Annotated in this window: 102 protein-coding genes, 1 pseudogene and 3 riboswitches (2 of these 106 running past the window's edge); of the genes and pseudogenes, 74 read left to right on the forward strand and 29 right to left on the reverse strand. The window is 47.9% G+C overall.

Going from position 1 to position 115,343, the window contains the following annotated elements; genetic code table 11:
• The 4 genes from E8L90_RS25090 to E8L90_RS25105 form a co-directional block, all read left to right on the forward strand.
• Positions 1–286: the 3' portion of a hypothetical protein gene (locus tag E8L90_RS25090; protein ID WP_137031819.1), read on the forward strand. The gene continues 167 nt to the left of window position 1, outside the view; 286 of the gene's 453 nt are visible here — the last part of the coding sequence; its start codon lies off the left edge, out of view; its stop codon occupies positions 284–286.
• Between the two features lie 411 nt (positions 287–697).
• A complete protein-coding gene (locus E8L90_RS25095) occupies positions 698–1,162 on the forward strand; it encodes a hypothetical protein (RefSeq protein WP_137031820.1) in 465 nt (154 codons plus the stop codon).
• 300 nt (positions 1,163–1,462) lie between these two features.
• Positions 1,463–2,035 carry an RNA polymerase sigma factor gene (locus E8L90_RS25100; protein WP_137031821.1) on the forward strand — a complete coding sequence of 191 codons (573 nt, stop codon included), beginning with the start codon at positions 1,463–1,465 and terminating at the stop codon, positions 2,033–2,035.
• Positions 2,028–3,491, forward strand: coding sequence for a DUF4179 domain-containing protein (locus E8L90_RS25105; protein WP_137031822.1), 1,464 nt, complete (start codon positions 2,028–2,030; stop codon positions 3,489–3,491). The genes E8L90_RS25100 and E8L90_RS25105 overlap by 8 nt, the downstream gene beginning before the upstream one ends.
• A gap of 38 nt (positions 3,492–3,529) precedes the next feature.
• On the opposite strand, the gene E8L90_RS25110 is transcribed toward E8L90_RS25105, so the two are convergent.
• A complete protein-coding gene (locus tag E8L90_RS25110; protein ID WP_137031823.1) occupies positions 3,530–4,813 on the reverse strand; it encodes a haloacid dehalogenase-like hydrolase in 1,284 nt (427 codons plus the stop codon).
• Between the two features lie 292 nt (positions 4,814–5,105).
• Between E8L90_RS25110 and E8L90_RS25115 the strand changes: the two genes are divergently transcribed.
• Both E8L90_RS25115 and cls read left to right on the forward strand, forming a co-directional pair.
• Positions 5,106–6,050: an aminopeptidase gene (locus E8L90_RS25115; protein WP_137033600.1), complete on the forward strand. Its 945-nt coding sequence runs from the start codon at positions 5,106–5,108 to the stop codon at positions 6,048–6,050.
• A gap of 82 nt (positions 6,051–6,132) precedes the next feature.
• Positions 6,133–7,581, forward strand: a complete 1,449-nt coding sequence (gene cls, locus E8L90_RS25120) for a cardiolipin synthase (RefSeq protein ID WP_137031824.1) — start codon at positions 6,133–6,135, stop codon at positions 7,579–7,581.
• Positions 7,582–7,662: 81 nt separating this feature from the next.
• On the opposite strand, the gene E8L90_RS25125 is transcribed toward cls, so the two are convergent.
• Complete coding sequence (locus E8L90_RS25125) at positions 7,663–8,643, reverse strand: aromatic ring-hydroxylating oxygenase subunit alpha (RefSeq protein ID WP_137031825.1); 981 nt, start codon at positions 8,641–8,643, stop codon at positions 7,663–7,665.
• A gap of 206 nt (positions 8,644–8,849) precedes the next feature.
• Here E8L90_RS25125 and E8L90_RS25130 point away from each other — a divergent pair, with 206 nt between their 5' ends.
• Positions 8,850–10,199: a uracil-xanthine permease family protein gene (locus tag E8L90_RS25130; RefSeq protein ID WP_137031826.1), complete on the forward strand. Its 1,350-nt coding sequence runs from the start codon at positions 8,850–8,852 to the stop codon at positions 10,197–10,199.
• A gap of 409 nt (positions 10,200–10,608) precedes the next feature.
• Here E8L90_RS25130 and E8L90_RS25140 read toward each other — a convergent pair whose 3' ends face one another.
• The 5 genes from E8L90_RS25140 to E8L90_RS25160 all read right to left on the reverse strand — a co-directional run bounded on the left by E8L90_RS25140 (position 10,609) and on the right by E8L90_RS25160 (position 16,208).
• Positions 10,609–11,583: an ABC transporter substrate-binding protein gene (locus E8L90_RS25140; RefSeq protein ID WP_137031827.1), complete on the reverse strand. Its 975-nt coding sequence runs from the start codon at positions 11,581–11,583 to the stop codon at positions 10,609–10,611.
• A gap of 67 nt (positions 11,584–11,650) precedes the next feature.
• Positions 11,651–13,231 (reverse strand): helix-turn-helix domain-containing protein, encoded by a 1,581-nt coding sequence (locus E8L90_RS25145; protein ID WP_244297380.1) that lies wholly within the window; start codon positions 13,229–13,231, stop codon positions 11,651–11,653.
• 62 nt (positions 13,232–13,293) lie between these two features.
• Complete coding sequence (locus tag E8L90_RS25150; RefSeq protein WP_137031829.1) at positions 13,294–13,677, reverse strand: OsmC family protein; 384 nt, start codon at positions 13,675–13,677, stop codon at positions 13,294–13,296.
• 94 nt (positions 13,678–13,771) lie between these two features.
• On the reverse strand, positions 13,772–15,409 hold the full coding sequence (locus E8L90_RS25155) for a M20/M25/M40 family metallo-hydrolase (protein ID WP_137031830.1): 1,638 nt from the start codon (positions 15,407–15,409) through the stop codon (positions 13,772–13,774).
• 58 nt (positions 15,410–15,467) lie between these two features.
• Complete coding sequence (locus tag E8L90_RS25160; RefSeq protein WP_137031831.1) at positions 15,468–16,208, reverse strand: IclR family transcriptional regulator; 741 nt, start codon at positions 16,206–16,208, stop codon at positions 15,468–15,470.
• 184 nt (positions 16,209–16,392) lie between these two features.
• Here E8L90_RS25160 and E8L90_RS30980 point away from each other — a divergent pair.
• The 5 genes and pseudogenes from E8L90_RS30980 to E8L90_RS25185 all read left to right on the forward strand — a co-directional run.
• Positions 16,393–16,678 (forward strand): annotated as a pseudogene (locus E8L90_RS30980) (N(G),N(G)-dimethylarginine dimethylaminohydrolase); the annotation flags it as partial.
• 72 nt (positions 16,679–16,750) lie between these two features.
• A complete protein-coding gene (locus E8L90_RS25170) occupies positions 16,751–17,950 on the forward strand; it encodes an amino acid permease (protein ID WP_137031832.1) in 1,200 nt (399 codons plus the stop codon).
• A gap of 294 nt (positions 17,951–18,244) precedes the next feature.
• Positions 18,245–18,871, forward strand: coding sequence for a sigma-70 family RNA polymerase sigma factor (locus tag E8L90_RS25175; protein WP_137031833.1), 627 nt, complete (start codon positions 18,245–18,247; stop codon positions 18,869–18,871).
• A gap of 13 nt (positions 18,872–18,884) precedes the next feature.
• Positions 18,885–19,031, forward strand: coding sequence for a helix-turn-helix domain-containing protein (locus E8L90_RS25180; protein ID WP_244297549.1), 147 nt, complete (start codon positions 18,885–18,887; stop codon positions 19,029–19,031).
• 124 nt (positions 19,032–19,155) lie between these two features.
• Complete coding sequence (locus tag E8L90_RS25185) at positions 19,156–19,593, forward strand: hypothetical protein (RefSeq protein ID WP_137031835.1); 438 nt, start codon at positions 19,156–19,158, stop codon at positions 19,591–19,593.
• 102 nt (positions 19,594–19,695) lie between these two features.
• On the opposite strand, the gene E8L90_RS25190 is transcribed toward E8L90_RS25185, so the two are convergent.
• Positions 19,696–20,163: a hypothetical protein gene (locus E8L90_RS25190; protein WP_137031836.1), complete on the reverse strand. Its 468-nt coding sequence runs from the start codon at positions 20,161–20,163 to the stop codon at positions 19,696–19,698.
• 427 nt (positions 20,164–20,590) lie between these two features.
• On the opposite strand from E8L90_RS25190, the gene E8L90_RS25195 reads away from it, so the two are divergent.
• Entirely contained in the window at positions 20,591–20,917 is a 327-nt protein-coding gene (locus E8L90_RS25195) for a hypothetical protein (protein WP_162309121.1), read from the forward strand.
• Between the two features lie 60 nt (positions 20,918–20,977).
• Here the strand turns inward: E8L90_RS25195 and E8L90_RS25200 are convergent, their stop codons facing one another.
• The 3 genes from E8L90_RS25200 to E8L90_RS25210 form a co-directional block, all read right to left on the reverse strand.
• Positions 20,978–21,442, reverse strand: a complete 465-nt coding sequence (locus tag E8L90_RS25200; protein WP_137031838.1) for a hypothetical protein — start codon at positions 21,440–21,442, stop codon at positions 20,978–20,980.
• A 406-nt stretch (positions 21,443–21,848) separates the two neighbouring features.
• On the reverse strand, positions 21,849–23,165 hold the full coding sequence (locus E8L90_RS25205; RefSeq protein ID WP_137031839.1) for a D-arabinono-1,4-lactone oxidase: 1,317 nt from the start codon (positions 23,163–23,165) through the stop codon (positions 21,849–21,851).
• Positions 23,153–24,340: an amino acid deaminase/aldolase gene (locus tag E8L90_RS25210; RefSeq protein WP_137031840.1), complete on the reverse strand. Its 1,188-nt coding sequence runs from the start codon at positions 24,338–24,340 to the stop codon at positions 23,153–23,155. The genes E8L90_RS25205 and E8L90_RS25210 overlap by 13 nt, the downstream gene beginning before the upstream one ends.
• A gap of 270 nt (positions 24,341–24,610) precedes the next feature.
• Positions 24,611–24,710, forward strand: a riboswitch (purine riboswitch).
• Positions 24,711–24,762: 52 nt separating this feature from the next.
• Between E8L90_RS25210 and E8L90_RS25215 the strand changes: the two genes are divergently transcribed.
• Positions 24,763–26,196, forward strand: a complete 1,434-nt coding sequence (locus E8L90_RS25215) for an NAD(P)/FAD-dependent oxidoreductase (RefSeq protein ID WP_137031841.1) — start codon at positions 24,763–24,765, stop codon at positions 26,194–26,196.
• 1,126 nt (positions 26,197–27,322) lie between these two features.
• Positions 27,323–27,487, forward strand: a complete 165-nt coding sequence (locus E8L90_RS30985; protein WP_244297381.1) for a hypothetical protein — start codon at positions 27,323–27,325, stop codon at positions 27,485–27,487.
• Positions 27,488–27,535: 48 nt separating this feature from the next.
• Here the strand turns inward: E8L90_RS30985 and E8L90_RS30990 are convergent, their stop codons facing one another.
• Positions 27,536–27,685 carry a hypothetical protein gene (locus E8L90_RS30990; RefSeq protein ID WP_244297382.1) on the reverse strand — a complete coding sequence of 50 codons (150 nt, stop codon included), beginning with the start codon at positions 27,683–27,685 and terminating at the stop codon, positions 27,536–27,538.
• Between the two features lie 70 nt (positions 27,686–27,755).
• On the opposite strand from E8L90_RS30990, the gene E8L90_RS25225 reads away from it, so the two are divergent.
• A complete protein-coding gene (locus E8L90_RS25225; RefSeq protein WP_137031842.1) occupies positions 27,756–28,031 on the forward strand; it encodes a hypothetical protein in 276 nt (91 codons plus the stop codon).
• Between the two features lie 50 nt (positions 28,032–28,081).
• Here the strand turns inward: E8L90_RS25225 and E8L90_RS25230 are convergent, their stop codons facing one another.
• Positions 28,082–28,495: a MarR family winged helix-turn-helix transcriptional regulator gene (locus E8L90_RS25230; RefSeq protein ID WP_137031843.1), complete on the reverse strand. Its 414-nt coding sequence runs from the start codon at positions 28,493–28,495 to the stop codon at positions 28,082–28,084.
• Positions 28,496–28,699: 204 nt separating this feature from the next.
• A complete protein-coding gene (locus E8L90_RS25235) occupies positions 28,700–29,317 on the reverse strand; it encodes a DUF3298 and DUF4163 domain-containing protein (RefSeq protein ID WP_137031844.1) in 618 nt (205 codons plus the stop codon).
• A gap of 147 nt (positions 29,318–29,464) precedes the next feature.
• Here E8L90_RS25235 and E8L90_RS25240 point away from each other — a divergent pair, with 147 nt between their 5' ends.
• The 7 genes from E8L90_RS25240 (at position 29,465) to E8L90_RS25270 (ending at position 37,585) form a co-directional block, all read left to right on the forward strand.
• Complete coding sequence (locus tag E8L90_RS25240) at positions 29,465–30,940, forward strand: methyl-accepting chemotaxis protein (RefSeq protein ID WP_137031845.1); 1,476 nt, start codon at positions 29,465–29,467, stop codon at positions 30,938–30,940.
• 271 nt (positions 30,941–31,211) lie between these two features.
• Positions 31,212–31,341: riboswitch (SAM riboswitch) on the forward strand.
• A gap of 200 nt (positions 31,342–31,541) precedes the next feature.
• On the forward strand, positions 31,542–32,570 hold the full coding sequence (locus E8L90_RS25245; RefSeq protein ID WP_137031846.1) for a BMP family lipoprotein: 1,029 nt from the start codon (positions 31,542–31,544) through the stop codon (positions 32,568–32,570).
• A gap of 105 nt (positions 32,571–32,675) precedes the next feature.
• Positions 32,676–34,205 carry an ABC transporter ATP-binding protein gene (locus E8L90_RS25250; RefSeq protein ID WP_137031847.1) on the forward strand — a complete coding sequence of 510 codons (1,530 nt, stop codon included), beginning with the start codon at positions 32,676–32,678 and terminating at the stop codon, positions 34,203–34,205.
• Positions 34,180–35,250: an ABC transporter permease gene (locus E8L90_RS25255; RefSeq protein WP_137031848.1), complete on the forward strand. Its 1,071-nt coding sequence runs from the start codon at positions 34,180–34,182 to the stop codon at positions 35,248–35,250. Before E8L90_RS25250 ends, E8L90_RS25255 begins: the two co-directional genes overlap by 26 nt.
• Positions 35,237–36,151 (forward strand): ABC transporter permease, encoded by a 915-nt coding sequence (locus tag E8L90_RS25260; RefSeq protein ID WP_137031849.1) that lies wholly within the window; start codon positions 35,237–35,239, stop codon positions 36,149–36,151. The genes E8L90_RS25255 and E8L90_RS25260 overlap by 14 nt, the downstream gene beginning before the upstream one ends.
• Positions 36,152–36,192: 41 nt before the next feature.
• Positions 36,193–36,858, forward strand: coding sequence for a sulfite oxidase-like oxidoreductase (locus E8L90_RS25265; protein WP_137031850.1), 666 nt, complete (start codon positions 36,193–36,195; stop codon positions 36,856–36,858).
• A gap of 1 nt (position 36,859) precedes the next feature.
• Positions 36,860–37,585, forward strand: coding sequence for a nucleoside phosphorylase (locus E8L90_RS25270; RefSeq protein WP_137031851.1), 726 nt, complete (start codon positions 36,860–36,862; stop codon positions 37,583–37,585).
• Between the two features lie 322 nt (positions 37,586–37,907).
• Here the strand turns inward: E8L90_RS25270 and E8L90_RS25280 are convergent, their stop codons facing one another.
• A complete protein-coding gene (locus E8L90_RS25280) occupies positions 37,908–38,234 on the reverse strand; it encodes an ArsR/SmtB family transcription factor (protein ID WP_122962512.1) in 327 nt (108 codons plus the stop codon).
• A 24-nt stretch (positions 38,235–38,258) separates the two neighbouring features.
• Complete coding sequence (locus E8L90_RS25285; protein ID WP_137031852.1) at positions 38,259–39,983, reverse strand: SulP family inorganic anion transporter; 1,725 nt, start codon at positions 39,981–39,983, stop codon at positions 38,259–38,261.
• A gap of 296 nt (positions 39,984–40,279) precedes the next feature.
• Between E8L90_RS25285 and E8L90_RS25290 the strand changes: the two genes are divergently transcribed.
• The 7 genes from E8L90_RS25290 to E8L90_RS25320 are packed head-to-tail and all read left to right on the forward strand — an operon-like array spanning position 40,280 to position 46,512.
• Complete coding sequence (locus E8L90_RS25290; protein ID WP_137031853.1) at positions 40,280–40,879, forward strand: glycerol-3-phosphate responsive antiterminator; 600 nt, start codon at positions 40,280–40,282, stop codon at positions 40,877–40,879.
• Positions 40,857–41,519, forward strand: a complete 663-nt coding sequence (locus tag E8L90_RS25295; protein ID WP_137031854.1) for an HAD family hydrolase — start codon at positions 40,857–40,859, stop codon at positions 41,517–41,519. The genes E8L90_RS25290 and E8L90_RS25295 overlap by 23 nt, the downstream gene beginning before the upstream one ends.
• A 6-nt stretch (positions 41,520–41,525) precedes the next feature.
• Positions 41,526–42,593: an ABC transporter ATP-binding protein gene (locus tag E8L90_RS25300; RefSeq protein WP_137031855.1), complete on the forward strand. Its 1,068-nt coding sequence runs from the start codon at positions 41,526–41,528 to the stop codon at positions 42,591–42,593.
• The gene (locus tag E8L90_RS25305; protein WP_137031856.1) at positions 42,593–43,549 is read left to right on the forward strand and encodes a carbohydrate ABC transporter permease; all 957 of its coding nucleotides are present in this window, start codon (positions 42,593–42,595) and stop codon (positions 43,547–43,549) included. Before E8L90_RS25300 ends, E8L90_RS25305 begins: the two co-directional genes overlap by 1 nt.
• A gap of 26 nt (positions 43,550–43,575) precedes the next feature.
• A complete protein-coding gene (locus tag E8L90_RS25310) occupies positions 43,576–44,403 on the forward strand; it encodes a carbohydrate ABC transporter permease (protein ID WP_137031857.1) in 828 nt (275 codons plus the stop codon).
• A gap of 30 nt (positions 44,404–44,433) precedes the next feature.
• Entirely contained in the window at positions 44,434–45,762 is a 1,329-nt protein-coding gene (locus tag E8L90_RS25315) for an ABC transporter substrate-binding protein (protein WP_137031858.1), read from the forward strand.
• Between the two features lie 30 nt (positions 45,763–45,792).
• Positions 45,793–46,512: a glycerophosphodiester phosphodiesterase gene (locus E8L90_RS25320; RefSeq protein WP_137031859.1), complete on the forward strand. Its 720-nt coding sequence runs from the start codon at positions 45,793–45,795 to the stop codon at positions 46,510–46,512.
• Between the two features lie 62 nt (positions 46,513–46,574).
• Here E8L90_RS25320 and E8L90_RS25325 read toward each other — a convergent pair whose 3' ends face one another.
• Complete coding sequence (locus E8L90_RS25325) at positions 46,575–48,563, reverse strand: methyl-accepting chemotaxis protein (RefSeq protein ID WP_137031860.1); 1,989 nt, start codon at positions 48,561–48,563, stop codon at positions 46,575–46,577.
• Positions 48,564–48,642: 79 nt separating this feature from the next.
• Positions 48,643–50,361: a gamma-glutamyltransferase gene (gene ggt / locus E8L90_RS25330; protein WP_137031861.1), complete on the reverse strand. Its 1,719-nt coding sequence runs from the start codon at positions 50,359–50,361 to the stop codon at positions 48,643–48,645.
• A gap of 182 nt (positions 50,362–50,543) precedes the next feature.
• Positions 50,544–50,632: riboswitch (cyclic di-GMP riboswitch) on the reverse strand.
• A 241-nt stretch (positions 50,633–50,873) separates the two neighbouring features.
• On the opposite strand from ggt, the gene E8L90_RS25335 reads away from it, so the two are divergent.
• From E8L90_RS25335 to E8L90_RS25345, 3 genes are all read left to right on the forward strand, one after another.
• On the forward strand, positions 50,874–51,491 hold the full coding sequence (locus E8L90_RS25335) for an SET domain-containing protein (RefSeq protein ID WP_137031862.1): 618 nt from the start codon (positions 50,874–50,876) through the stop codon (positions 51,489–51,491).
• Between the two features lie 79 nt (positions 51,492–51,570).
• On the forward strand, positions 51,571–53,238 hold the full coding sequence (locus E8L90_RS25340) for a glutamine--tRNA ligase/YqeY domain fusion protein (protein WP_137031863.1): 1,668 nt from the start codon (positions 51,571–51,573) through the stop codon (positions 53,236–53,238).
• Between the two features lie 121 nt (positions 53,239–53,359).
• Positions 53,360–54,694 carry an APC family permease gene (locus E8L90_RS25345; protein WP_137031864.1) on the forward strand — a complete coding sequence of 445 codons (1,335 nt, stop codon included), beginning with the start codon at positions 53,360–53,362 and terminating at the stop codon, positions 54,692–54,694.
• Between the two features lie 69 nt (positions 54,695–54,763).
• On the opposite strand, the gene E8L90_RS25350 is transcribed toward E8L90_RS25345, so the two are convergent.
• Entirely contained in the window at positions 54,764–55,192 is a 429-nt protein-coding gene (locus tag E8L90_RS25350; protein ID WP_137031865.1) for a GNAT family N-acetyltransferase, read from the reverse strand.
• Between the two features lie 586 nt (positions 55,193–55,778).
• On the opposite strand from E8L90_RS25350, the gene E8L90_RS25365 reads away from it, so the two are divergent.
• Complete coding sequence (locus tag E8L90_RS25365) at positions 55,779–56,627, forward strand: alpha/beta fold hydrolase (RefSeq protein ID WP_137031866.1); 849 nt, start codon at positions 55,779–55,781, stop codon at positions 56,625–56,627.
• 37 nt (positions 56,628–56,664) lie between these two features.
• Here the strand turns inward: E8L90_RS25365 and E8L90_RS25370 are convergent, their stop codons facing one another.
• Positions 56,665–57,360: a hypothetical protein gene (locus tag E8L90_RS25370; RefSeq protein WP_137031867.1), complete on the reverse strand. Its 696-nt coding sequence runs from the start codon at positions 57,358–57,360 to the stop codon at positions 56,665–56,667.
• A 156-nt stretch (positions 57,361–57,516) separates the two neighbouring features.
• Here E8L90_RS25370 and E8L90_RS25375 point away from each other — a divergent pair, with 156 nt between their 5' ends.
• From E8L90_RS25375 to E8L90_RS25390, 4 genes are all read left to right on the forward strand, one after another.
• The gene (locus E8L90_RS25375) at positions 57,517–58,260 is read left to right on the forward strand and encodes a gluconate 2-dehydrogenase subunit 3 family protein (RefSeq protein ID WP_425267121.1); all 744 of its coding nucleotides are present in this window, start codon (positions 57,517–57,519) and stop codon (positions 58,258–58,260) included.
• 14 nt (positions 58,261–58,274) lie between these two features.
• Entirely contained in the window at positions 58,275–59,996 is a 1,722-nt protein-coding gene (locus tag E8L90_RS25380) for a GMC family oxidoreductase (protein WP_137031869.1), read from the forward strand.
• A 218-nt stretch (positions 59,997–60,214) separates the two neighbouring features.
• Positions 60,215–61,423, forward strand: a complete 1,209-nt coding sequence (locus E8L90_RS25385; protein WP_137031870.1) for a trans-sulfuration enzyme family protein — start codon at positions 60,215–60,217, stop codon at positions 61,421–61,423.
• 26 nt (positions 61,424–61,449) lie between these two features.
• Positions 61,450–62,904 carry a sigma-54 interaction domain-containing protein gene (locus tag E8L90_RS25390; RefSeq protein ID WP_137031871.1) on the forward strand — a complete coding sequence of 485 codons (1,455 nt, stop codon included), beginning with the start codon at positions 61,450–61,452 and terminating at the stop codon, positions 62,902–62,904.
• A gap of 66 nt (positions 62,905–62,970) precedes the next feature.
• On the opposite strand, the gene E8L90_RS25395 is transcribed toward E8L90_RS25390, so the two are convergent.
• Positions 62,971–63,294 (reverse strand): antibiotic biosynthesis monooxygenase family protein, encoded by a 324-nt coding sequence (locus E8L90_RS25395; RefSeq protein ID WP_017252444.1) that lies wholly within the window; start codon positions 63,292–63,294, stop codon positions 62,971–62,973.
• A 192-nt stretch (positions 63,295–63,486) separates the two neighbouring features.
• On the opposite strand from E8L90_RS25395, the gene E8L90_RS25400 reads away from it, so the two are divergent.
• A complete protein-coding gene (locus E8L90_RS25400) occupies positions 63,487–63,864 on the forward strand; it encodes a DUF6713 family protein (RefSeq protein WP_137031872.1) in 378 nt (125 codons plus the stop codon).
• A 64-nt stretch (positions 63,865–63,928) separates the two neighbouring features.
• Here E8L90_RS25400 and E8L90_RS25405 read toward each other — a convergent pair whose 3' ends face one another.
• Positions 63,929–64,819, reverse strand: a complete 891-nt coding sequence (locus E8L90_RS25405) for an arylamine N-acetyltransferase (RefSeq protein WP_137031873.1) — start codon at positions 64,817–64,819, stop codon at positions 63,929–63,931.
• 202 nt (positions 64,820–65,021) lie between these two features.
• Positions 65,022–65,537, reverse strand: coding sequence for a stalk domain-containing protein (locus E8L90_RS25410; protein WP_137031874.1), 516 nt, complete (start codon positions 65,535–65,537; stop codon positions 65,022–65,024).
• A 222-nt stretch (positions 65,538–65,759) separates the two neighbouring features.
• Between E8L90_RS25410 and E8L90_RS25415 the strand changes: the two genes are divergently transcribed.
• Entirely contained in the window at positions 65,760–66,455 is a 696-nt protein-coding gene (locus tag E8L90_RS25415; RefSeq protein WP_137031875.1) for a uracil-DNA glycosylase, read from the forward strand.
• Between the two features lie 80 nt (positions 66,456–66,535).
• Here the strand turns inward: E8L90_RS25415 and E8L90_RS25420 are convergent, their stop codons facing one another.
• Together E8L90_RS25420 and E8L90_RS25425 are read right to left on the reverse strand one after the other, a co-directional pair.
• On the reverse strand, positions 66,536–67,177 hold the full coding sequence (locus tag E8L90_RS25420) for a thiamine diphosphokinase (protein ID WP_137031876.1): 642 nt from the start codon (positions 67,175–67,177) through the stop codon (positions 66,536–66,538).
• 33 nt (positions 67,178–67,210) lie between these two features.
• Positions 67,211–67,621 (reverse strand): 2Fe-2S iron-sulfur cluster-binding protein, encoded by a 411-nt coding sequence (locus tag E8L90_RS25425; RefSeq protein ID WP_137031877.1) that lies wholly within the window; start codon positions 67,619–67,621, stop codon positions 67,211–67,213.
• Between the two features lie 142 nt (positions 67,622–67,763).
• On the opposite strand from E8L90_RS25425, the gene E8L90_RS25430 reads away from it, so the two are divergent.
• Positions 67,764–68,672, forward strand: a complete 909-nt coding sequence (locus E8L90_RS25430) for a GNAT family N-acetyltransferase (RefSeq protein ID WP_137031878.1) — start codon at positions 67,764–67,766, stop codon at positions 68,670–68,672.
• A gap of 16 nt (positions 68,673–68,688) precedes the next feature.
• Here E8L90_RS25430 and E8L90_RS25435 read toward each other — a convergent pair whose 3' ends face one another.
• Positions 68,689–69,495, reverse strand: a complete 807-nt coding sequence (locus E8L90_RS25435; protein ID WP_137031879.1) for an Fpg/Nei family DNA glycosylase — start codon at positions 69,493–69,495, stop codon at positions 68,689–68,691.
• A 205-nt stretch (positions 69,496–69,700) separates the two neighbouring features.
• On the opposite strand from E8L90_RS25435, the gene E8L90_RS25440 reads away from it, so the two are divergent.
• Both E8L90_RS25440 and E8L90_RS25445 read left to right on the forward strand, forming a co-directional pair.
• Positions 69,701–70,858: a THUMP domain-containing class I SAM-dependent RNA methyltransferase gene (locus tag E8L90_RS25440; RefSeq protein WP_137031880.1), complete on the forward strand. Its 1,158-nt coding sequence runs from the start codon at positions 69,701–69,703 to the stop codon at positions 70,856–70,858.
• Between the two features lie 75 nt (positions 70,859–70,933).
• Positions 70,934–73,648, forward strand: coding sequence for a DUF4855 domain-containing protein (locus E8L90_RS25445; RefSeq protein WP_137031881.1), 2,715 nt, complete (start codon positions 70,934–70,936; stop codon positions 73,646–73,648).
• Between the two features lie 171 nt (positions 73,649–73,819).
• On the opposite strand, the gene E8L90_RS25450 is transcribed toward E8L90_RS25445, so the two are convergent.
• Positions 73,820–75,067, reverse strand: coding sequence for an MDR family MFS transporter (locus tag E8L90_RS25450; RefSeq protein ID WP_137031882.1), 1,248 nt, complete (start codon positions 75,065–75,067; stop codon positions 73,820–73,822).
• Between the two features lie 571 nt (positions 75,068–75,638).
• Here E8L90_RS25450 and E8L90_RS25455 point away from each other — a divergent pair.
• From E8L90_RS25455 to E8L90_RS25485, 7 genes are all read left to right on the forward strand, one after another.
• Positions 75,639–76,751, forward strand: a complete 1,113-nt coding sequence (locus E8L90_RS25455) for an aminopeptidase (RefSeq protein ID WP_137031883.1) — start codon at positions 75,639–75,641, stop codon at positions 76,749–76,751.
• 547 nt (positions 76,752–77,298) lie between these two features.
• Positions 77,299–78,231: an RluA family pseudouridine synthase gene (locus E8L90_RS25460; RefSeq protein WP_137033601.1), complete on the forward strand. Its 933-nt coding sequence runs from the start codon at positions 77,299–77,301 to the stop codon at positions 78,229–78,231.
• Positions 78,232–78,355: 124 nt separating this feature from the next.
• Entirely contained in the window at positions 78,356–78,979 is a 624-nt protein-coding gene (locus E8L90_RS25465) for a YhbD family protein (RefSeq protein ID WP_137031884.1), read from the forward strand.
• 14 nt (positions 78,980–78,993) lie between these two features.
• Positions 78,994–79,722, forward strand: a complete 729-nt coding sequence (locus tag E8L90_RS25470; RefSeq protein ID WP_137031885.1) for a bactofilin family protein — start codon at positions 78,994–78,996, stop codon at positions 79,720–79,722.
• A gap of 127 nt (positions 79,723–79,849) precedes the next feature.
• The gene (locus tag E8L90_RS25475) at positions 79,850–80,476 is read left to right on the forward strand and encodes a TetR/AcrR family transcriptional regulator (protein ID WP_137031886.1); all 627 of its coding nucleotides are present in this window, start codon (positions 79,850–79,852) and stop codon (positions 80,474–80,476) included.
• Between the two features lie 31 nt (positions 80,477–80,507).
• Positions 80,508–81,740 (forward strand): efflux RND transporter periplasmic adaptor subunit, encoded by a 1,233-nt coding sequence (locus E8L90_RS25480; RefSeq protein WP_137031887.1) that lies wholly within the window; start codon positions 80,508–80,510, stop codon positions 81,738–81,740.
• Positions 81,737–84,847 carry an efflux RND transporter permease subunit gene (locus tag E8L90_RS25485; RefSeq protein ID WP_137031888.1) on the forward strand — a complete coding sequence of 1,037 codons (3,111 nt, stop codon included), beginning with the start codon at positions 81,737–81,739 and terminating at the stop codon, positions 84,845–84,847. The genes E8L90_RS25480 and E8L90_RS25485 overlap by 4 nt, the downstream gene beginning before the upstream one ends.
• A gap of 59 nt (positions 84,848–84,906) precedes the next feature.
• On the opposite strand, the gene E8L90_RS25490 is transcribed toward E8L90_RS25485, so the two are convergent.
• Positions 84,907–85,758: a CPBP family intramembrane glutamic endopeptidase gene (locus tag E8L90_RS25490; RefSeq protein WP_137031889.1), complete on the reverse strand. Its 852-nt coding sequence runs from the start codon at positions 85,756–85,758 to the stop codon at positions 84,907–84,909.
• Between the two features lie 198 nt (positions 85,759–85,956).
• On the opposite strand from E8L90_RS25490, the gene E8L90_RS25495 reads away from it, so the two are divergent.
• The 9 genes from E8L90_RS25495 (at position 85,957) to E8L90_RS25535 (ending at position 97,564) form a co-directional block, all read left to right on the forward strand.
• Positions 85,957–87,252 (forward strand): HD domain-containing protein, encoded by a 1,296-nt coding sequence (locus E8L90_RS25495; RefSeq protein ID WP_137031890.1) that lies wholly within the window; start codon positions 85,957–85,959, stop codon positions 87,250–87,252.
• A complete protein-coding gene (locus tag E8L90_RS25500; protein ID WP_137031891.1) occupies positions 87,245–87,772 on the forward strand; it encodes a YwgA family protein in 528 nt (175 codons plus the stop codon). The genes E8L90_RS25495 and E8L90_RS25500 overlap by 8 nt, the downstream gene beginning before the upstream one ends.
• Positions 87,773–87,959: 187 nt before the next feature.
• Entirely contained in the window at positions 87,960–88,349 is a 390-nt protein-coding gene (locus E8L90_RS25505) for a thioredoxin family protein (RefSeq protein ID WP_137031892.1), read from the forward strand.
• A 36-nt stretch (positions 88,350–88,385) separates the two neighbouring features.
• Positions 88,386–89,270 (forward strand): S-layer homology domain-containing protein, encoded by an 885-nt coding sequence (locus E8L90_RS25510; RefSeq protein WP_137031893.1) that lies wholly within the window; start codon positions 88,386–88,388, stop codon positions 89,268–89,270.
• A 13-nt stretch (positions 89,271–89,283) separates the two neighbouring features.
• Positions 89,284–93,273: an ABC transporter permease gene (locus E8L90_RS25515; RefSeq protein ID WP_137031894.1), complete on the forward strand. Its 3,990-nt coding sequence runs from the start codon at positions 89,284–89,286 to the stop codon at positions 93,271–93,273.
• Positions 93,274–93,339: 66 nt separating this feature from the next.
• Positions 93,340–96,126: a lipase/acyltransferase domain-containing protein gene (locus tag E8L90_RS25520; protein WP_137031895.1), complete on the forward strand. Its 2,787-nt coding sequence runs from the start codon at positions 93,340–93,342 to the stop codon at positions 96,124–96,126.
• A gap of 26 nt (positions 96,127–96,152) precedes the next feature.
• Positions 96,153–96,485: a hypothetical protein gene (locus E8L90_RS25525; RefSeq protein ID WP_137031896.1), complete on the forward strand. Its 333-nt coding sequence runs from the start codon at positions 96,153–96,155 to the stop codon at positions 96,483–96,485.
• A gap of 83 nt (positions 96,486–96,568) precedes the next feature.
• Positions 96,569–97,066 carry a YwhD family protein gene (locus E8L90_RS25530; RefSeq protein WP_137031897.1) on the forward strand — a complete coding sequence of 166 codons (498 nt, stop codon included), beginning with the start codon at positions 96,569–96,571 and terminating at the stop codon, positions 97,064–97,066.
• 240 nt (positions 97,067–97,306) lie between these two features.
• Positions 97,307–97,564, forward strand: coding sequence for a hypothetical protein (locus E8L90_RS25535; RefSeq protein ID WP_137031898.1), 258 nt, complete (start codon positions 97,307–97,309; stop codon positions 97,562–97,564).
• A gap of 50 nt (positions 97,565–97,614) precedes the next feature.
• Here E8L90_RS25535 and E8L90_RS25540 read toward each other — a convergent pair whose 3' ends face one another.
• Positions 97,615–99,666 (reverse strand): transglycosylase domain-containing protein, encoded by a 2,052-nt coding sequence (locus E8L90_RS25540; RefSeq protein WP_137031899.1) that lies wholly within the window; start codon positions 99,664–99,666, stop codon positions 97,615–97,617.
• A gap of 196 nt (positions 99,667–99,862) precedes the next feature.
• Between E8L90_RS25540 and speE the strand changes: the two genes are divergently transcribed.
• The 15 genes from speE to E8L90_RS25615 all read left to right on the forward strand — a co-directional run.
• Positions 99,863–100,696, forward strand: a complete 834-nt coding sequence (speE, locus tag E8L90_RS25545; RefSeq protein ID WP_026134007.1) for a polyamine aminopropyltransferase — start codon at positions 99,863–99,865, stop codon at positions 100,694–100,696.
• Positions 100,697–100,715: 19 nt separating this feature from the next.
• On the forward strand, positions 100,716–101,585 hold the full coding sequence (gene speB, locus E8L90_RS25550) for an agmatinase (protein WP_017252411.1): 870 nt from the start codon (positions 100,716–100,718) through the stop codon (positions 101,583–101,585).
• A gap of 180 nt (positions 101,586–101,765) precedes the next feature.
• A complete protein-coding gene (locus E8L90_RS25555) occupies positions 101,766–103,010 on the forward strand; it encodes an MFS transporter (protein ID WP_137031900.1) in 1,245 nt (414 codons plus the stop codon).
• 55 nt (positions 103,011–103,065) lie between these two features.
• Positions 103,066–103,479, forward strand: coding sequence for a YwiB family protein (locus E8L90_RS25560; protein ID WP_137031901.1), 414 nt, complete (start codon positions 103,066–103,068; stop codon positions 103,477–103,479).
• Positions 103,480–103,553: 74 nt separating this feature from the next.
• Entirely contained in the window at positions 103,554–103,946 is a 393-nt protein-coding gene (locus E8L90_RS25565) for a hypothetical protein (protein WP_137031902.1), read from the forward strand.
• 77 nt (positions 103,947–104,023) lie between these two features.
• Entirely contained in the window at positions 104,024–105,442 is a 1,419-nt protein-coding gene (locus E8L90_RS25570; RefSeq protein WP_137033603.1) for a sigma-54 interaction domain-containing protein, read from the forward strand.
• A 164-nt stretch (positions 105,443–105,606) separates the two neighbouring features.
• The gene (gene kamA, locus E8L90_RS25575; RefSeq protein ID WP_137031903.1) at positions 105,607–106,971 is read left to right on the forward strand and encodes a lysine 2,3-aminomutase; all 1,365 of its coding nucleotides are present in this window, start codon (positions 105,607–105,609) and stop codon (positions 106,969–106,971) included.
• A gap of 269 nt (positions 106,972–107,240) precedes the next feature.
• Positions 107,241–109,316, forward strand: a complete 2,076-nt coding sequence (locus tag E8L90_RS25580; protein WP_137031904.1) for a heterodisulfide reductase-related iron-sulfur binding cluster — start codon at positions 107,241–107,243, stop codon at positions 109,314–109,316.
• A 117-nt stretch (positions 109,317–109,433) separates the two neighbouring features.
• Positions 109,434–109,973, forward strand: a complete 540-nt coding sequence (locus tag E8L90_RS25585) for a sigma-70 family RNA polymerase sigma factor (protein WP_137031905.1) — start codon at positions 109,434–109,436, stop codon at positions 109,971–109,973.
• Positions 109,970–111,112, forward strand: coding sequence for a hypothetical protein (locus E8L90_RS25590; protein WP_137031906.1), 1,143 nt, complete (start codon positions 109,970–109,972; stop codon positions 111,110–111,112). Before E8L90_RS25585 ends, E8L90_RS25590 begins: the two co-directional genes overlap by 4 nt.
• A gap of 44 nt (positions 111,113–111,156) precedes the next feature.
• Positions 111,157–111,741, forward strand: coding sequence for a hypothetical protein (locus E8L90_RS25595; protein ID WP_244297384.1), 585 nt, complete (start codon positions 111,157–111,159; stop codon positions 111,739–111,741).
• A 196-nt stretch (positions 111,742–111,937) separates the two neighbouring features.
• Positions 111,938–113,116, forward strand: coding sequence for an acetyl-CoA C-acetyltransferase (locus E8L90_RS25600; protein WP_137031907.1), 1,179 nt, complete (start codon positions 111,938–111,940; stop codon positions 113,114–113,116).
• Between the two features lie 15 nt (positions 113,117–113,131).
• The gene (locus tag E8L90_RS25605) at positions 113,132–113,983 is read left to right on the forward strand and encodes a 3-hydroxybutyryl-CoA dehydrogenase (protein WP_137031908.1); all 852 of its coding nucleotides are present in this window, start codon (positions 113,132–113,134) and stop codon (positions 113,981–113,983) included.
• A 30-nt stretch (positions 113,984–114,013) separates the two neighbouring features.
• Positions 114,014–115,156 (forward strand): acyl-CoA dehydrogenase, encoded by a 1,143-nt coding sequence (locus E8L90_RS25610; RefSeq protein WP_137031909.1) that lies wholly within the window; start codon positions 114,014–114,016, stop codon positions 115,154–115,156.
• A gap of 38 nt (positions 115,157–115,194) precedes the next feature.
• Positions 115,195–115,343, forward strand: the start of a protein-coding gene (locus E8L90_RS25615) for an acyl-CoA dehydrogenase (RefSeq protein WP_137031910.1). 994 nt of this gene lie beyond the right edge of the window; 149 of the gene's 1,143 nt are visible here — the first part of the coding sequence; it begins with the start codon at positions 115,195–115,197; its stop codon lies beyond the right edge, outside the window.

The raw sequence follows: 115,343 nt of genomic DNA on the forward strand, positions 1-115,343 counted from the left end.
GCAAACTTTGACTGACGGAAATGGGAAGGAGTGGATTTATAACAATTTCACCAAAAGAGCCCCACTAATGGAAAAAATAATAGATGAACGTTCTGTAGACGTGAAGGATGCATTCATTGAAGTTCAGGACGAGATCATGCAGAAATATACCAAAAAAGGAGATACCCTTCCGGTTATTCTTTTGGATGAAAATTTAAATGAAGGCTATTTCGCGTTCAATAGACAAGATGGGGAAACCTTGTCTTTCAAAATCAAGTATGACAACGGGTCATGGGAATACGAATAATCGCGCCTTTTTTTAACAGGCCGCATCGAATCGATCGGGAAAGCCCGTAAGTGTGTTTCTGATCATATGTTTAAAATGGGGTGATACGGTGTATAAATATTTGGTTCTTTTTACTGGTATTCTAGTTTCAGTAGTTTTAATAATGTCTGTACATGCGAATTTCGCCATTTTACTTGGTCTTTCTCCAGCGTTGTTTTATGGAATGAAAACGTATGAAAGTGCTAAACAGAAAAAGCCCGTAAAAAATGATTTAATCTCGACCATCTTAATCTTACTAGTAGTTCCTATTGCATTTCTAATTGTAATTAATCGTTGATGTACAGCTTGAGTTGAACGCATCTCAGCGATTTGTTAGCATTTATCCGTAAATTGTTTTTTCTTAACCAAATTTGTACAGACGGAGGGATTGCGATGGAGGACATTATCGTAGAGCCGGGAATAGGGATTGGACCCATAAAGTTAGGAATGACTAGGGAAGAAGTAAAGGCTCTTGAGCAAGAATGGCCGCTGAAATATGTGACATTTCTGATAAAATATGAGGAGAACAAAGTGAGTTATATCGAAGTTCCCATAGATACACACAATTTCAGCGGAGGATTCAGTTGTTTTGTTTACGGTATCGATGTGGTTCATACAAAGGCGACACAATTAGTGGAAAAAATCGATAAAATATCAAATTATACGCGGGATGAAGGTGCAAAGTGGGGCGACAGGTACGTTTTTCCTGAGATAGTTTTAGGTTTTTGGAGAGCTGGTATCTTAAATGAAGAAGATTTAGAAACAGAAAAATTCAAAAATTTGGACCCAGTAATACAAGAGGATACTCTAAGGGATCAATATTTCAATACCGTTTTCATCACGTATCCAATGGTTTAATAGGGGGCATATCCAACAAGGTAACAAGAAGCCTACGTTAAGGACGCGATTTCTCGCGTCTTTTTGTTTCTAGCATAGTCACATATGACCTCCAATTGCGAAATTAATCCCGGTAGTGGCAATGAAAAAGGTGATGTGGAGGCCAAGATCAAGTACACTCGTAATAACATTCTTCCACCCGTTTCTGTTCAGGGGACGGGTTTTTCTGTGCTTCATATTTTTTCGCCTATGTAACGTGAACCAAACGCCGCGTTCCCGTGAATATACAGTAGAGCAAAAACGAAAAGGGGGGGGAACGCTGTGGATGAGTGGGAATTGATTGCCAAATGCCAAAAGGGCGAGCCTGAAGCCTTTGAACAATTGGTCAAGCCTTATCTGGCGATGGCATACCGGACAGCGTATTTGATCATTCATGACAAGCATCTGGCGCAGGACGCAGTTCAGGAAGGGCTTATCGAAGCGTATCAGCACATAGACCGACTCGATCCAAAAAGGGGAGTGGCCTTTCGCAATTGGCTATACCGGATCATTACGTTTCGGGCTCTGAATCTGGTTCGCAAGCAAAAGCCTGCTGTGGAATACGAAGAGATGATCCCGGAAGAGGCGCTAACGCCGCTGGACAACGTGATCCAGCGAGAGGAGCAGAGGCAAATATGGCAGGCGATTCGCAGCATGAAGGCGGAGCATCGCGCGGTCATTATTCTTTACTATTACGAGGGCTTCAGTGTGTCGGAGATCGCCAAAATCACGGGCTCCTTCGAGGGTACGGTCAAGTCGCGGATGCACAAGGCCAGGAAGCTGATCGCACAACAATTGGACAAGGATTGCAAACGATCTGATTTTTTGCGGGAAGGGGCAATGACTCATGACTAACGAGGAGCGGCAAATCCAAGAGACGCTTAGGAAAGTAGCGGGAGCTGTCGAGACGCCGAATTTTCAAATGCCAAACAAGAATGACGTAGTGCAAGTGAGAAGACGCTCAGTTTTCCGAAGCAAAAAATGGGCTTCTATCGGCATCGCTTCCGCTGTCGTACTCGGGCTGCTCGGAACCATGCAAGTGTCCCCAACATTTGCGGCCTATGTCAAATCGATCTTTGCCCAAGAAGGGTTCGATGAAGGAGTACAACAGGCAGCGAGACAAGGCTTCTCCGAAACATCGAATCTTTCTGTTACCGATCAGGGGATCACCTTGGAGGTAAAGGAAATCATTGCTGATCCGGCGCAGGTAATAGTAGCTTTAATGATAAAACAGTCGGATGACAAGCCGTTGCTCCCTACATATCCGTCAGCGACAAACGCAGAATCCAATGCCGTTGAATTGTTGGATGCCAAAGGGGCGGTCATTTCTGACGAGTGGGGAACAACCTTTGAAGATAATGCCGGATTCATCCGGTTTATCCTCGGGAAAAAAGGACAGGAGCCCCTTCCGAAAACGTTGTCGATCCATTTTGATGAAATCGGTGATAGAAAAGGAAACTGGGAGCTGCAAGTTCCGATCACGATGGCAAAAACAACGGCTGCAACGACTGTGCTGCCTGTCAATCAAACGCAAGTGACGAAGCATGGATTGAAGATGACCCTGCACCAGATCGTCAACACGCCAACGGCCACCCGAATTGAGCTGGAGACACAATGGACAGAGGCGTCCAAAAAACAATTGGAACAAGAAGCAAAAAAGCTAACCGGAAAGACGACGAACCCCGATTATGCTCCATTTCTTCCGTATCAGCAATATAGGCTGGGATATTACTACGAGGGAGCAGATGGCAGCAAGGGGAAGGAAAGAATCATATATAATTCTTATCCCATTGATCGCTATGGGCATTTCCGTTGGATCAATGACGACGATCCGTTGCCAAAAGGCAAAGCAGCGACACTTGTCATAAATAGCCTCCATAAGGCGATCCCGTACGATATGAGTGTCACCTTCCATCCGGATGAATTGAACAAGAAGCCAGTGATCCAACAAGTGGGAGAAGATATCTTTACGTTGAAAAGCATCAAGCTGGCAAAAGATGATGATTCGGGAAAACAGCAAATGGAAATGGAGATCGATGTACTCTCCAAAGATATTACGAGAATTTATTTGCCTTGGTGGGTACTTCAAGATGGGCAGGGGACAACCTACCGGGCTAAAAAGGGTCATCAATCCAAGGGACCCGTTGATCAGTCAGGACGCGAGCGAGCAACGTACAAAATTCGGCTGGAGGACAGCGGTCATTGGGAAGGAGGGGAAATAACCAAGCTCCCGGAGAAGATAACGCTACGACTGGATGCTGTTCAGAAAAAATATCCGCTAGAGTGGCGAATTCCAGTTACCCATCCATAAAGATAAAACCGCCCTTTGTACGGGGCGGTTTTTCCTGTTTATTTCGCGACCAACTGCGGCTCTGTCTGCCCAAGTCGGATCGTCGCTTCGCTCGGAATCCACATGCCTGTGTTCTCGTCACGTCCTTGCAGGACTACCGTTGGGTTGGCCTTACCCATCTGTTCGGCACCTTTGGTAATTTGCTGACCAATTTTGCCGCCCTTGACGCGGTTCACGACGAGCGCGAGTTTTACGCTGTCCAGCTCTGTCATCATCTCGAAATCACCGTTGCTATCGCCCGCGATGAAGATAGGGCCGTGACCGTACTTTTTCACCAATACATTCTGGATCACTTCCGTCTTGCCGTGGGCTACCGTGATCGGGTAGTCAGGCTGGTAAACATTCGTAATCCGTCCGTTTTCTGTTTTCAGACGCATGCCGATGATGTTCTCCGCTGGGAGATTGTAGCCATATTTCGGTAGGGTAGCGAAAACACGAACAACATCCTCCAAGGAGGCACTCACGACATACACGTCGATGCCATTGGCACGCAGTGTGTTCATCAGGTTTGCTACTTCGGAAGTGAGGCGCAAGCCCGTTGTATGGGAGGCTTTCACTACGCCTGCTTTGCCTGCCAACGATTTCGAGCTCGTCCAGGTTACTTTTTCAATCGCCATGCCCAGGCTGTGATCATTGGATGCTTCCGCCAACTGTTGCACTTCTTCCACTGTCATGTTCGTGAAGAGGTAGAGGATCCACGGATAGCCAATTGAGGTGCTGTGCGTATCGTTGATCGCTTCGTACAAGAAAAACAGCTTGGCTTTGAAATCTGCGAATTGCTCTGTTGCTGTCACTTCTTCCAGCGACTTCGTTCCTTTAAGACCTTGATAATTTTGATATAAGTACTTGTAGTCTGCTACGAGATCAGTCGCGATGGCATCGAGCGTGACAGGCTTGCCATCGACATTTTTATACGAATCGGAAAACGGTCCTTCTGGTACATTCGTACGGATGACCTTCCCGAATTCTTCTGGTGTGAGCTTGTAAGCCAAATGGTTGATCTGATAAACAAGCAACGCTTCCTCTGTGTCATGCATGATGCTCGTATTGTCCCAGTCAAAAACGGCATACGGCTTCTTTTTGGCATTGTAGGAGGCACTCTTGATGCCGTGTTTCTCAATCATTTCATGGACGGCTTGATAAGTCGCAGGTGCCCATTTCCCCTTGTCGAGCATCTGTACGTTGGTGTCCTTGGCCAAAGCTGGCATCTGCATCGCGAGCAGAGCGACGATCATCAGCATGGTCAGCCACCATGTTTTGGGTTGTGCTTTTCTGTGTGACATGTTGTCATCCCCTTCTTCTTTTTCTCGATCCCTCAAATGAAAACGTTATCATTTTTTCAAAAGAAAAAGGTCTTCCCCACGCCTATTGATAAAGCGCGGGTAGAAGACCTCATTGTCTTAAGCGTTTTCATTTGTATTCTAATCATACTAAATTTAACAGCAAAAGCAAGAAGATTCCGATAAAAATGATAAGGGCAGGACTAACGATCTAATCTAGCGAAGACAGAAGAGTTTGCAAGAAAAAAGTGGATATAATCTTAACCATATGATAGATGAAAAGGATGATGCGGCGATGACATTGATAGAATCCAGCAAAGGCATTTTGATGAATTGCTTGGCATTGCAAGCAAATGAGACATTTTTGGTGGTGGCCGACGAGCGGAAGCGGGACATCGGTGAGGCGCTCTGGGAAGCGGGTAAACAGATCGGGGCAGAAGCGATGCTGATGGTGATGAAGGAGCGGGAAAAGTCCGGTCAAGAGCCTCCTGCGGCTGTTGCAGCGGCGATGAAGAGCGCAGACGTGGTGGTATGTGTGACCCAGCACTCTTTGACGCATACAAAAGCCCGAAAAGAAGCAGCAGCAAATGGTACGAGACTGGCTACCATGCCAGCAATTACGGAAGACATGTTCCTTGCGGGGGCGATTTCCGCTGACTATACACAAGTAAAGGCACTCACCGAGCGCGTGACCGAGATGCTGACGCGGGCAAGTACCGTGCGAATCGAAAAAGCGGGCAAGTCACTGACGTTTTCTATCGCAGATCGCAATGGAGTGCCGAGTACTGGCATGTACGTCAATCCTGGTGAATCGGGCAACTTGCCTTCCGGGGAAGCTTATATCGCCCCATTGGAAGGGACGGCGGAGGGACAAATCCTGGTCGATGGTTCTATCGCTGGTATCGGGAAAATTGATTCGCCCTTGCTGCTGACGGTCCAAAAGGGTCGGATCACAGAGGCAGAAGGAACGGCGGCTGAACGCCTTCTGCAAATGCTTGGGGACCAAGACGGGCGCATGCTGGGTGAATTCGGAATCGGTACGAATGATAAGGCGCGTATCACGGGAGTTGTGCTGGAGGACGAGAAGGTGTACGGAACGATTCACGTAGCCTTTGGTAGCAACAACACGTTTGGTGGGACGATTGTCGCGGGGGTACATATCGATCTGGTTGTCAAAGAGCCGGATGTGTATTTGGACGACAAATGTATCATGAAGAGTGGAAAACTATTGGCAACTTAGGACAAACTAGATGGATAGGAAGGATGAATCCCGATAGGTAATGCTGTAATAGGGGAGAAATCCTAGAGGTGGATGTGGAGTGATGGCATTGTCCGAAAAGATAATTGTGATGATAACAATAGGTAACCTGATTTTGGCTGCCGTTCTTATTTTCATGGAGAGGCGAAACATTGCGGCAACCTGGGCCTGGTTGATGGTTTTGCTGTTTTTGCCGGGCATCGGGTTTATCATTTACCTGATTTTTGGACATAAGCTAAGCAAGAAAAAGCTGTATCGGCTCAAGGAAGGGGAATTTTCCCATTTCCGGGCTGCGGTAGACAGACAAAAGCAGTTACTTGCCCAGGGTGAACTACAGGTGAACGACCCTGAGATGGAGAGACACCGCGACATGATTTTCATGAACGTGGTAAGTGATGGAGCGTATTACACGCAGGATAATACCATTCAGGTTTTTAAGGAAGGCCATAGTCTGTTCAACCTCATGTTCAAACAGATGGAGGAAGCACGCGAGCATATACATTTGCTCTACTATATTTTGAATGACGATGAGTTAGGGAAGCAGCTCATTCAACTGTTGACGAAGAAGGCACAGGAGGGCGTCGAGGTCCGATTGCTCTATGACGCGGTTGGTTCCTCTGGTGTCTCATCCCGGTTCCTGCGCCCATTGGTCGAAGCAGGGGGGGAAGTCGCCTCCTTTTTCCCGGCGAAGATTCCGTTCCTTAATTTTCGGGTCAACTTCAGGAATCATCGCAAGCTGACGATTATTGATGGCAAAATCGGCTATATCGGAGGCTTCAACATCGGGGATGAATACTTGGGTAAGGATAAGAAGCTGGGGTATTGGCGTGACACCCATTTGCTGATTGAAGGAAGAGCGGTGTACATGCTGCAAGCACGATTTTTCCTGGACTGGAATTTGTCTGCACCGAAAAGAATGCATGAATCACTCGCGTATTTTCCGGAGATTCAAGAGGCCGAGGGAACGATTGGCGTTCAGATCGTATCGAGCGGGCCAAACTCGGAAAAAGAGCAAATCAAGCATGCTTTTTTGAAGATGATTTACAAGGCACGGAAAAAGATTTACTTGCAGACTCCGTATTTCGTTCCCGATGAAAGTATGCTGACCGCACTAAAAATGGCGGCAATGTCCGGGGTGGATGTGCGGGTGATGGTCCCGGGAAGGCCAGATCATTTGTTGGTATTCTGGGCGACTCACTCTTATCTCGGCGATTTGTTAAAGAGCGGTGTGCGCTGCTTCCTCTACGAAAAAGGCTTCATGCACGCCAAAGCCATCGTGGTCGATACCCAGTTGTCGTCTGTCGGAACGGCCAATGTCGATATTCGCAGCTTCAAGCTGAATTTCGAGACGAATGCGTTTATGTACGATTCGCAGATGGCAGAGGAGCTGGAGGAACTGTTTGTGTCCGATCTGGCTGATTGCCGGGAAATGACGTTGGGAGAGTATGTGAACCGACCACTGCGTTTGCGCTTGCTGGAATCGTTGACGCGGCTATTGTCTCCGCTGTTATAAAAGGCGGGACTGGAAAGCAGGAAAAGGACCTGATGGCCTATGTGAACAAACACGGGCTGTCAGGTCCTTTCTGTGTACCCTTTATGCTGTACCGAACGTAACACCCATCTCTGTCAAGTATTGACGGTAAGCGATGCTCGCACGGTCGCATTTTAAGGACAGCTCCACTTGCAGATCGAGTGGCAGGTCCTCAGGCTTTTGGTTTTCCACGATCGGTTTATCTTGTGCAAAGATGAGGTTTTGGAAGCGAATGATTTCCTCATCGGAAAGGTTCGTCTCGTAATTAAAAGAAAGTACGCCATAAGCTACGCTTCGCGCTTCATCCAGCGGCATCACAGTTAGCAAAATGGACATGAGATTGCCGTTTTCTGCATCACGCTTCGTGAATTTTACCGTGAGTGGACGGAGGATTTCGTAGGTGTAATAGACGTGCTTCGCTTGACCAGTACCGTCCGGGTCAGGCTGAAAAATCTTGATCTCATCCGTGCGAATCACACCGTTCTCGTCGCGGTGAACGCGGTAATCCCCGATTTCCATGTGCGTTTCGACACCCAAATAACCCTCATGAACGACAGCCAGATGGCCTACATCCAAAAAGTTCTCTACGACGCGTGGAGGCTTGGCCATCACTGTCTGTGGCCCCCAAATGACATTTCGAAAATGCTGATCCTCAAATTCCGGCAGGGCAAAAAACTCAGGAGATTGGTTAGCGAGATTCACCCATACGAATCCATAGCGCTCTGCACAGCCGTATATAATAGCGCGGGCCTTGCCGGGAATCGCTTGATCGGCAGGCAACTGAGGGATTTTTACACAGGCTCCGGATGCTTCATATTCCCATCCGTGATACGGACAGACCAGCTTACCTTCTCGTACACAGCCCAGAGACAGGGCAGCGCCTCTATGGATACAGAGGTCTTTAAACGCATGGATTCCTTCTTTGTTGCGGAAGAGGACGACCCGCTCGCCCATAATGGTGACCTGGATCGGGCGGTCTTGCACATCCACCGAACGACAGGCGACGATCCACTCATTACGTAGCACGGTATCTTGCACGATCATTGATGAGACACTCCCTTTGGCGATACTTCGGTTATTCACCCATTGTAGCGGGAGATTAGAAGGGAAGTCAACACAAAACACGAACATTTTAGAGCGTTTCTACCTATTTATTACGTGAATAGTTGCCTAGAAACGTCATTATCCGGTATAATCCCACTTATATCGTTCGTGATTAGCTAAATTACCACTAGGGAGGCCTTTTGAAAGTGGAACAACATCGAGAAAACAATCAGCTTGTTGTGGGCGTCGATGACAAAATCAGTGTGGGAAAGGCGTTTTTACTTGGTTTGCAGCATGTGTTAGCTATGGACTTGTACATTGCTCCTATCATTATTGCTGGGCTGCTGACCATGGACGCTTCAAGCACTTCTTTCTTTATTCAAATGTGTTTTCTCGCAACAGGTATCGGGACGTTGATCCAGACTGGCTTTGGACTGCGTTTACCTGTTGTGCAAGGTCCTTCCTATGTACCCATCGGTGCGCTGGCTGCGATTGGCAGTAAGCTGGGGATGGGTGCGATGATTGGCAGCATGATTCCAGGGGCGTTGTTTGTGGCCCTGATGGGTTATCCGTTGAAATGGTTTGCCAAAGCGGTTCGCAAATTCATTCCACCGCTCGTCGGCGGGACGGTGATCATCATCGTGGGCATTGCCTTGATGCCAACAGGGATGGGAAACATTTATCACTCCCCGGGAAATATTTGGACGAACATTCTGATTGCCGCCGTTTCTGCTGGTGTGCTGGTCATCTGTATGCTGCTTGGCACAAGAGCAAAGGTTGCGGGGGCGTTTTTTAGACTTGTATCTGTCCTGATTGCGATTTTTGTCGGAACGGTAACCGCTGCTTTTTTTGGAACAGTAGATTTTAGTCCGGTTGGACAAGCACCGTGGCTGTCCATGCCGAAGCTGTTTCCGTATGGTGCTCCTGTATTTGATATTAGTGCTGTTTTGACGATGCTTTTTGTTTATATGATTATCATGATTGAAACAACAGGGACTTGGTTCGTCGTCTCTACGGTAACGAACAGTGAATTGACGGAGGAGAGACTGAATCGTGGTGCTGTCGGTGAAGGCTTGGGGTGCTTTGTCGGGGCATTATTCGGAGGTACACCTACGACTGGCTATTCCTCCAATGCCGGGTTGATTGCGGTGACAGGAGTAGGAAGCCGGATGGCGATTATGGCTGGAGGATTGATCTTGATTGCCCTTGGGCTGGTGCCGAAGCTGTCGGCGGCGATTACCTGTATACCGGAGCCAGTTATCAACGGGATTTTTGGGATCGTGTGTGTAGCGATTGTGGCGAATGGGATCAAAGTCATTCAAAACATTACGATTGATGACCGCACGATGATGGTCATGGGTCTGCCGATTCTGCTGACGATGGCGGTAACGGTTCTACCAAAAGATGCGCTCGCCGGAGTACCAGATTTCGTGAACTACATTTTATCGTCAGGCATTACAGTAGGGGCGTTGGCAACGGTGCTTTTGAATCTGCTCATTCCAGAGGGAAAAAAGAACAGAGCGAAAGTTCCACAGCAACAGCCTGTCAGCAACTAATGACAAACAGCCCGGCCCGGCGCACTAAGCTGCCGGGCCTGTTTTTTTCTCATACTATCGGAAAGTATAAATTTTGTGGACCTATATTTTAGTTAAGCGGTTTTGATCTTCCTAAGTTTTAAAAAATAACGATGAGCCAATTAAGCTGGTGAGAAGAAAAAGCACAGAGCTCGTAGACCTTGACAACGCCCACCCAGTCGGAACTTCAAAAAGGGGACCCGCTTGTCGAACACTTCTTCCTTGAGAAACTTCCGCCCGTAGGGTGGCTTTGGCTCGACGGTCCCCTTTTTGAAATGGAGACGAGCAGTCAATCACCCATGCTGGCGTGTCAGAGTCGAAGAGAACTGTGCTTTTTCTTCTCCTCCACTATGTTGACTCAAACCAGAATGCCCTTCATAGGTCTTTCTTATTACTTCTTCGCTCCAGTCAAATCCTGCACAGCTTCATCCAGCTGCTTTTCAATCAGAACAGGGTCGTAGCCAAGCCATCTATCCACATCGACTACGTAAACATGGTTGTTTTTTACAGCGGGTAAGTTCCTCCACAGGCTGCTTTGCTCAATTTCTTTCAAATACTGAGCGGCATCCTCTCCAGGGAACAGCATCAGGAAAATATGGTCGGCTGCATATTCCGGCAAAAGCTCCATGGACACGTCTTTTGACCAGAACAGCGGGTCTTTTTCGATTTCGCCCTTAATGAGTGGCGGTGGGTTCAACTGAAGGTCGTTGTACAACACATGGCCCATGTTGCGAGCACCGTACATTTTAATCGTTTTCGCACGGACGTTTAATGCTGCAACGGTCTCGTCCTTCCCGACCTTAGCCTTTACGAGCTTGCGTGCTTCCTCAACCTTTGCTTTGTACCTCTGCTCCCAAGCCTTTCCTTCTTCCTCTCGACCTAGAGCTTCCGCTACCTTTTGTACATGCCCGTAGACATCGTATTGATCGAAGTCGATCGCCACGACAGGAGCAATCTTCGTCAGCTTTTCATATACCTGTTGCTCGTCTTCGGAACTGGTGAGGATCAAGTCAGGCTGCAACTCGAGGATTTTCTCCAGATTATAGGCATCATAGTCTCCCACGACTTCGATTCCACTGACCAGCGGCTCCATGTCCGGACCTTCCATATGTCCCTTCAACGCACCGATTGGCTTTACACCAAGGGCAAGCATGGGACCCAAATATTGCAGGGCTACGACGCGCTGAGGTTTCACAGGAATGGTAGATTCGCCTTTTGCGTGCTTCAGGACACGAGTCTCGCTGCTTTTACTCTCTTGTGCAGGCGTAGCTGGATTGGTGCTGGCTGTCTGACCGCATGCCGTGAGCAAGAACAAAGAAAGAACCATCAATCCGGGCAGCCAAGCTTGTATGCGTAATCGTTTCATCGTATATCCTCCATGAATGAAAATGATTCTCAATAACAAGGTTCATCTTACCTTGAACGCACTCTTTTCATCCATGGAGAATGTTCCGTTTTTCTTTGGATAATGTGGCTGTATTTGCATGGGTTAGTATTTGGACGGCTTCTTCCAGCTGGATGTCGAGGGAGAGGGGATCATACGAAAACCAGATCGGGTTGAGAATGACCACTTGTCCTTTTTGTACAGCAGGAATTCGTTGCCATACATCCTGTTTCATCAACTCTTTAAAGTGTGTCCGTGAGAGGTCATCATCAAAAATATGGACAAACAGCCAATCAGATGCAAATTGGCTTAATTGATTTTCGTTGATGATGGTCGCCCAGAAATTTGGATTGCGTTGCAGCTCTTTTTGAATCATTTTGGGTGGCGTCAACTTCAAGGATTTGTACAGCACATGTCCGATATTTCTGGCACCGTATGCCAGTAGACTCTGTGGACGCACATTGAGAATCAAGAAGGTTTCTTCCTTTCGAATATGCGCGTCGATGCATCGCTTTGCTTTCAAAACCTTCTGTTCATGCTGCTTGAGCCATATGTGAGCCCGATCTTTCATGCCAAGCACATCGGCTAGCATATTCAAATGACCAAAGACATCGTGTTCCATCCACGGAAAGGCAAGAGTAGGTGCAATCTTGGAGAAAGTAGCGTAATCTCCTGTCGATTCGGTCAAAATAAACGTCGGTTGCAATGGTTTGATCAAGTCTGGTGTGTTCTCGGGCAGGCTGACAATCTCATCTGCCTCTTTCATCCGTAATTGCTCACGTAAATAAGTGACCTGCTCTTCCGGAGCGCCAATCGGTCTGATTCCGAGTGCCAATAAATACTCAGCATAGTGGAAGGTGACGGGTGCCAATTGCTTCTGATTCATGCGGATAAAGACAGTCGGTGACACGCCTACCTGCTGCTTAAAGCGTCTGCTGAAGTAAAACTCATCGGCATACCCGACCAGGCGTGCTACCTCACGCAATCGTTTATTCGATTCGCGAAGTAGCGTCTTTGCATGCTCCATTCGGCAACTCGTCAAATATTCGATCGGGCTTTTGCCGACCTTTTTCTTGAAGACTTCGGTGTAATACCGAGGGGTAAAGCCAGCTCGATTCGCCAAATCATCCAAGGAGATCGGCTCCGCATAATTCGCATGCATGTAGGAAATGGTCTGATCGACAACGCTTGACGTCTCTACTGTAGCTTGCCGTTCCGCATGGCTCCAAATCAGATGCAGCAATTGCTGAAAGCGAATTTGATTTTGAAAAGCTACCAACGGATCATTGGCTTGACGATGAGCATACAGCGTGAGGGCAAGCTCCGTGCAGTGATCGACCTGACTGAATAAGCATTGGGTGTGGGTAAGGTGCCAGGAACGGCTCGGGCTATAGGCGTTGGTGACCGGATCTTGCTGTTGCAGGACGTCAAAATAGAATACGAGAAGACGGAGTGGATCTTCTGTATCGGCACGTACTTGCCTCTCGGCTTCTCGTGAAAGGACGAGTACACTTCCAGCTTGAAGAGTGGCTTGATCCGACTCGTCCAGCATTCCGCCCGATCCTTTTGTCACGATGAGCACGGCATGGGTAGCCTCGCCAAAAAACGTCCATGCTTCTGTCGGTGACAAGGTGACCTGCTGTATGTCTTGAAGTAGAAACAAAGGAGTGGGCGTTAGCGATGTATTTCCTATCATGATACCAATTCGAAGGACTCGGTTACGAGGATGCTTCCCTTGACAGATTGGACCATCGGGCAGTTTTTGCTCGCGGCTTCCATGGCTTTTTGCACTTTTTCCGCTTTCATATTTTCCCCCGTAATGATGAAGTGGAGGTGAATTTTTTCAACCCGGTTTGCCTCTGCCTCATTTCGCTGAACATCTGCTGTTACTTTCATGTCCGTGCATGGCATTCTCATCTTGTCCAATACTTTCCGCAAAACGCCGCCACTGCAAACAGCGATGGAGGAGACCAAGAGCTGATAGGGGCGAAAGCCATACTGTTCATCACCTGATACGTGCAGCTCACCGTAGGACAGTTGAGTGACAAAGCCATTTTCTTTCGCTTGAAATTCCATGCATAACCCTCCCCTGAAATGGTTTTTCTTCATTATAAGGAAAAAGGCACCTGCGCGACAGTAATCTATCGGTACAGGAACCTTTCCCTTTTTGCTATTCCTCCAATGCTTTCCCATTTTGCAAGAGAGACTGGATGCAACGAGGCAGCATGTCTTTTAACGTATCAAATGCATAGTCGATGTCCAGGCGTTCTGTCCACTGATGGGCGTCACGTCCGACTGGGCCGAGGTTCATGACAGGTACATCAAAAGCTTCGAGCTCCTGAAGCGGAATGGAGTAGCCGTTGTCCCACAAAGGCATGTTTGCTACCAATGGCTGCATGGATGCCGCCGGATATTGGAGTCCGACGTAGCTCAAGTCAGAGATACCGCCAAAGTAGTTTTGTTTGACCAAATTGACCCGGTGCTGATCTTTCGCGTATGCCTTCATCTCTTCCATCGTCTGTTGGATCAGAGGATGCTTGCGCGAGCTGACTGCCGGGTAAAACGGCGGAGCGAAGAACAAGATCATCATCGGCGACAGTTCTTTGCACAGAATCGCTAATTGATCCACCAGCTCGATTGTGGTATCGCGGTCGTCCTTGTCGCCGCGGTTGGCGATCACATCTGCTTCCAGCTGGCGTAGTTTTTCTTCCCCGTACGTTTTCTTCGCATAGGCATACAGTTCTTCGTAAGTCATGACGGAAATGGACAGATCACGTGGGCTAAACGGCGCGAAATTAGCAAACTGGCTCGCGTGCTTGAGGTAGTTTTGCTTCATGCGCTCTGCGACATTTCTAGCGGATTCCAGCAGCGGTTCTACGACATCCTCCATCTGCTTCTCCAGCAAAAAAAGGTTAAACAGCGTCACAGCACGGTGCGGAATTTGCACAGAGTACTCTTTTTTCAGATCCTTTTGAATCAGGTTGGTTGGCGGAGGAGAGGCTTCCCCCTCAACGACCTCGCAAAAGGATGTGTTCAGCTCCAGCTCACATGTCATTTGAGAGGCCATGTAGTTGCCGTTTAACCCAGCAAAAGGCTCGCCGACATGTGTTTCTTTGCCGTAGCAGAGGAACCCTGGTAGCACTTTTCCGATGGAGCCTGTGTACAGGTACGTATTCGTATCCCCTGGATAGCGGGTAAACATCGGCTCGGAGTTGAGCACGGTGGTGTAGCTCAGGTCGAACTCTTCGGCGATTTTCAAAAGCGCTGGGACTGCTGCTCGCATCCCGACAGAATTCACTTCTTCGTCAGGGACGGTCAGTAGCAAAATGTTGCCGTCGAACTCTCCAGCAATCGCTTGCTCAATCATCGACATGTGCAGTGTCAGTCCGCATTTCATATCCATGGTGCCACGGCCAAACAGCCAGTTTCCAGTACGGATATCCTGTTGGACGTCGGCTGGCATATCTGCTTGGTTTTGCTGGAAGAGAGGAGTGAGGGTCTTGGGATCAAAAGCATGCTTCATCCAAGCGCCGTAATCCTCGACATCAACCACATCAAAATGGCTAACAAGAATGACAGTGTCCCGTACGCCTTCCTTTTTGACAAGAGCAGTGACAAAATGGCGCCCATCCCCAGTCGGATTCGCACGCACATGATCGGGATTGGCTTGATAGTAAGGCAGGGTACGCAGCTGATCGACGACGTAGGAAGGCAAATCCTTCTCGGCAGATGATCCTGTAATGCTGGGGATGCTTACCAAATTGCACAAGAGATCAACGAGCTGCTCTTTTGTTTGCCATTTCTGCATAAAAAACGCCTCCGTTTTCCGTATAGTGAAAACTGTTTCCGATTAGTGGGCAAAAAAATTAAGGCAAGGCACCGATCTTGTGGGAAATTTCTTTGGCACTTTGTTGGGTTTGTTCAATGAGTGAGGACAAGAGCTGCTCGTTGATCCGATAGCTCGGAACGCCAATACTCAAAGCGCCCACGACCTTTTGGTTGAGACCGAAGATAGGAGCGGCAATGGATGCGGTGCCCTCGGTTTTCTCACCGTAGCTGACTGCATAGCCGTTTTGTCTGATTTCTGGCAGTCGTTCTAACAGCTCGCGACGTTTTTTTGCATCCGGGATTAGTCCAGTCACGATTTGCTCTGCTTCGGTCGGATTCATGCTGGCGAGAATCGTTTTGTTTGCCGCACCGATATGTAGCGGAATACGCTCTCCCAGATTATCCATGCTTCTGACAGACGTGGGGCCTTCCACTCGTTCGAGTACCATGGCATGAGTGCCCTGTGGAATGTTCAGATAGACAGTTTCTCGTACATTTGCTGCCAATTGCTCCATGACAGCTCGGGCGACAGCGCGCATATCCATCTTGTCCAGGATGCGCAGCCCGATTTCCATCCACGTATAGCCGACCTTGTACTGCTTGCTCTCAGGAACCTGGAGGATGAGTCCATGCTTGATGAGGCTGCTGATTAAACGGTGTACCGTACTCAGTGGCAGGTCCGTTTGTTCAGCAATTTCCGAGATGGACCAATGCTGCTTGTTTGGATCTGATACCAGGACGGAGATGATGCTCATCGCCCGGTCAATCGATTGTACCAACGTGGGTTACCTCCTGGCTTTGTTGCATAGTGACTGCTCGTTGAATGTCACGCCAGCTTAATATGACCTCAATCTATCAGAATTTTTCAACCAAATCAATATAATTTAGACTAGATAAAAATAAATTGACAAAAAATTTTAAACTGTTTTACATTAAGGATTTGATTTTGTATTGCGGAAGTGATTCCACAACCTGAAAACAGGTATCGCCTACCTTGGCAATGACTTGCTGGTTCTGGCTGGGGAGTTCATCGATTCTGAAGTGTTTAGCAAGTACAAGCATCTGATCGTGGAAAAAGAAGTCGAGTACTCTGCGAACTGCATCCATATCAACGACTACGTCATTATTCCAAAAGGCTTTGAGAGCACGAAAGCAAATCACTGACGCTGGCTACCATGTGATTGAGCTGGATATGTCTGAATTCCAGAAACAAGACGGAGGATTGAGCTGCCTGTCCCTGCGTTTCTAGCGCAGGCAGTTCTCTCTTCGTTTATAGACCCCTGATAGACCTCTTAAAAAGCAAGTGAAAGAGAGGAATCATATGGACACTGGGAATGAAAGAGACACACAGCTACAACGTTCCATGAAAAGTCGCCACTTGTTTATGCTGTCGTTAGGCGGTGTCATCGGGACAGGGCTCTTCCTCAACGCTGGCTTCACGATCAATCAGGCTGGACCTGGCGGAGCGCTTGTCGCCTATATCGTCGGCGGGATTTTGCTGTATCTGGTCATGACGTGCCTGGGTGAGCTTTCTGTAAAAATGCCAGTAACAGGCTCTTTCCAAGCCTACGCCAGCAAGTATATTGGTCCGGCGAGCGGGTTTACGCTGGGATGGATGTATTGGCTAGGGTCAGCTACAACGGCCGGGGTAGAGTTTACTGCCGCGGGCATGGTCATGCAACGGTGGTTCCCGGATACACCGATCTGGATTTGGTGCGCGCTCTTTATCGTTTTGCTCTTTACCTTCAATGCGTTGACGACAAAAGGGTTTGCGGAAACCGAATACTGGTTTGCCGGAATTAAAGTATTGGCTGTACTTATATTTATCATTATCGGACTAGGTGCTATATTCGGTATTGTCAGTATGGAAGGGAGACCCGCTCCGTTTCTCTCCAACTTCTCGGCAGATGGGGGACTATTCCCGTTTGGCATTGCGATCGTCTTTGTGACGATGATGAACGTCGTATTCTCTTATCAAGGCTCTGAATTGATCGGAATCGCAGTTGGGGAAGCAGAAAACCCGCAAAAGACCATTCCGCGGGCGATCCGCAACGTTGTGTTTCGCATTCTCGTGTTCTATGTGGCATCGGTCACGATCTTGTCCGCCCTCTTTCCCTCAAGTGAGCTGGGTCTCTTGGAAAGCCCGTTTGTGACGGTATTTGATGCAGTGGGGATTCCTTTTGCAGCGGATACGGTATATGTGCTGCTCATGTCTGTATCCGGTATTGCGGTCACCTTCACGTGGATGGGGATTGCTCTCTCTCAATTCAATTTCCGCCGTCAATACTTGCGTGAGGGTGGGAAAATAGAAGATTTACAGTTCGTAGCACCGTTTTACCCGGTGATGCCGCTCCTGTGTCTGGCTCTTTGTACGTTCATTCTTATCTTCCCGGCGTTTGACCCGACACAGCGAATTGGACTCTTCTACGGAATTGGTTCGCTCGTGCTGTTCTATACCTTCTATTATGTGCGCTATGGACGCAAAAAGGCCCATAAACCGAATTTCCCCACGCAAGGCTAAGTTGTCCTGCTTGATAGAAAAATGCCCCTGCCATGAATGATGTGGCTGTTTGTATTCTTAGCGTATGTGAACTGGCAGGTATCTTATGCTGCAAAGACTTTCATAACTTAACTCTACACGGTCCCTTGGAAACTCTATTAGTAAAATATTTGTAAACATATTCCAATTAGATTTCGATTGTAAAGCATGAGTATTCGAAATTACACATATTTACAAAAGTTTACACTACAGGGATATTAAGCGGGAAAAGAGGGCTGTTTGGTAAAATGGATAGAGTGGTTCGGGACGTGCTGTGTGAAAACGGCACGTCTATTTTTTTGCCTGAAAATACTAATGGTGAGGAGAGAGTTAGATATCAAATTTACAGACGTAGCTAATCAGAGGCTGCTGGATGCATTTCTAGCGCAAGAAGACAATCAACAACTATATCAACGAGTGTTTAATTCGCCAGACGATACGCAGAGGAACGATGAATTGGATAGTAGATTTCAGGAATTCTACGGTGAAGTCCGATTTACTAAGTTTATTTCCTCGCTCATCCGTTTTACAGCTATCGAGTTGGCTGTACGTAATCAAAAGATAGGCAACGCATGCCAGCCTACAGACGAAATTGAGAGGGTGGTTGATAGCCTTGTTAGCGACACTGACAAAAGTGAGCGGGAGGACAACTTTGAGTGGGAAGATGTTTTAGCGGATAAACGAATTTTGGATGCTGTTCAAACCCTCACGAAAAAGGAACAGGAGATGCTTACACTTCTATATTTAAGGAATCTCAAAGAAACGGAAGCTGCGAGCGTGTTGGGTATTATTCAGCAAGCTGTTTCTAAATCAAAGAAACGAGCGTTACTGAAGCTTAGAAAACAGCTAGAGGGAGGTGTAGTACATGAGTCTGTTAACACTGGTAAAGCGAGCACAAAATAATGATGAGAGTGCAATGGTAGAGATCATAGAAAGATTTGAGCCAAAGATTCGCAAGTCGTTGAAATTCACGGATATAGGTGTACGTGAGGACATACGTCAAGAGATAGTATTTCGGATGATTAGAGCCGTCAAAATCTATAGCACAAAAAATGGATCATGATAAGAAAGATAAATTTTTTTGAGTTCGGGTTGTTATTTTCCATCTTCGATTCACTTTAATTAATACCAAGTGAATAACCGCGCGGGAAACAAGCTTGGAATAAAAATTTGGAGGAAGATAAAATATGGCACGTACAAAATTGAAACAATACGTTGATACGATTACTGTTGACCAAGACGAGCTTGATGAGCTTGCCAGAGCTATGCAGAAAATTCTCAAATATGGCGTTATTCAAATGGATGATAACAAATTGGAGACATACCTGTCTATTAGTGCTTCTTTGGCGGGGATTGTATTCAGTATGTCCCGAGTTGCAGGCATCGTGGTAGGTGTTATTGGTTTGGTTAATTCCTTATCAATTAGTATGAAGGATGACCTGGAAAAGAATATTCGGATTGCGATTGACGATATGGATGATACTCGTCATTTCATGAAACGAAATGGATACACAAAGGTTAAGTTGGAATTCCCATTTATGGACTATGAGGACATTCGACTGATCACAGGTAGGGGAAATATTCTTCGTCTAAAGAATGACAATGGTCGTTGGGAAACACCGTAATTAATACAATAGGAGATATTCGGCTATTTAACCGAATATCTCCTATTGTTCTTTGTACGCGATCTACATTTTGCAGCAAGTAATAAGTGGTATGTTGGCAAACTATTTGTTTTTTGCTGAATTGAACACTTCGTGGATTTCTAAGTCTGGATTATTTTCAATTTTATAAATAGGGAATTTATCTGAAAATTTACCATAAAACACCATGTAACTAGTACCAGAGAGATAAATTTTCCCTACATCCTGGTTATTTTCATAAACATAAATGTTATAAGAATAATTATTTTCTTTTACACCTTTCGTATCAGAGTCATTTGCATCAGACTCTCTTTTAATTTTGCGAAGTTCCATTTTGGAAAAATCGTTGAGTACCTTTTGAATTTCTTTTTTATCGGTTATTTCTACGTCTACTTTTTCTTCTATTCTATTAATCGTAAGTGAGGTTACTTTCTCGGTATTAATCAGATTAAGTTCACTAAATGTCCAAACTTTAAATCCAGGAAAATAAATGAGGTTACTGAGTGCAAAAATTCCGATGAGAGAGAAAATAAGGATTCTAACTATTTTCACGTTTCACATCTCCTTTATGAGCGCATTCCCAAATAAGAAGGAAATGCATAGCTTCAATGGGGAATTAATGCATTAATTGAAACATCACTTAATGGTATCATTTTACAGTAATTTTTCAAATACCATTTTCTTCCTAAAAACAACAAAAGTACAAGTCCTGCTTTAAGGAGATAGGTTTTCGGTTAATTAAATAGAAAAGCTCTTTTAAAATTGAGAAAAGGGCCGAATTTTTTATTAGACACTCCTAATTGCTTTGTAAATTCTTTTTTAGTGTACCCATGAAACAGACGAGCCTTTTTAATACGCTCCCCAAAAGTCGACTCAGGTAAATTCTCAAAGCCACCTAAATAAGCAACTAACACATTTAATACATCTTGATGATTTGGCTGAAACCATGGAGGCTGTTCTGGAATATGGTGTAATCCAGATGGATGATAATAAACTGGAAAGTAATATTTCTCTTGGAACTGCTTTAGCTGGCACCGTGTTTAATCTTTCAAGACCAGCCGCCATCGCGGTAGGGATTATTAGTTTGGTTACATCTTTATCAATAAATTTGCGGGGAGATCTTGAAAAAAATATCGAGATTGCAGTTAAAGACTTGCATAAAACTCGTCGTTTCATGAGAGATAATCCGAAATACACAAAGATTGAGATCGAATTTCCGTTTATGGACTATGACGACATTCGCCTCATTACTGGTAAGGGATTAGTTACTCGCGTGTACGGTAAGGGCGGCTGGGTAGAGATGTAATTTAAAAAGGGGGTGTTCGGAAGATAAACCGAACAACCCCTTTTTTAGGTGGGAGACAGGTCATTTATTTCTTGCAGATGCGAAAACAGAATGAATTTCTAGGTCAGGGTTATTTACAATTTTGTATATGTCGACTTCTTCCTTAGAATTCTGATAGAACTTTATATAGTTGGTGTCATTAAGATATATTGTACCAATGTCCTGATTATTTTCTTTCAGATCAATAACGTATTTAGGAGATTCTTCATTTGTTTTTTTTGAATCAGAATCAAAAGCATCAGATTCTCTTGCTATTTTTTGAAGTTCCATTTTAGAGAAATCATTTAGTACTTTTTGGATATCTTCGGCAGTTAGTTCTACGTATTCATTATCATTATTTTTATTAATACTCAGATAAGTGATCTTCTCTTTATTGAACCAACCAAGCTCTTCAAATGACTTCACTTTTAATCCAGGGAAGTAAATAAGGCTACTCAGCGCAAATATTCCTATGAGAGAGAGAATAAGGATATAGACTTTTTTCACGGCTTACATCTCCTTTATAGAGCATCTCCTTAACAAGACAGGAAATGCAGACTTCTGTGGAAAAATTAAACGAGATTATTGTAGTGTTACTTAATGGTATCATTTTACAATTGGTTTAAAAATACCACTTTCTTCCTAAAGGTAACAAAATTATTTATCCTGCTTTAAGGAGATAAGTCTTCGGTTAATTAAATGAAAAAAGCCCTTTTAAAATGAGAAAAGGGCCGAGTACGCTCACTTATTTCCAAAAGCGCAGCAAATTCTTTCTTGGTGGACCCATAGAACCAAGCATGCCTTAATAATACGTTCCCCTAAAGCTGATTCCGGCAGTTTCTCAAAACAACCGAGAAAGCAACTGAGACGCCAAACGCTTTGGAGAGTCGTCTTAGGCTCGGTAGGTAGTGTTTCAGGAGATTCCAAACAACTCGGCTAAATACGGGTTCACGAACAAGCCGCTAGGGTCGAGCTCAGAGCGAATGGCGAGGAAATCGGGCAAGCGCGGATAGACCTGATGAAGCCTCTCGGTGGTCAAGCTGTGCATTTTCCCCCAGTGTGGACGTCCGCCATATCGGGCGAAAATCTCCTCCATCCGGGCAAAGTATGCTTCGTACGGCATGCCCTTGTACATGTGGACGGCAATGAAGGCACTATCCCGTTCGTAAGCGGGACTGAGCCAGATGTCGTCCTTTTTGACGTACCGGCATTCCAGCGGAAAATGAACGGCAAAGCGTTCCTGCTCAATCGCCTGACGCAGCTCCCGTATGGCTTCGCCCATGTGCTCAGCAGGTAAGCAGTATTCCATTTCGTAAAAACGAACAAGGCGAGGGGTGGCGAAAAGCTGATGGCTGTAGCCGCTCTCATGGACAGAGGGAACGCTTTGGGCGGACAGCCTGCTGACGCTTTTGGTGAGCGAAGGGAGCAATCGGCAGCTCTCGGACAAGAGCCAAAACAGCCCGTTTTCCACCACCATTTTTTTCAAATAGCTCCATCGTTGATTGCCGCTAGGGGGATCGCTGGTCTCATCCATGAATTTTACCTGAACGGTATCCGAATACGGGAAGATAAAAAATTCGAAATGCCGATGCTCGGTTTTAAACGTGTCCAGAGAGGACAGGCACTCCTCTAGCTGCATGCGACGGCTTTGGTAGCGCAGGCGATAGGCTGGAAGGACACGCAGTTTGACGCGTACGATGATGCCCAAGAGACCAAGAGAGACTTGCATGGCTTTGAACAGATCCGGCCGGGCTCGCTCGGATACTTCCAAAACCTCCCCGGCTGCGGTCACGACTGTTAGCCCGACGGCTTGCGTGGAGATGCTGCCAAAATGAACGCCTGTGCCATGTGTCCCGGTGCTGACGGCCCCTGCAATGGACTGAGCGTTAATGTCTCCGAGGTTTTCTTGAGAGTAGCCCGCTTGATGCAGCAGGTGTCCGAGTGTCTTGAGCTTGGTGCCTGCCCAGACTTCAACGGTATCAGAGGCAGGGTCTACACTGACGATTCCTTGGAGATGATCCAAGGATAGCAAGCAGTCTTCTGTCTGGACGAGCCGCGTGAAGGAATGACCGGAGCCGACGACTCGAATCCGTGTACCTGCCTTCTTGCAAGCAAGGACAAGCTGCACGACCTCATCCACGGACTCTGGCATCGCGATTTGCTTCGGCTGGCTTTGTACATTTCCTGTCCAATTGGTCCAGTGATTCGCGTGCTTCTTTACAGTGAGCATAATCCATCCCCCCGATAGGTGGTCACTTCCTCGATGATTTTCCCGCCAGAGATGCAATACAGCCGGGTAAAACGTTCGCAGAGCTCTCCTGCTTTGGCATGGCGAAAAAAGATCGGGTCTCCCAGCTCCAGCGTTTCCATGCCTTGATAGTGGATCGGTGTCTGTACTTCACCTGCTCCCTCGTTGGGGAACAGCTTTGATCCCGCTGGCAAGTAAGGCTTGGGGAGTCTGTCACGCCCAGCAGAACCAGAGGCGATGTAGCCTCCGCCGGCACATGTGTAGATATTATTTTTGGGCTTGCGGATAATCTCCAGAGCAAATCCGGCAGCAGGATGAAACCGAAAATCTTGAAAGTAGTCAAAGAGCCCAGGCGAAAAAAATCCGGAGCCTGCTGTCACCTCGGTAACGGCGTCTTCTTTCCCGGTCAGGTGCAAGCTGCCCGTTCCTCCACCGTTTACGAAGCGCAGAGAAATGCCTAGCTCGCGAATGGCCTTCACCAGTGTGGCACGTCGAGCAGCCACTTCTTTCACGGAATATTGCTTGAGGAGACGAATGATGCTGTTTTTCAGGAATTGACGAGGGTATCGATCCCCTACGCCAGCAATTTGAGCTTCGTACCCCATGACACCATCCAGGTAGAGATGATCGGAGGAAGCGACGCGCTTGGCAAGGGAGAGGGACGCCTCGAGAGAGCGAAGTGGCGAGCGCCAGACGCCGAAATGCAGCCCCAGCACATCAGACGACATGTCGATATCGAGACAGACCGGCAGTCTGGTTCCCGTTTCCCGCGCGATTTGTTCGAGCTGTTCGACATGTAGGAGAGAGTCGATCATCAAAGTAATGGAGCGTCCGTTCTTAATCTCAGAGGCGATGGACAAAAGCCAGCTTTTTTCCCAAAGTGGATAGCCAAGCAGCAGGTCATCGAAGCCTGCCTCGCACAGGTGAAGCACCTCAGGAGCGGAATAGCACATGAGACCACGAAAGCAATCGTCCAACTGCAATACATGTTTGAGAATGGCAACGCTTCGGATCGACTTGCTCGCGATTCGAACGGGTTTTCCATTGCTTTGCAAGCTGATTTGCTCCGCATTTTCCTCCAGCAGATCTAGGTCGACGAAAGCGAACGGCTTGGGAACACCGGCAAAGGCAGACTGATAATAGCGATAATCCCGCATATACAGGCCTCATCCTTTTTGGAATATTTCATAAAATTCCTTCTATTCTACTCGTTTGTGACGGATTCCTTCCCGAGCAGATGAGGGGCATGCACAGAAATGACGAATGTTCGTTTTTAACGTTCGGATTTCCGTGCATTTGAAGATTGTAAAGGCATCTTTACGATAAAAATAACTTTAAAAGACGAATAAATAGGCTGTTTTCGGTTGACTTGATTCACCTTATCAGCTACTATACATATTGTTGTGAAGAACAACACAGGCTTGACGAATGAAATAGTAATTTGTATTCGTATATCCTCAGAAATATGGTTTGAGGGTCTCTACAGGGAACCGTAAATTCCCGGCTACGAATAGGGCAGTTTTGGTCTACCCTATTCGTCGGCCGGGAATTTTTTGCATTTTTTCGGGGAGGGAACGAAATGAATAAGTATGATGTGATCGTTGTAGGAGCAGGACCAGCAGGGATTTTTACATGCTATGAAATAATGCGAAAAGCACCGAATGCCAAGGTGCTGTTGATTGATAAAGGGCATGACATCTATAGCAGACACTGTCCGATCCTGGAGGAAAAGATCAAGCTCTGCCCGCCGCCAGCAGGAAAAAAAGATTTCGCAGGCTGTTTGCCGGCCTGTTCGATTACCAGTGGTTTTGGTGGAGCAGGCGCCTATAGCGATGGCAAATTTAACATCACCACCGAATTTGGCGGTTGGATGACAGATTATCTCAGCCCTTCCACTGTGCTTGGGCTGATCAAATACGTAGATGAAATCAACTTGGAGCATGGGGCTACCCAATCGATGACTGACCCGACCACAGAGACGATCAAGAGCATCGAGCAGCGCGGCTATGCAGCTGGACTCAAGCTGTTGCGAGCGCAGGTACGTCACTTGGGAACAGAGCAAAATCTGGAGATTCTCCAGTCGATCTTCGAGCATTTGAAGAAGCATATCGACATGATGTTCAAGACAGAAGTCGAGGACATCATTACGGTGAAAGAAGCAGACGGACATCAGGTAAAAGGTGTCGTCTTGAAAAACGGTCAAGAGTACGAAGCTGATTACGTGGTAATCGGACCAGGCCGCGATGGCTCCGCGTGGTTGACGAATATCCTGAAGAAGCGCCGTCTGAAAATGTACAACAATCAAGTCGATGTAGGCGTACGTGTGGAGACGTCCGATGTCGTCATGCGCGAAATCAATGAGCACTTGTACGAAGGAAAATTCATTTTCAATACATCTGTCGGAACGCGTGTACGGACGTTTTGCAGCAATCCCTCCGGTCACGTGGTCGTGGAAAACCACAGTGGCGTTATGGCAGCAAACGGGCACTCTTACAAAGACCCAGCGCTGGGCTCGATGAATACGAACTTTGCGCTCTTGGTATCTCATACGTTTACAGAGCCGTTTGACAAGCCGAACGAGTACGCGAGAGAAATTTGCAAGCGGGCGAATGATCTGTCAAACGGTGGGGTCATCGTGCAAAAGTACGGTGATATCTTGCGCGGTCGCCGTTCCACGGAGGCGCGTATTAAGGAAGGCTTCCTGGAGCCTACTCTGAAGGAAGCGGTACCGGGTGACTTGGGACTCGTTTTGCCTTACAACACGATGAAAAGTTTGATCGAGATGGTGGAAGCACTGGACAAGGTAACACCGGGAATCGCTTCCGAGCACACGTTGTTCTACGGAGTGGAAGCGAAATTCTACTCGGCTCGTCCAAAACTGACTGAGGAATTCGAAACAGAAATCAAGGGATTGTTCTGTGGCGGGGATGGTGCTGGAATTACACGTGGTCTAGCACAGGCCGGAGCTGCTGGGGTCTGGATGGCTCGTAATATTGCGAAACGGTTAGGATAAAAAGAAAACGATAATTGTAAAGAGAGCTTCTTGCTAGGCCATATCAGCTTGGCAAGACGTTCTTTTTTTATTATTTCGTTCTTATAAGTCAATGCTGGTGTTATTCCTGTAGTTTAGTGACGTCTTTTCATTTTGAAGAATATTTCTGTTAGGAAGAAAACCGCCATGAAATAAGTATGTATATCCTAGTGATATATTTCATATTAGTAAACCGTTATGTGACTGTATACTTTTGATATGTCTTTATGGAAATAAATTATCAAAGGGTTGGAACTGGAGAATTTAACATTTACATTCATTTGAATATTAGATAATATTTATATGTAATTTACACATTTTAGGTGGAGGGAAATAACTAAAATGAAAAAAATATTGGGAAGTTTAGTGGCTGGTGTAATGTTTAGTTTAATTTAATCTCATTTAGTTATGTTAGCGCTGAAATCTCTCCCTGCTTATTCTATTGATGAGGAATAAAAATATGAAAATAAAGTACATTGTCTTATTAATTTCCTCTTTTGTTTCAATAATTTTATTTATTTTTAAAAATATAGAATATCCATTATTCTATGCATTTATTTATGGTTTAGTTGTTGTTACAATATTCCTCATAGTTTCAATTCCTGTATCCTTATTATCAGATACCCTCACAGAAAATTTGAAGAGTACGCGATGGATCGTATCATGTATTTTTCAGATTATTGTCACCTTTTTGGTATTGACTCCATTACTGTTTATTCCTTTATTTTTACTATTCTCACATCAAAACGATAAGATTGATCTCGCTTCGTTTATTGGATACTCTGGGCCATTTATGAAATATGCACTATTCAATTCTTTCCTGTTTTGGTTGAGTGACGAGATAGTTCGTCTTATTCGTCCTCAAAAGACCGGAAATAACATTGAAATTAATAAATGACTTCTCCTGACTGAGGAATTCGAAACAGAAATCAAAGGATTGTTCTGTGGCGGAGATGGTGCCAGAATTACGCGTGGTCTGGCACAGGCCGGAGCTGCCGGGGTCTGGATGGCTCGCAATATCGCGAAACCGTTAGGATAAAAAGAAAACGATCAGAAGGAAATAGGCTTCTTGCCGGGCGCGCTTGTGCTTGGTGGGGAGCCTTTTTTCATGACAGAACAGCATCAGGAAAGTAATGGTCCCGATGTCACGAGGGATTGGGCAGAAGCGTATTGTATAAAAGGGCCAATAATCAAACCACGACCTTTTGTTGGCAGGGAGGTATCTATGTTTTTTTGTGATGATGATGACGATACCGCTGTATTAGCACTTTAGATTATTTCGATTGGCTTTGTCAGACTCGCCATTGATAAAACAACCAGATTATGCCAAAAGCCTGCCTGCGACAACGAAAAACTGATACAGCCCCTCATTCAATTGAACAAGCAAATCAACGGGAACAATAAGAATTGCAATGACAATGACAACGATGATGATAGGCAATTCAAACGAATTGAACAGCAAATTGCTCAATTACGAGACAGTATTCAAGATATAAAGAAGAATTTACAGGAGGAACCATCCAGCAATGGAGGGAAGAAGAATGATCGAAAAAAATCTGGCGAGTGAGCTGGTAGCGGTAGGCGGGTGGATCGCAGTTCTGGGCGCCTTCCTGGCTGCTATAGGCTCGACTGGACAAGTGGAACCGGATCAGGATAATTCTACAGGGAACGGAGTAAATGACAAAGAATCTAATGATTTGAAAAAACAAGTGCTGCAACAGAAAAAGCAATTGCAAAAGCAACAGATACAGCTTGAACTGATTCAATTGGAACAAGAGCTCAACACTATCCTCACTACCACTAGGAAAAATAGCTAACAAAAAATGACTTCACCAAACTGCTCTTGGGCGAAGTCATTTTTTACTTGTTACAACGGCTGTAAATTATCGTTCATTTTCTTCAATACGCGGTTAAAGATAGCGAGTTCTGCTTCGTCAAGGCCGCGGAGTGCCAGTTCCTCTTGCTCTTTGGCAGCCTCCAGCCATTCCGGGAACCGTTCGACTGCTTGCGGAGACAAGGACACATAGCGCTCACGCTTGTCATCACCCTCTGAGCGAATAATCCAGCCCATCTCTTCCAATCGGGTGAGTGTCCGGGTAATCGTCGGCGCTTCCACATTCAGGTAGTTACTCAATTGTACCTGGGTGAGCGCTTCACGATAATGCAAGCAAAGGATAATACCCCATTGCGAACTGTATAATCCCATGGGAGCCATCGTCCCATTTAGTGATTTACTAAATATTCTTGCGGTTTGGCTAATTCGATGACCATAATATTGCATGAGTATATACCTCCAGAAAAGCTGGTCCGATATATCGTACACTTTATTGCTTAAGTAAATATGTACAATAACATACTAGCAGTTTCAGGCATATAAGTAAACGTTTATTCGATGGCGAAATTATGGATTTTATGACATAAATAGAATCAGGCGAGTGTCTTGGAAGCAGACACTCACCTGGGCGAAAAATACGTGACACAGTAGTTAATCTGCGGACAAGATACTCAAGGGCCCTTTTTCATTGATGAGCGGTTCCAGTTCATAGACCGAAATGGGGAACATGGGGAAACCGACGTAGTAAGGCGTAATTTCGTACAACTGAAAGTAGATGACCAATGCTTTATCGGCGAGGTAGTAATCCTGATCGGGCTTAATGGAAGTAAAGCCATTGAGTGTGGGGATGTTTCTTTCTTTGATTTGACGCTTGATGTTTTCGGAAATCACCTTGACGTAATCACTTCCAGGCTTAAATAATTCACGCAGTGTATACAGCTTGCCTGTTTGGATATCTGCGGTGATCGACCCAAGGAAGGTCATGCCGTGAGCCATTTGTGGTGTGTAGGCGTAGTTGCTCAACACGACGCTGAAAATACCGCGTTCGTTTGTCTTGATTTCGTAGCTTCCTTGCATTTCTGTATTTCCCGGTACCTGGACCCGTTGTTGCTCGTGAATTAATCCTTGAACCGTTTGATAAATCGCCCGGTTGATATCTTTTTCCGCTTGCTGGTTGGCTAAGCCTGCCAATTGGGGATAGTAAATCGTGGTGTTCGGACGGCTAATCGTCCGTGTCAGCACAGTAGCTGGCAATTGATTCAGTTCCACTTTTCTCCATGTGCCTCCTGTACGTGTGAGTTGTGTAATAGCCTATTCGAAATTGTTTTTGGCTGTTCTCACTTTTTTCACAAATTTGCCAAAGGTTTGGCTATATAATGGGGAAAGAAACCGATACACAAAAAAAGGGGGGCAATTATGATTCAATTGGTTCGCAATACTTTGACTGACAAAGAAGGCTTTATGATTTTCATCCTATGGAATCATTTGTGGATGGCGGGACTCATTGCCTACCAAGAGGATGTGAACTTCTGGAAAGTGACGTCCTTGGGATTGTTGGTTACGTTAATTGTTTCGCCATATTACTTCGTTCGCAAAGATAGTCATGTGATTCGTTATCTGGTAGCAATCGGACTCATGTTTTATGCTATTTCCTTCGATCACTTTACCGATTACCAAGAGATTACCTTCCTCGCCTTTATCGTCATGGGCTTTTTGGCAGCCTATTTAGATTGGAAGCTGGTCGTAACAGCGGGAATTGCCCAAATCATCGTTACGATTGTCGGGTTTTATACGGGAACCTACGAGATTTTCGATGGTGATTTTACGGAGCTCAATTTGCTTATGCGTATTGTCACGATTCTCATGATGATGGGAGCCGTAACGTATCTATGTCTCGCTGGACAAACCTCCTTGCGAAAAGCTCATGACGCAAGGCAGGAAGCGGAAGAGAAGGAGCGCCGTCTGGGAGAGATGCTTTTGAACATCCAGCAAATGACGGAGCAACTGGATCGTACAAGCGATCATGTGCACGAGCACGCAGAAGGTACGAAGCGCAATACAGATGAAATGATGGTAGCCTTCAAGGAAGTCGCCACAGGCATGGAATCGCAGGCGAATTCTACGGTGAAGATTGAAGAAGAGGTTCAATCTATCGACCAGGAAATCGAGGCAGTCACAACACAGACCAACGCAATGAAAACGGAATCGCAACAAAACAACCGTCGTCTGTCAGAAAGCGTTCAGATGATGAACGAGCTGTCCTCGCAGATGGAGCAAATTGTGCAGGCAGTCAATGTAGCAGCCTCTACGATTCACCAGCTCAATCGACAGGCGAATCGCGTAGAGGAAATTGTCGGCGCTATTAATCAGATCGCGACACAAACGAATCTCTTGGCACTGAATGCGGCGATTGAATCGGCTCGTGCAGGCGAGCATGGACGGGGATTTGCGGTTGTAGCGGATGAGGTACGCAAGCTGGCAGAACAAAGCGCGACAGCTACGCAGGAGATTACCGACATTCTCAAGTCACTCCATCAGGAAAGTGAGAATGCGGTGCAGCATATGAGCAACGGGGAAGTGTCTGTTGCAAAAGGCCAAGAGCTGGCTGTGAAAACAGTGGCCTCCATCGAAGCAGTGCGTGCCGGTATGATGGCCTTCCTGCAAGCAGCTGATCAAGTAAGCTCCAGCATGGACCGGGTAAAAGTGCGTTCCGGTGAGGTTGCCATCGAGATGTCGACCATTACAGCTGTAACCGAGGAATCCGTAGCCAACCTAGAAGAGCTGTTTGCGACAGCAGAAAACCAGCATCAAAAAGTGCGTGAGATTACGGAAGAGCTGGGCGAGCTGAATACGTTGTCTCATCGCCTCCAGCAAACCTTTCACGTAAATTAGAGGTTGTTTAAAAAGTCGTCTTTTGATCACGAAGTAGTTCTGAAAGCTGATTCGGCATCGAAATTGACGTTCACCTTCGAAGTCCGGTGCTCATGTAGGTCCCCTACACTCCGCTCCTCCTTCTTCAGGTTCTCGCCAATTTTTCGGTGCTGAAAAGACGACTTTTTAAACTTCGATTTACTTTTAGAAGTGTTTGGAATTAAGAAAAAAGAATTGCATTTTCGAACTGTTCTGCTAGAATGAATTTCATTGTAACTAAATACATTCACCTACCTTATCAAGAGCGGCGGAGGGACTGGCCCGATGATGCCCGGCAACCACTGATCATGTCTATGCATGAACAGAAAGGTGCCAATTCCTGCAAAACCTGTACGATGTACGATGGTTTTGACAGATGAGGAAGAGAACGGCTTCGTACGCAAACTCTTCCTCCGGGGAGAGTTTTTTTGTTGTATTTGTAAAAGATGAGGAGGAATAAACGAACGATAAATTAATTCTATAAGAGAATATTCGTAAATAGTATTGAAAAAATGGATAAAAAGCCGTACATTACCTAATAGGATAAAGAAAAACGTAAAGTTCGGATAGGGAGAGATACATCATGAAGAAGTTATTGCTGGCATTAACGACATTCGCAGTATTGGCAACAGGGTGCTCGACTGGCACAAGCGCACCGGCAGAGCAGTCAGGGGGACAAGCAGCAGGACAAGAGGGCGCGGCGAAAAAGCGAATTGCCTTGATTTTGCCCGAGAAAATCGGTGTGAATCCGTTCTTCCAACAAATGGATGATGGTGCAAAGAAAGCCGCACAAGAGCTGGGCGCAGAAGTGAAAACGATTGAATCTACAGACCATGGAGCGATTGAAGAAAATCTGCGCGTGGCTGTTGCAGAAAATTATGACTTGATCATCACATCTTCCTTTACATCAGAGGATGCATTGAAAAAAGTAGCTACCGAAAATCCTGACCGTAATTTTGCGATTATTGATACTGTAGTGGATTTGCCAAACGTTCGCAGTGTTACCTTCCGCGAAGAGGAAGCGGCTTACCTGGTGGGAGCAACAGCAGGTTTGGCAACGAAAACGAACAAAGTAGGTATGGTTGTTGCTCTTGATATCCCGCAGTTGAAAAAATGGACAGTTGGCTTCGAAGAGGGCTTGAAAGCAACGAATCCAAAAGCAGAGCTGATGGTCAACTACGTAGGAAGCTTTACTGACCCGGCAAAAGCGAAGGAACTGGCTTTGCTCCAAGCCTCTAAAGGCGCTGACTTCATTAACGGTGCAGCAGCAGTAGGCGACCTCGGCGTTTTCGAAGCGGCGAAGGAAAAAGGCTTCTTCACAGCAGGCCAAGACGTTGACCGTACGACGATTGATCCAGAGCATATTGTTCTGTCCCAACTGAAAGGAACTGACGCGGCAGCTTATGAAACCGTGAAAACCTTTGTAGAAGGAACGTTCAAACCAGGTGTAGTGGCGTACGGCTTGAAGGAAAAAGGTGTTGGTGTAACCTATGTCACGCACGAAAGCAAGACGCCGCTGAACGCATTTATCGGACAAGAAGTCGTGGATAAAGTGAAAGCGATCAGCGATGAGATTGTAGCAGGCACCCGCAAAGTACCAGATAAATTCTAAACACGCACGTAAAAAGCTTGTGCACAGTGAGGGATGTGACCGACTACGGCTGTGTAGTCGGTCTTCTATTTTCATAAAAGGACGTACAGAAATGAGGGAGTGGGAATGACCGATCGCTTGGAAATGAGGGCCATGACCAAGAAGTACGGAGATTTTACCGCCAACGACAAGGTGTCGTTCTCACTGGCAGCAGGAGAAGTCCACGCGGTTGTCGGGGAAAATGGAGCGGGCAAAACGACACTGATGCGGATGCTGTACGGGATGGAGCAGCCTACATCGGGAGAGATTCTGTTAAACGGCAAGCCAGTTGTTTTTCGCGGACCAGAGGACGCCATTCGAAATGGAATTGGGATGGTTCACCAGCACTTTATGCTCTTCGGAGAATTCAGTGTGACTGAAAATATCGTGATTGGATATGAGCCGAAGCAGGCGGGTTTTTTCAAAAGAAATGACGCGGAGGACAAGGTGCGGGCGCTGAGTGAGCAGTATCGCATTCCGATACATCCGCAGGCCAAGGTAGCGAATTGCTCGATTGGGGAACAGCAACGGGTCGAAATTCTGAAGGTCCTGTATCAGGGAGCGGATATTATCGTGTTGGACGAGCCGACCGCTGTCCTTACCCCGCTGGAGGTACGCGACCTGCTGCAAACGATTCGAAACTTGGCAAAGAGCGGCAAGAGCGTCATTTTGATTACACATAAGTTGCAGGAAGTCATGGAGGTAGCCGATCGTATTACGGTACTGCGCGGAGGCAAAGTGACGGGAACGGTTTCGCGGAATGAGACAAATGCGGATGATTTGGCAAGATTGATGGTCGGACGAGAATTGCAGGAGCTAGCTGAGCGAGTTCCTCTGGATAAAGGCCCCTTGTTACAGGTGGAGAATCTCTCGGTTCGAGAAAAGCAGACTCTGCTCGATCAAGTCAGCTTTACCGTACACCACGGGGAAATCGTAGGAATTGCAGGCGTTTCCGGGAATGGACAATCCGAGCTGCTGCAAGCGATCAGTGGTTTGCGAGCGGCACTAGAGGGCACGGTGCGGTTAGGCGGCAAGGACGTGACGAACAAATCAGTAGCCACCATTCGGGATGCTGGCTTGGCGCATATTCCGGAGGATCGGTACCTGTGGGGAACAGCCAAACTCTCAAGCGTCGAGGAAAATGCGTTGATGGGTTATCAGCGAAAGCCTGCTTACAACCGCCGCGGCGTCGTTTTGCGGGAGAAATTCCGCCAAGTCGTAAAAGGCTGGGTTGAGCAGTTTGCCATCAAGACAGGCTCCCGACAATTGCAGGAGCTGGCAGGGAATCTGTCAGGTGGAAATTTGCAAAAGCTGATCGTAGCAAGGGAGCTGGGGCATGAGACCCCGTTTTTAATTGCGGCTGAGCCTACGCGAGGGGTGGATATTGGTGCCATGGAGTACATCCATCAGGCCCTGATCGAAAAGCGCAATCAGGGAGACGGGATCTTGCTGGTCTCGTCCGAGTTGTCCGAAATTCTCGCCTTGTCTGACAGGATTTTGGTCATGTATAAAGGGCGAATCGCTGGAGAGCTTTCACGCCTGGAGGCAACCGAAGAAAAAATCAGCGTGATCATGGCGGGAGGAAGCATTCATGGCAGCAATCAAAGAGCTATCTAAGTCATTGGTTCAGCCGTTCTTGGCTGTCGTCATCGGCTTGTTGACCGGGGCGCTGGTCATTGCTGCAGTTGGCGAATCGATCTTGGGCACCTACCTGGAAATGTGGAAAGGGGCCTTTGGCAGTTTTTATTTCTTTACGTCTACATTAGCGCGAGCTACGCCTATCATGCTAATTGCCTTGGGTCTTTCCCTCGCATTTCGGGCAGGGGTATTCAATCTGGGGGCGGAAGGGCAAATGGTGCTGGGTGCCGTAAGTGCTGCGTTAGTTGCGATCTATTTGCCAGCACCGGGAATGATCAAAATAGTGGCGGGTATTTTCGCAGGAATGGCGGTCGGCGGGTTCTGGGCGTTGTTGCCAGGCTTTATGGAAGCCCGCTTTCGTATTCCGTTACTCATCTCTACGTTGCTTTTTAACTACATCGCGGTATTGTTTGCGAGTTTTCTCGTGACAGAGCCATTCCGGGATCGTTCGGGCTCTGCGGCTCTGGCACAGACCGTCATGCTGGAGAAAAGTGCTTGGCTTCCGAAGCTGTTTGCAGGGATGAGCGTACATGCAGGGTTTTTGTTTGCGATCGTTGCAGCGCTGCTGTTGTTCTGGGTCCTTCGTTTTACCCCATTTGGCTATGAAGTGAAGATGCTGGGTCAAAACTCGCTGTTTGCTCAATACGGAGGAATTAATCGGATTCGGGTGATGCTGACCGGGATGTTTGCCAGTGGTGGCTTGGCTGGCTTGGCGGGAACAGTCGAGGTAATGGGGGCGCACTATCGCTTTGTGGACGGGGCGCTGACTGTACCGGGCTTCGCCTGGACGGGCCTGATGGCAGCTCTGCTTGCGAACTCGCACCCACTTGGCATCATTGTGACTTCGATCCTGCTTGCTGCTTTTCAGACAGGGGCCATGGGTGTAGAGCGCAATACGGATGTGCCGCTGGAGCTGGCAAGTGTTATACAAGCCGTATTGATTTTGTTCATCTCCGCCAAGTTCAGCTACGACTGGTGGAAAAAGCGGAAGGCAAAAGGAGGGGAATCGCATGGAGCTCTTTGATTGGTCCCTCCTCAGTTCTACCATTCGGATGGTCACGCCGATCTTGTTGGCAGCTTTGGGTGGAGCGCTCTGCGCACGTGTCGGGATTTTTAATGTTGGCTTGGAGGGATTGGTACTGGTCGGTGCCTTTTCCGCGATTGTCGGCAATCATTTTACCGGGAATCTCTTTCTGGCTGTTTTGATTGCAGCGCTGGCTAGCATTGTCTTTTCTCTCTTATTCGCGTACATGACGATCAAGCTTAGGGCGAATGAAATCGTCGTCGGTGTGGCGATTAACTTTCTCGCACTGGGGTTGACGACATTTGCACTACGGGCGATCTTCGGTGTCAAAGGGGCGTTTTACGATAAGGATATGGTTGGCTTGCCAACCGTCGAGATTCCTTTCATTCACGATATTCCGGTCATCGGCGGTATTGTCTCTGGTCATTCGCCGCTCGTGTATTTTGCGTTTTTGGCTGCGATTTTGTTGTATGTGTTCTTTTATCGGACGGTTACGGGCTTCCGCGTCCTCGCAGTTGGTCTGAATCCCGTTGCGGCTCGCAGTCTCGGTCTGAAAGTGACGGGACTTCAGATGCTGGCGATTGTGATGAGTGGCGCATTGTGCGGGGTTGCAGGGGCACAGCTTTCACTGGGGCAAGTCACGATGTTTACAGAAGGTATGACGGCTGGTCGAGGCTTTATCGCATTGGTAGCGATGATGATGGGGCAGTCGCATCCACTCGGTATTTTGGCTTCGAGCCTTTTGTTTGGATTGATGGATGCCCTTAGTATTCGATTGCAGGGCTTTTCGCTTCCGACTCAGTTCACTGCCATGCTGCCATACGTGCTGACGATTGTGGCGATGTTCTTCTTGAAGAACAAGAGTCAGATCGGCAGCGCCCATCAGCAGAGCACCCGTTAAACACAGGCCATATAGACAGCGTAGACAGGGGGAAATGCGATATGAACAAGGCGGATCGGATCAAAAAAATGAAAGTACCCGCCCTAGTGGAACCGGAACTCGCCAGACGACTTCCGCCAGGACAAATCCTGACAGAGCGTTTTCCCATTTTGCATGAGGGAGACGTGCCGGTGTATGACATGAACGAATGGACGCTGCGCGTTTTCGGTGAGGTAGATCGGGAAGTGACGCTCTCCTACGAAGAGATCATGGCGATGCCGCAGGTGACAGTGACGAGCGACATTCATTGCGTGACGCGCTGGTCGCGTTTTGACAATGCGTTTACAGGCGTGCGTTTTCGTGATTTTCTACAGGCGATTGGCGTGACTCCTCAGGCGAACTTCGTCATGCTGCACGGTGATCACAACTATACCGCCAATGTGCCGCTCGTTGATTTGGAGCGTGATGATGTGCTGCTGGCTCACTCCTTTGATGGAGAGCGACTGACGGACAAGCACGGCTGGCCGCTTCGCCTGGTTGTTCCACATCTGTATTTCTGGAAAAGCGTGAAGTGGATCAGAGGAATTGAATTTATGACGGAAAACAAGCCCGGCTTCTGGGAGCAAAATGGTTTTCACCTGATCGCAGACCCGTTTCGTGAAGAGCGGTTCTCGGGTGAAGTATTGCCGATCCCAGAGGATGAGTGGGAGAAAAAGGAGTTCGATTGAGATGTTGACGAATCTAAAGGTAGATCCAGAACAACTGCCCAAGCGCGTCATCGTGTGCGGTGATCCAAAACGTGCAGCCTTGATTGCATCGAAACTCGACGATCAGCGTCAAATCGGGGAAAACCGCGAGTATCACAGCTATGCGGGTACGTGGAAAGGTGTCGAGGTAGCGGTAGTGAGCCATGGGGTAGGTGCACCGGGAGCAGCCGTATGCTTCGAGGAGCTGGCGAAGGGCGGCGTTCAGGTCATCATTCGCGTAGGAACTGCCGGGTCATACCAAAAGGAAATCGAGACAGGTAGCCTCGTCATCAGCTCCGCAGCCGTTCGCCAAGACGGCTTGACCAGTCAATTGGTTCCGGCAGGCTTCCCGGCTGTTGCCAATCGCCATGTCGTGGACGCGCTTGTACAAGCAGCAGGAGCAAACGCATCAGACTTGAAGGTATTCGAAGGAATCACGCTGACACTCGATGTCTTTTACATTGGGGTGCTGGAATTCCCGCACAAGCTGTACCAAAAAGCCGGCGTTTTGGCAGTCGAGATGGAAAACACCGCTCTCTTCGTAATTGCGGCGCTTCGCGGTATGAGGGCAGGCTCTATTTTGGCAATTGACGGATATGCAGATGCAGACTTGCTCGACTCGTATAACCCGCACACCGATGTAATGGCAAAAGCCATCGAAGCAGAAGCGTTGATCGCATTGGATGCAGTCATTGCCGTTTCCCAGTAAAAATAGGTAAGCCCAGGACGGTTTAAAGGTCCTGGGCGTTTTTGTAGTTTTAAAAGGTATCGCTGAGCCAATAAAGCTGGTGAGAAGAAAAAGCACAGAGCTCGTAGACCTTGACAACGCCTACCCAGTCGGAACTTCAAAAAGGGGACCCGCTTGTCGAACACTTCTTCTAAGAGAAACTTCCGCCCGTAGGGTGGCTTTGGCTCGACGGTCCCCTTTTTGAAGTGTAGACGGACAGTCCACTCCCTCTTGCGGGCGTGTCAGAGTCGAAGAGAACTGTGCTTTTTCTTCTCCTCCACTATGCTGACTCAAACCAAAGTGATCATTCCTCGTTAAAACGATCCAGCATAGAAATCGTATCAATCAGATGATTGTTAAAAATTTGTCTGGCCACACCCAATAGCTCAATGATCATCGGATCACGCAGTGAGTAGGTGACTTTGTTTCCGTCCTTCGTTCCGTACACGATATTGTTGTTCCGCAAAATAGCGAGCTGTTGGGAAACAGCGGAGCCTTCACTCCCGATGAGCGTCTGAAGCTCGTTTACATTCTTATCTCCTTCCGCCAGCAGTTCCAGAATCCGAATCCGCAGGGGATGACCCAACGCCTTGAAAAAATTTGCTTTAAATTGTTGTAGTTCCAAATTCAATGATAGGTTCCTCCAATCGTAACATCATGTGGAAGTTTCAGTAGGAGTGGACAGGCGCGTGCATTCGCGGAAGGCAAAATGCTTGCATCCGAGGCACTTCCCAGTATCAAGAAGACTGAGGGCATACGCGATCGCGTCTCCAGTATGAGCAAAAAAGTGAGCTTCGCCTACGAAGTCATATAGTCCCGTACGCTGCAAGATTTTCTTGGGGCCAGATTGGATTCCGGAAAAAAGGACTGTTGTCCCTTGGTCCATACATTGTTTCACAATCCGGGACAAATTCGCTTCCCCGGTCATGTCCATCAGGGGGACTTTTCCCATCCGCAGCAGCAATACCTTTGGATGTCGCTGAAGGGTTTGCATAAGGGAGCTTTCAAACAAGTCGGCATCCCCGAAAAACAGCGGCCCCTCAATCGTGTAGATGCTGATTTGCGGGCAATCGTGACCCTCGGTAACCATATGCGGCATGACTTTGTCGTTCTTGGAAGAGGGATCAGGCAGCACCTGAGCTACCCGTAAGCTATCACGCGTTCGTTTGACAAACAACAGGATAGACAGCACCAACCCCACTTCAATTGCGACGGTTAAATTGGTGAAAACGGTCAAAAGGAAGGTGAGCACCAGCACAAAAGAATCGCTCGTCTTTGCTTTTAGCATGTGGGCAAATTCCTTGCGCTCACTCATATTCCAGGCAACCAGCATCAAGATCGGCGCCATACTCGCCAACGGAATATGCGAGGCGTAAGGGGCAAACAGTACCAAGATGAGCAAAACGACCAGACCATGAATGATGCCAGACATGGGGGATGTTGCCCCGGTTCGAATGTTAGTGGCTGTTCTCGCAATCGCGCCAGTAGCCGGAATTCCCCCAAATAACGGGGTCACGATGTTGGCAATTCCTTGGCCGATTAATTCCCGGTTGCTGTTGTGGCGACTGCGTGTCATCCCATCGGCGACGACAGCCGATAATAAAGACTCTATCGCTCCTAGTATAGCAATGATCAGGGCTGGACTCAGTAACTTTTGGACACGTTCCCATGTGATTTCAGGAAAATAAAAGCCGGGTAATGTACTCGGTATCTCTCCAAAGGTAGAGCCAATCGTCGCTACCTTTCCTTCCAAAAAGAGGACAGAAACGACACTAGAGACTACGAGTCCGACGAGAGAGGCCGGTATGCTTCGGAAGAATCGGGGAGTCACCAAAATAAGGGCGAGACTCAAAATCGCAATGGCAACGCTGTATAGATGAATCGTGTTCAGATGAAGGACGATTTCCCCCATGTTGGACAAAAAATCCTCGTGTCTTTGCAGCTGCTCCAGGCCGAGAAAATTGGCAATTTGACCGGAGAAGATGATAACGGCAATCCCCGAAGTGAATCCGATGATGACGGGGCGCGGAATGAATTTGATCAGCCCTCCCAGCCGTAGAACCCCCATGAGAACAAGGAGAATCCCTGCCATGAATCCAGCGAGGAGCAAGTCTGCATAACCGTATTGCATGACGATTGCAAATAATATCGGGATAAAAGCGCCTGTAGGTCCTCCGATTTGATAGCGGGAACCGCCAAAGAGAGAAATCAATATTCCGGCGATAATGGTTGTGTAGATCCCGTACTCAGGCTTTACTCCGGAGGCGATAGCAAATGCCATCCCCAATGGTATGGCGATAATGCCGACGATTAACCCTGATACACAGTCTTTTCGAAAGGAAACGAGATCGTAGCCTTCGAATCTTGGTGCCCACTTCATGATTGCAACCCTTCTTTTCGTATTTTCGAATATTTGATTATTTGAATATAGATGGATCATACATCTGCTCTTCGGTTCCGTCAATTCCATCCTTACATGAACTTTTCGGTTTATTAACATTCCCTTCAAGATTCCTTAACGCTCGTACAGTACTATTCAAAGTAACAAGTGAACACATCCCTTCGGTTGGAGCCATGGAGAAACCCCCGACAGCTTTCCAAGCACTTTCATCGAGAGTTCTTTGGCATTGTCATGTCGCAGGGTTTTTTGTCTTGGGCATAAGGAGGCTTAAGCGAGTGAACCAGGAACAATTTCATGCAAGACTGGCACAGTACAAGCTGATCGCTTCCGTAAAAGAAGCGAAGTATCTAGAAAAAGCGGCAGAGGCAAATTTGAGTGCTGTAGTGCTCTCGATTGGCAACATTGGTGTGATCAAGGGCTACGTGGATTATTTTAAGTCGAAGAATATCCCTGTATTCCTTCATCTGGAGCGGATAGGCGGAATCAGTCATGACCGGGAAGGCATCGCATTTCTGGCGCATTACGTCAAGCCAGACGGAATCGTCACTACGCGCAACACACTCGTCAAGCTGGCGAAAAAGCAAGGCCTGCTGACGATTCAGCGCTTGTTTATGGTCGATAGCGACTCAATTAAATCAGGCTTAACTTCCCTGCAAGATACACAGCCTGACGCTGTTGAGCTGATGCCTGGTTTACTGCCGGAGTTTATCGAAGAATTTCGTAGTGTGATCGATACCCCGATCATTTCTGGCGGGCTGATTCGCAAGCGGGAACAGATGGAGGAAGTATTAAAGCATGGAGCGACAGCTGTCTCAGTCGGAAGTCCCCTGCTGTGGAAGGAGTGTAAGACCCTTGATTCAAGCGTTGTTATTTGATTTGGACGGGACCTTGCTGGACAGTCGGGATGCGGTCGTGGATGCCGTTGCCTTTACTGCTCGGCAATACGCACCGGGACATTTTAGCAGGGAAGAGCTTCTTGCGCGTTTTGGAGAATCTTTTGATGATTTTTTGGCGGCAGTTGCTACAGCAGCAGGCGTCCCAGACAAAAAGGAAGTGCTGCAAAGGTACTTCGCCTATGTACGGGAGCATCATGAAGAACACGTCAAACTGTTTCCGTTTGTTCGCGAAGGGTTAGAAAAGCTGAAGGCGGCGGGCTTTGCGATGGCGATCGTCACGAACAAGCAACGGGAGTTTACATTGGCTGGTCTGGAGATGGCGGGGATTGAGCATCTGTTTGAGGCAATCGTGACTGTCGATGACGTATCACGAGGCAAGCCGTCGGCTGAGCCTGTACAAAAAGCATTGGTGGCGCTGGACAAACGTCCCGAGCAAGCCATAATGATCGGTGACAGTCGCTATGATGTACTGGCTGCGGTAGGAGCGGGTGTGCAGTCTGTCGTACTGGAGTGGTACGGACAAGAGAACTGGCTCTACGCTTTTCCGGATTACCGCTACGCCAATTTCGAGGCATTTGTTACGGAAATGCTGGCCGCAAAGGCACAAGGAGGGAAATAAAAACAGATGGCACGTGTGGTGTTGGAGAAGGTAACGAAGGCCTTTCAGAATCAAAGCGTGGTCAAAGGATTAGATTTGGTCATTCCAGACGGCTCCTTTACGGTTCTGGTAGGTCCGTCCGGCTGTGGGAAATCAACCACACTCAGGATGATCGCTGGCTTGGAAACAGTGACGGACGGCAAAATCATAATCGGTGATCAAACGGTGAACCAATTGCCACCTGGCAAGCGTGATATAGCAATGGTTTTTCAAAACTACGCCCTCTACCCAACTATGAACGTGTACGACAATATCGCCTATGGCTTGAGAAACCGGGGAACGTCGAAAAAGGAATGTCAGGCGCTGGTCGAGGAGATCGCGGAAATCGTCGGGCTATCCGATTATCTCAAGCGCAAGCCATCTCAGCTCTCCGGTGGTCAAAGGCAGCGTGTTGCACTCGCTCGGGCTATGGTGAAAAAGCCAAAGGTCTTCCTGATGGACGAACCACTCTCCAATCTCGATGCGAAGCTGCGAAATCAGATGCGAGTGGAATTGACCAGCCTGCACAAGCAGCTCGGCAGCACCTTCATCTACGTGACACATGATCAGGTAGAGGCGATGACCATGGGCGATCAGATCGTCGTCATGAATGACGGACACATTATGCAAGTAGCGACCCCGATGGATTTGTATCAGGAGCCGGAAAATCTGTTTGTTGCCCAATTTATTGGTTCTCCGCCGATGAACATTGTTTCAGCGGAGGGTAAGAGTGAACACGTATGGGGATTCCGCCCGGAAAAAGCAGTGTTGTTCCCTACTGGTGTCTCTGCCATCACGAGCGAAGAGATGTGGAACGCACGAGGTCAGGTCGTATCCAGGGAAATTCTCGGCTCAGACACGCTCCTTCACGTGGAGACGGAAAAAGGCAGGGTCATCGTCAAAGCGGACTCGGAGGTCGCGATGCAGGTCGGCTCTTCGGTTACGGTCACTGTACCGTGGGCGTACATATATGTGTTCGAAAAAGGGAGCGGAAAACGAGTGGGTCGCATGAGTGGACGAGTGCCTGTATCGACACGTGCAGGAGGCGATAGCTGATGCGAAAAGCGGCAACTGTACAGGAGTTGCCGGGTGTAAGCCAGTCGAAAACAGAAGTGCGCTCGCCGGCATTTGCATGGTCTGACCTCGCATCCCGGCTGCGTCCGTACTTGTATCTGGCACCCGCATTGATTTGCTTTGCCCTGTTCTTCTTTTACCCGATTGGCTCGATCATTTATTTGAGCTTTCAGGACTGGTCACTGATCAATTTGGAGCAAATGGAATGGGTAGGCTTGCAAAACTATCAGGACTTGATGGTAGACGGAGATTTTCATCAAGTATTGGGAAATACCGTGGTCTTTACCATTGCGACAGTGGGGATCGGCTTGACGTTATCTTTCCTGCTCGCCCTGTGGCTGAATAAAAAGGCAAAGGTGTACGGCATTATTCAGGCGACTGTTTTCAGTCCTCACATCATCTCGCTGGTATCTGTCTCCATGCTGTGGATGTGGCTGATGGACCCGCAGTTTGGCCTGTTGAACGCAGGACTGGAAGCGGTCGGATTGCCTGCGTATACGTGGCTGACTGATCCGAAAAGCTCGTTGCTGTCACTGATTATCGTCAGCATTTGGAAAGTTGTCGGTTATAACACGCTCATTTTCATCGCAGGTTTGCAAAGCATTCCGGGCGATATATACGAGGCAGCAGCACTCGATCAATCGCCATGGTGGCGGACGCTGAGACGGATTACCATACCGATGCTGTCGCCAACGATTTTCTTTCTGCTCATTATCAATACGATCACATCCTTTCAAGCGTTCGACACGATTGCCATTATGACACAGGGTGGTCCAATCAATAGCACGAACATGCTTGTCTACTACATTTATCAGCAGGGCATGGACTTCTACAATGGCGGGATTGCTTCGGCTGCCTCTGTCATTTTGCTGATACTGGTAGGGATTTTAACAGCTATACATTTCCTGGTGATGTCCAAGCGCGTGCATTATCGCTGATGAACTCATGAGAAAGGAGGAGTAGCATGTATCGAGTGGTTTTGGCTTCACGCAAGACCGTGGAATGGATTGGGCTTTTGATTGTGGGTTTCCTGTTTGTGTTCCCGTTTCTGTGGATGGCATCGACGGCTTTCAAAACGATGCCAGAGGTCCTGCAATTTCCCCCGACGCTTTTGCCTGAGACGTGGGAGTGGAGCAACTTCGCCCAAGCCTGGGAATCAGGTCCGTTCCATATGTTTACGTGGAACAGCATTCTCGTTGCGGTAGGGATTTTGATCCTGCAATTTTTGACGGCGGTGCCTGCGGCCTACGCTTTTGCACGCTACAAGTTTCCCGGTCGCAATCTGTTGTTCGGTCTTGTCTTGATTGTCTTGATGATTCCCGGACAAGTCATCTTTTTGCCGATCTACGTGCAATTGAGTGGCTGGGGGCTCATCAATACGCTGTGGTCGCTCATCCTGCCGTACGCAGCCAGTGCTTTCGGAATCTTCCTGCTCAGGCAAGCGTTCATGCAGGTGCCCGATGAAGTGATCGAGGCAGCGCGTTTGGACAATGCTTCCGAGTGGAAGATCATGTGGACGATCATGGTGCCGATGGCAAAGCCTGTACTGGTCACCTTCGGACTATTCAGCTTTATTTACCACTGGAACGACTATTTCTGGCCGCTGATTATGACCAACAGCGACGAGGCGCGCACCTTGCCGATCGGAATATCCAGCTTGCACATGTCCGACGGCGGAACCTTGTGGAACGTCATGATGGCGGGCAACATGATCCTCATTCTACCGATTCTCGTGATTTTCTTCGTGGCACAACGGCATATTATCAAAGCGTTCATCTACCAATCTAAATAAAAAGATAGCTCTTAGGGAGGAAATCAAACCATGTTTTCCATGAAAAAGACGGGAACGATTCTATGTGCATTGACTATCGGTTTGTCAGGAGTGTTGGCTGGATGCGGATCATCTGGAAAAGAACAGTCTGCTAGTACAGGCGGCACTTCTCAGCCAGCAGCATCTACAGCATCCAGCGGCCCTGTCCAAATTGATTTCTGGTATGCGTTGGGTGGCGTTCGTGGGAAAACCATCGAGGATATGGTCAAAAAATTCAATGAAACACATAAAGATATTATCGTCAAACCAGCCTACCAAGGGGCGTATCAAGAGAACCACTCCAAAGTACTGGCATCTGTAGCAGCGAACAATAATCCAGATGTCACGATGGTCGAGATCGCTTCCATCGCGGCATTTGCGGATGCAAAGGTCTTGGAAGATTTGACTCCCTACTCGCAGGGGGATGAAAAGAAGTACATTCCAGGTCTCATGAAAAATTCTTATTGGAAAGACAAACTATACGCAGTACCATTTAACCGATCCACTCCATTGTTGTACATCAACCGCGATATGTTAAAAGAAGCAGGACTTGATTCAAACGGTCCGAAAACATGGGATGAGCTCGTTAGCTTTTCGCAAAAGCTGAGCAAAAAAGAAGGAGATAAAATTACCCGGTACGGCTTCTCTACACCAGTTGATATCTGGTTCTACGAAGCGCTTGTTTTCCAAGGCGGGGGCAACATCTTGAGCGAGAACGGTAAGGAGCTGACAATCAACAACGAAGCAGGAAAAGCACCGCTTGAGCTCTGGTCCAAAATGGTGAAGGAAGGCATCATGAAAAACCCTCCAGGAGAGAACTACAATGCGTGGGATGTAGCAGAGCAAGACTTCCTGAATCAAAAAGTGGGCATGATTTTTACCTCGACAGGCTCCTTGACGGAATTGAAGAAAAATGCCAAATTTGACATGGGTGCAGCTTTCTTGCCAGCCAATAAAACGCTTGGTACGCCAACGGGCGGCGCGAATCTCGTGATGCTGGCGAAGTCGACCGATGCAGAGAAAAAAGCAGCGTGGGAGTTCATGAAGTGGATGACCGATACCGAGCAAACAGTTCCGTGGTCAATCGCTTCCGGTTATATGCCTGTTACGACAGAAGCTATTGATTCGGCTGAAATGAAGGCATTCTATGAAAAAGAGCCAAACTTCAAGGTCGCGGTAGATCAACTGCAATACGGCTATCCTCGTCCAATGGCTCCTGGCTACAAAGAATTGCAGGATGTGATTCAAAAAGAACTGCAACGTGCGATGCTTGGCCAAGCGACTGTAGATGAAGCGATGCAGGCGGCGACGGAAAAAGGCAGCAAGCTTTTGAAAAAATAACAGAAACGAAATGATAGAGGAGCTGGCGAAATGAACATTTGTATGGCACATCGCGGGTGGTCAGGCAAAGCCCCGGAGAATACAATGACAGCGATTCGACTGGCTCTGGCAGAGCCAGCTATCAAAGCAATGGAAATTGATGTACAGCTGACGCGTGACGGTGTTCCGGTGCTGATTCATGACTTTACGCTGGAACGCACGACCAATGGCCGCGGTTTGGTCATGGATCATACGCTGGCAGAGCTGCGTGAGCTGGATGCAGGGAGCTGGTTTGGCGACAAGTTTGCGGGCGAGCGAATCCCTACATTCGAGGAAGTGCTGATCGCAGTAAAAGGTCGCTGCACGCTAAATATCGAGTTGAAAGCAACAAGTGACATGTACCCGGGTATCGCTGAAAAGGTGCTCGCACTTGTAGAGAAGCATGGAATGAAGCAAGAGGTGTGTCTGACTTCATTTGACCACGATTTGATCCGTCACGTTCGCACGCTCGATCAAGAAGTGCAGACAGGCCTGATTGTATATGGTCGCCCTGTACTCATGCTGGAACAGATGGAGGCAGCAGGTGCTACGATCCTCTCCATGGGATATCCGTATCTGAATCGTGAGCTAACAGTAGCCGCGATTGAAAAAGGCTTTAAAGTCATCGCGTGGACGCTGGATGATCCGAAGCATATCCGCGAAGTCATTTCGTGGCATCCTCAGGTTCAAATTTGCACGAACCATCCTGACCGGATGTGGGAGTTTGTGTAAGCACAAGCAGGAAAGAGCCGCCGGGCAACATGCCAGGCGGCTTTCCTGTTTCGTTGTTTGGACTATATCTTGAATTTGCTTACATGCGATTGTAGTTCTTCGGCTATTCTTGCCAGAGAAGTAGCTGATGAATTGACTTCTTCCATAGCTGCTAGCTGTTCTTCTGTGGCGGCCGATACGCTTTGTGTTCCGTCAGCAGAATTCTCCGCTACTTCTTCAATGACACCGACCAATTCTACCACCTGTTTGGTGCCTAAAGACATTTGCTCAGAATAAGATTTTACTTCTTGAATTTGGCTGGCCACCTGCGTGACAGCATCTTGGATCTGTTCGAAGGACTTGCCTGCATTGTTAACGACCATAAGTCCAGTGGCGACCTCCTTGGTGCCCTGTTCCATCGAAACGACAGCCTGGTTTGATTCGAGCTGAATCGTCGTAATCAACAGTTTAATCTGTTGCGCTGATTGCGCGGACTGCTCAGCCAATTTACGCACTTCGTCTGCCACAACGGCGAAACCGCGCCCCTGTTCACCAGCTCTCGCCGCTTCAATAGCTGCGTTAAGCGCTAACAGATTTGTTTGTTCAGCTATGGCAGTGATGACTTGTACGATTTGTCCGATTTCCTGCGAACTGTTTCCTAATCGTTTGACGATATCGGCAATGTTGCCGACAGTGTTCTCGATCGATTGCATCTGGCTGATAACGACCTGAAGGGCCTGATTTCCTTCCACTGCAATTTGGGAAGCGTCCAAAGCTGATTCGGCAGCTTGTTGTGCATTCGTGGCAACCAGCTGAGCCCCTGTCGATACACCTTGAATTGCGGTGACACTTTCCTCTACACTCTTCACTTGCTTTTCCGCACCGTAAGCTACTTCCTGAATCGTTATGGCGATTTGCTCGGTAGCCTTGCTCGTATGGTCGGAGTTGACCGACAATTCCTCTGCTGAAGAAGCAAGATCTGAAGCTGTATCATTTACTTGTTGAATAATCGTTCGCAGGTTGAGCACCATGGTGTTTACTGATTGGGATAGCTGTCCAACCTCATCCTTGGTTCGAATTTGCAACGGTTGTACAGTCAGTTCACCCTCGGAAATGCGGTTAGCCACGGAGGCAACTGCCGCAATAGGACGGGAGATTTGCCGGGAAACAACGTATGCGATTGCGATCACGACAGCAACAACAATGATGACAATGATCGTAACCATGGTGGTAACGGATGAAACCGCAGACGTTATGGATTCGACAGGGATATGCAGATACAAACCAAAGTTGGTCTTGGGAATGGGGGAATAGGTGACAACGTATTCCTTGCCATTGTCTGAGTAGTTGTATGAGCCCTTTTCCGTTTTTCCTGATTTCAGGATTTCCATTAAGGGTTGCGGCAGAGCGGATTGGGCAAGCGGTTTTCCGATCAGATCCTGGGTAGGATGGTACTGAATGTGATCCTTGTTATCAACGAGAATCGGATAACCATCGTTGCCTACTTTCAAATTTTTGAGGAATGTAGATGCGAAGTCGTCTACATTGACGAGCCCGGTCAAGACACCAAGCTTCTCATTGTTTTTCCCTTTTACAGGGGAAGCGACGATGATAGAGCGATTGCCGGTTGTCTTCGCAACAAGAACATCAGAGAAGCTGGGCTTGTCTTGCATGCCGTCTTTGAAGAATTGGCGCTCGCCAAGGTTGATTCCAACGCTCTTGGGGAAAGTATCAGCTGTTACTTTTCCGTCGCTTGCGATAAACGTATTTCCGTCATACAGTTTCATTTCCTCGGTAAACTTGCGAATGAATTCATTTTTTGCTGCTGCATCATCGGATTGAATATCCGAGGTACGGGCTAAAACTTGAATTTCTGTCATACGCCGGTCCAGATATTGATCCATAGCTATGGCTGTACTGGAAGTAAGGTCAACATAGGATGATTTTTGTTTATCAATCAGAATGGATGAAAAGCTGCTCGTGATAAACAACGAAACGGCAGTAAGTGGAATGACGGCTACGACGAGAAACCAAAGGATCATTTTGTTCCTGAGTTTGTTGAACAAAAACATAGGTTTGTCCACTCCTAATCCGTGAATGCAAAATAGAAACAGTCAGCTGCTGAGATGAACTCAGCAGTCTGACCAAATATTAATAGCCCATTGCTGCGCCTTCACCGCGAGGATCAGCACCACCGAATTTTACATTGGTTTTCGGGTCAATCAGGATGGCGCCGGACTGTCCCATCGCATCGGTATAGGCTGCTTCCAGCTTTTCGACTGGATGCCCACGTTTAATGAGCTCGTCTAGGACTTCTTGAGGGATGCGGCTTTCCACCTTGAGATTGTTGGAAGCAGATCCCCAGTTGCGTCCATGCAGCCATCTTGGTGCTTCGATTGCGTCTTGCACGCTGAAACCAAAGTCGATGATACGTGTGACGAGAGCGGCTTGCGTTTGCGGCTGTCCTTCTCCCCCTTGTGTTCCGTAGAGAAGATAAGGCTTGTCCCCTTTAAAGAGCATCGCTGGGTTAATGGTGTGGAAGGTGCGTTTTCCTGGTTCCAAGTGATTGATGTGTTTGGAATCCAAAGAGAAATAGCTTCCGCGGTTTTGTAAAAGGACGCCCGTATCTTTCGCTACGATGCCGGAGCCCCAGTCAAAATAGTGACTCTGAATGATGGATACTGCATTCCCATCTTTGTCGACGATCCCGAACCAGGTTGTATCGCCTTTTGGATCCAGTGGTTCTACGGATTTGGCGGCTTGCTTCATATCAATGCGCGCAGCTAAATCTTTCCCGTGCTGCTTGGACAACAGCTCATCCACAGGGATATCCACAAAGGCAGGGTCAGTCAGCCATTTGTCGCGGTCAGCAAAAGATTGTTTGGTAGCTTCTACAATCGTGTGATAGTAATCGGGTGTTCCTTCACCCATGCTTTTGAGGTCGAAGTTATTCAAAACATTAAGAATGGAGAGTGATGCCATGCCTTGGGAGTTAGGCGGCACGTTGTACGCTTTATAACCGCGGTAGTCTACTATAATTGGCTCTGCCCAAGTGGAGGTGTGCTTCTCAAAATCTTTCAACGTGAGCAATCCGCCGTTGGCTTTCATGTCTGCTACGATTTTTTTAGCAACTTCTCCTTTATAAAAACCGTCAGCGCCTTTTTTTGCAATGATTCGCAAAGTATTGGCAAGATCCTTTTGTTTGAGAATTTCGCCTGCTGCATAGAGATCGCCGTTGGGCTTCAGGAATGTTTTACGGAATTCATCAAAACGTTGAAGATTTTTCAAGTCATTGTCAGTTGGATCTGTCGCGTATTTTGTCCAATATACTTGGTTAGGGGAGACGGGATATCCGTTCTCGGCGTATCCAATGGCAGGCTCCAGCAGTCTGTTCCATTGAAGCTTATTGTTGCCCATGCTTTTATGGGCGTAGTTGTACGCCTCCCACCAGCCGGAGACGACACCAGGGACAGTGTTTGCCGATTCATAACCGCGGGACGGGATTTTTTCGTAGCCTTTGTTTTTGTAATAGTCGAGGGTTGCCTTTTCTCCTGCACGACCACTGCCGTTCAGCGCCTTTAGCTCTTTTGTTTTGGCATTGTAGATGAGCCAGAAGTTATCTCCACCAATGGTTGTGTAATGAGGATAGACGACAGCTAATGTGGAAGCGGCTGTAATAGCAGCATCTACTGCGTTTCCACCGTCTTCCAATGTCTTCAGGGCTGCAGCTGTAGCCAGATAGTGAGGAGTCGTCACCATTGCGTTCGGTGACATCGATGTTGGACGGTTAGCAGCTTGTGCCCCAGAGAATGTTGATACCCCGATGACAGCAGTCAGCGCGACGGTCGAGAGTTTCTTCCAGAATGACATTCCTATGAAACCTCCTTCATGATGAATAAAATAATGAATTCATTAAACCGGCTATCCGCTGTTACCTCACCTCCTTCAAAAGTCAAAAATACACAAACATACAAAAATAGACAAAAATAGACATTGTGAACACAAAAAAAGACCAATGATATAGGATCATTGGTCTCGTCCTACATCAATACTTCGGTAGCTGGCAAGCGTGTCCGCTGTTGCGGAGGTAGCCCCTGTAGCTTTGCGTCGCCGGATTTCCCCGGGTATGCCGTTTCGATATCAATGGATGAAGCATAAAATTGACACATTTACTGATGCGATCGTTGTGGGAAAAAGTTCCTAAAACTCCATTTGCCAATAATATAGACTATTTACCATTTGTGGTAAATAAGAAAAATATTTTAATCCGGAAAAATAGTTAGGAATGCTATGTATTTTTCGAAAGATATTCACACACCTCCTGGGGCTGAACTGCTTATGATGATAAAAAGGCACATTCGCCAAGGGGTGAAACAAAGACCATGATGCATCCCGATACAGAATTGCGCTATATCAACGATGAGATCGGGTACGGTGTGTTTGCGACAAGGTTTATCCCAAAAGGAACGATTGTATGGGCACAGGATGATTTGGACCAGGTATTGGACCCTGCATTTGTGGAAAGACTTGACTCATTACGAAAACAGGACGTACAAAAATATTCGTTTAAAAACCAGTTCGGAAAGTACATTCTTTGTTGGGATAAGGCAAGGTACGTGAACCACAGCTTTCATGCGAATTGTGTGCCAACCATGTATGATATGGAATTGGCTGCACGGGATATTTTTCCGGGCGAAGAGTTGACTGATGATTATGGAACGTTAAATCTGGATGAACCTTTTGATTGTTTGCCCGAGTCTGACACGGACCGCTCCCGCGTAATGCCCGATGACTTGCTTCGGTATTACCCGCAGTGGGATCGGATTGCAGCGGAAGCATTCCAACATTTCAATCATGTTGAACAACCTTTGCTGCATCTGATTCCCCCGAAGCATCTCGAAACGATTCGTGGGATCACGGAGCAGCGCTTAGCTGTTGATTCTGTCATTCACCTGTATTGCAGGTCACAATGGCAAACGGGGCAGCAATGGGAGACATGAGCGGGTCGGTCAACGACCCGATTTTGTTGAACTCTGGGTAGAGAATCAGTATTATGGAATGTAAAGGTGAAGTGAAAGGTTGATTTCATTGGAAAACAAGGTAGCGGCATCCAATTTTATCCGCAATATCATGATTGATGACTTGCAAGAGGGCAAAGTAAAGGAAATTATTACCCGCTTTCCCCCAGAACCGAACGGGTATCTTCATATTGGACATGCGAAAGCGATCTGTCTAAACTTTGAGTTGGCACGAGAATTTTCCGGCAAGGCCAACCTGCGTTTTGACGATACGAATCCGGTAAAGGAAGACATCGAATACGTAGAGGCTATCAAAAGGGACGTTCAATGGCTTGGCTTCGAATGGGACGGGTTGTTTTTTGCATCTGATTACTTTGAAGAGATGTACAACCGTGCGGTGCTGTTGATTAAAAAAGGTCTGGCTTACGTAGACGATCTGTCTCCCGAAGACATGCGTAAAATGCGTGGAACATGGACAGAGCCAGGTACAGATAGTCCGTTCCGCAACCGGTCTGTGGAGGAAAACCTGGACCTGTTTGCACGTATGCGCCAAGGGGAGTTCAAGGACGGAGAAAAGGTGCTGCGTGCGAAAATCGACATGGCTTCTCAGAACTTCAACATGCGCGATCCAGTTCTGTATCGGATCTCCCATGCAACGCATCACAACACGGGCGACAAATGGTGCATCTATCCGATGTACGACTTCGCTCATCCGTTGGAGGATGCCATTGAGGGCGTGACACACTCCCTGTGCTCACTGGAATTCGAAGATCATCGCCCATTGTACGACTGGGTAGTCCGCGAGTGCGAAATGGAGAGTGCACCACGCCAGTACGAATTTGCTCGCTTGAACCTGACCAACACCGTTATGAGTAAACGCAAGCTGAAACAGCTTGTCGATGAGAATGTAGTAGACGGCTGGGATGACCCGCGCATGCCAACCATCGCAGGCTTCCGTCGTCGTGGCTATACACCGGAAGCGATTCGTACATTCGCTCGTGAAGTAGGGGTAGCGCGCGCTAACAGCACGGTTGACGAGAAAATGCTAGAGTATTTCATCCGTGAGGACCTGAAGCTAAAGGCACCGCGTACGATGGCTGTTTTGAATCCGTTGAAGGTCGTCATCACGAACTATCCGGAAGGGCAAGTCGAGATGCTCGAAGCGGAGATCAATCCAGAGAACCCAGAGATGGGCAATCGTCAAATTCCGTTCTCCCGCGAAATCTACATTGAGCAGGATGACTTCATGGAAAACCCGCCGAGCAAGTATTTCCGCTTGTTCCCGGGAAATGAAGTGCGTTTGAAGCATGCGTACTTCATTAAGTGCAATGACGTTGTGAAGGATGCAGACGGCAACGTGATCGAGATCCATTGCACGTATGACCTTGAGACGAAGAGCGGCAGCGGTTTTACAGGTCGCAAGGTAAAAGGGACGATTCACTGGGTAGATGCGACCAATGCGCTTCCTGCTGAATTCCGTTTGTATGAGCCATTGATTATGGATGATGAAGACGCAGAGGGCACATTCCTCGACAACGTTAACCCGAATTCGTTGGAAGTGCTGCAAGGCTATGTGGAGCCAAATATGAAAGAAACCAAGCCACAAGACAAGTATCAATTTTTCCGTCATGGCTATTTCAATGTCGATCCGAAGCATACGACAGAGGATAAGCTCGTATTCAACCGGATTGTATCGTTGAAGAGCTCCTTTGAACTGCCAAAGGCATAGGGAATACTCATATAAATCAAGCGTTGCTGTGCATGGAGAACCCGTGTGCAGCAGCGCTTTTTTCTTTCGTGATTATAAATCAGGATGTATAATTATTCTGTTACATAAAGGGGGACAGGCAGTGAATGGGAGAGCAGAACTAACACGTAGTTTGAAGTTGCGACATATTGTCGTAATTGGACTGGGCTACATGGCCCCGATGGCCGTTTTTGACACCTTTGGCATTGTTTCTGGAGATACGGGGGGACACGTTCCTGCTGCTTATGCAGTCACACTTCTTGCGATCCTGTTTACGGCGGCAAGCTACGGAAAGATGGTACGGCTATTCCCATCAGCGGGAACCGCGTATACGTATACGCAACAAACGATTCATCCCTACGCAGGATTTTTGGTAGGGTGGGCGTCCTTGCTGGATTATTTGTTTTTACCGATGATTAACGCCTTGTTGACGGGAGTATACCTTTCATCCGTGTTTCCTGACGTGTCGACAGCGTGGTGGATTATTGGCTTCATTGTATTGGTGACGGGGTTAAACGTATTTCGTGTAACGGTAACCGCATCCGTTAACTCGATTTTGGTGCTGTTTCAAGTCGTGGTCGTCGTATTATTTGCCGGATTGGCGATTCGTGGTCTTATGCAAGGTGACGGGCTTGGGCAAGTATTCAACCTGCGTCCATTTGTGTCACCGGATATGTCTGTCACTGCACTGCTTTCAGGTGCGTCGATTCTTTGCTTTTCCTTCCTTGGCTTTGATGCCGTAACCACGTTAACGGAGGAAACCGTCGATGCGAAAAAGACGATTCCTCGCGGGATTATGCTCGTAGCACTCGCAGGAGGAGCGTTGTTTATTACGGCCTCTTATTTCATGCAATCATTATTTCCTGATGTTTCGGTATTGTCTGATCCAGAAGCGGCCTCTGCGGAGATTGCTTTGTTTATCGGAGGGACGATCTTTCAATTGGTGTTTTTGGCGGCAGCGTTGTCTTCGACTCTGGCATCCGGGCTCGTATCTGTTACGAGCGTGACACGCTTGTTGTACGCAATGGGACGAGATGGATTTTTGCCCCGACGCTGGTTCGGTTATGTACATCCGAAGCTGAGAACACCTTTGCTTAACGTCCTACTGGTCGGGGCGTTGATGCTGTTTGCTTTGTTTATGGATTTGTTAACAGCAACTTCCTTTATTAACTTCGGCGCACTGATCGCCTTTAGCTTCGTGAACATTAGCGTAATGGCGTACTATTTCCGCAAACAAAAGAACAAGCATATCAAGGATTGGTGGGGTTTCGTGTTGTCTCCCCTCATCGGGACAACGTTCATCGCCTTTCTGTGGGTCAACCTCGAAACAACGTCCATGATGCTGGGCTTGCTTTGGACTTTTATCGGCCTGATCTATTTGTTGTATTTGGTAAAGGTCAAGAAAAGCAATTTGGAAATGGTGAAGTTTGAGGAGTAACATGCGGAGTACAAATAGCCCTACACCCATTATTGGATGTAGGGCTACCTTTTTGCGAGGAGTAGACTGCTAATCCATTCTCTTTTGTAGGTAAAATCTTTGATGGGAAAGAGGGCAATCATTGAGTACACCATGTATCTCGTACCCATGTTTTAGATAAAAGTCCTTTGCTTGAAAATCAAAAGTATCTAAATGAATCAAATGAATGCCATACTCCCTAGCTGTGTCTTCAATTTCAAGAAGAAGCTTGCTTCCCAATCCGCTCTTTCTCAAATCATCTCTGACCCATAAAGCATCAATGTACAAACATCTCCAAGAATAGTACACACAGTTTATTCCCGCAATGATAGTGCCATCTTCATCACGAACGTGTTTATTGATTTTCGAAAAAGGAATGGTCAATTCAAACGGAACATTCGATTCATTGTATTCAACGATTCTTTGCTCAATAAAATTAGCGTCATCTCTCGTGCTTTCTCTGACTACATATTGTCCCATGATAACCGCCTTATTTAGTTTATTTTGAATATTTGACTACTAGTATATCAGGGAGAGAACAATGATTCTCTCTCTTTTTTTATTTATTTGAATCTCCCTAAAAAGCAGGGGGAAAGCAAACAGCTCGCAGAGGAAACAGGAGAAATAAGCGAAGATCTTAGGGACACCGCCCGAGACGGAAGGCAAAAAGCGAAACATGCCTTTAAGCGTCCACCTCTGACATACATCCTGATTGGACCACTTTGGACGCGGTTTCGCTTTTTGCATGGAGTCGGGCAGTGAATCCCCCAGCGGGTGTCCCTAGAAGCTGAGCTTTTTCTCCTGTTTCCTCCCCATCACTACAGCCAGAACCATTGGTTTTCCCCACCTTCTTCTAGACGATCCTGGAAAGAGAGAGTAAACTGGCTACAGGAATATTCCGAACATTAACACTCGATAATACCGCAGTAAACAGTGGAAAAAAACGGAGGTAATCACCTAGTAACCGGTGTATGTATCGTCGCCGCACTGTTTTACATCGCCAGGTTACATCCCGCTCATATTGGCGTGTTGATTCTGAGGCGTATTTAGTAAGGAGGCAGGCAAAATGAACGAAGCATTGTTCGTGCATGTCAATCGGTTGCAGATAGAAGGGGGCACGCTGGAGTACGGCGTAACAGGTAAGCCAGATGCACCTGCCCTGCTGCTTTTGCATGGCATTCGCAACACCAAGCTGCTGTTTGCGCCCATCCTACCAGCATTGGCAGAGCGATATCGGGTGATTGCGGTAGATATCCGTGGTCACGGGAATTCTGTGAGCCATGGTTCCTTTTCGTTTGAGTGGATCGTAACGGATTTGATTCAACTTTTGGATGCAGAACAGCTTGAACAAGTAACGATTGTCGCAGCGTCCTTTTCTGCTGTACCTGCCCAGATGCTTGCGATTCGCGAGCCCAAGCGCGTAGCTTCGCTCGTCCTTCTGGATGGAGGCTATTATTCCTTGGGAAAAGTGCCCGGGTTCAATAGGGAGAAGGTTGTCGAGCGGCTTGCTACCACGCAGTTTTCTTCTGTAGAGGAAGCAGAAAGGCAGTTCGCGGAGCGGTATGGTACGAGAGTAATGCCAGAGGGCTGGATGCGAGAGGAGCTTGTGAAAAAGGAAGACGGAAGCTACGGATACCGTTTGCCGAGGGAAGCGTTCTCGACTTATTTCGAAGAGTACAGCGTCCATAGCCAACCGGAATTGTTCCGACAGCTGACATGCCCCGTACTATTACTGCTGGCTGACGACAGCCTATTGTCAAAAGAAGAGCAGCAGTTTCATCGACAGGCAGTTGCCGCTTATCAGGGAATGGTGAAGCAGGCCAAGGTGAAAATGATACCAGAGGCCCAACACTTGCTGATGGTGACACACCCGCAAGAGACAGTAAAAGAAATCCGTGATTTTTTATCGAAATAAGAGGGACAAGCGAGTATGCTTGTCCCTTTTTCTTTGGTTACCGCTTCGCTTCACGAATGAGCACGTGGAGCTGTTCTGCCATAGCTTGCTGATTCTTTTGATCCTTCATTTGCTTTTTCACCGTTTCTAGCGCTTTGATGCCTTTTGTTGAGCTCACGAACTTCACAGGTGTATCCGTTCCGTAGATACGCTCGATTTGGGTGCGTGCTTGTGCGAATGTATTCTGATGATCGCTCGTACCCAATGTCCCTGCGGTTCCGCTCCCTGATTTTGTACGGGCAGCATCATGCCCGCGACTGGAGCTTCCCGAGTAATTGCTGATGAGATGGGATTGCATCGGGTCCATTTGATTGATCGATTGTGCATTGGCAGTAGAAGGGGCCAAGTAGACGGCATCATTCACGATCAATGCCTGAACACCGTGAACGCCCGCCGCCTTCAGCTGGGCTTCCAGCTTTGTAGAAGGCCCCCCCGTGTGCAAGTGTGAGCTGCCCATGGAGCTGTAGAGAGCATTGCCCATTCCGCTATACGTATGACCGTGCACGTTTGTCGTGATTTTCTTATCACGATCCACGCTTGGAATAACCGTTGCGCCTTTGGGCGTCTGCGCGGTGGACTGTGTGTGTGCTGGCGGATGCGGCTTCGTAGGCGGAGCAGCCTGATTCGTACATGCTGTCATGAAAAGTACAGTTCCTAATCCTGCGGTTCCTACCCATGTATAGAAGTGCTTCATCACGATCCCTCCAAGTCTTCCTACCTAGATAAACTTATCCTTTGTTCGCTGCGTGAAGTTATGAGTGGAGCATGCTGGAAAAAATTCTGGTGATCACGAGTATCTTGTGGAAAAAATGCACAAACCAAAGGAAGGAAATCACTGGAGGTGGTAGATTTGGCAGATTCAAACAACGTGAAGGAGCAGCCAGTATCCCGAAGGAACTTCTTGAAAAACTCTGGCCTGGTGCTCGGTAGCTTGGTCGTGGGTGGCGTGGCAGGGAGCTTGCTCCGCAAACCAGAACCTCCGGCGCAGCCAGCAGCACCGCCCCCTGCTGCCGATTACAATCAGGCGCTCATGTTTTTTACGCCTGAACAATTTAAGGTAGTGGATGCCGCTTGTGAACGCATTTATCCTGAGGATGAGCTGGGGCCCGGTGCGAAGGCACTCGGTGCCGCTTATTTCATTGACCACCAGCTAGCGGGTGATTGGGGCTTTAATGCTCGTGAATACATGCAAGCGCCCTTTTTTCCAGGTGAGATCACGCAGGGCTATCAAGGCAGGCTAAAACGTAGGGAAATATTCGATATCGGCCTTCAAGAAATGAACAACTACAGTAACAGTACCCACGGAAAACGGTTTTATGAACTCCCGCCAGAGCAGCAGGACGCTGTTTTAAAGGCTTTTGAAACAGATGAACTAAAATTGACGACCATTTCGGCGAGCACTTTTTTCAATATGCTGCGGGCCAGTACGATCGAAGGCGTTTATGCAGACCCTCTGTACGGAGGCAATAAAAATATGGACGGTTGGAAAATGAAGAATTTCCCAGGTAATCAAATGGCGTATACACAGCTGATCGATAAGCCTGAGTTTGTGAAGATGGCTCCCTTAAGTCTGCGGGATCATCAACAACATTAAGGGGGACTGTACATATGGCCAAAAAGCTGCCCAAGGTTGACGTCGTAATCGTGGGGGTGGGCTGGGGAGGAGGCATTATTGCTTCTGAGCTAACTAAGCAAGGTCTGACAGTAGTGGGTCTAGAGCGAGGCAAGGAGCGCAAAACGGAAGACTACTTCATGGTACACGACGAATTGCGTTACGCTCTTCGTTACGAGATGATGCAAGACTTGTCCAAGGAAACGATCACGTTCCGCAGTAAAATGAACATTCGTGCGCTTCCCATGCGGTCATACGGTTCCTTTTTGATCGGGACAGGACTCGGGGGAGCCGGTATCCACTGGAACGGACAGACCTTCCGCTTCCTGCCGTATGATTTCGAAATTCGCTCCAAGACGATTGAACGGTATGGGGCAAAGAAAATCCCTGAGGGAATGACGATCCAGGATTGGGGCATTACCTATGACCAACTGGAGCCGTACTTCGATAAGTTTGAAAAGATGGCGGGAATCGCAGGCGAGGAGAATCCGTTGGGGGGGAAACGCTCCAGTCCGTATCCGATACCTCCTATGCGTACGACACCGAGTATGAAAATGTTTGCGGATGCGGCTAAAAAGAAAAACCTGCATCCATACATCCTTCCATCAGCAAATCTCTCCCAAGCGTATACCAATCCAGACGGGGTGGCGCGGGCAGCTTGTCAATACTGCGGCTTCTGTGAAAGGTTTGGTTGCGAGTACGGAGCAAAAGCCGATCCAGTGGTGACGGTGATCCCGGTAGCGAAGAAGACAGGGAAGTTTGAAATTCGCACGCATTCCCATGTCCGCAGAATTTTACATACAGGGAACAAGGCGACAGGCGTCTTGTATACGGATGTCACGACAGGAGAGGAATTCGAACAGCCCGCCGATATTGTGGTGATGACCAGTTATGTATTTAACAACGCGCGAATCTTGCTTATGTCCAAGCTGGGGAAACCGTATGATCCAGCGACGGGAAAAGGCGTAATCGGAAAAAACTATGCCTACCAGGTCATGAGAGGAGGCGCGGTCGGCTTCTTCGACGACAAGGAGTTTAACAATTTTGCAGGCGCAGGCTCGTTGGGGATGTGTTTGGATGACTACAATGGTGATAACTTTGATCACTCCGATTTAAAATTTATCCATGGCGCAAATATCGCTGTCACACAAACCGGCTTCCGACCAATCGGCACGAACAAGGTACCGCCGGGAACGCCTAGCTGGGGCAAGGATTTCAAAGCTGCATCAATCAAATACACGAATCGATTCATATCTGTAGGTGCCCAAGGAGCTTCGATGCCATTTCGACAGCATTTCCTTGATCTGGACCCGACGTACAAGGACGCATTTGGTGATCCGTTGATGCGCATTACGTATGACTTCGTCGATCAGGATAGGGAGCTGGCCGCTTTTTGTGCAGATAAGTGCGCGGAAATTGTGAAAGAAATGGGTGCGAACGAGAAGCTCGAAATCAACCGCAAGCTCGGACCCTACGATATCACACCATACCAATCAACGCACAATACAGGTGGCGTCATCATGGGAGCCTCTCCAGAAACCTCGGCGGTTAACAACTACTTGCAGATGTGGGATGCGGAAAACGTATTTGTCGTTGGGGCTTCTGCCTTTGCGCACAACAGCGGCTACAATCCGACTGGAACGATGGGTGCTCTCTCCTATCGAGCGGCAGAGGGCATTTTGAAATACAGGAAAAGCGCGGGTGGCATGCTCGTATAAGCTGTTTTTCTGGTTATGCAAAACACAATTGCAACTATGCGAAAAGTCGTTGGGGCAACTAACGGCTTTTTCTTGTGAATTCGAAAAAATTCATTCGCAAGATTGCGAATGCCTATGAGCACAAAAAGCGAAAAGTACTGGAATGATGCGGTTTCTCACCTTGGCATGTTCCTTGCTATACCCTTTGGTACAGCACAAGCCAAAGGGAGAGACGTGAAATGACGACAAACAAGTGGAAGATGGACACCTCCATTATTCATACAGCACAAACGCCTTGCCAAAAAACAGGAGCAGTCGTATCTGCGGTGGTTCCTGCCGTGGCCTACGCGTTTCCAGATGCAGACTCAGCAGCGGCGTGCGTGGCTGGGGAGCGGGAAGGAACGTACTACGGAAGATATGGCAACCCTACCATCACCACCTTGGAACAAAAAATCGCCGCATTGGAAAATGGTGAAGCTGCCTTGGGCGTAAGCAGTGGGATGGCAGCCATTTCGGGTGCTTTGCTCGCCTTTTTGAAGCAAGGTGATCATGTGGTGTGTACGCGAGATGTGTACGGGGGGAGCTACAAGTTTCTGACCACAATGGCCCCGCGTTATGGCATTGTGACGGACTTCGTCGATTGCACTGATTTGCAGGCAGTCGAGAGAGCTTTTTTGCCAAACACAAAAGTACTATACATTGAAACACCATCGAACCCGTGCCTGACTGTTTTAGATATCTCGGCGTTGTCCCGTTTGGCGCACGCACTTGGCATTGTGGTAATCGTGGATAACACCTTCTTAACGCCGTATTTGCAGCGCCCGCTTGAGCTAGGGGCCGATGTCGTCGTGCATAGCGCCACCAAATATTTGAACGGACATGGCGATGTCATCGCGGGCTTCATCGTAGGGAAGCAGGAGCATATCCAATTCATGCGCAAAAACGTCATGGGAGACTTGGGACAAAATTTGAATGCTTGGGATGCTTTCTTGATCTTGCGTGGGCTGAAAACACTCGGCTTGCGTGTCAGACAGCATGGGAAAAACGCGCAGGCAGTGGCGGAGTTTTTGGCGCAGCACCCTGCAATCTCGCACGTCTACTACCCTGGTCTACCTTCGCATCCGCAGCATGAGCTGGCCAAACGGCAAATGGCCGGAATGGGCGGGATCGTTTCCTTTGAAGTAAAGGGCGGCTACGAGGCAGCCAAATCTTTCATTAACGCTCTGCACCTGGCTATGATATCGTTTAGTTTAGGAGATCCCGAGACACTGGTACAGCATCCTGCCTCGATGACGCATTCCTCGATACCTGCCTCTGAGCGGATCAAGTTCAACATTACGGACGGTCTGATTCGCTTATCGACTGGCTTGGAGGATGTGGAGGATATCATCGCGGACTTGGAGCAGGCGTTGGCTAGTTTGCCAATGGCAGCAGCGTCCAGGGGCTAAAGGAACGTGAAACTGGAGGATTGGGCATGACAGAGTTTTCCCGGATCGAGGAATTCATTCAATCGTACGCCGACAATATTTCCAAGGTACTGGGACTCGATGTCACCATCCTGGATGAACAAGGGATACGTGTGAGTGGAACCGGCTACTATCAGGAGTTGATTGGATTGCCTGCGCCGGAGGGATCGTTTTTCCGAATGATCCTGCAAACCGGACAGCCGGGAATGATTTTTGACATGAAAAAGAACGAGTCGGAGTGCGGCAATTGCAAGTTTTTGCAGCAATGCCGAGAGCTGGCGACGATTGGATTTCCGGTGCACAAACGGGAGAAGACGGTAGGGGTCATCGGAATTATCGGCTTTTCCCCCGAGCAAAAAGAAAAAATGCTGCACCATTCGGAAAAATGGATGCCGTTTTTGCAGCATACGAGTTCCTTGATTGAACACAAGCTGCTCGAGCTGGATGCGGAGCGTGAGAAGAGCTGTAACATTCAAGAGGAAATGCCGCAGGCCTCGGTTCATCCGGTGTATTTCGCCCAGCTGATTGGGGCAGAAACAGGCTTGCGTGATGTCATTGCCAAAGCGAAAAAGGTGACGAACAGCATATCCACTGTTTTGATCCGAGGAGAGAGCGGAACGGGCAAGGAGCTGTTGGCAAAAGCCATTCACTGCGAAAGTGGGCGCAGTAGACATCCATTTATCGCAGTCAATTGCGCTGCGATTCCCGAGACCTTGTTAGAAAGCGAGTTGTTCGGGTACGAAGGCGGTGCATTCACAGGCTCCAGACGCGAAGGGAAGCCGGGAAAATTTGAATTGGCCCACAAGGGAACGATTTTTCTGGATGAAGTAGGCGATATTCCGTTGTCCCTCCAGCCCAAGCTGCTGCGTGTCCTTCAGGAGAAAACAGTAGATCGAGTAGGCGGCGTGAAGACACTAGGCGTGGATGTACGTGTCATTGCTGCTACACACAGAGATTTGGAGAGCATGGTCAGGGAAGGAACGTTTCGCGAGGATTTGTATTATCGTCTCAACGTCATCCCCCTGCGGTTAAAGCCGTTGCGTGAACGCACGGAGGATATTGCGCTTTACTTGCAGCACTTCCTGTATCGGTACGGGACGTTGCTGCAAAGAGGCAGACTGGAGCTCGAAGCCCAGCTCGTCCAACGACTACAGGCATACGAGTGGCCGGGGAATATTCGTCAGTTGGAAAATGCCGTTGAATACATGGTCAACATGGCGGAGGGGCAAGTCATCGGCAACGACGAGCTTCCTGATTATTTGCTGTTTGAGGATGAAACGACGACAGTAGGCAGCGATTTGGGATTGGAAAAGCTGGTGGCAGAATATGAACGCTCCATTCTCCAGCGCTATTTGAACGCAGGCAAGTTTGGACAGGACAAAGCCGCGATTGCCGATGAGCTGCAAATCAGCTTGTCGACCTTGTACCGGAAGATGGAGAAATACGGTTTGGAAAAAGGATAGAGGAAAATAAAAAACCAGCCTGGATTGATCGGAGTTTTTCCGAGGTCTGGGCTGGTTTGTTTGTATTTACGAAGGCTGCGGTTCTTTCTTCGCTTTCAGCTCGTAATGGCCGGTATTGCCGCTAATGTACCACTCAGGGGTTTTTTCTTCGCGCGCTTCGCGGTGACCTGCCAGATGAACATCACTCAGCTCCCACTGCTTCCATGCTTCTTTTGATTCCCAGCGGATTATGACGACGACTTCTTCTTCACCTTTACGTGGCTTCTGTACCAGCACGCTCAAATCTACAAAACCAGGAGCCTTCTCAACAGCACCAGGCTCGCTAAAGCCTTGTACGATTTTGTCAGAATGACCTTCCTGGACGACGTATGTTTTTATTTCCATCATCATGAAGTGCGACACTCCTTATATACCATTTCCCTACTTTTCCATATTATTGAGAAATATTATCATTGTCAACCAGATATTAGCAAATGGTAGGACGATATATAGTGGTATGGGATTTCAAATAATCAGGACATGGTTTTCCAAATTGTGATAATGTTGTGTTCGATTAGTAATAAAATTGTAGGGGGGTTTTAAATGCCTGATCTCTTGCTTGTGTTATTCTTGATAAACTTATCTTTATTTCTCTTGCACGAAATGGATGCGATAAGACGTTCTGAGTGGAGATTGTTTATCGTGCTTAAGGATATGGAAGATTCTAAAGCCTATAAAGTATTCACTTTTATTCACCTTCCTCTTTACACAATCATACTCTACTTCCTTTTAAGTAAATATCAGACAGTTACTTTTTGGGTCCTAGATATATTTTTAATCATACATGCAATCCTGCACTTATTTTTTGAAAAGCACCCCCGTAATGGATTTAAAAATTCATTTTCAAGAACAATTATTTATCCAATGGGACTCCTTGCGGCTATTCATTTAGTATTACTATTCATAACTGAGTACCAATGATAAAGAACTGACGACTAAGCTAACAAGAAAACGATTGTTTAATAAAGCAGAGGCAGTCTAATACTTAATTTTCTTTGAACACGAGAGCTTCGTTTTCAAGGGGGACTTCTTCTTTTTGGGGAGCAGCAAAAATATCAATACCACGCTCAAGTAGGCTTTCTACCGCCTCGCGAACAGGGAGAAGTGGTAATTGCATTTCATCGGCTACGGCAGCTTCTATATCAGAGACAGTGTGGAGGGGTGTTATCTGGCCTGTGCCATCTGAATAACCGATGTGGAGTGTGTTGTTTTTAAGGAGCACGAAGCGATCTTGCTCCAGTTGAAAACGATGTATGTGAAGTCGATTCAAAAAGAGGGCGTCTGGTGAAAAAGAGGAGCGGATGACTTCCGACAAGTCGGACAGTTCTTTTCGTTCATCCGGATGAAAATCCCACGGAGGAAGTGCCACTTTTCCGTTTTCATACCGCGTAAAGCGATAGTGTTCAGGATGATCGGGACTTTTGGTCAAATCCATGGAAACAGCGCCAAAAGGCCTGGCATGGTTCCCGTCTTCCAGAAAATGAATCGGCTCAAAGATAGGAGCGGTAGCCCCTACATCCACATAGACGGGTGTCTCGCCTGTGTTCGGACCGTCGATCAGGATGGCAGTATGTCCACCGCCTGGCAAGATGAGGTGACCGAAGAAGCCAAGGGAGCGAAGTAGCGCGAGAAAGCTGTGATTGGTGGTATAGCATGTGCCGCCAAAATGATGGTGGATCGCATTGTGCACATATTCCTCAGGGGTCGGTACCTCATGTTTTCCGTCACGGAAGAAGAGCAGCTTGCTTACATTTTCATAAGGGAAGGTCTGCAGATGCGCGCGACAGAGCTGACTGAGATAAGAGAGGCTAGGGGACTTGCGGTCTAGCTGTAGACGTTGAAGGTATAAACTCGCCCAGTTCGGTAAGGTATACATAAACAAGTTCACTCCTTGCATAAAATAAATAGTAAACAAAAATATCTGTTAAGTTTTGTAGGGAGATCGTATCACATGGGACAAGTGGTAATCAACCTAAATTTTCCCAGAAAACAAAAAGGCACCGGAAGGATATCCTCCGGTGCTAGCGGGTCCCTAGTCCGCCTTCTTTTTCGTACGAATAGATAAGTGCAAAAAGAAATTATAACAACGGCTTAATTTCCCCGGTATTCGGGTTCACTACGAACCAGCCATACGTACTGGTGTAGCTGTCGCCAGATTGGAAGTTGTTCACGACCGTTTGGTACACTTGAATGACATAATGCCCTTTTTCGTCGTCGTGAGTGTACTCGACTACATGTGTTGGCGAGAGTTTTCCGGCGAATTTCTTTTTCACCAGCTCGATCGCTTCCATTTTGGAGTACATTTTTGTTGTTGGAATTTTACCGATGAATATCGATTTGGTTCTCGCATCGTAAATGACCGATTTGTTCAGGTTCTCAGCTACGAAGCGGATTGGTACATAGACGGAGTTTTTGTACATGATGCCTTGTATGTCGCTGTTTGGTGATTTCGGCAACCCGTCAAAGTAGTAGGTGAACGGTGTTTTCATTCCTTCTTCCGCGTTTGGAAAAGCGGGTGCTGCAATGGCAATGCCGGAAAAGAGCACCGAACCTACAACAATGCCCCCCAAAAATGACTTGATGTCCCATTTCATGATGTGAAACCCTCTCCCTTTCTCTTTTCTCTAAATCTTCCCAGCAATCATTATGTCAAAGATCATAGGAGAAAAGCTATCAAACGAGGGTACTAGGAAACAAAGACTAGGAATCATAGGAAAGATAGGACCCAATCAGAATAGTCCTAGTTCTCGAATCAGTGGTTCAGTGATGGGGAGGTTTGTGGTAAGGTAGAAAAAACAGCGGACAAGGTGAGGAACATGACTACCATATTGCAAAATGACTGGGCCCCCGTATTGGCCGATGAATTCGAGAAGCCCTATTATGTAAAGCTTCGTCAAACGTTGAAGGAAGAATATCAGACGCAGACAATCTACCCAGATATGTTTCATATATTCACAGCGCTGCACCTGACTGAATATCAGAATGCAAAGGTTGTGATTTTGGGGCAGGACCCATATCACGGACCGGGACAAGCACATGGATTGAGCTTTTCGGTCAAGCCGGGAATCAAGCCGCCGCCGTCTCTGGTCAACATCTACAAAGAGTTGAAAAGCGATGTTGGTTTTGAAATTCCCCAGCATGGTTATCTGAACCATTGGGCGAAGCAAGGCGTCATGATGCTGAACACCGTTCTGACGGTTCGTCGCGGCACACCGAATTCGCACAAGGACATTGGGTGGGAGACGTTTACAGATCGAATTATTCATTTGTTGAACGACAGGGAGACACCACTCGTTTTCATCCTGTGGGGAAAGCATGCGCAGGAGAAGGCGGCATTCATTGATCGAAACAAGCATTTCGTCATCGCCTCCCCGCATCCAAGCCCATTTTCGGCAAATCGCGGTTTTTTTGGCAGCCGTCCTTTTTCGCGGACTAATGAGTTTTTGCGTTCGCGCGGGCTTCAAGAGATTGATTGGCAGTTGCCGATGCAGGTAGCGGAAGAGGAAGAGTAGCCTGTATTTGTTTCAGGTAAAAGGAAAAGGATCTCCATTGTTTTGCATCATGCAAAGGAGATCCTTTCTTTTTCTAATGATTAGTCTTTGCTTTTGACAACGAGCAGCTTGCCCGTTTGAATCGTAATCGTTCCAGTCTGTTCCGTTAGCAGATTGCTGATCCCAAGCGTGTCGCCAATCCGCAGGGTAGCGTCCTTCAACGGATAGAGGAATCCAGTTAAGGTGATCCCTGTGACTTCCGGTGTAAAAGGCAGCAGGGAGATATGATCAAAATGATCCTGCTCTATCGTACTCTGGCGGTCAATCAGTCGGATTTCATTGGTCTCATCGAGGATGCGGCAGTTGGTGCCCGTCTGCAACGCTTTGTTCAGCAAGTGTAGGTTTGCCAGCATATGGTCAAAACGAGAGCCGAGCACACCGAGCAGCACAATTTCTGCTGGCTGTTGCTCGATTGCCCAAGCAAGGGCCATCTCTGTATCGGTCAAATCTTTCATAACGGGATCGCAGGAGGAGACGTGCATACTGTGACGTTCAATTTCTGCCATTTCCTCGATGCTGACAGAATCAAAGTCACCGATCGACAATCTTGGCACAAGACCGTTGCGAACGAGGAACAAGGCACCTCTGTCAACGCCGACGAGCCAATCATTTTCACGAATCTCTTGGATCGCCCAGTTGCCCAGATTGCCTCCAGCGAATAGTAGGATGCGTGTAGGATTCATGCTACGGCCACCTTTTTCTATTAGAAATACTCTCTATGTAGGAATCGAAGAGCGAAATGTGCTCTGACAAGCAAGACGATAGCCTGTAGCGAGTTTTTCTCCCAGCTTTGCTTTTTCCTGTCCAGTCGGGGTATCGAGTAATGATGCACCAGCTACGATCTGTACACTGCACTTGCCGCAATGCCCTTGTTGGCATTTGTAAGCGATGGGTTGATCTTGTGTGAGCGCAGCTTGCAATAGTGTCTGAGAGGGAGTATACCGGACTGGCATCGTTTGTGAGCGTTGCTTCACCTGTACGAGCTTCTGCTCTGATTGGGGACGAGCCGGGCTCATTTCTGTTTTTTTCAACGACGGATGCGTATGCACGGGAACGGGAGCTGGACTCGACATCTGTACGCCAGATCGTCCAGGAATGAGCGAGCCGACCGTAAGCTGTTTGCGCATAGGAACCTCCCGAGTAAGTGATTATTTAATCTTACCATGTCAGGCGTGTGGGTGACAAAGCTGGAGAAAGTGTCCTGAGATGATTGAATTTTTAGATTTTGTTGATTAAAATAATTTTATTAAAAATCAGGAGGGTGATACCATGATTACCATCAAACGGATGAGTGACTGTACCTTTGCAGAAGTGACCAAAGCGTGGAACAGAGGATTTGAAGGTTATTTTATCGAGTTTACGATGACAGAAGAAATGCTTGTCCAGCGACTGGGTGGCGAGGGATACGTGATGTCCCTGTCTGTGGTTGCCTTCGACGGTACGGAGCCGATTGGCTTAGTGGCCAGCGGTATGAGGACCATTGCGGGGAAAAAAGTCGCCTGGAATGGTGGTACGGGTGTCGCCACGGAATACCGTCGACAAGGAGTAGGGAAACAACTGATTGAGGCGGCATTGGATGTATACCGGGAAGCTGGGGTGGAAGTAGCGACCTTGGAGGCATTGAGCCAAAATACCAAAGCGATTGCCTTGTATGAGCAAAAAGGCTATGACATCGTGGATCGTCTGTTGTTTTTGCAGCAAAGTGAACCGCTGGCAGAGGATGCTTTTCAGACAAAATCCCAAGCTGATTATCGGGTTCGACGCATTTTGGCAGCGGAGGCCGCCACGCTGCCGTTTTACGTGACCGATGTCCCGTGGCAAAATTATTGGCTGAACTTGCGAGATGCGCAGGCCTTGCTAGTCGAAGACAGAGAGGGTCAGACGGTCGGCTATGCGATGTACAAGTGTTTGGTAAACGAAGAGGGCAAAGTGAGTGGGATTGTTCTTCGTCAATGTGTAGCGCAGCCAGAGCATCCTGATGCGCAAGACATCTTGAAAACCGCACTCGCGCATGTGTATGGGCCACTTGCACACGATTGCCGCCGGTCTACGTATAATTTGCGCGCGGCTGATACCTTGCTTGTCGAAATCCTGAAAGCGGTGGGATTCGGTCCTTCCGAGACGGAGCAGGTGTTTATGATCAAGCAGATGGAAGCAACAAAGATTCCGGCCGTATAGGAAGTGAAAACATGTGTCAATGCTGGCAGTTCGTGCAGGCGAATACTTTGCGGGAGGAGAGCTCGCTCTTTTCGATAGGCTGTCCACAGCGTAGGCAAGGCTCTCCGCCGCGATCGTACACCTGGCAGCGCTCATCGAAGCCGCCTGTCAGGGAATCTCCTTGAAAAAGCGGCTGCATGTAACCGCCGAATCGAATCGCTTCTTTGAGTACGGTTTGCATGGAATGATAAAGCTGTTTTTGTTCGTCGAGGGAAATTGTCGGGATTGTCCGGGTAGGTAGGATGGCGGCATGAAAGCAGATTTCGTCCGCATAGCAGTTGCCGATGCCCGCCAGCCAATGCTGATTGACTAACGCCGTTTTGAGGACGCTGCGCTTGTCAGCGAGCAACTCCGTAAATCGGGTAAAGGTAAACAGCGGGTCCAATGGCTCCGGACCGAGTGGAGCCAGCCTTTCGTCGATCTGGACGTTGGTGAGTAAGTGCAGGTAGCCCAAACGGAGTCCGTGAAAATATAAAATGCGTTCTCCAAAGGCAAGAGTCACTTGGGCGGTTCGCTTCAGCTTGTCTTCCGCAGAGCCTAGGTATAAAAAGCCGCCGAGCATCAGATGAAGCAGCAGGACATGTCCACTTTCCAGATGGAAGAGAAGATGCTTGCCACGTCGGTCGACAAGTGTCAGGCGATTACCTTGCAAAAGACGAGAAAATTCCTCAGGTGGCAGATTGATCGTTTTTTCCCGCTGAACATGTGTGGCTGTAATTGTTCCGCCACCGATTTTATCGAGCAGCAATCGGTGATAGGTTTCCATCTCAGGTAATTCAGGCACGCTGACTCCCTCCCGTCGCAAGAGTTTTTCGTAGGATTTCCCATATCGATGATCCACATGCCGTACCCATCACTATTTTTGGTGATGGGTCGTTTCAATTTAGACTTTGTTTACCAACGCTTTTACCAAATGGGGTAATATAATATATAAGGTAGTAAGATGAGGGCATGGCCCGAAGGATTATTGAACGGACAGGAGATTACATATGCAAAAAGTAGAATTGATCGCTACGGCGACTTTTGGTTTGGAATCAGTAGTAGCAGAAGAGGTAAAGGCACTCGGATACGGTCCGGTACAGGTGGAAAACGGCAAGGTAACGTTCACCGCAGATATTTCTGCGATTCCCCGCACAAATTTGTGGTTACGAACTGCCGACCGCGTGCGTCTAAAGATAGGAGAGTTCAAAGCGACCACGTTTGACGAGCTGTTTGAACAGACAAAGGCACTGCCGTGGGCTGATTGGATTACAGAGGACGGGACATTTCCTGTGGAAGGGAAATCGGTCAAATCTACCTTGTTCAGTGTGCCGGATTGCCAAGCCATCGTGAAAAAAGCAGTGGTAGAAAGTCTGAAAAAGACCTACAAGCGCGAGTGGTTCGATGAGCAAGGGCCGCTGTACAAGATCGAGGTGGCACTTCTCAAGGATGTGGCGACGCTGACGATTGATACGTCAGGACCGGGTCTGCACAAGCGCGGCTACCGGGAATTGATCGGACAAGCGCCACTAAAAGAAACGATGGCTGCGGCGATGATTATGCTGTCTCGCTGGAAGCCTGATCGGGTATTTATGGACCCATTCTGTGGATCGGGTACACTTCCGATTGAAGCGGCGCTGATCGGACAAAACATCGCTCCGGGGATGAACCGGGAATTCGTTTCCGAGACGTGGCCTATCATTCCGAAAACAGCTTGGCGTGAAGCGCGCGCAGAAACCCATGATTTGGCTCGTTATGATCAAAAGCTGGAGATTATCGGGACAGACATGGATGACGAGATCTTGAAAATTGCCCGCCACAACGCGACGGAGGCTGGTGTAGATGACCTGATTCATTTTCAGCGCATGGATGTGCGGGATGTAAGAACCAAGCGCAAGTACGGCTACTTGATTTGCAACCCACCTTATGGGGAGCGCCTGGGAGAATGGAAGCAGGTTGCCAAGATGTATGGCGAAATGGGGAAAACCTTTGCTGCCATGGATACGTGGTCTTTCTATGTTATTACGTCCGATGAACAGTTTGAGGAGCATTTTGGTCGTACAGCAAGCAAAAAGCGCAAGCTCTACAACGGAAATATCAAAGTAGATTACTATCAGTTTTTCGGACCTAGACCGCCACGCGGACCAATGGTTACCCCGACCGAGTAGACATAAGAGTGATGTTCAAAAGATGACTTTTTGAACTACCTCTAAAGAAGGGGCATAATTGGAGGAGAAAATGCAATGAGCAAGAAACGATTCGGGAGCAGAATGCTGGCTGCGCTATTGGCAGCGACTACATTACTGAGCCAAAGCACGCCGTTGACTCATGCTGCAACGGAGCCAGAGAAGCCGGGGATAGAGACCAAGAAGCTGGAAGATCAATTCAAAAAACAAGAAGAAGCACACACGGAGTTTACGGATTTGGGCAACAGCTACGCTAGAAAAGCCGTAAACAGACTTGCAGCCCTTCATATGATCGGTGGTCAGGGAGAAAACCGCTTCAACCCGCAAAACAAGATTTCTCGACAGGATATTGCGGTGCTTTTGACAAAAGTAATCGGTCTTCAACCAACAGAAATTGAGGATGCCGCTTTTGAAGATGTACCGTTGGAAAGCCCTTATGCACCGTACGTTTATGGACTCTCAGAGTTGGGTGTGATGAACGGCAGAAGTGAGCATACCATGGGTGCTCTAGATCCGCTTACACGACAAGAGCTGGCTGTCATGCTGTCTCGCTTGATGAAAGAAGCCGCCATAACCAAAGTGGCAGGTCAGACTCCTGTTGCATACAGCGATGAAGAAGAAATAGCCGACTACGCCAAAACGGCTGTCGAAGAAGTGACGAATCAGCGCTGGATGCAAGGTGCAAGCGGCAAGTTTAATCCGACTGGAACCGTCACGCGCGCAGAGGCTGCTGTGATCGCTGAACGCGTCTTGGATGCACGCTACCTGCAAGCAGAACAGGTGAAATACAAGATAGATGTAGAGCGGCTGAGTTTGGCTGCTGGCACGAGCCAACGCTTGAAGGTAAGCAGTATCAGCGGTGATGAGCTGCCGTTTACGCCTATTTTCGCTTTTGATCGTCCTGAGCTGGGAACCATTTTAGCTGACGGAACCTTTGTTGCTCGCTCCACTGCAGGAAAAGGAAATCTCACGGTGACAGTCGGCTATAAAACGACGACAATTCCGGTTGAGATCAAGGACGCTGGTAAGCCAGCTGTCGAAAAGGCAGAGGACACGCCAAAGACTGCACCGGAGACTTCCTCCAAAGACTCGGCAGCGAAAGTCGATGAAAGCAAGATTGTAGTAGAGGGAGAAAAACCAGACGCAGACACAGGAGCAACAAAAACGGAAGCAACGAAGCCTGCTGATCCAAAAGAAGAGGCAAATGAACCAACAAAGAAGGACGAACTGGTCAATATCGCGCCAGGCAGTTATACATCGGTTGCTACTTTGGGAACCCCAGACTCGTATTTCCAAGAGCTGGAGAAGAAGTATCCGGGTCCTGTAGGTGGACTTGTAACGCCTACAGAAGATTGGACGGGATACCACCGTCAGTTTGGGCGTAAGGTGACCGTTGAGCTCGACCAGGCGAAGCCATTGGAGAGAGTTGCGCTAACGTTTAAGCAGCAGAAGTCTTCGGGTATCACGATGCCAGAATACATGGAAGTCGAGGTATCTCGTGACGGGAAAGTGTGGTCGTATGCGGGAAGAGCCGTTCACGATGTTTCCGTCAAAGAAGACAAGCTGGTTACACGCACGTTAAGCGTGACCTTGCCTGACGTCAACACCCGCTATGTACGAGTATCCTTCCCGGTGAAAGTATTTACGTTCGCTCGCCAGCTGGAGGTATGGGCAAAAACGGATAGCGAGTGGAACAATGGCGCTGTCTTGCTGCCGCCACCAAACCCGGCGAAGCTGGAAGAAGCCAAGCAAGCAGGGCGTCGTGTGGAAAATATGCTGCTCGCTTATTCCGGAGAGCATGGCGAAATCGGGACATGGACCAAAGAGGATTTCCTCCCGATGGTTGGCTACCGCACTGTAGATGGTTATATGCGCGACCAGATGTTTGACACGATTCTGTTCCTGCCGTATCAGACCATTCCGGCTACGAAAGAAAGCTGGACAAAGTATATGAATGATTTGTTCGGTTCAAACAAGCAGCTCGACGCTCTCAACCAGGCTATGCGGGAGTACAACCGCCTGCGTGGAACGCTGTATACGACACCGACGCAGGAAAACGTCGTGCTGGCACTGCCGTATCCGAATGCCAGTCAGACCAATTTTGGCCAACTGGATGAAAAGAAACCATCCCTCTCCTTCAACCCTGCGGGAATTGGGGAAGAGCAAGCGTATTTGAATCGCAAAGCTGCGTTGGAATGGTACTTCCAGGAGCTCATGAAGCGCTGGAACAGGGAAGGATACGCTTATCTGAAGCTGGAAGGAATCTATTGGTTCCATGAGCTGGTGGAGGATAGCGCACCGAAAGAGCGCCAGCTGATTCGTGACATGGGTAGCATGGTGCATGACGAGGCGTTGCGCTACTACTGGATTCCGTATTTCGGATCACCGGGAGTGTCCGAGTGGAAATCTCTTTATTTCGATAAGGCATTCCTGCAGCCGAGCTATTACAGCGACAAGCCGGTAGGAATTGACCGTATTCAAGGGGTACTGGACGTCGTCAACAAGTACGACATGGACATCGAGATCGAAGGCGACAGGAAGATATACAATGATCCGAAGTTCTATCAGACCTACTATAATCAGCTAGTGGCCACCCACAAGCTGGGGATGGATAAAAACAACGTACACGCTTACTACTTCGGCTCCAAGACATTGTTAGATTCTGTCAAGAGCACGGACCCTGTCAAGCGCGCGGTCTATGATGATACGTACAAATGGATGCGCGGTCGTTTTGACAGAACGGAATTTTTTGAGGGTAGCGAAATGCCGTAGTGAATGGAAAAGAGTCTGTGTCCCGCTTTGTGGGGAGACAGACTCTTTTTTCTATCTACAGCGGATGGACAGACTTTTGCCCAATCGTTTTCCGTAGATCCCCTCCTGGTCAAGCTATCTATAACCATTTATATGAGAGGAGGCGTTTGGTAGAACAGACATGCTCTTTCTCTAGCTACCCTTGCTAACTTCTTTGGTTCCAATCATGCGGAACAAAATGATATACAGATAGGCACTGACTAAGGTGAAGCCCAGGATGACACCGAATACACCAATAGGAGCGAGCCATTGTGATAGACCGATCGTCAGGGGAGCGATGAAGCGACCGATCGAGAACTGGAGCGATGAGGCTCCCATGTACTGACCGCGTGCATCCTCGGGCGAGTATTTACTGATAAAGCTCTGGGCGACTGGTGTGCGAATCAGCTCGCCAAATGTCAAAATCGCCATACAGCCGAACAGGAGCCAGATATTCGTCGTAAAGGCCATCAAGAACAGGCCGAGACCGAACAAGATGGAGGAGATGACGAGGCTGTTGCGATCACTCCAGTTTTCAAACCAGCGTGTGACCGGCAGTGTAAACAGAACCACCAAAAAACCATTTAAAGCCATGAGCCAGCCGAATGCGCTGGTTCCGCCGATTGAATAAGTCCAATCACCCCACGAAAATAATGGTTGCTGCATGACATGCTCTTTGACATACAAAGCCATGTAAATATCCAACTGCATGAATCCAATGGCGATCAAAATCCCTGCGCCAATGTACAAGGCAAATGCTTTATCGCGGAAAATAACCGCGTAACTCTGGAATTGCTGAATCAGAGAAAAACGCTCCTTTGCCTTCTCCTGACGGACGTGTTCAGGCAGCGTTTCTTTGATCAGGAAAAAGACAGTGATCGCAAAAAGCAGTTCAACAAGGGTACAGAACATCAACAGCTGCGGGCGATAATGGACAAAAAAGACCGAACCCAATACGGGACCTGCGACCACCCCGATATTCATCGCTGTGTAAAAGGTGGCAAAGACAATTCTTCGATCTTCTTCTGTCGTCAAATCAGCCACCATGGCGGAGCTGGCTGGCCAGTAGAGAGCACCAGCGATCCCGATTCCGATGAAGGCAATATAGTCGATCCAAGGAGACGGAGAGAACGCAAACAATGCGAACATCACCGTCGATGTACAGAGCGAGAGCAGCATGGTGAACCTGCGCCCTACGCGGTCAGCCAAATATCCGCCAAACAGGTTGGACAGCATCCCGAGCAGCGGCGGCACCATCAAGAGAAGTCCCGCTACATCCTTCCCAAACGTATCGCTAAAATAAATCGCCATAAACGGAAAGTACATCCAAAAGAAGGTGTGCGTAATCAATTCGCCAAAAAGACGTACCTTCAAATTAAGATCCCACGAACGCCAAATCATGACACGAATTCCTCCATTCTATTTCTGTAGGTGCTTTGACTTCGATTCTCTTCTTGGAAAAATTCCACGTAAAAAAGCGCAAACGGGGTAGAGACAATGCTCTTCCGCTTGCGCTTTATCAAACGATACAAGGGTGGCGGGAAATAACCAGTTCCAACGGGGGACAAATGAGAGATGGTTACCTACCTATGGTTTTAGGTACAGTAAACCGGCTGTTCACCCGAGAACATGGCCCGCAATTCATATCGGGAAAAAGACGGAAGCGGTTCAGGCATCCTGCAGCTTCTAGCTCTTGATAGGGTTGTAAGAGGCAGTGCCCCTTAAGAGAGGCCCCACCTAAGCGAAGATAACTACAGAACACACCATGAACTCAGCACTCCCGTCTTTCAAATTTTTTACAAAGGTAAACTCTTGTTGATTAGAATACTCGAAAGAGTCGAATTTATGCAAGATAATTTTTTAGTCTTTTTCGAATAGTACCAAGAACATCGATAATTGAAAAAGGTGCTTCCATTCGGTAAAATATTTTTTAACAATAATCAAATCATGTTAGGAATGTGGGGGATATCGCATGCTGGATACACGCATCGTCAAGCTGGCTACAAATTTGCTGAGCCATTCTGTACGCCTGAAGGAAAAAGAAAGCTTGTTGATTGAAGTTCGTGGCGAGGGTCACGCCTTGGCGAAAGAATTGGTTAAGCAGGCATACGACATGGGAGCCTATCCGTTCGTACGGATCATTGACCCGTCTATCCAACGTGAGCTGATGCTCGGTGCAAGTGCAGAGCGTGCGACTCATTTGGCGAAATGGGAAGAGCCAATGTACAAAGATTTGGATACATATATCGTCATCAATGGTCCGTCCAACGACAGTGAGATGGCTGATGTTCCGGTAGAGCGTCGTCGTGCGCATCAGAGTGTGATGCAAGAATTACATGACTACCTAACCAACAATGTGCGCTGGACACTGCTCAACTACCCGACCACGGGTTTGGCGCAAAATGCCAACATGTCTACCGTTGCTTTTGAGGATTTCTATTTTGACGTATGCTCTGTTGACTATAAAAAGATGCACGAAGCCTTTTTGCCTTTGCAGCAATTGATGGATCGTACAGACAAAGTGCGTCTCGTGGGACCAGGGACGGATCTTCAATTCTCGATCAAGGACATTCCGAGTGTCATCTGCTCCGGGCTGCGCAATATTCCAGACGGTGAGATTTTTACAGCTCCTGTGCGTGACTCTGTGAATGGAACCATTACGTACAACACAGCAACAAGCTACATGGGCACGAAATTCGAAAATGTCTGCCTGAAGTTTGTAGACGGAAAAATCGTCGAAGCAACTTCTAACAATACCAAGAGACTCAACGAAATTTTCGATACAGACGAAGGAGCGCGCTTCATTGGTGAATTCGCGATTGGCGTACATCCGTACATCCTGCATCCCATGAATGATATCTTGTTTGATGAAAAAATTGCCGGCAGTTTCCACTTCACACCGGGTCGTGCATACGACAATGCAGATAACGGCAACCGCAGCCAAATCCACTGGGATATGGTAAATATCCAGCGTCCTGAGTACGGCGGCGGAGAAATCTGGTTTGATGATGTGCTTATTCGCAAAGACGGTCTGTTCGTTTTGCCAGAGCTGCAAGGACTCAATCCGGAAAACTTAAAAGGGTAAAGCGAAATGTCAGGGTCATCATGCTTAGCGTGGTGGCTTTTTTGTTTTATAACGTAGCTGTCGGTGAGGGAAGAAGCGCATTTCCAGTCTACGCTTCGGCCTACGCCCCGCAAGGAGGGATTGACTGTCCGCTCCGGAATAAATGGCGGGAGCGCTTCAAACGTAGAAGTTTCGAGGAAGGGTTTCATAAGTGAAGCTGAAAACCCCCGCCATTTATTCCTACGCTGAGTTGGGCTCCAGAGGCGCTTGGACTGGAAATGCGCTTCTTCCTACGGGGCTTTTGCCTACTTCTCGAAAGTTCTGTTATTTATCATGTAAACCTCGTCGAATAACAACCAAAACGTTCTAAAAGCACGAAGTAATCACAAGCTGTACGCAAGCACTGTCACATGTCTGGAAGGAGACCGCCCGAACGAAGAGAGGATACAGGCGACTGGAAGACATGTGGCAGGGCTTCCCCAACGACAAACGTTGGACGACTACAAACGAGCATCTCAAGCATCCTTTTGCTACAATAAGAAAAAAGCATGGAACAGAGGGATTAGACGTGAGCCGCAAAGACTGGATCGAATATATCGTCAGTGAACAAGACACGGGAATGAACGTGGAACAAATCGTCCGGCAAAAGCTCAACGTGTCCGGTCGTATGATGCAGCGGCTGACGAGAAGCAAGGGGATATTGCTCAATCGCAAGCAGCCTTTCCTGCAAAGACAAGTAAAAGCAGGAGATACAATTGCTGTTCGTGTCATCGAGAGACAAGAGCAAGCGCCTAGGCAGCCCCAGCATGATACGAAGCCCGAGGGACCGATCACACCAATGCCGTCCATTGACATTCTGTACGAAGACGATCATCTCCTGATTGCAAACAAACCGGCAGGCATGATGGTGCATCCAATTAAACAGGAGACCGACACATTGGTACATGCACTCGCTGCCGTACTGGCGGCACGTGGTGAGCAGACGAGCGTACATCCTGTGCATCGGCTAGATAAAGAGACATCAGGAGCTATCCTCGTAGCCAAAAGCAGCTATGGTCATCAATTGGCTGACAAGCTGCTGCGCGAAGGGGGCATTCATCGCGAGTATCTTGCGGTTGCCAGTGGCGTTCTGTCAGAGGGAGCTGGAACGATTGATGCGCCAATCGGCCGAGATCCGCGTCATCCGACGAAGCGCCGTGTCGTGGAGAGTGGAGATCCTGCCATCACGCATTACGAGGTACAACAGACCTCCGAGGGAATGACGCTCGCTCGTGTTTGGCTGGAAACGGGGCGTACCCATCAAATTCGCGTTCACTTTGCCCACATTGGACACCCACTTGCTGGCGATACGATGTACGGAGGAGCGAGAGGCTTGTTACGCCGACAGGCTCTGCATGCTTCGAAATTGTCCTTTTTACATCCGCTTCTCGAAAAAGAGATTGTGGTCGAGGCACCGATACCATCAGATATGAAACGCTTGATGCAAGCAGAGTTTAAATAAGAACGGACAGAAGGGCTTCTATGACAGAAGTCCTTTTTTATGTGAAAAGTCCTCCAAGTGTCAAACAATCTGCAGTTGAATAACGTAACAGTGTTATGTTACATTGTTTTTGGAGGTGCTTCACTTGGACACGAATGTAATCTCGAAGAAGGACCTGCTGGAGCTTACTGGCATTTCCTACGGACAATTGTACCGTTGGAAACGAAAGAACTTGATTCCAGAGGAGTGGTTCATTCGCCGAGCAACTTTTACAGGGCAAGAAACCTTTTTCCCGCGGGAACAGATTTTGGCTCGAATCGACAAGATCCTGAACATGAAAGACGACCTGTCGCTGGATGAAATGGCGGACATGTTTTCACCAAGCATGAGTGGAACGTCGTTGACCGCAGATGAATTATTGGCACGAAACATTGTTTCGACTACTTCTTTAGAAGTGTTTCACGTTTTTCTCGGGAGCTTACGGACCTTTACCTTCCAGCAGGCATTATACGCCTATGTGTTAGAAAAGCTTTTGGCCGCAGGAGACTTAAGTGTGGATGAAGGCGGCGGATTGCTGCAGGTACTGGTTGGGCACTATCCCAAATTCGAAAGGAAGCCTTGTGAGCTGATCTTTATGCGCAAGATGGGGATTTCCACGTTCGTGTTGGTGTCTGGCTCTACCGAAATGTATTTTGATAGCGGTGTAAAGGTAGTGACGCGGCTCATTTTAGCCAATTGCATCGAGGAATTAAAAGTAAAATTTTTGTAGGGGGAGGCCATACCATGCAGAACGACAATAAGAACAAGCTAGATTTGATCTTTCATGGGGCAGTGAATGCTTCGGGTGGTGTATACAACAAAGTAGATGTGCAAGGTTACGGTAAGATCAATGGCGACGTAGAGTGCGAGTCGCTTCATTGTGCGGGACATGTCAGTATCACGGGAAATCTCATCGGCTCTTCGGCAAGAGTAGAGGGCAACGCGTCGATTAAAGGCAAAGTGAAAATGGATACGATGTCTGTATACGGTCAGCTTGATGTTGCGGACGATTTGAATTTTACGAGTCTAAAAGTAGGTGGCAATGTCAAAGTACAGGGCAATATGGCAGGCGAGGACGTAAAGGTTCACGGATCATTGAAAACCGCAGGGGATTGCGAAGCCGAAGTGTTCCGGGCAAACGGTGCGTTTAGTATCGGAGGGCTGCTGAATGCGGGGCGAATCGAGGTGCTTCTGCATGGCAACTGTGAGGCAAAAGAAATGGGCGGAGAGCACATCGAGGTGCGAAGAACAGGGAATAGCACCTTGGGCAAGTTGTTGAAGCATTTTCTCAACAATACCTTGTCCGTAGAGACGATCGAAGGTGACGAAATCTACCTGGAAAACACAAAGGCCAAGGTCGTTCGCGGCAACAAGGTCGAGATTGGGCCAGACTGCGAAATCGACCTGGTCGAATACAGCACAGAATGCAAGCAAGACCCGAACTCACAGATTAAGACAATGACACAACGGTAAGGCTGACAAGAAAAAATTAACAATAGAAACTGCATGCAAGTATTTACATGCATGCAGTCTCTATTTATAATGGGTTTGGAAAAAAATGAAAATGCAAGTAATTGCTTGCTTGGTACGGAGGTGCTTTATGGATCACCCAGATATAGAACAGAAGCTGGGGGGGAGAGGCGAAGAGGAACAGGAAACCCGTGAGCGAATTTTATCGGCCGCACGTCAGCTAATGGCACAAAAGGGATACAAGGGAGCGACTACACGCAAGATTTCTGAGCTTGCAGGAGTGAATGAGGTGACGGTATTTCGTCACTTCAAGAACAAGGTAGGCATCTTGACAGAGCTCCTGAAAGAAATCATGGATGTCCGAGAGCAGCTGGAGCAAGGGTTGCAAGGCGAGTTTTCTGATCTCAAGCAAATGCTGGTTAGCTACGCACGTACGTATTACGGCTTATTGGTCGAGCGCAAAGAAATTTTCATGATCTGCATGATTGAAGCGGATAACCACCCGGAAGTCGTGCAGATGTTCAGCAGTCTGCCGATGACCGCAGTCGAGGTATTGTCCAACAAGCTTCTAGCGTTTCAGGAGCAAGGGCATTTGCCAAAGGCAGATCCGTTCACGGCAGCTCTTATGTTCGTCTCCACTTTCTTCTACGCCTTCATGGCGAAGTATCGGGTTAATCTCGATCTCGAAATGGTAGAAGAAGAGCTTTTTGAAAATGCTTCTGAAATCTTGCTCCAAGGCATCAGAGGCCCCAAATAAACAGCATAGCTACATAAGGGCGGAGGAAGTCATGAAGAGAAGATGGCTTGTTTATGTATTGATGATTGGGCTTCTGGCAACGACGGCTTGCAGTGAGCAACAACCTGCTTCGGCTCCCCAGAAGGAAGTGAAGCATGTTGTCGTTGCACAAGTAAAGAAGGAGCAGGCTGTTACCGTCACGGAGTTGTCTGGTACGCTGGCTCCTTTGGAGGAAGCACTCGTCTCTTTTGAAGTAGGCGGTCGTATTGTGGAGATGGACCGAAAAGAAGGAGACACGGTCAAAGCGGGAGATGTGCTCGCCCGTGTGAACGCCACAGATTACTCGCTCCAGGTTGCTTCTTCCAGCGCTGCCGTGCAGCAGAGTGCGGCAAATCTTAGCAAGGTAAACAATGGCGCGAGAGAGCAAGAAGTGACGCAGGCGCGTTTGCTTGTGGAGAAGGCAACAGTAGGGCTACAAAAAATGCAGGATGATTTCAAACGGATTGAAAATCTCTACCAGCAAAATGCTATTTCCAAAAGCGAGTACGAAAGTGCACAAAATGGACTGACGATTGCGCAAAAGGATTTGCAAAACGCACAGCAGTCTTATTCACTGGTTACTCAAGGGGCTCGTGCGGAAGACAAACAGTTGACGCAGGCTGTATACAATCAGACGATTATCGCCAAAGAAGTGGCGGCCAATACCCTTGCCAAAACGCAGCTGCGTTCGCCGATTAACGGGACGATCATCGCCAAGCTCTCGTCTGCGGGCAATTTGGTCGGTTCAGGTACCCCCGTTTATCAAGTCGGCAACATTGACACATTAAAAGTTGTATTGCCCGTTCCTGACCGTGAGATTTCTGCATGGAAAGTAGGGGAGACGATCTCCTTAGACCTGTATGGACAAAAACGGGATGGCAAAGTGACAAAAATATTTCCTGCCACGAACCAAAATACGGGAACGATTGGCGTAGAGGTCCAAATCGCCAACCAAGCTCGTGACTGGTTTGCTGGCCAGGTGGTGAAAGCGACCAAAACGGTAACGGGGCAGGAAGGTGTCTACGTACCAGTAGAAGCCGTCATCAGCAGAGGAAAAGATGACGCGCATGTCTTCGTCAATGCAGGCGGCAAGGCTGTCAAAACAAGCGTAGTCATCGGGCAGATTGTAAGTGACAAGCTCGAGATCAAGAACGGATTAAAAGAAGGAGACCAACTGATCGTCAAAGGGGTGGACCGTTTGTTTGACGGTGACCCAATTGAGGCGGCAGGAGGTACACAACCGTGATCAAGTACATCGTACAAAAGCGCAAAATCACGCTCCTGTTTTTCAGCATGATTGTACTTGTAGGCTCCCTCAGCTTTTTTCAACTGCCTAAGCAAGAAATGCCGGATATTATCATTAACATGGCGACGGTCACGACGGTTTACCCGGGAGCTTCGCCGGAAAAGGTCGAGCAGGCTGTTACGAAAAAGCTGGAAGAAAAGATCAATGAATTACAGGGACTTAACTATATATCATCCTCATCTTCCCTCGGCGTTTCTTTTATCATGGTGGAAGCAAAGAGTGACGTAGACCCGAAGCAAAAATGGGATGAATTGCGGAAGAAAGTAAAGGACGCAGAGGCTGATTTGCCAGCAGATGCGAAACAACCGATCATCAATGATGATTTGAATCGTACGTTTGTCCAATCTTTTGCGGTCACTGCTAACACGCGTGAGGAACTGTACAGCATGCGTACCATGCTGAAATCGTGGAAAGAACAGCTGCGCACCATTCCAAACGTGGCGGATGTACTGGTGGAAGGTCTACCAGAGCAGGAAGTCCACATCGAGGTGGATACGCAAAAGCTGAGCCAGTACGGGATCACGTGGAGTCAGGTGATGATGGCTGTCAAAAAGGAAAATGAAAAAATTCCGCTTGGCGACCTGACCACAGAAAAACGGACCTACCAGCTCAAACTGGCGGAAAATACAGATGTCGAAGAGCTGAACAAAGTCATTATCTCTCGTTCAAAAGAGGGCTTCCCGATCTATCTGAAGGACATCGGATCGGTCAAAATGACGACGGAGACGGTAAAAATGACTTCGTATTTCAATGGGAAGCCTTCAATCACGATCAGCGTCAATGCAGAGACGGGAAGTGATGTGCCGTCCTTGCAGAAGCGCGTAGACGAGATGATGGTGACTCTGGATAAAACACTTCCGGCAGGAGCTGAGAGACACTCCATTTACAGTCAGAATGAACGCGTAGATGAGCTTTTTAGTGACCTGACCCGGGAAATGATGATTGCCATCGTTGCAGTTTTGGTGGTGTGCGCGCTCGGATTGAACCTGATCACATCATTGGTAGTCGCGATGGCGATTCCGATTTCCTTGGCTGTGGGGCTTATGTTCCTGCCATCTATGGGGATTTCACTCAACATGATCTCGATCGTTTCCTTGATCATTGTGCTCGGGATCTTGGTGGATGACGCCGTGGTGGTCAATGACAATATCGAGCGGCGACTTTCTGTCCTGGGCGAAAAACCGATGGCAGCGGCGGTTAATGGCGCCAAGGAAGTATCGATATCGATTACGACCGCTACGCTGGCTACGATTGCGTCGTTTGCACCCTTGATGTTTTTGAGCGGCAACGTCGGGCAGTTCATTCGTCCGGTTCCCGTTATTATTTCGATGACGATGCTGGCGTCAATGATCATGTCGCTGACGATCATCCCGATCTTTCGCCAATGGTATGAGCAACGTAGAAAGGCTGGCGTAGAAGCGTATCGTAAGCCTGCTGGACTGTTAGGGGAACAATTGTTGCAGCTGACCAAGTGGTATGCGAGCAAGCTCATGCCGAAAATTTTGAAGCGACCGCTTTTGGCAGGAATGATTGGCGTATTGATTGGGACGGCAGCATATGGATTGATACCGCTCACTCCGGTGGAATTGTTCCCGAACGATGATCGCCCGCAGTTTCTCATCGATATCCGTCTCCCCGTCGGCAACAGTCTGGAGGAAACAGACCGAGTGGTGCGTGGGACGGCAGACTGGGTGTTGAAGCAGCCTGGCATCGAGACAGTATCTGCGTACGCGGGAGGCAGCGCACCGAAAATGTTCGGCGGAGATACAGCTGCCGGAAGTGGCATTACCGTCGGACAGCTAGTGGTTCGTTATAATGAAAAAGAGACCCATCTCGAGAACATGCTGGAGCCGTGGACGGAGGAATTCAAAAAGCTGTATCCGGAAGCGAGTATTTTGACAAAGCAGCTGGAGGCAGGTCCTCCGGTTGGAAAACCAGTCGTGATTCGTTTTTATGGAGAAGATATTGAAACGCTGCGCTCTCTTTCTGCCCAAGCAAAAGAAAAGGTTGCCGGATTAGAGGGAACGTACAATGTGCAAGACGATTTCGGGGTAGAACGCTACACCTTGGAATTTGTCGTCAATAAAGAGCTGATGGAGCAAAAGCTCGTCAACTACACGGACTTGTCCACGACATTGCGCCTAGTAAGCGAAGGCATTACCGTCAGTGAGTTTGATACGGGCTCAGATCTGATAGATATGAAGCTGTTCTTGCAAAAAGGCGAGGAAGACCCTGCCTTGCTGTTCCAACGACTCAGCATCGCCAATGCGCGTGGAGAGCTGATTCCGTTGTCACAGCTCGCGGAAGTAAAACCGACTTTCAGTACACAGACGATCCCGCATCGCGATTTGTCGCGGAGCGTGACAGTGACCAGTGACCTGAAAGGTAGAACGGCGACAGAAGTAATGGCAGAGATCAAGCCGATGCTCGATAGCATGTCCTTGCCTGAAGGATACCGCTATGAGATTGGCGGCGAGACTTCCGAGCAGACTGATATTTTTATCGACATGGGCAAACTCTCGATTCTTGTGGTTTTCCTGATCGTGATTTTGATTGCGATGCAATTTTATTCCTTGACTATCCCTGTACTGGTTACCAGTACGATTTACCTCGCTGTATCGGGGAGCTTGATTGGCTTATTCGTGACCCAGACGCCGCTTGGCTTTATGACCATGATGGGGATTATTGCGTTGGCGGGCATCGTGGTGCGTAACGGGATTGTTTTGATCGAGTTCATCGAGGAGGCACGTCATACAGGCATGGAGCTGAAGCAGGCGGTTATTTCTGCGTGTGAGGCACGACTGCGGCCTATTCTTTTGACCTCGCTTACAGCGATTGCGGGTATGATGCCGCTAGCTATTTCGGGTGACGTTTTGTTCAAACCGCTTGCGGTCACCATTATTTCCGGCTTGGCGTTCTCGACACTTTTGACCTTGATCGTCGTACCGTCCTTCTATACGGTTCTGACGCAGCACAAGATCAAAAAGCTGGCGAAAAAAGCCGCGAAGCGCCCGGATTTGTATGGGCCTGAGGCAGAGACATTATAATGCAAATAACAGCGGCAAACTCTCCGATTCATTTCGTTCGGGAGTTTGTCGCTGTTGTTTTAGTAAGTTTTTCTTGCTTTTCGCCAGCCGATTATCAAAAGAGCAAGAACCAGTATGAGAAAAAGGAGTACACATAAAGCCCAGATCGACTGTAGTAGCATGCTGTGGTTGACCAGCCAAGGAATCTCCTCCAGAGGCATGTTTTTCATTTTGGGGAGAGAAGGGATAATCATCGCGTCTGCATAAATGTGCAGGATAATCGGAGAGAGCAATCCCCAGCGAAGTGCTGCCCATGCCCACAAAACACCAATGAGAAACGATTCAAAAAGAGCTCCTGGACCATGCCCAGGTACGTGATAGTAGGCGAAAATCATGGAAGGAATGAGTAGATACATCCATCTTGCACCAGAGGGTAGGTCTGTGTTCCCTCGATAGATGAGTGTTAGCAAGAGAAACGGGATGCCACGAAAGACGAGCTCCTCCCACAAAGGATTATGCCAGGTGGCAAACACAAGCAGATTTGCTTTGCCAGCGAGTGACTGTGCACCGATTGGCTGCGTGGTAGACCATCCGCTAATCGCCTGAAAGGCAGCTCCAGCCGCTTTTGCTAATAAGAGACCGACAAGGATGAACAGAAATGCTTGTCCCAATTTTTTCTTTCGTACAAGCCATAAAATGCCGAGTGTGTAAATCAACGAAATAACACCAAAAATGAGCCAGCCAGGAAGCGGGACAGCGACCTTCCAATCAGTCTTCGGCCAAAATAGTAGAGATACGGAAACCGTTTCCCGCAAAAAGCCTGAGGAGAGAAATTGTCCCCAGGAGGCGAACAGGGGCAGAAAGAGCAGAATCATCAATAAAGCGAGTAAAAGTGGGTTTTTGGCTATGTATCGAAATGTATTTGTCCACATCTGCGAAAACCTCTCATCCGAACCATTTTTTTCTATATATTCCTACATGTCTTTTCCCTGGTCTAGATGGAAATGGCATTCTTCAGATTTTTGTAAGAGTTTGATTCAGCGAGAAATGGTATCGGACGTATGATATGATAGTGTCAACATTTACTGTCAGTAATAGATAGAAAGCAGTACAGGAAGGGAGTGTCCAGGATGCAACAGCCCCAGCTTCTTCATGAAGAAAAGGTATTCAAAGACCCTGTTCACCGCTACGTCCACGTGCGGGACCAATTCATTTGGGATTTGATCAACTCGGCAGAATTCCAACGTTTGCGCAGAGTCAGGCAACTGGGCACCAGCTTTTTTACGTTTCACGGTGGAGAGCATAGCCGCTTTAACCACTCGCTTGGCGTGTATGAACTGATGCGCAGAATTTTGGAGACGTTCGAAGGCCGTATTCAGTTGACGTACGAGGAAAAGCTGCTGTGTCTATGTGCGGCTTTGCTCCACGATGTGGGCCACGGTCCGTTTTCCCATTCGTTTGAAAAGGTGTTCAAGTATCACCACGAGGATTGGACGCGCGCCATTTTGCTTGGAGATACGCAAATCAACCGAATTCTTCGTCGGTTTGATGATAGCTTCCCGAAGAAATTGGCAGAAGTGATTAATAAGACATATGACAATAAACTGATCGTAAGTCTCATCTCCAGCCAGCTCGATGCCGATCGGATGGATTACTTGCTGCGTGATGCCTACTATACGGGCGTCAATTACGGCAATTTCGAGATTGAGCGAATCTTGCGTGTCATGCGGCCGCAGGAGGATGGCATTGTCTTTAAATTCAGCGGGATGCATGCTGTCGAAGACTACATCATGTCTCGCTATCAAATGTACTGGCAGGTCTATTTCCATCCCGTGACGCGAAGTGCCGAAGTCATCTTGTGCAAAATTTTTCAACGGGCGAAGCTCTTGTTCTCCCAAGGCTATCCGTTCATGCAGGAGCCTGTTATGCTGCTGCCTTTCTTGCAGGAAAAGGTAGAGCTCGCTGACTATTTGGCGCTTGATGAGTCCATTATTCTTTTCTATATGCAGCTCTGGCGCAGAGAGCAAGACCCTGTGTTGAAAGATTTGTGCGCCCGTTTTTTGGACAGGAATCTCTTTAAATACGTCGAATATAATCCGAGGGATTTTCGCTTGCTGTCTGAGTTGAAAGAACTATTTCAATCTGCCGGAATTGATCCGATGTATTATTTGGAGGTAGACACGACCTCCGATCTTCCGTATGATTTTTACCGTGCCGGAGAAGAAGAGGAGCGCATTCCGATTATGCTCCAAATGCCTTCAGGCGAATTGGTCGAGCTGTCACAGAAGTCAGAAATTGTACAGGCCATTAGCGGAAAGCGGCGATTTGATTACAAGCTGTACTTTCCATTGGATAAAGTCATGGCTTTGCCGGGGGATCTCTCCCGTAAGATTCGAGAACGTCTGGGAGTGATGGAGGATGCTTAATCGTCACGCCAAGATCATACGCCTGATTGAGATTGTCGGCGAAGTGAGCGGGCGAAAAAAATTGCAAAAGATGGTGTACATAGGAAAACATCTGGAGATGGATTTCGATGAGCGCTACGAGTTTCACATGTACGGCCCATATTCAGAAGAACTGACGCTCAGAGTAGATGAGCTGTGCAACATGGGGCTTCTGGATGAGCAAATGGAGAGTAAAGGTGCCATTCATATGTATCGTTACTCTTTGAACGAAACCGGTCATGATTTTCTCAAGTTTCATGAGGTTGACTTCGGTAGTGGAGAACGTGCAATTTTGCGTATGAACGAGGAAAATTCCCGTTTTCTCGAGCTGGTTTCTACGATTCTGTATTTCAGCCACCTGCCTTATGAGGAAATGAAGGGCAAAATCTTTACGTTTAAGAGCAAGCAGCGCTACACGGAGGAAGAGATTCAAAAAGGGCAGACGTTTATTGAAGAACTGCGTGCGCTGATGAAGGAAGACGGCGGCACTGCACTTATGTAATAGGGAACACCATACGAGGACAAGCACGGCGTACGAACTTGCAAGAGTTGTGGTACGTCTTTTTTTTATACATGTCAGCCAGTCCAATGGGGCTGGCTTTTTTTGTCTCAGTTCGGAGCTGCATAATACGGGCATCGTTCTTTGACAAGTGCATAGGTATAGAAACATTTTGATTAGTGAAAGGGAGATGGACGTGAGTAGAAGCAAGCAATGGTGGCTGTGGACCGCGCTCGGTATTGTTATGCTTGCCGTCGGGATAAGTGCGTGGGGTACAGCCAGTGCACAGGATGTAAGAGTAGTGTACGTCTATAGTGATAGCTGCGGATATTGTACGGAGTTCGGCCCGACATTCGAGAGAGTTGTGAAGGAGTATCCATCGGAAATGATCCAACGACTGGATATCCATAAGCAGAAAGAGCTGGATGAAGCATCGCGCCTCGGTGCAGAGGCAACCCCCACTGTTTTTGTCGTCGAACAAGATAAGGTGGTCGACAAACTGGAAGGAGCGGTACCCGAGCATACGTTGCGAAGCTTTTTGCAAAGGAACCTTAATCAGACTCTTTCTAAAAATGGATAATACAGGTAAAATATCCGGTAAAGAGGGGGGCGTTCCATGAACAAACGTGCAATGATGTCGTACCTACTAGCATCTATCCTTGCAATGGCAGGGATTACTGGAGTTGCTGACAGTCCGACCGTACAAGCTGCCGTGCCAGCGAAAGATTACACTTCACATACAGCAAAGGCAGCCATTGATTTCGGCGTACAGAAGAAATACTTATGGCTGGATAGCAAGGGGAACTTTTATCCGAATAATCAAATCACGCAGGGGCAGTTTATCGCGAGTTTAGTAGCCATTCGGGGATTGAAGGAGGTAGAATCCGTTCCGCAGCTCCCAGAAGGGCACTGGGCGAAGGTGAGCTATGAGAAGGCGCAGAAGGCGGGGATTTTAGATACTGTGAAAATTGATCCAAACCGTTTACTGACGAAAGAAGAAACAGCATTGCTTGTTTTTAATACGTGGAAGCCATATCGAGGTGAAAAAAGCCCAAATCTAACTAATACTGGTGCGTTGGTTACTTGGGGATGGATGAAGCCAGCACATAGTGGACAACCAAAGTTCCGCGAGGATTTGCCGGTGTGTCGAAGTGATGCTGCTGAAATTTTACAATTTATGTGGCAGGATAAATGGCAGCTTGAGCAAGGTAGAAAATATGCAGAAGAATTTCATAACAGTTTGAAAGTAGCAAATGGGAAGATTACAGGAAAAGTCCCTAAGGGAGACGGAAACTTTTTGATTAGAGCAATGTTTATCACTAACGATGATGGAATAAATGGTTTTATAAATAATGAATCGTTCTCAGTTCCTGTCAATACAGTGAAGTCCCTTTCCTTCGAAGTAATCAACTCAAAAGACTCTGGTATGGCAGGGGGCTATTGGTATCCCAAACTCCCAAAGTTTGATCGTGAAAATCGCACAAAAAGATTCTATCGATAGCTGAGGTACTAATATGAACAATAATTTGTATAAGCACAGAACAGTTCTGTATTCTGTGCTTTCTTTCTGCCTTTTGTTAGGATTGATTGGTATACATCCACAAATTACTGAAGCTGCACTGAATTTACATGGAATCAAAGTCGCGAGTATTGATTCCTACAAGCTACTTTCGCCCAAAAACGGATTTCATTTAATGTCTATCGAGACGATACATGCAACCCTAGGGGCTACAATAGCGCAAATCGAGATTGATAGAAGTATTGATGGACGATCAGCATTATTATTTGCTGATGTAGATGAAAAAGCAGATAAGGGATGGTACTTCGTAGATGGCGAGGAGACTTCTTATTGGATCAATCGTTTTGGAGGAAACCCCAACTATATTCTCGGTGGTTCTGCTAATGTGTACAGTAAAGAAGTTGCTAATCTAACTAATCATAGTAGTCCACTATACCAAGCCTACAACCTCGCAGAACTAGCCTCCGCCTCAGGCGGCGCAGGCTTCACCAAAGGAGACAACCTCGTCCCAAACGGCAAAGGCGGATACATCTCAGTAGGCCACTTCCGAACCACCCCACAACCTAGCGGCAGCATAACCACCAACAAAACCAAATACAACCTCAACGAAACAGTTGAGATCCATGCAAATGCCACGGACTTTTCTTACTATGACCGCGGCATTTTTGTATGGTCTTTAAATGTAATCAACAAGACAACAGGACGTGGATACAAAAGCCTTCTGTCTAATCAAAAATTCAGCGATCCAAGCACGGCTATTCACACGGTAAATGAGACAAGCAGTCCCCCAGGCTACAAGTGGACCCATAAAAATAGCGAGTATAAGCCGACCGAGCCAGGCGTGTATGAAGTATCGCTAACCATCACTGACCTGCATCAAAGAAGCCGCCAAGGATCAAGCAGCATAAGCGTTTCCACACCATACACAGCACAATTCACGGTAGGCGATGTAACCCCGCCGGAAAAACCCGATCCAGAAAAGCCTGACCCAGGACCAGCATGCTCCATCGGATCGACAAAAACCAGGCTAAACATTCAAGTCGAGGGCGACAAGGATATTAAAGACCACAATGCTGTTGCAAGCGGCGGCTCAGATATCGCTGTCGAAAAAAATGCCGATATCACCCTCTTTGCCAATAAACCGGGTAAATTCACGATGAATGGTTATGACATGAAGGCTGGAGCGAATGGCAACAGGAAAGTCGGGACAGGAAGCATGGGGAGCTCTGGACGGGTAAAAGTCGCCTATGTCAGTGATGATGGAACAGAGTGCTGGGAGAAATATTTGAGAGTGGAGTCGCCAGACGGCGAAGACTCATGCCCCATCGTTACGCTGTCGGCTGCTTCAGTCAGAAACGGTCAAACCATTGAGATTATGCCGTTCGATACGCTTACGTTTCGAGCCAAATACACAACCAAATACGGAGATAGCTCGGAGGCATCGCTCAAGTGGGATGTAACACTTCCAAACGGAAAAATCTATACCTTGCCAGTCAGGGAAAATGACAATGGCAGATGGGGATACTATGACTCCTCCAGTTTAAAGCTTCCGTTTGGAGATGTTCATAACCCGTACTATTTTCCATTCGAGCGAGGAAAAACGTACAAACTGAAGCTAAACTTTGGTGGGACAAAATGGGGGGAGAGGCCTGAATGCAATTGGGAAATAACGATCGTTGTCAAAGATGCATCCTGCTCAATCGCTGATCAAAAAAATGTAGCGTTTTTGGTGCATAGCGAACCACCTCTGCCATTTTCTCCTGAAGGGGAAAGCATGAATGGATCGGTCAGCTCAGGTTTTACATTGAAAGACCCTGTATACATCAAGTACTTTACGCAGGTTGGAGATCAATACGATACCAATCTATCGTTTTCCTCAAAGGTATCTGGTACTTGGTATTGGCAGACCCCTGAAGGAAAAACAGCGTTAACCGACAAGCTTGCGGCGGACGAGCTATTCAGGCTCATGTTACCAGCGAGCGTAGATGTTGGCGACGAAATCGTACTGCTGTTCGAGTCCGAGACGAGCTGTACGGGTGAGGTGCGATTCACCATTGAATCTGACCAAAAATGCTGGGATATTCTAGCGTCAGTAGAAATTGATCGAAACAACCAAAAGTGGAGCAAGGATATTCAACGTGGTGAAACTATTGAAATTGCAGCAGATGAGATTCCAGACAAGTATCGGTTTCGGATGTTTTTGTCGGATGATAGTCACTTCTCGATGAGATGGTTCGATCCTGCGTCAGGCTCCTGGGAAAGAAAGCGAAACGGAGAGGCACTCGATCGCTCAAACACCTCCACAAATAGCCACTGGGTGTATTTCTCGAGGGATGAAAATGGTCTTCTTTTAGAAGGACTGTACAAGGTGCAATTTTATTCAACCCAGAGTGATGGCTGCGACGGTCATTTTTTTGTGCAAATCGGCAAAGGCGTTCCAAAACCGGATGGAGAGAATTTACTCATTGTGAAATCGAGCTTTCAAATTGATCCGAAGAGCCCTCAAGCCGCAGGTACCGATGCGACGATTACATTCAACGTGAAGAATGCCGGGAAATTAACGCATGATACGAAATTGGCTGTTCGCTGGGCTAGTTCAGAAAAGGAAACTCGCTTGGACGTAAATGAATTCAAGCCGGGTGAGGTGCGTAAGATCAAGGTTCCGACGAAGTATCCCCAAAAATCCGAGGACTTTATCGCCCATATCAACCCTGCGAAGTCCATGCCGGAAAATGAAACAATCTGGACGGACAATCGTGCGGCTTGGCCAGTGAAGCTTGTTGGTGGAGAAGTTCCGGAGCTGCCTGGTGGTGGTGGTGATTTTGATGGCGGTGAAATTGGTTTAGAGATTTATGACAGTGATGGTCGACAGCTACAAAAACTGCCGCTACATGTAGATGGCGTGTGGGAACGTGAGCCTGCTACGATTCGCGTGGTCATTGATCAGACGAAAATAAACGAAGGCTTCCAAAAAACAGAACAGGAGCTCAATCAGAAGATATCGGAATATAAAGCACAATTGGAGAGCTCAGTCAGCGGGGACACTATCAAAAACGTAACTGTCACTGCGAATCCGGGGTGGATTTCGGATGCCAAGCGTATGGCTGTCTATACGCCGCCACAGCTTGATCTGAAGCTGACAGGCCCCGGAGCGCCGATGCAATGGCAGGTAAGCAGTGCATCTACAGGTACAGAGGTCGTGTACACAGGAACCACTGTCCCCACGCAGACGACTTGGCGCCAAGTGCTCCAATCGCAAAAGTACAAGGCCGAAATCAACGGCTTTGTCATCGTGATGGATTATCAGGTCGATTTTGAACTGTCCTACGAGAGCTGTGCCAGGAACGCCAAAGATGAAGAGGTGTGTGCACCACAGAACATATCGAAAACGATGGCAGGACGCTATACCATTACGGTAAAAGGGGGAGAGCGCTCCTTTGAAGTATTTGAGCCTAATGCAACAGGCTCGGTTCGCCATACAGACGAATGGGCAGCGTATCATGCCAGAGATCGCTATCCAAACAGTCAGCCAAACGATTACTACGCGGGGGAGCGCATCTTAACACAAGTGGAGTTGCAGGATCGACACCGTCATCCTGTTAGCAACCAGTTTCCTGTCGTGACATCTGCGCGGGCGTGGATTTCAGAAACTGGCTTGCGCCAAACGCCGTTACAGTCGTTGTTAGCCTTGCAACAAGCGACCCCTCAGCTCTGGAGAGGCCCCTCCTATTCCGCTTCCAAGCTAGGAGCTCGTGAAGTGGGAGTAGATACGCCGTTGATGGGGGATAAACAGCATGGCTTCCAAAAGGATGCGAGCTACGCAGTCTATTACGCCGTTTCCTTTCGTTTTGACGTGAACAAGGGCTTCCCCTATCAAAATAAAGCCTCCGGGCAAGGGCACGAACTAAAAGACTACCAACTACCCTTCCGTATCATTGCAAATGCATGGGAACGACAAGGAATCCGCAACCATACGACTCAGTAAAAATATTTGCACCCCCTCACTGTCTTTTTCTACTGTAAAGCTAGAAAAAGGATGAGGGGGATTTTTGTGGGATTAATCACGCGGCGCTTGCTATGTGTACTTCTCCTATTCGCTTTATGCTTGGGAAATACAGTGGAACAGGGCTGGGCAAAAGAACGGGAGGTATTTGTAGAGGAGGCGTGGGCATGGATTGACGAGGGAGAGGTGCGTTTTCAGGCACGATTATCGGGTACTCCGGGTAAAGTCGAGTTGTCTTTCAACCAAGACCGCGACAGCAAAACTCGTTCGTTTCACGAGGAATCGCAGATTTCCCTCGCCGTAATGCCTAGGGATCATAGTCCTATCGAGATAACGATGTTTATAGATGATTCAAAAGAGCCGTTACGTAGCTGGGAGCTATCGTTGCCTGAACACCTAGAGCCAACAGTAGGAAAAATACAAATCAAAAAGGCACCTTGGGACGAAATGGCTGCCGATCAGGAAGAGCCGCTAGAGTTGGTCGAACGAGAGATCAGAGACCAAAACGAAGCTCCACCAGAAGAGGCAGAACAAAAACAGGAGCAGGATGCCACCGATGAAGAGCTTTCGCGGATGGCAGAGGAATTTTATGCACATTTTTCAGGCGAGAATAAGCCAGGAGAAGCGGAACTGCGCAATAGAGGAGCTCGCTTTGAGGTAGAACCGAATGATACCTTGGGAAGCAAATCGGACTGGCTATTTGATGGAAAGGACAGCCACGGAAAGATTAGTAGCAAAGATGATGTGGATTTTTGGAAAATCAAAGGAACAAAAAATGGACAGATGAATATATCTCTCACAGATATTCGGGCAAACGAAGACTACGATTTGTATGTGTATGATGAGGGGGAGCGGGAGCTGGCCCGTTCAGATCAGCGTGGAAATGAGCCTGAGCTAATCGAGGGGCTGGCAGTGGAAAAAGACAAATGGTACTACATCAAGGTCGTTGGAAAGCAGGGCTCGTTTTCAAAAGATTACTACTACCGCTTGCGAGCTGATTTTTCCGCGGATCAAGGAGGGGGCAAGGCGGATGGATACGAGCCAAATGACACAATGGAAGAGGCTTACGCACTAAATGCGTATAACCGAAATATCGTAGGAAATCTTCATTCAAAGACGGATGTAGATTTTTACAGCTTACCTGTTAAGCTCTCCTCTACTGTGGAGGTCTCCCTCAAGGATATCCCTACTGAAATGGATATGGACGTATATCTGCTCGACGAGGCTGGAAAAGTCGTCGCTAGATCCGAGAAAGCGAAGAATTCGGATGAACATATCATCTTCAATGCCTATCCTGGAACCTACAAAGTCAAGGTCATGGCGAGCAAACACTCGGGATTCACCGCTAACTCGTACAGTCTTTATATAGGAGACAGAACGATCCCGGTTATCTTAATCCCGGGAGTGGGTGGATCACGACTCGAAGTGGAGCAGAATGGAAAGAGATCAGAAATATGGTTGGGACTTGGCGACAGTCTCATTGGTATTAATGATCCTAAACACCGCAGGCTACTCTCTCTGGAGCCGATCAAACCAAATAGTGTAGATGTACAGCCAGTCGTCCGTGATGCGACGATCCACCCGGAAAAAGATGATTTTTACGCCATCGAATATCTTTCCTATGCACCGTTTTTAAAAGAACTTACCGAACAGTATTACAGCATGGTAAAGGAACTGGAGAAGGTGGGTTACAAAAAGCACCGCACCTTATTTGCACTGCCGTATGATTGGCGATACAGCAGCACCAAAAATGCCAAACTTCTAAAAGAGGAAATCGACGCTGCACTGAAGGCAAGTGGGGCAAATCAGGTGCATTTGGTGGCACATAGCATGGGTGGGCTCTTGGTAAAAGAAACACTTCTATCCAATGTATCTTACCAGCGCAAAGTGAATCGTGTCGTGTACATGGGCACACCCTTCCTTGGCTCTCCACGGGCCTATCAGGCTCTTAAGCACGGTTACAATTTTTCGATCCCTTGGCTGGAGGAGGAAACAGGGAAAGTGATTTCCTCTTATGCTCCTGCCGTCTACGAGCTGTTACCCTCCAAAAAATATTTTGAAACGGTTGGCTTCCTGAAAAGGAGTAACATTCAGTATTACACCTATGATGAATTTTTAAAGGACAAAAATATTCGCCTCGACTATGCGCCGCTCGTCAGACATGGCGGCAAGATGCATGAAAAGTGGGATAACAAAACGGTCAATGTTCCACAGTATTCCATCGTGGGCACAGGTCAAGTAACACTGCTCGGTTACTTTTATGACTCTTTTTATAACGAATGGTCCCCGATTCTCGATCCTGGCGTTGGGGACGGTACCGTTCCGTATATGAGTGCCAATTACGCCCAGGAGGATATGAAAAAACGATACTACGTAAAAGGTGAACACGCCAAGCTGCCGACCATACCAGAAGTCATCGACCAAGTAACGCGATTGCTACAGGGAGATGAGGAATTACAATCAGGGTTGCGCAATGCTCCAGATCAAAATTCTGACTACCTGTATTACATCGTTGCACAAGATGACAAAAGCTTTCCTGAAGTGACAATACACAAATCCGGTCAGATCTTTACACTCGACGCCAATAAAAAAGAAGTACGGGAAGACCTGTCTATTGAATATCACGATCGCATCGTTGTTATCCATGTTCGAGATGGTGAAGACCTGGAATTCCAGCCGCCTGTAGCTGTAGAGGGAGAGGAGCCAGCGCGTTTTCTGATCAAACGCTTCTCTTCAGATGATTCGGATCGTTACAGAGAAACAGGCAGACGTTACGTACTTGATGAGCGTGGACTAGCTGAGGTAGAAGAATCTACGGATTCCAATGATGTGTAGTCATCAAAAGCAAAGGGTGTAAGACAATGGATGATAATTGGATTGTCTGGTTCATACTCGGTCCTTTCGTATTCTCATTGATGTTTGCCGGACCTTTGATCGGCTTGATCATCGCTGCTTTCATTCGCTTCTCGCTTGGCTTTCGAGGCTGGTTGACCTTTCTAAGCGTTCTTTTTATCAGCTTTGTGTACTACCTGTTTATTGTCCCCTCTGACACGATGCTAGGTGAACTGTTAGTCATGAAGGTTGCCATGGCCGTCCATACAGCCGTCGTAACGATCCTGATCATGTGGGGCATCGAAAAAATGATCCAGCTCGTAAACAAAAAACGAAACACACAAATGCCAATCGATAAATAACTGGGCACATAGGCAAATTGCGTCATCGCACGTCTTTCGAGTAGAATAAAAGGAAGGAGAATGATTGTCTGGAGGTTATTCAAATGGATATTTTTGATAATAAAAAAGGCGGCTTTACCATTATGAGTGGAAAAACCGATGTACACGGAGGTTTTGGTCAAGGTATGCTCGACCTGAATGCTGTGTCCTCGGTCATTATCGATGGGGACGAAGCGTACATTGACATGGGTGCCTTGCATGCCAAAAGTTCTGTAGAAAAGGGCATCAAATGGACGACAAATAAAGAAGAAGTACCAAATGGAAAGCCTTATTGGCTCGTTTGGGTAACCGTCGATCGCAATGAAGCTGGTCCTTGCTATGCAGGGGCAACTGCGTGCTACATGGAAATCGATCGGGAAGCGCGTCGTGGCTACAAAATTTTGGCGGATCACGTAAATCGCATGGATTACTCCATGAAGAGACGTATTATGCTGTCCGATCTATCCGAGAAGGAAAAAGCCGCTCTGAAAAAGCTTTTGATTGAAAATAACGCGGCTATGTATGAGAATTCCTCCGAGGAATTAAAGCAGAGTTTGTCCTAAAGTTTGGAAATCGTGAACGGTCTGTGAACAAATCGTGAAATCAATTGTTCACACAATTGAAGTCAGGTAAACTTATTTCCATATCTGTGTACATGTACACTAGGTCAACAAACAGGGAGAGAGCCGTCACTCTTTCCCTGTTTGTCTTATATAATTATCATCGTTGATCATAGTTTTTGGGATATCGTGGAACACTAATGGGGATTGAACCAAACTGTTTGACGGAAGGGGCGGTACCCATTGGGAGAAGATCTCCGTGGTAATGAACAATCGCATGATCATTTTGTGAGGCACGGTGGTGTCCATTTCCGCACACACGTGACTCCGACAGAGATAAACAACTTTGTGCGCAAGCTTCCTGCTGGAAAAAGGGACAGCTTGTTTGAAGTATTGGAACAGCTTGATCATGCCGGTCTGATTACGATCGTCAACGACCATGTTTTTGCCGATGGCGATGGAATCGTGGGCGGCGGGGACAATCAGAGCACGCAAGGTTAATAGGTATACCAAAAAGGACGTACTCGATGGAGAGATACGTCCTTTTTTCTTTAATGATTCGGTTTCCACCAACTGCCCATGCGCTGCCAAAAGGTCGAAGAATCTGGTGGCTTTAATGGTGTCGGTGTCTCATTTGTCGGAATGTGATCCATGCAGTAATCTTGAGGCTCTGTTCCGCTGGCGAAATAAAAGAGCTGTGGATTCGGACAGTGCTCGGTCGCCAGTTTTCCAGAAGCGGGATCGATATAGACAGAAACAACACCAGCCGGCATGTCAAAGAGTGCAGGGGGCTGACCTTTGAGCGCACTTTCCATGAACTGTGCCCAGATTTTTTTGGACAGATAGCCTTCCTTTACATCATCGACCTTTTGATTTTTGTCGTAACCTATCCATACGGTCGAAACTAGCTGCGGAGTGAACCCGCTCAGCCAGGCGTCATAATCCGTAGACCCTGTTTTCCCTGCTACCGGTCGGTTCATTTCTCCAGCGACGCGATACCCCGTACCGCCTTGTTCAAATACACTTTGCATCATATTCACTAAGAGAGCAGACGCGACAGGGTCGGCTACCTGTGTTTTCTCTGTTTTTTCTTCGACCAAAATGTTCCCCTCGCTGTCCTCGATGGAAGTGATCGCAATGGGCTTCACTGCTTGTCCCTTGTTGACGATGGCGGCATAAGCTGCGTTTAACTCCAAGGGAGAGACGGGTGAAGTTCCCAGTGCGAGGGAGGGAACTGCTTGCATCGAGCTGGTGATACCTAATTGCTTTGCCTGTTCAACCACTTTTTGCGGTCCGAGAAAATCAATGGTCTTGACGGCATAAATATTGTCAGAGGTTTTGATTGCTTCACGCATGTTAATCAGTGCGTTTGGATATTTTCCACCAAAATTGCCGGGGATGTACTGTTTTTTGTTCTCGTAGGTAAAAACGGTCGGTTCGCTTTTCATCAACGTGAGCGGTGTATAGCCGTTTTGCAAGGCAGACAAATACATGATTGGCTTGAAGGAGGAACCGGGCTGGCGCTTGCCAAGCACGCGATTGAACTGACTCACCTTGTAATCACGTCCACCTACCATCGCTTTAATATAGCCGGTAGCAGGGTCCATGGCGACGAGGGCTACCTGCAAATTGGGATTATTCTTTGGTAAGACGGAGGCGACGATATCCTCGGCCTTTTTTTGGACAACTGGATCAAGGGTCGTGCGGATTTTTAGACCACCATGAATAAATTTTTCTTCGTCAATGCCATATTTGTTTTTTACCAAAGTAGCGATGTAATCGCGGAAGTAAGGTGCTGGCTCAGTTACATTCCCGTTTGCTGGCTGTTTCAGCTTGATTGGTTCCGCGTAGGCTTGCTCTACTTCCTTCGATGTCAGTAAATGGTCGCGCTCCATAGCGTTCAAAATGAGCTTTTGTCTGGCTTTGGCGCGTTCCAAATCGACAAATGGTGAATAATAAGAAGGACCCTTAGGGATACCTGCCAGCATGGCGCTCTCTGCAACCGTCAAATCTTTGGCGTTCTTGCCGAAATAGGTTTGGGCAGCAGCTTGTACGCCATAGGCTGAATGACCGTAATAAATCTGATTCACGTACATTTCTAATATTTCATCCTTGCTGTAATTCAGCTCAAGCTGAATCGCAAGCAGGGCTTCCTTGATTTTTCGCTCCCATGTCTTGTCCAAGCTGAGGTACAGATTTCTTGCCAATTGTTGAGTGATGGTGCTGGCACCTTGACTCTTGTCCATGTTAATGACATCGACATATGCTGCCATGGCCAATCGTTTCCAATCAAAGCCGAAATGCTCTCGGAACGAACGGTCCTCGATCGCGATGGTTGCATCAAGCAATGCGGGTGAAATCTCTGCAAGTGGCACAGAAATCCGGTTCTCGCCACGGTGCATGGTATCCAAAACCTCTCCATTGGAAGCGTAAATCGTCGTAGTTTGCTTCACAAACGTTTCCGGGAGTGGTTGTGAGCGTAAATACAAAATGAGTAGCAAGATGGCAAAAGAGAAACATAATAGGCTGAGAATGGTAAATTTTACGAATTTCTTAGCCCAACGCAAATAGCGCAGCAATGGGGCTTCGCGAATGACTTCCATGTGTGCCTCTCCTCCTTTCTGCGGTTGAATCAATAAAATAGGACATACTACGTTACTAGTAGTATGTGTCGCTTGCAAGCTGGTTAAACTTTCCACACTAGAAAAATATCTTGCAATTTGGAAGACAGCTACTATAATTTTCTTGTTATATTGTATTTTCATGCGGTTAATTGAAGGAGGTTACATAGCCATGAACATGGAATTGTGGTACACCGAAAAACAGACGGAAAATCACGGGATAACAACGAAAATTACAGAGACCCTATACAGTGAGAAATCCGAGTTTCAACAAATCGACGTAATTCATACGAAGCAGTTTGGTCGCATGTTAGTGCTCGACGGCATGGTTATGACTACCGATGTCGATGAGTTTGTCTACCATGAAATGATTTCTCATATCGCGTTGAATACCCATCCAAACCCGAAAAAGGTTCTGGTTGTAGGCGGCGGCGATGGCGGTGCTATTCGTGAAATCGTAAAGCACGCGTCTGTAGAAAAAGCAGTTCTGGCTGAAATCGACGGTGGCGTCATTGAGTCTTGCAAAAAATATTTCCCTGAGATTGCGAGTGCATTGACAGGTAATCCGCGTGTAGATGTACAAGTCATCGATGGTATTAAACATATTCATGACCACAAAGGTGAGTATGATGTGATCATGGTAGACTCTACAGAGCCAGTAGGACCTGCTGTAGGTCTGTTCGAAAAAGGTTTCTACCAAGGCATCCACGATGCTTTGAAACCAGACGGTATCATGGTTGCTCAAACGGAATCTCCTTGGTTCAACCGTGAACTGATCAAGCGTGTGTTCAAAGACCTGAAATCGATCTTCCCGGTTACTCGTCTCTACACTTGCAGCATCCCTACTTATCCATCCGGACTGTGGAGCTTCACCATTGCTTCCAAGCAACACGATCCGTTGGAAGTAGACCCAGCGAAAATCAAAGATCTGGGTACCAAATACTACAATGCGGAAGTTCACCACGCTGCCTTCAAACTGCCTAACTTTGTGGCTGAGCTGACCCGCGACTAATCGGGGGAGAACTACACCTATGCGTTTTGACGAAGCATACTCTGGAAATGTCTTTATCCGTAGTCACGGGAATTACGAAGAAAGCCAAGCGGTTATTTACGGTATGCCGATGGACTGGACAGTGAGCTTCCGTCCGGGATCTCGTTTTGGCCCTGCCCGTATCCGTGAGGTTTCTATCGGACTGGAAGAGTACAGCCCGTACTTGGACAGGTTGTTGGAAGACATCAAATACTTTGATGCCGGCGATATTCCACTTCCTTTTGGAAACGTGGAAGGTAGTCTGGACGCGATCCGTACATTCGTGGCAAAAGTATTGGCAGATGGCAAATTCCCATTGGGTCTTGGCGGAGAGCACTTGGTTTCCTGGCCAGTATTCCAAGCGGTTTATGAAAAGTACAAGGACATGGTCGTATTCCACTTTGACGCGCATACAGACCTGCGTGACAACTACGAGGGATACGAATACTCCCACTCTACCCCGATCAAAAAGGTATGCAACCTGATCGGCGGTAAAAATGTATACTCTTTCGGAATCCGCAGCGGAATGAAGGACGAGTTTGAGTGGGCAAAAGAAAACATGCACCTGTACAAATACGATGTACTGGAGCCAGTGAAGCAAGTGCTGCCTACTATCGGCAACCGTCCGATCTACCTGTCGATTGACATCGATGTATTGGACCCTGCGCACGCTCCTGGAACAGGTACAACAGAAGCAGGCGGCATCACGTCTCGTGAGCTGCTCGATACCATTCACTTCATGGCAAACAACGGTGCGAATGTCATCGGTTGTGATCTGGTGGAGGTTGCTCCTGTGTATGACCACAGTGAAATGACGCAAATCGCGGCATCCAAAATCGTTCGCGAGCTGCTCTTGAGCTTTGTAAAATAAGATATCTGTGTAAATAAGCCTCCGGTTTTGAAAAAGAACCGGGGGCTTTTCCTATTGATGAGAGAGATTGAACTAAATTAATAAACATTTTGGTTTACAAAGTATAAGATAGTCAGTACAATCATAATAGTGAGATGATTGAAAAGTCGACGGAGGTTTTCTTACAAAGGAGTTGTCTGCATGAGAGAGGTATTTGCCTACGCACCATTTCGAAAGCTGTTCTTTTCCAATTTGTTCTCCGGTTTTGGGCAAGGCATGACGATGATCGGGATTGCTTGGTTCCTCGTGGAAACGACAGGCTCTGCTCAACTTTTGGGCTCGACTATGTTTACTTCTGCGGTACTGATGTTTTTTATTGGGCCGTATATCGGGACGCTCATCGATCGTTACTCCCGCAAGAAAATGCTGCTGATAGAAAACCTGATCGGATTTGGCGTACTTGGCCTGCTCGCGATCTGGGGCTTTTTCGGAGAGTACACCGAGTGGATGCTGATTGTTATCTATTTGACGACGACCTTTATGTACCAGATTCATTATCCGACCCAGTCCGCGTTGGTTCAGGAGACGTTTGAGCCCAAGCACTACAATAGCATCAACAGTCTTCTTGAGATCGAAGGACAGACGGCATCCGTTCTTGCTGGCGCGTTTGCGGGGATATTGCTTAGTTCCTATGGGCTGCATGTGGTGATTATTTTCAATGCGATCACGTACTTGTTCGCTTTTACCTTGCTGTCTACCATGACGTATACCTTCACACTGGAAAAAGAAGCGAAGCAAAACCAGGGTATCGCATGGACGATGCAGCTGATGGAAAGCTGGCGGTACATTCGGCAAAAGAAAGGATTCCTTCTGTTTGGTATATCCGCACTTATGCCCTTCATTGCTGTTATGGCGACGAACTTATTGAAGCCGGTTTACATAAGCCAAACGTTGCAGGCGGGTGTCTCGGTTTATTCGCTAGGAGAGGTCACGTATGCACTAGGTGCTGTGGCGGCAGGTTTACTCGTTGCGATTGTCGTTCGCAAGATGGGGCAGCTGGCAGCCATGATCGGCAATACGTTGCTATTCGCGATTGCCATTGTCGTCATGATTGCTTTGCCGTATGGCTGGGCGCTGATTGCGGCGTACACGTTTTACGGGTGGAGTAACGCTTCTGTTCGCTTGATTCGGCAATCGCTCTATATGACAGTTGTGCCGAAGCAGCAGATGGGGCGGGTGATGAGCTTTTTCAACTCCATCGGCATGATGATGCGTCTGGTCCTGATCGGTTTGTTTACGGCGATGATCGATTACACGGGGGCAGGAGTCGGATACCTGGTGTTGGCGGGTCTGCTGTTGCTTGCGGCGATCGGGATTGCTGCTACCATGAGATACCTGCTGGCGGATGCCAAAGCGGAGGCGGCGGTTGCCACAGAAGAGCGATGAAGGGTAGAATGTAGGGATAAATGGGAAGCGAAAGAAAGTGGAGTGTGGAAGCAGCATGCAAGACATACAAGTGAAATTGACAGCACGGCATCATGTCGAAGGCAACTGGGAAGAAACGACCCATAGCTATGAAGGCAAGCGCGTACAAAAAGCATCCGCGTGGTACTTGACCTACAAAGAGCAGATGGAGGGCGCAGGTGAAGTAAGCACGACACTGAAGCTGACAGATACGTCCATTACGCTGGTTCGTCAGGGCGGAGTTTCAACAAGGCAGCAATTCGAAAAAGGAGCCAGCACTCATTCTACCTATCAAAGTCCCTATGGTCCGTTTGCAATGGAGACGCATACGAACAAGCTGCGAATCCGCTACGAGGCAGAGGTTCCTGTACAGGTAGAAATCGCGTACCAGCTATGGATGAATGAACAGTACGCTGGTGAGCATGAGCTGAAAATAGAGCTAGGAAAATAAGCCGCCCTTTGCAAGGGCGGTTTTTTGCACGTACAATAGGATTACTTGCGGCTGAAGTGAAAGGGGGATACAGCATGTTTGTACTCGCAAATGGACTAATAGCCGGTCTGGGTCTTGCTGCTTTTTTAGCGCTCGGAGATGGTTTGTTTGATACAAATACTTTTCCCGTTTTAATTGATGTCAGCTATGTACCGGGCATGGAAAACCTACCCTCTATTGTAGAACTATTGATTCATCTGCTGATTAGTGTGGTCATCGCCTTTTTTCTCATGCACTTTTACCCGCGGGAACGAAAAGCCCGATCAGTACGATACTTGCTGTACTGGATGCTCGGTTTTTCTGTCGCGTTTTTCCCATTTAGTGTGTTGAGTCAATCCGTGATGAGTATGACAGCGTTCCTCATCTGGATATTGGGACATTTACTGTATACCGCAATGCTAGCCATTCAGGTAGGGCGTAATCGATAACAGTGTGAAAGTGCCGAATATTCGGCGAAGTGATGATTTTTTGGCAGCATGGGTGGAAGGAAGGAGTGAAAGCCAGGATGCCGTTGTCAGATACGGTAGAAATGTTGCAGGCGATCTTGGGTGCTATCGATGAAGGAATTCACGTTGTGGACGCAAATGGCATTACGATTTTCTACAATCACGTCGCAGCCAAGCTCGATGGGCTGACCCCAGAAGAAGTGTTGGGGAAGCCGTTGTTGGAGGTTTTTCCTTCGCTTGATCGACAGTCGAGTACCCTGCTTCGTGTTATCGATAGTGGCGAATCAATCTACAACCAGACACAGACATATAAAAACTGGAAGGGAATGCGTGTAGAGACAATCAACACGACACTTCCGGTACGAGTAGGAAAACGGTTAGTCGGTGCAGTCGAGGTGGCGAAGGATATCGGCAAGCTAAAAGAACTGTCGGAGCGCTTGGTTGATCTTCAGGCCAAGATTAGCAAGCCGAAACGGACAAAACGCACGATAGATGAAACGACTTTCCATTTCGAAGACATTTTGACGATGAGTGAAAAAATGAAACGCCTCAAAGAACGCGCTCGAAAAGCTGCTCGTACAAGTTCGCCCGTGTTGATATACGGCGAAACCGGGACGGGAAAAGAACTGTTTGTCCAATCGATTCACCACGCGTCTGTCCGCGGCAGTAAGCCATTCATCGCGCAAAACTGTGCCGCGCTGCCAGCCGCGCTTCTCGAAAGCTTGCTGTTTGGCACGACAAAAGGAAGCTTCACGGGAGCGGATGATCGCCCAGGGTTATTCGAACTGGCGGACGGTGGTACTTTATTTCTGGATGAACTGAACAGCATGCCGCTCGATTTGCAAGCAAAGCTGCTACGAGTCCTTCAGGACGGGCAGATCAGACGGATCGGTGGGAGCCAATCGACCAAAGTGGACGTACGGGTAATCGCCGCAGTCAACGAAGGACCGCAGTCACTCGTGGAACGAGGAGTCATGCGAACCGACTTGTACTACCGGATCAATGTCGTCTCTTTTGAACTACCGCCATTGCGCGAGCGCAGAGAAGATGTGGATATGCTGATCGATCATTTCTTGCAAAAGTTCAACCGAATCTTCGGTATGAATGTGCGTGGAATCAGCAGTGAAGTAGCTAGTTTGTTTGCTTCGTATGATTGGCCGGGGAATGTCCGTGAACTGGAGCATGTCATAGAAGCAGCCATGAATATGGTGGAGTCGGACATTATTTTGTTGGATCATCTTCCGGCTCATTTGCTGGAACGCCCGCAGTCTGAGAAAAAAGAATCGCCAATTTCGGCGCAACTCCTATCAACGGAAGGCTGTACGCTGCCCGAAATTTTGCGTGAGGTAGAGGAAAAAGTGATCAAAGATGCGATGCAGCAAACGGAAGGCAATGTACTTCGCGCCGCCAAGCTTTTGGGCATCCCAAGACAGACGCTGCAATACAAGCTCTCCCAGCGGATGATCCCTCCCTGTTGAGTGCCGAAAATTCGGCAGATTCGCGTAGGATCAAATGGATAAGAAGCGCTCACAAAACGCTCTATTCCTTATTTTCTAAATCTTTTGATTTGTTGGCATAGCACTTGCATCTCTTGTTGGTTGAGTGAAACGAAGAGGTTCACCATAAGACGAGGGGAGACGGGATGCACATGACAGTAGCGACAAAACGCGATTGGCGTTCGATAGAACTTTGGAAGGATGTCACGGACGAGCAATGGAATGACTGGATGTGGCAGCTTACGCACACGATCAAAACGGTCGATGATTTGAAGCAGGTAATCAACCTGACACCAGAAGAGGAAGAGGGCGTACGTATTTCTACGCAAACCATTCCACTCAACATCACACCGTACTATGCTCATCTGATGGACCCAGACGATCCAAGCGATCCAGTTCGCATGCAGTCTGTACCTTTGTCCTCTGAGATGGTTCGTACCAAATACGACATGGAAGACCCACTCCACGAGGATACTGATTCTCCTGTACCTGGTCTGACACATCGTTATCCAGATCGCGTGCTTTTCCTGGTGACGAACCAATGCTCCATGTATTGCCGTTACTGTACGCGCCGTCGCTTTTCCGGCCAGATCGGCATGGGCGTGCCAAAGAAGCAGCTGGATGCCTGTATCGATTACATCCGCTCAAGACCAGAAATCCGCGATGTACTGCTTTCCGGTGGAGACGGTCTGTTGATCAATGACCGTGTATTGGAATACATCATCAGTAGCCTGCGTGACATCCCACATGTTGAAATTATTCGGATCGGTACGCGTGCACCTGTTGTATTCCCGCAGCGTATTACCGAAAACCTGTGCAATATCTTGAAAAAATACCATCCAGTTTGGCTAAATACACACTTCAACCATCCAAAAGAAATTACACCGGAAGCGAAGCTGGCTTGCGAGATGCTCGCCAACGCTGGTGTTCCGCTCGGCAACCAAGCAGTTATTTTGGCTGGTATCAACGATTGTGCGAATACGATGAAAAAGCTGGTGCAGGACCTAGTAAAAATCCGCGTTCGCCCGTATTACATCTATCAATGCGACCTGTCAGAGGGAATCGGACACTTCCGCGCGCCTGTCAGCAAAGGGATCGAAATCATTGAGCACCTGCGCGGCCATACTTCCGGCTATGCAGTTCCGACCTTTGTAGTAGACGCTCCACACGGCGGCGGTAAAATTCCAGTCAGCCCGAACTACATCATCTCGCAAGCATCTGATAAAGTTGTGCTGCGTAATTTTGAAGGCGTTATCACGTCCTATCCAGAGCCGAAGCACTACCACGAGCATGACGAGGAAAACTGCGAATACTGCATGGCTGCAAAAGGCAAGGCAGTTGGTATCGCAGCACTTATGCAAGACGAGGTAGATAATCTGGAGCCGACTGATCTGCCGCGCAACAAGCGCATCAAGGCGACCAAGGTCAAATCTCTCGCGGATGTACGCTCGGAGCAAAAGGCCAAGAAAGAACAACCCACTGCCGAGACGAAGGAAGCTTCAGGAAAATAGGCAGGATCAACAGCTACCTGTATGAAGGTAGCTGTTTCTTTTTTTTCGCAAGAATATTTCCAACTCTTTGAAGAGGATGGATGATTCGCAGCTTGTGTGTTAAGATCAAGTTGCACTCGTTATGAGCGGTCGCTCAGTATCGTTTCATTTTTCGAAAAAAATAAACCAACTGACTGAATACTCATTCATTTATTTCCATGATTCTGATAAGATAGAAAAAAACGATTTCCACGTCCAAAGAAAACTCGCAATAGAGGGGAGTAGAAAACATGCTGGCACTCATTAATTTGATCGCCTTTTTCCTCGTTCTTGCCTACGGGCTGTATTTAGCCGGGCATGTCGTGTACAGCAGATACTTGTTTATCAAGCTGGGGAAAAAGCCGGATGTGAAAAATGACTTTGGGGCACGCATCAATCTGATGCTGGACAACGTCATTTTCCACAAGAAGCTCTTAAAGGACAAAAAGAGCGGCGTCATGCACGTCGTGATGTTTTACGGCTTTATCACTCTGCAATTCGGAGCCATTGAGCTAGTTATCAAAGGGCTTTCGAAAGGCTACGAGCTTCCTTTTGGGAGCGCACACAAATACTTCTCTGTCATGCAGGAGATCACCACGTTTCTCATTTTGGCTGCAGTCGGCTACGCTTTTTACCGTCGCTATATCGAAAAGCTCAAGCGTCTGAAGCGCGGCTTCAAATCGGGGATCGTCCTCTTGCTGATTTCCTCTCTGATGGCGACTGTCTTGCTCTCGCTCGCTTTTGAACAAATTTGGCTCGGACATGAGCCATCGGCGTTCGCTCCGATCTCTTCTGTTTTCGCGATCGTCTTATCTGCGATTGGGGTAGGGACAATGGGTGCAGTGGTCGGCTTTTACGTTTTCTGGTGGCTGCATCTGATTATCTTGCTCGGTTTCGCGGTGTATGTTCCGCAGTCCAAGCACGCGCATTTGCTGTTTGCGCCTGTCAACGTGTGGTTCAAAAAGCTGGACCCGCCAGGCAAGCTGACCAGCATTAACTTCGAGGATGAGACGCAGGAAGAATTCGGTGTTGGCAAAATCGAGGATTTTACACAAACGCAGCTCATCGACCTGTACGCTTGTGTGGAGTGTGGTCGCTGCACGAATATGTGTCCGGCCTCTGGAACGGGAAAAATGCTCTCCCCGATGGATCTGATTACGAAAATGCGCGACCATTTGACGGAAAAAGGTGCGTCGGTGACATCGCGTACGCCATGGATGCCGAGCTTCGCCTTTTCGCAGACGACTGCCAACCAGATTGCGTTCCAAGCATCTGAAGTAGCGGCGACAGCGGAAGGAGCAACTGCGGTCTATGAGAAAAGCTTGATCGGCGATGTCATTACCGAGCAGGAGCTGTGGGCTTGTACGACCTGTCGCAACTGTGAGGACCAATGCCCGGTGATGAACGAGCACGTCGATAAAATCATCGATATGCGCCGCTACCTGGTCATGACAGAAGGTAGCATGCCAGCAGAAGCGCAACGCGCCTTGAACAATATTGAGCGTCAGGGCAACCCGTGGGGAATCAACCGCAAAGACCGGACAAAATGGATTGAAGGTCTGAACGGTGAGTACGAGGTGCCAACTGTTAAGCAGGTCGAGGAATTCGAGTACTTGTTCTGGGTAGGCTCGATGGGATCGTTTGACTTACGTAGCCAAAAAATTTCGCAGGCATTTGTAAAGCTCATGCACGAAGCAGGCGTGAAGTTCGCCATTTTGGGCAACGAGGAAAAGAACTCTGGCGATACGGCTCGCCGCATTGGTAACGAATTCTTGTTCCAGCAGCTCGCCCAAGAAAATATCGCCCTGTTTGAAGGATATGAAGTCAAAAAAATCGTCACCTGCGACCCGCATGCATTCAATACGTTTAAGAACGAATATCCAGAATTCGGGTTGAATGCAGAGGTGTACCACCACTCTGAGCTGCTGGCGGAGTGGGTGAAGGAAGGCAAATTGAAGCCAACCAAGGAAGTCAAGGAACGCATCACCTACCACGATTCCTGCTACTTGGGCCGCTACAACGAAATTTACGACAAGCCACGCGTGATTCTCGAAGCCATTCCTGGTGTAGAGGTAGTCGAAATGAAGCGCAGCGGCTGCGACAGTATGTGCTGCGGAGCGGGCGGCGGCTTGATGTGGATGGAGGAACATGAGGGCTCTCGTGTCAACGTCACACGTACGGAGCAGGCTCTGGAGGTCAAGCCGACGGAAATCGCTAGTGCATGCCCGTACTGCCTGACGATGATGAACGACGGAATCAAGACCAAAGAGCAGGAAGATCACGTCAAAACACGCGACGTCGCGGAAATTCTCGCGGACGCTATCTAGTGTGATGCATACAGAGTGGAAGTCTCATGCTGAGCAATTGGCATCGGGGCTTCCACTTTTTTTTCGAAAAAACTGTAAGATATAGGAACTAGCTGCATCTAAAAGAGTGGGAAGGGAGTGAGGGAACTGTTGCTTGCAGAGAAAAGCTTAACCAAAACCAATGAAGCCATGTTTGAAGAATTGATTCAGCATTATTTGAAAAAGGTGTTGCGACTTGTATATTTGATGGTCAAGGACCGCAATTTGGCAGAAGATATCACGCAGGAAGTATTTTTGCGTGCCTATAAAAATTTAGGTAGCTTTCGTCGCGACAGCTCGATGCAAACATGGGTGTACCGAATTGCCGTGAACGAGGCGAAAAAACATTTGCGCTCGTGGTCGTTCCGTCACATATTTTTCAAGCCGGAGATCGATTCTGGAATTGTAGAAGGGACCGAATCGACTGTCTTGCAAAATGATCGTCGCGTACACTTCGCCCGTCTCGTCATGAAGCTGCCGCATAGCTATCGTCAACTGATCGTGTTGCACTATTACGAGGAACTGCCCATAGAAGAGATTGCAATCATCATGGATATGTCTACAGGGGCCGTTTATACGAAAATGCATCGGGCGCGACAAAAGCTCAAAGCACTGCTGGAAACGGAGGGGATCGAATGAACCTGGACAAATTACTGGCGGAATTTAAGCAAACGGCTGATCAAACGCTTCTACACGGTATGGATGATACGACAAAGCTAGAGGAGCAGATACGGATGAGTATCGAGAACAAACGCAAAAAAAAGTTTCGATTCACGTACTCAGTAAGCGCGGCGCTTATCGCGGTCGCTCTTGTCATCGGGTTTACCCCTTATTGGTTGCAAAAAGAAAATGCAGGTGTAAACACTACGATTGGAACGCCTGTACAGCAAAGTACGAATCAAACGTCCGGTCCAAATGCGACTGCCCATGCTTTCGACGATCAAAAGATTAAGGAAACAGCAGAGGAAATTTTCGGGATCTTGCGTGTTGGAATGACACAAGATCAGGTCAAAGAAAAGCTCTCGTTTCCCCACATAGTTATCGATGATTATGGCGGAAGCGGGGACGATTACTCAGATGAGTACTGGGGCTACAACATTTTCGCAAAAGAAGGATACCAGCGAAAAGAAGACTGGATAATGGAAGAGACAGAAGGTTTGCTGAATAGAGACTTGGGTTTGGAACTGTTGATTTTTTGGAGGGATAAAAAGGTCAATGGCTATGGCTTGAGCTATGTTCAAGGCAAAGAGATTCACTCCTTTGGCTTAAACAGATACGGGACCTACTCTGAAAGCATCTCGAAAGGGACCGCAAATTCCAACGAAGAGTACAGTAATACACCGGCCCCCTCGACTATATTCGATTTAGAAGAGAAGGAAATGAGGCAGCGTTACTTTGCTTATATGGAGATGGAAGAGAAGACAGATGAGTTATGGCGTGGGCTGTCTCCGATTGATATTATGAAGCTTTACGTCCAAGCACAGAGAGATGTTGAGCTTGAAATCATGTACGCCTTGCATAGTAACGATGATGGAGTCGAAAAGCCCACACTTGAGCAGTATTTGGAAGAGATAAAGAAAGATCCGGTTGGCGCACGAAATAGTGCGAGGCATTTCAATAAATTGCTTGAACTGGGAAGCAGCATGTCGGTTGAGTACACGTCTGACAAGGAAGCGATTGTCTGGATTTCATTCAAGGACAACAGTGAGAAGGTCGGCTATCGCATGGAAAAAAACAAGAAGGGCATCTGGAAAGTCGGTTGGCGGGCTTTGCAATAATCGAGACAAGATGCCTCTTTAAAAGTTGATAGGAGTGAGTATAGTTGAAAAGAATCACAGGAATCACTATCGCCGTAGTAGCGGGCTTACTTGTCGGAGGTTGCTCATCTAGTTCGAGTGCAGCTTCCGAACTTACACAACCGCTAGCAGTAGAGCAAAAACAAGCGGAAGCAGAGCCTAAAGTCGTTCTTGATGAAAATTTCTTGAAGTCTCTCGAAAAAAACGAAATCAACGGCTTTCCTATCGCAATCGGCATGAAAAAAGAAGAGGTCATTTCCCGTTATGGAAAGGTAACCAAAGAGGATTTCTGGAATGGTGGGATCTATCACTCTTTTGAAAAGCTGGAAGGCGGAGCTGTCCTCTTCGATGGGAAGGATCGTGTATACGGGATCGAGTTAGAAGCACAGCGTCTGAGCGAAACAAATTTGGAAGCGATCATCAAAAAAGTGGGCAAACCTTCAGAGCAAGGGATGAGCGATCTCAGTGAGCAGTATGTTATCTACTATGAAGCGGCAGATAACCTCGTCCGTATTTATGCAGCGGACGAGAAACTTCCTGCAGGAAAAGTCAGAAATGCAGACAGAATGATAATCTTCAACAAAAAGTTGTACGATGAAGCACCCCGATAGTAAACAGTAAAGCCGGTCAATGATTTAAGGGGCACCCAGGAAGTCGGTCAAACCTCGACTTTCTGGACAGCCCCTTTTTTAATATTGATTGACTATTCGTACGGAAGACGGCAAAATAAAAGTATGCAAAATGAACGAACGCTCGATCGATTTAGTTTTTATTGATGTGAAACATCATCCGAATGGAGGGCATTCGATGAAAACGGTCATTGTAGGGGCAGCGCGTACCCCTTTTGGTAAGTTAGGTGGGTCTTTGAAAGCGTTATCGGCAGTAGAGCTCGGCTCCATCGTGATCAAGGAAGCGGTAGAGCGCGCTGGCATTTCCGGCGATCAGGTGGACGAAGTGATCATGGGTATGGTCTTGCAGGCAGGTGCGGGTCAGGTGCCCTCACGCCAGGCAGCTCGCAAAGCTGATTTGCCGTGGGATGTAGCGAGTGAGACGATCAACAAAGTATGTGCATCCGGGATGCGTGCAGTGACGATGGGGGACCAGATCATTCGGGCCGGGGACGGAGAAATCATCGTCGCTGGCGGCATGGAGAGCATGAGCAATGCACCGTATGCATTGCCAGATGCACGCCACGGAATGCGGATGGGAGATGCGACGGTTCGTGATCTCATGATGTACGACGGTCTCACATGTCCGTTTCATCAAGTACCGATGGCCGTTCACGGCAGCAATGTAGCGGAAGAGTACGGGATTACAAGAGAAGAGCAGGATGCGTGGGCGCTGCGGAGCCAGCAGCGAGCCGCACAAGCGATGGAAAAAGGACTTTTTGCCGACGAGCTTGTCTCAGTGTCCATCCCGCAAAGAAAAGGGGAGCCGCTGCAAGTAACCGTCGATGAAGGACCACGTCCAGATACCACCGAGGAAGGCTTGGCAAAGCTACCACCCGTGTACAAAAAGGACGGAACAATCACGGCAGGCAATGCACCGGGAATCAACGACGGAGCAGCAGCGATGGTGCTGATGTCAGACGCGAAAGCACAAGAGCTGGGCATCAAGCCGCTTGCGACGATACTGGGACACACTGCGGTTGGCGCAGAGGCTCCTTATATCGCGACAACTCCGGGACTTGCGATCAACAAGCTCTTGGAAAAGACGGGAGTTTCCCTATCTGAAATCGATTTGTTCGAGGTAAATGAAGCCTTCGCTGCTGTCATTTTGACCAGTGGCAAAATCGTTGGCTGGGACGCAGAAAAAGTGAATGTAAACGGGGGGGCGATTGCATTCGGACACCCGATTGGTGCGAGTGGTGCTCGGATCATTATGCATCTCGCTTATGAGTTGAAAAGACGAGGCGGCGGCTTAGGGGTTGCAGCAATTTGCAGTGGTGCGGCACAGGGTGACGCCATCTTGATTAAAGTAGAGTAAGGGAGGCCTTTTTGCATGAACGTACAAACGATTATGGTCATCGGGGCAGGACAGATGGGCAGCGGGATTGCCCAAGTAGCGGCGCAGGCTGGCTTTCGCGTTTTTCTGAACGACGTCCAGCAAGCATTTGTAGAGCGCGGTCTGGCCACGATTACGAAAAACTTGTCGCGCAACGTGGAAAAAGGCAAGCTCAGCGAAGCGGAAAAGGAAGCGATTCTCGGCCGTTTGACACTGTCTACTGATCTGGCAGATGCGTCTGAAGCAGATTTTGTGGTAGAAGCGGTGACGGAAAACATGGCGGTCAAAACGCAAATCTTTTCCAAGCTAGACGAGGTATGTCCGCGGCATACGGTGCTCGCGAGCAATACATCCTCGCTGCCGATTACTGAGATTGCGGCAGTTACAAAGCGGCCGGAAAAAGTAATCGGGATGCATTTCATGAACCCCGTTCCGGTGATGAAGCTGGTTGAGATCATCCGCGGGCTGCAAACGTCCGATGAGGTCTATCAGCTGACAGAAGATTTGTCCAAACAAATGAGCAAGGTACCCGTGAGCGTCAACGATTTCCCTGGTTTTGTGTCCAATCGGGTATTGATGCCAATGTTGAATGAAGCGATTTATTGCGTGTACGAAGGAGTTGCAACACCGGAAGCGATCGATGAAGTGATGAAGCTGGGCATGAACCATCCGATGGGGCCGCTTCAACTGGCTGATTTCATCGGGCTGGACACTTGCCTCTACATTATGGAAGTACTGCACGAAGGGTTCGGTGATTCGAAATACCGCCCATGCCCATTGCTGCGCAAGTACGTAAAAGCAGGATGGCTAGGCAAAAAATCCGGTCGTGGTTTCTACGTGTACAACTAGCCGAAGATTTCGCAGAAAGGTAGGACGGACATGGATTTCCGATTGAACGAAGAGCAAGAGATGATGCGCCGCATGGTGCGAGACTTTGCCCAGAAAGAGATCGCACCTTTCGTCCCAGTGATGGAAGAGACGGACCAGTTCCCGCGTCAGATCCTCAAAAAGATGGGCGAAATGGGGCTCATGGGCATACCGATCGCCGAAGAGTGGGGAGGAGCAGGAGCGGACTTTATTTCCTATATTTTGGCCATTCACGAGATTTCCAAGGTGAGTGCGACTGTAGGCGTCATTTTGTCCGTGCATACCTCCGTCGGGACGAACCCGATTCTCTACTTTGGTACCGAGGAGCAAAAACGCAAATACGTGACCAAGCTTGCGAGTGGGGAATACCTCGGGGCTTTTGCCTTGACCGAGCCGCATGCAGGTTCTGATGCGAGCAGTATCCGAACCACAGCCGTGAAAAAAGGCGATGAGTACATCCTGAATGGAAACAAGGTGTTCATCACGAACGGCGGGGAGGCAGATACGTATATCGCGTTTGCTGTTACTGACTCGACAAAAGGACCCAAGGGAATATCAGCCTTTATCGTAGACAAGGATACACCGGGCTTCACGGTTGGAAAAAAGGAAAAGAAGATGGGACTTCATGGTTCCTATACGACAGAGCTCGTATTCGACAATGCGCGTGTACCGGCTGCCAACCTGCTGGGGCAGGAAGGGGACGGCTTCTGTATCGCGATGGCGAATCTGGATTCGGGTCGAATCGGGATTGCTGCACAAGCTCTTGGTATTGCCGAGGCCGCAGTGGAGTACGCGACAGAGTACGCGCGGGAACGCAAGCAGTTCGGACAACCGATTGCCAAGCAACAAGCCATTGCCTTCAAGCTGGCTGATATGGCGACGAAAGCAGAAGTTGCCCGATTGCTGGTGTACCGAGCGGCGTGGCTGCGCAGTCAAGGAATCGCTTGTGGGATGGAAGCCTCGATGGCAAAGCGTTTTGCCACAGACTCCGCAATGGAACTCGCCACAGAAGCCGTGCAAATCTTTGGTGGCTATGGTTACACCAGAGAATATCCGGTCGAGCGTCTATTCCGGGATGCGAAAGTAACGCAAATCTATGAGGGCACCAACGAAGTTCAACGAATCGTTATCGCCAAGCATTTGCTTGCTGATTAATAAAGACAGATTGAAAAGCACATGGGGGAGTGAACCGTATGAATTTCCAACTGACGGAAGAACATGACATGATGCGCAAAATGATTCGCGACTTTGCAGAGAATCAAGTAGCTCCGACAGCAGCCGAGCGCGACGAAGAAGAGTGCTTTGATCGTTCCATTTTTGAGCAAATGGCTGAGCTTGGACT

Source organism: Brevibacillus antibioticus, assembly GCF_005217615.1.
Lineage (GTDB): Bacteria > Bacillota > Bacilli > Brevibacillales > Brevibacillaceae > Brevibacillus > Brevibacillus antibioticus.

Excerpts from the sequence above, each read along its gene's own strand:
- E8L90_RS25420 (WP_137031876.1), bottom strand. The coding sequence starts at position 67,177 with ATGAATCCTACACGCATCCTACTATTCGCTGGAGGCAATCTGGGCAAC.
- E8L90_RS25170 (WP_137031832.1), top strand. The coding sequence starts at position 16,751 with ATGGACACTGGGAATGAAAGAGACACACAGCTACAACGTTCCATGAAA.
- E8L90_RS25490 (WP_137031889.1), bottom strand. The coding sequence starts at position 85,758 with ATGTGGACAAATACATTTCGATACATAGCCAAAAACCCACTTTTACTC.
- E8L90_RS25540 (WP_137031899.1), bottom strand. The coding sequence starts at position 99,666 with ATGGAAGTCATTCGCGAAGCCCCATTGCTGCGCTATTTGCGTTGGGCT.
- E8L90_RS25240 (WP_137031845.1), top strand. The coding sequence starts at position 29,465 with ATGATTCAATTGGTTCGCAATACTTTGACTGACAAAGAAGGCTTTATG.
- E8L90_RS25505 (WP_137031892.1), top strand. The coding sequence starts at position 87,960 with ATGGACGTGAGTAGAAGCAAGCAATGGTGGCTGTGGACCGCGCTCGGT.
- E8L90_RS25440 (WP_137031880.1), top strand. The coding sequence starts at position 69,701 with ATGCAAAAAGTAGAATTGATCGCTACGGCGACTTTTGGTTTGGAATCA.
- E8L90_RS25305 (WP_137031856.1), top strand. The coding sequence starts at position 42,593 with ATGCGAAAAGCGGCAACTGTACAGGAGTTGCCGGGTGTAAGCCAGTCG.
- E8L90_RS25475 (WP_137031886.1), top strand. The coding sequence starts at position 79,850 with ATGGATCACCCAGATATAGAACAGAAGCTGGGGGGGAGAGGCGAAGAG.
- E8L90_RS25125 (WP_137031825.1), bottom strand. The coding sequence starts at position 8,643 with ATGATCGTGCAAGATACCGTGCTACGTAATGAGTGGATCGTCGCCTGT.
- E8L90_RS25245 (WP_137031846.1), top strand. The coding sequence starts at position 31,542 with ATGAAGAAGTTATTGCTGGCATTAACGACATTCGCAGTATTGGCAACA.
- E8L90_RS25480 (WP_137031887.1), top strand. The coding sequence starts at position 80,508 with ATGAAGAGAAGATGGCTTGTTTATGTATTGATGATTGGGCTTCTGGCA.
- E8L90_RS25270 (WP_137031851.1), top strand. The coding sequence starts at position 36,860 with ATGTTGACGAATCTAAAGGTAGATCCAGAACAACTGCCCAAGCGCGTC.
- E8L90_RS25565 (WP_137031902.1), top strand. The coding sequence starts at position 103,554 with ATGTTTGTACTCGCAAATGGACTAATAGCCGGTCTGGGTCTTGCTGCT.
- E8L90_RS25515 (WP_137031894.1), top strand. The coding sequence starts at position 89,284 with ATGAACAATAATTTGTATAAGCACAGAACAGTTCTGTATTCTGTGCTT.
- E8L90_RS25365 (WP_137031866.1), top strand. The coding sequence starts at position 55,779 with ATGAACGAAGCATTGTTCGTGCATGTCAATCGGTTGCAGATAGAAGGG.
- E8L90_RS25320 (WP_137031859.1), top strand. The coding sequence starts at position 45,793 with ATGAACATTTGTATGGCACATCGCGGGTGGTCAGGCAAAGCCCCGGAG.
- E8L90_RS25105 (WP_137031822.1), top strand. The coding sequence starts at position 2,028 with ATGACTAACGAGGAGCGGCAAATCCAAGAGACGCTTAGGAAAGTAGCG.
- E8L90_RS25380 (WP_137031869.1), top strand. The coding sequence starts at position 58,275 with ATGGCCAAAAAGCTGCCCAAGGTTGACGTCGTAATCGTGGGGGTGGGC.
- E8L90_RS25185 (WP_137031835.1), top strand. The coding sequence starts at position 19,156 with ATGGCACGTACAAAATTGAAACAATACGTTGATACGATTACTGTTGAC.
- E8L90_RS25210 (WP_137031840.1), bottom strand. The coding sequence starts at position 24,340 with ATGCGGGATTATCGCTATTATCAGTCTGCCTTTGCCGGTGTTCCCAAG.
- speE (WP_026134007.1), top strand. The coding sequence starts at position 99,863 with ATGGAATTGTGGTACACCGAAAAACAGACGGAAAATCACGGGATAACA.
- E8L90_RS25310 (WP_137031857.1), top strand. The coding sequence starts at position 43,576 with ATGTATCGAGTGGTTTTGGCTTCACGCAAGACCGTGGAATGGATTGGG.
- E8L90_RS25450 (WP_137031882.1), bottom strand. The coding sequence starts at position 75,067 with ATGATTTGGCGTTCGTGGGATCTTAATTTGAAGGTACGTCTTTTTGGC.
- speB (WP_017252411.1), top strand. The coding sequence starts at position 100,716 with ATGCGTTTTGACGAAGCATACTCTGGAAATGTCTTTATCCGTAGTCAC.
- E8L90_RS25250 (WP_137031847.1), top strand. The coding sequence starts at position 32,676 with ATGACCGATCGCTTGGAAATGAGGGCCATGACCAAGAAGTACGGAGAT.
- E8L90_RS25180 (WP_244297549.1), top strand. The coding sequence starts at position 18,885 with ATGGTAGAGATCATAGAAAGATTTGAGCCAAAGATTCGCAAGTCGTTG.
- kamA (WP_137031903.1), top strand. The coding sequence starts at position 105,607 with ATGCACATGACAGTAGCGACAAAACGCGATTGGCGTTCGATAGAACTT.
- E8L90_RS25335 (WP_137031862.1), top strand. The coding sequence starts at position 50,874 with ATGATGCATCCCGATACAGAATTGCGCTATATCAACGATGAGATCGGG.
- E8L90_RS25470 (WP_137031885.1), top strand. The coding sequence starts at position 78,994 with ATGCAGAACGACAATAAGAACAAGCTAGATTTGATCTTTCATGGGGCA.
- ggt (WP_137031861.1), bottom strand. The coding sequence starts at position 50,361 with ATGTCATTCTGGAAGAAACTCTCGACCGTCGCGCTGACTGCTGTCATC.
- E8L90_RS25495 (WP_137031890.1), top strand. The coding sequence starts at position 85,957 with ATGCAACAGCCCCAGCTTCTTCATGAAGAAAAGGTATTCAAAGACCCT.
- E8L90_RS25555 (WP_137031900.1), top strand. The coding sequence starts at position 101,766 with ATGAGAGAGGTATTTGCCTACGCACCATTTCGAAAGCTGTTCTTTTCC.
- E8L90_RS25605 (WP_137031908.1), top strand. The coding sequence starts at position 113,132 with ATGAACGTACAAACGATTATGGTCATCGGGGCAGGACAGATGGGCAGC.
- E8L90_RS25590 (WP_137031906.1), top strand. The coding sequence starts at position 109,970 with ATGAACCTGGACAAATTACTGGCGGAATTTAAGCAAACGGCTGATCAA.
- E8L90_RS25430 (WP_137031878.1), top strand. The coding sequence starts at position 67,764 with ATGATTACCATCAAACGGATGAGTGACTGTACCTTTGCAGAAGTGACC.
- E8L90_RS30985 (WP_244297381.1), top strand. The coding sequence starts at position 27,323 with ATGACAGAACAGCATCAGGAAAGTAATGGTCCCGATGTCACGAGGGAT.
- E8L90_RS25580 (WP_137031904.1), top strand. The coding sequence starts at position 107,241 with ATGCTGGCACTCATTAATTTGATCGCCTTTTTCCTCGTTCTTGCCTAC.
- E8L90_RS25570 (WP_137033603.1), top strand. The coding sequence starts at position 104,024 with ATGCCGTTGTCAGATACGGTAGAAATGTTGCAGGCGATCTTGGGTGCT.
- E8L90_RS25500 (WP_137031891.1), top strand. The coding sequence starts at position 87,245 with ATGCTTAATCGTCACGCCAAGATCATACGCCTGATTGAGATTGTCGGC.
- E8L90_RS25400 (WP_137031872.1), top strand. The coding sequence starts at position 63,487 with ATGCCTGATCTCTTGCTTGTGTTATTCTTGATAAACTTATCTTTATTT.
- E8L90_RS25110 (WP_137031823.1), bottom strand. The coding sequence starts at position 4,813 with ATGTCACACAGAAAAGCACAACCCAAAACATGGTGGCTGACCATGCTG.
- E8L90_RS25395 (WP_017252444.1), bottom strand. The coding sequence starts at position 63,294 with ATGATGATGGAAATAAAAACATACGTCGTCCAGGAAGGTCATTCTGAC.
- E8L90_RS25115 (WP_137033600.1), top strand. The coding sequence starts at position 5,106 with ATGACATTGATAGAATCCAGCAAAGGCATTTTGATGAATTGCTTGGCA.
- E8L90_RS25530 (WP_137031897.1), top strand. The coding sequence starts at position 96,569 with ATGGATATTTTTGATAATAAAAAAGGCGGCTTTACCATTATGAGTGGA.
- E8L90_RS25225 (WP_137031842.1), top strand. The coding sequence starts at position 27,756 with ATGATCGAAAAAAATCTGGCGAGTGAGCTGGTAGCGGTAGGCGGGTGG.
- E8L90_RS25410 (WP_137031874.1), bottom strand. The coding sequence starts at position 65,537 with ATGAAATGGGACATCAAGTCATTTTTGGGGGGCATTGTTGTAGGTTCG.
- E8L90_RS25095 (WP_137031820.1), top strand. The coding sequence starts at position 698 with ATGGAGGACATTATCGTAGAGCCGGGAATAGGGATTGGACCCATAAAG.
- E8L90_RS25525 (WP_137031896.1), top strand. The coding sequence starts at position 96,153 with ATGGATGATAATTGGATTGTCTGGTTCATACTCGGTCCTTTCGTATTC.
- E8L90_RS25445 (WP_137031881.1), top strand. The coding sequence starts at position 70,934 with ATGAGCAAGAAACGATTCGGGAGCAGAATGCTGGCTGCGCTATTGGCA.
- E8L90_RS25260 (WP_137031849.1), top strand. The coding sequence starts at position 35,237 with ATGGAGCTCTTTGATTGGTCCCTCCTCAGTTCTACCATTCGGATGGTC.
- E8L90_RS25350 (WP_137031865.1), bottom strand. The coding sequence starts at position 55,192 with ATGGGACAATATGTAGTCAGAGAAAGCACGAGAGATGACGCTAATTTT.
- cls (WP_137031824.1), top strand. The coding sequence starts at position 6,133 with ATGGCATTGTCCGAAAAGATAATTGTGATGATAACAATAGGTAACCTG.
- E8L90_RS25455 (WP_137031883.1), top strand. The coding sequence starts at position 75,639 with ATGCTGGATACACGCATCGTCAAGCTGGCTACAAATTTGCTGAGCCAT.
- E8L90_RS25560 (WP_137031901.1), top strand. The coding sequence starts at position 103,066 with ATGCAAGACATACAAGTGAAATTGACAGCACGGCATCATGTCGAAGGC.
- E8L90_RS25325 (WP_137031860.1), bottom strand. The coding sequence starts at position 48,563 with ATGTTTTTGTTCAACAAACTCAGGAACAAAATGATCCTTTGGTTTCTC.
- E8L90_RS25150 (WP_137031829.1), bottom strand. The coding sequence starts at position 13,677 with ATGGAATTTCAAGCGAAAGAAAATGGCTTTGTCACTCAACTGTCCTAC.
- E8L90_RS25300 (WP_137031855.1), top strand. The coding sequence starts at position 41,526 with ATGGCACGTGTGGTGTTGGAGAAGGTAACGAAGGCCTTTCAGAATCAA.
- E8L90_RS25390 (WP_137031871.1), top strand. The coding sequence starts at position 61,450 with ATGACAGAGTTTTCCCGGATCGAGGAATTCATTCAATCGTACGCCGAC.
- E8L90_RS25230 (WP_137031843.1), bottom strand. The coding sequence starts at position 28,495 with ATGCAATATTATGGTCATCGAATTAGCCAAACCGCAAGAATATTTAGT.
- E8L90_RS25140 (WP_137031827.1), bottom strand. The coding sequence starts at position 11,583 with ATGAAACGATTACGCATACAAGCTTGGCTGCCCGGATTGATGGTTCTT.
- E8L90_RS25600 (WP_137031907.1), top strand. The coding sequence starts at position 111,938 with ATGAAAACGGTCATTGTAGGGGCAGCGCGTACCCCTTTTGGTAAGTTA.
- E8L90_RS25425 (WP_137031877.1), bottom strand. The coding sequence starts at position 67,621 with ATGCGCAAACAGCTTACGGTCGGCTCGCTCATTCCTGGACGATCTGGC.
- E8L90_RS25215 (WP_137031841.1), top strand. The coding sequence starts at position 24,763 with ATGAATAAGTATGATGTGATCGTTGTAGGAGCAGGACCAGCAGGGATT.
- E8L90_RS25195 (WP_162309121.1), top strand. The coding sequence starts at position 20,591 with ATGGATGATAATAAACTGGAAAGTAATATTTCTCTTGGAACTGCTTTA.
- E8L90_RS25285 (WP_137031852.1), bottom strand. The coding sequence starts at position 39,983 with ATGAAGTGGGCACCAAGATTCGAAGGCTACGATCTCGTTTCCTTTCGA.
- E8L90_RS25510 (WP_137031893.1), top strand. The coding sequence starts at position 88,386 with ATGAACAAACGTGCAATGATGTCGTACCTACTAGCATCTATCCTTGCA.
- E8L90_RS25415 (WP_137031875.1), top strand. The coding sequence starts at position 65,760 with ATGACTACCATATTGCAAAATGACTGGGCCCCCGTATTGGCCGATGAA.
- E8L90_RS25610 (WP_137031909.1), top strand. The coding sequence starts at position 114,014 with ATGGATTTCCGATTGAACGAAGAGCAAGAGATGATGCGCCGCATGGTG.
- E8L90_RS25265 (WP_137031850.1), top strand. The coding sequence starts at position 36,193 with ATGAACAAGGCGGATCGGATCAAAAAAATGAAAGTACCCGCCCTAGTG.
- E8L90_RS25405 (WP_137031873.1), bottom strand. The coding sequence starts at position 64,819 with ATGTATACCTTACCGAACTGGGCGAGTTTATACCTTCAACGTCTACAG.
- E8L90_RS25385 (WP_137031870.1), top strand. The coding sequence starts at position 60,215 with ATGACGACAAACAAGTGGAAGATGGACACCTCCATTATTCATACAGCA.
- E8L90_RS25155 (WP_137031830.1), bottom strand. The coding sequence starts at position 15,409 with ATGCAGAAATGGCAAACAAAAGAGCAGCTCGTTGATCTCTTGTGCAAT.
- E8L90_RS25315 (WP_137031858.1), top strand. The coding sequence starts at position 44,434 with ATGTTTTCCATGAAAAAGACGGGAACGATTCTATGTGCATTGACTATC.
- E8L90_RS25370 (WP_137031867.1), bottom strand. The coding sequence starts at position 57,360 with ATGAAGCACTTCTATACATGGGTAGGAACCGCAGGATTAGGAACTGTA.
- E8L90_RS25255 (WP_137031848.1), top strand. The coding sequence starts at position 34,180 with ATGGCAGCAATCAAAGAGCTATCTAAGTCATTGGTTCAGCCGTTCTTG.
- E8L90_RS25205 (WP_137031839.1), bottom strand. The coding sequence starts at position 23,165 with ATGCTCACTGTAAAGAAGCACGCGAATCACTGGACCAATTGGACAGGA.